Raw genomic sequence first — 115,343 nt, forward strand, 5'->3', positions numbered from 1 at the left:
GACAACTATCTGATAGAAGAGCAAAGTCAACAAGAGATCACTTATACTCACGAGGAATAGCTAAAGATCGTATCCAGAGTGCAATAGGATATGGAGAGTCACAACTTTTAAATGGTTGTAGTAATGGAGTACGTTGTTCTAAAGAAGAACATCAATTAAACAGAAGATCAGTGTTTAGAATTGTAAAAAAGTAATGGAGATAAAAAAAAATAAAAAAAAACTTTTCTAAGTGTTGCATGATTTAAAAATAGTTGTATTTTTGCATCCGCAATAAAGGAAATAATGGTCCGTTCGTCTAGGGGTTAGGACGCCAGGTTTTCATCCTGGTAACAGGGGTTCGATTCCCCTACGGACTACAAAAGATTAAGTTCATTAAAATATACGGATGTAATATCCGTAGCTCGAAAGAGCAATTGGTCCGTTCGTCTAGGGGTTAGGACGCCAGGTTTTCATCCTGGTAACAGGGGTTCGATTCCCCTACGGACTACTATAATAGTATAACAAGGCGCAGGAGAGAATTTCTACTGTTAGTAAAAATTAAGAAAAGATGGCAAATCATAAGTCTGCATTAAAAAGAATTAGAAGAAACGAATCAGTTCGTTTAAGAAATAAATATCAACATAAAACTGTACGTAACGCAATCAAAAAATTACGTAGTACAGAAGATAAGAAAGATGCAGAGACTTTATTGCCATCTGTAATTAGTATGATCGATAGATTAGCTAAGAGAAACATTATCCATGCTAATAAAGCTGGAAACTTAAAGTCAGGATTAACGAAAAGAGTTAGTGCTCTTTAATAAGTAGTTCTTAGTTATACAATATATTGACGCTCCACTATCTTGTGGAGCGTTTTTTGTTATATTTAAAACCTACATACACCTTTTTTAGAAAGATTGATTCAAATTAATATTTTTTGATTGCTCAAAGAATATTAATTTAGGGCATTTTTAAAAGAACATATAATTTCATAATAATAAAATACTACTTTAAACATTAAATACAGAGTACATATGGAAAATGGTATCTATGCGAAGTTTAATACTTCAAAAGGAGAGATCCTTGTTAAATTAACTCATGATAAAACTCCTGGAACAGTAGGTAATTTCGTTGCTTTAGCAGAAGGAAATATGGAAAATAGTGTGAAGCCTCAAGGGACGCCATATTATGATGGGATTTCTTTTCATAGAGTTATAAATGATTTTATGATTCAGGGTGGTTGTCCTTTAGGAACTGGAACTGGAGATGGAGGTTATAAATTTGATGATGAGTTTGACGCTTCTTTAAGACATAATAGACCTGGAGTCCTTTCTATGGCTAATGCTGGTCCTGGTACAAACGGAACTCAGTTTTTTATTACGCATGTAGAGACTCCTTGGCTAGACGATAAGCATACCGTATTTGGTTTTGTTGAAAACGGACAAGATGTTGTAGATGCAATTGCTCAAGGTGATAAAATTGAGAGTCTAGAAATAGTAAGAGTAGGAGAAGAGGCAGAAAATTGGAACGCTGTTGAAGCTTTTAGGACTTTTGAGGGTGCTCGTGAGAAAAGATTAGCAGAAGAGAAGGCAAATGCTGAAAAAGCTTTAGAGAAGCTTGCTGCTGGTTTTGATAAGACAGAAAGTGGTTTGCGTTATAAGCTTATCCAAAAGGGTAATGGTCCAAAAGCAGAAAAGGGTAAAACAGTTTCTGTACATTATAAAGGACAGTTAGAAAACGGACAAGTATTCGATTCATCATACCAAAGAAACCAGCCTATCGATTTTACATTAGGAGCTGGTCAAGTAATAGCTGGTTGGGATGAAGGGATTTCTTTGTTACAAGTAGGAGATAAAGCACGTTTTGTAATTCCTGCTCATTTAGGGTATGGTTCTAGAGGTGCAGGAGGAGTTATTCCACCTAACGCAACATTGATTTTTGATGTAGAATTAGTAAATATAGGATAGTATTTTCGTGTTAACTTTTTATAGAAAATTAAGGTTTTTGGCTTAAACATTAAGAATCTTTTTGAAAGAAAGAGTTAAGGTAACTTCTATCATAATAATATACTTTTTAAGATCCTGTTATACATACGTGTAACAGGATTTTTTATATTTGAACATGACAATAAAAGAACCTAAAAGCTTGCAATATCCTATAGGAGTGTATGAATCTCCGTCTATTATTGCTGAAGAAGATGTAAAGAAATGGATTAAGACGATAGAGTTCTTTCCTGAAAAATTAGAATCTTTAGTGGAAGATTTTGACGATGGCCAGTTAGATACACAATATCGTCCTGAAGGTTGGACGGTAAGACAGTTGATACATCATTTAGCCGATAGTCATATGAATAGTTATATAAGGTTTAAATGGGCTCTAACAGAAGATAAGCCAATTATTAAAGCTTATTATGAAGATCGATGGGCTGATTTAGGAGATTCTCTTGATGGAGATATAGAAATGTCATTATACTTATTGGAAGGGCTTCATAAACGTTGGGCCTACTTATTAAAGCATCTTTCTGAGGACCAATTACAGCGAAAATTGATACATCCTGAAAATAATAAAGAAACTACATTGAAAGAATTAATAGGTGTATATGCTTGGCATTGTGAGCATCATTATGCTCATATAGAAGAACTAACCATCCGTGAGGATTGGGTATAAAAAAAGAGCAGTTTTTTAACTGCTCTTTTTTATGATCAATTATATCTAATCCAAGTTAGGTTGCGGTGTTAAACGTAAATACGGTTTAACTTCTTTAAAACCTTTGGTGAATATATTTTTTGCATCTTCGTTAGAAACGGCAGGACTGATAACAACATCTTCTCCGTGTTTCCAGTTTGCTGGCGTTGCTACTTTATGATATGCTGTAAGCTGTAACGAATCTATAACTCTTAGAAGTTCTTCAAAATTCCTTCCAGTAGAAGCTGGATACGTAATCATTAACTTGATAGATTTATCTGGCGCAATTATATATACAGAACGTACGGTAAGGGTAGCATCTGCATTTGGGTGAATCATATCATATAATTCAGATATTTTACGATCTTCATCTGCTATAATAGGGAAATTTACCTTTGTATTTTGCGTCTCATTAATGTCTTCAATCCATCCTTTATGGGATGTTACTCCATCTACACTCAAGGCAATAGCCTTTGTGTTTCTTTTTGCAAATTCGTCTTTATATTTAGCTACAGTACCCAATTCTGTTGTACAAACAGGGGTGTAGTCTGCAGGATGAGAGAATAAAATTCCCCAACTATCTCCTAAATATTCATAAAAATCAATTTCTCCTTCTGAAGTTTGCGCCGTAAAATTTGGTGCTTTATCTCCTAATCGTAGTGTTGCCATTTTAATTCTGATTTAATTAATACTCTACAAATTTACTAGATTAATGATTCAATCCGATAACACGCATTATAAAATAATGTTAAAGATTAATTTGAAAACAAATCAAAGATTGTTATTAAAGATAGGCATAATTATTCTTTCCATTTGATGTTGCAGCCCATGCTTGGCTGTTGTTTTTTGTATGTTGTTTTTCCCATCGTGGCAGCATCAATGGCGCTCCTAATATCTCTTCCTGATATTGGAAGACTATTCCCGGGTCTAGAATCATCAAATTGCCCGCGGTAAACTAATTCTAAGCTAGCATCAAAAACGTAGAAATCAGGAGTGCAGGCAGCATCATATGCTTTTGCAACTTCTTGAGTCTCGTCGTATAAATAAGGAAATGTATAGCCGTTTTCTTCTGCATTAATTTTCATTTTATCAGGTCCGTCTTCAGGATATTTTTCAACATCATTACTGGATATTGCAACAAAACCTATATCACTATCGCTATAATCGTTAGCTAGTTTAGCAATTTCTTTGTTTAAATGTTGTACGTATGGGCAATGATTGCAGATAAACATCACTACGGTACCTTTATCACCATATACATCACTCAATTTTAGTTTCTTCCCCGAAACGGTGTCAAGGAGATTAAAATTAGGTGCTTTTGTTCCTAGTGGTAACATATTACTTTCTGTTCTTGCCATAATTATTTGTTTCTGTTTTTTGTAAAATACAAATAAGAAATTGGTTTAAAAAAGAGTTGAGCTACTAGTTTTAAAAAAGGTTTTCAAATCATAAATATTCTTTAATTTTTTGGTGACTTGTTTCCTTGTTTGTAACTTTTAATCAACCTAAAAATAAATAAACCAAAAATGGAAAAATCATACAAAAGTTTATCAGTAGCAATTAAAGCTTTAAATAAAGAAGGTTATACAGAAGATTTTAATTTATGTGATGCTGGAATAGAGAATAAGTCAAAAAAGGAAGTGCACGATGCAACAGCGCTCGAGGTAGTTAAATATTATCGTTTTGAAGGAGAGACAAATCCTGGAGATAGTTCTGTACTTTATGTGATAGAAACTTCTAAAGGGGATAAAGGATTGCTAGTTGATGCCTATGGAGCATATGCTGGTAATATATCCAAAGAGATGATTGAGAAACTTAAAATAGTTTAATAATAAATGTCAGAATTAAGTTGGAGTGATTTCCAAAAAGTGGAAATGCGTGTCGGAACTATTCTTGAGGTGCACGATTTTCCAGAGGCACGGATTCCTGCGTATAAATTAATAATCGATTTTGGTGCTAAAATTGGAGTTAGAAAAACGTCAGCCCAAATTACAAAAAGGTATAAAAAGCAAGACTTATTAAATAGACAAGTAATTGCAGTTGTTAATTTTCCTAAGAAACAAATAGCAAACTTTATGAGTGAATGTTTAGTTGTAGGTGCAGTAGGAGAAGAGAACGATGTAACTTTATTAAGTCCAGATTTTAAAATAGAAAATGGATTAAGGATAGGTTAGAAAGTAAAAAAGCCACTATTTTTAATAGCGGCTTTTTTAATGTTCTTTAGCTTTATATATCGTCGAAACTAATATCTGTAAACTTTTCTGTTGTTACTTCTTCACCAACTTCTACACTTTCATCTTCTCCGTACACATCTTTCTTGAAGTCTTTTTGATGACGTTCAGAAATTACTTCTTCACCTTTTTCATTGATTACAAAGTCAATCATCTCTTCTAAATTCTCTTTAAAAGCAGCAAAATCTTCTTTGTAAAGATAAATCTTGTGTTTTTTGTAGTGGTAAGACCCGTCGTCATGGGTAAATTTTTTACTCTCTGTGATTGTTAAATAATAATCGCCAGCTTTTGTCCCTCTTACATCGAAGAAATAAGTTCTTCTTCCAGCTCTCAACACTTTAGAGAATATCTCATCTTTCTCTACAAAACCTTTATCGCTCATAATTCCTCTAAATACTTTTATATTTGTTAACAAAATCAAAAATGTGAAAAAAAATGAAATGAAACAACAAATTCACTAGTTTTCTTTTTCTGATATTTGATTTTGGTATAATTCGTGGTAATATCCTTTCTCGCTTAGTAGTTGATTATGAGTTCCTTGCTCTAGTATTTCCCCGTCTTCTAGCACAATAATTTTATCTGCATTTTTAGCTGAAGATATACGGTGACTTACGATAATTGTAGTACTTTTTTCAGAAACGTTCTTTAAATTGTTTAAAATTTGCTCTTCAGTTTCCGTATCAACGGCAGATAAGCAATCGTCAAACAGATAAATTTGAGGTTTTTTGATTAAAGCTCTAGCAATAGAAACCCTCTGTTTTTGTCCTCCACTAAGTGTTAGACCTCTTTCTCCAAGAACCGTATCGTACTTTTTGGTGAACTCAATAATATTTTGATGAACAGCAGCTTGTTTTGCTGCGGTTTCTATTTCTTCTTGTGTGGCAGTTTTATGTCCAAATTTTATATTGTTTCCAATAGAATCAGAAAATAAGAATGCGTCTTGGGGTACAGCTCCAATCGTATTTCTAAGATCTGTTAGATTTAATTCTTCAATAGGAGTATCGTCAATTAATATTTTTCCTAAAGAAGTATCGTAAAGTCTCCCTATTAGATCTAATATTGTAGATTTTCCAGATCCTGTTTTTCCGATAACTGCCAATGTTTCACCTTGATTAATAGTGAATGAAATATTCTTTAAAGCTGTAATGTTGGTATCGTCATAAGTAAAAGTAACGTCTTTAAATTCGATTTTCCCTTTTATTTCTGAATGACCTTCATTTGTATTTTTAATCTCTGGTTCAAGTTCTAAAAACTCGTTTATTCTTTTCTGGGAAGCTTCTGCGCGCTGAACTATAGAGGTTACCCATCCTACTGTAGCAACTGGCCAAGTAAGCATGTTTACATATATGATGAATTTTAAAATAACTCCTGTAGTGGCAATTTCACCATTTATATATTGAATCCCACCAACATAAATAACAAAAATATTACTTATTCCAATCAGTAATAACATCAAAGGAAAAAACCATGCATTCACTTTAGCTAGTGCCATATTGGTATCCTTTCCTTCTTTTGCTAGTGCATCTACATCTGCGCCAATCCTAGGTTCTATTCCGTAGGCTTTTATAACAGATATTCCAGAAAACGATTCTTGTGTAAAAGTAGATAATTTAGAAAGGTATTGTTGTACCGCAGTACTGCGTTTATGTATAACCTTGCTAATATTGTATATAAGAACAGATAGAATAGGGAGCGGAATTAACGTGTATGCGGCTAATTTTGGTGCTGTGTAAAACATAAGTGGGATCACACATAAAAAGAGCGTTACAGTTTGGATGCTGTATAAAATAGCAGGACCTGCATACATTCTCACTTGTCCGACATCTTCACTGATACGATTCATTAAATCTCCAGTTCTATTTTTCTTGTAAAAGTTAATAGAAAGTCGTTGATATTGTTCATAAACTTCATTCTTAAGGTCAAACTCTATGTATCGAGAAATATTAACGATCGTTTGTCTCATTAAAAAAGTGAACAAAGCAGATAGTGTAGCAGAGCCAATTATGATTAAAATATAATTAAGAAGTTTAGCTTTAACTTCAGAAAGATCAGAGGCTTCATTTAATATATATTCCTCTACAACATTCACAGATTGCTCAACATATTCTGGTAAAACTAATTTAAAAACTGTAGCGAGAATCGTAATTAAAACGCCAACAATCAATTTCCACTTATATTTCTTAAAGAATTTGTTAATATATCTTAGTTCCTTCATTACTTTTCTCTAAAATCAATTTTTTTAATAAATCCTCAATTTAAGGACTTGTTTTAGCTTTTATATTGAAATATTCTTATTTTTGCTACGATAAATTAACAATATTAAAATCTAAAGCAAACAAAATAGAATAATATGGTTTCAGAAATTATAGCTCCTACAGAACTTAAAAAAGTTGATCCAGTATTTGGTCAACTTTCATTTAATGATCATGAGCAGATTGTTTTCTGTCAGGACAAAGATACAGGATTAAAAGCAATAATAGGAATACATAATACAGTTTTAGGGCCTGCGTTGGGAGGAACTAGAATGTGGAATTATGAGAACGAGTGGGAAGCTTTAAATGATGTTTTACGTCTTTCTCGTGGAATGACTTACAAGTCTGCTATTACAGGATTAAATCTTGGAGGTGGTAAAGCAGTTATTATTGGAGATGCTAAAACTCAGAAGAATCCTGCATTAATGAGACGCTTCGGAGAGTTTGTAAATTCTTTAAGCGGAAAGTATATTACTGCGGAAGATGTAGGTATGGAAACGGCAGATATGGATACTGTTCGTGAAGTTACTCCTTATGTTACTGGGATTTCAGAAGAAAAAGGAGGAGCAGGAAATCCTTCACCAATTACTGCATACGGAGTTTTTATGGGAATGAAAGCAGCTGCGCATTACCAATTTGGAGATGATAATCTAGAAGGGAAAAAAGTTTTGGTTCAAGGTATAGGTCACGTTGGAGAAACTTTGGTAGATCATTTATATAATGAGGGTGCTCAATTGTATATTTCAGATATTAATGAAGCAAGACTTTTAGAGCTATCAAAAAAATATAAAGCAACGATTATTGCTGGTAAAGATATTTTTAATCAAGAAATAGACATCTATGCTCCTTGTGCATTAGGTGCAACGATAAACGATGCTACTGTAAATGCTATAAATGCGAAGGTTATTGCTGGAGCAGCAAATAATCAGCTTGCAGATGAAAAAATACACGGAGCAATATTAAAAGAAAGAGGGATTGCTTATGCGCCAGACTTTTTAATTAATGCCGGAGGTATTATAAATGTTTATGCAGAATTAGAAGGTTATGATAAAAAGGAAATTCTAAGAAAAACTGAAAATATCTATAAGACTACATTAGATATTTTTAATCATGCAGACACAAATAATTGTACAACACATGAAGCTGCACTTAATATTGCGCAAAATAGAATTGATAACAGAAAATTAGCGCAGAAAAAATAAGAGGGTTTCTAAAATAATATTATTTTTGCAGGGCGAAAGAGTGATTCTTTCGCCCTCATAATTTAATATAGGCAAGTAAGTTCTTTAAGCATGTTAACAAGAAGACACATCAGGGTGAAGGTAATGCAATCTATTTATGCATTTGTACAATCTCAAAACACTGATTTAGTTACCGAAGAAAAGTTTTTATCAAATAGTATGGAGAATATGTACAATCTGTACTTAACACTCTTAAGTCTATTGGTAGAGACTCAAAAAATGGCTGAGCAACAGCTTACACTTTCTCAAAAAAAATACCTCGCTACAAAGGAGGAAAAAAATCCGAACAGGAAATTTATTGAAAATTCAATCTTACTAAAATTAGCGAACGATCCTGTTTTAGAAGAAAAACTAGACAATCGTCGTATAAGTTGGGATTTAGATGATGAGTATGTTAAGATTATTTATAGAGAAATTCTTAAGAGTGATATCTATAAGGAGTATATAGCAAATGATAATACCGATTTTGTAGATGACAAAAAAGTGATCTTAGAATTGTTTCAAAAGGTAATTGCTCCAAATGAAAAACTCTATGAATATATCGAAGATAAAAAACTTACTTGGATTGATGATTTGCCAATGGTAAATACTCTTTTGGTGAAAATGTTTAAGAAATTAAAACCTAATTCTCCTGAAGATTATTTCCATCCTCCATTGTTTAAAGATGCAGATGATAAACAATTTGCTAGTCTTTTATTTAAAAAGACAATTTTAAATGATGAAAAAATTGAGCAAGAAATAGAAGGGAAGACTCCAAACTGGGATACAGATAGGATAGCAGAATTAGATGCTATTTTATTAAAAATGGCTATTTGCGAATTTCTTAAATTCCCATCCATTCCAGTTAAAGTAACTATTAACGAGTATCTAGAGATAGCTAAAGAATATAGTACTCCAAAGAGTAGTATTTTTATAAACGGGATTTTAGATAATTTAGTTAAAGAATATCAAGCCAACGATTCGTTAAATAAGTCGGGGAGAGGTTTGATGTAAAAAAAATATTAGTATTTTTGAGGTTGATTTCGTGGAGTTTCATGAAATTCTCAAATTAAATAACCACTTAATAACATATTAAAATCTTTTAAAATGAAAAAAGTACTTTTAATACTTACAATTGCAGCAATCAGCTTTACATCTTGTAAAGACAATGCAGCTAATAAAGTTAATTCTGATAATGTAGCGAAAGCAGAACAACGTGACGAAGCAGCTAAGCAGTTGCCAGTAATGCAATTTGAAGAAACAGAGTTTGACTTCGGGAATATTCCTCAAGGACAAACTGTAGAGAAAGTCTTCAAATTTAAAAATACAGGAGATGCTCCTTTAGTAGTTACAGATGCTAAAAGTAGCTGTGGATGTACGATTCCTCAGAAACCAGAAGCTCCAGTTGCACCAGGAGAAACAGGTGAGATCTTAGTAAAGTATAACGGTAGTGGTAGAAATGCAGTTACAAAAACTGTAACAATTACTGCAAACACTGAGAAAGGAACAGAGCAGTTAAGAATAAAAGCATTTGTTGAGCCTAAAGACGCTCCAGCACAACCTAAAGCATAAATAAATATTTTTTAATGGAAGCAATAAATCAGTTTGCACCTTTTATTTTGATTTTCGCAGTGATGTATTTTTTTATGATACGTCCGAGTATGAAAAAGCAAAAGCAGGAAAAGAAATTCGCACAAGAGTTAAAAAAAGGTGATCGCGTAATTACCAAAAGTGGATTACACGGTAAAATTGTAGACCTTAATAACGATAATACATGTGTTATCGAAACGATGGCGGGTAAAATGAAATTTGAACGTTCTGCATTATCTTTAGAGCTTTCACAGAAATTAAATGCACCAGCTGCTCCAGTTAAGGAGAAGAAATAGGCATTTTTTACAATATAAAAAGAGCCTCGATTCTAATGAATCGAGGCTCTTTTTGTTTTATTTAATTAGTAATAAGGGGGTTGCATGTGATTTTCACTTCTTATATTAATCTAGTTAATCACTAGGGTAATAGTATTATTACTTATATATTTGCAGTATATAATCTAAAATAACTATAAATGAGAAAAATTATACTTCCTTTTATATTACTCTTTATTACTTCAGCATGGAGTCAAGAGTTAATTACAGGATTAGTTCAAGATGAGACAGGAGTCCCTTTGGCTGGTGTTTCTATTGCAGTTGAAAATTCGTCAAAAGGGACAACAACAGATTTTGATGGAATATATGAAATAGAAGTTGAGATGGGAGAGACATTAGTATTCTCTTATGTAGGTTTCGATACTATGAAACGAAAAGTTACATCTTCTGGTAAGTTGAATGTAGTATTACAATCAGGAATAGCCTTAGACGATGTGGTTGTTGTAGGAAGCAGAAACCCTGCAAGAACAACCGTTAATAGTCCTGTTCCAATTGATGTTATAGATGTACAAGAGCTTATCTCTACTGGGCCACAGGTAAATTTAAATCAAATTTTAAATTATGTAGCTCCATCATTTACGTCTAATACACAGACAATTGCTGATGGAACAGATCATGTGGATCCTGCTTCTTTAAGAGGCTTAGGTCCTGATCAGATCTTGGTTTTAATAAACGGTAAGCGTAGACATACTTCTTCTTTAATAAATATTAATGGTTCTTTTGGTAGAGGAAGTGTAGGTACAGATTTGAATGCTATTCCTTCCGCTTCAATAAAGAGAATTGAAGTTTTAAGAGACGGTGCAGCTGCGCAATATGGTTCTGATGCTATTGCAGGAGTTATTAATATTGTTTTGAATACAAGTGTAAATAAGTTGAGTATAAACGCAACTACAGGCGCTAATTTTTCTCGTCACGCTCAAGGTCAAGAAGGAGGAGTTGATGGAGAAACTACTAATATAAGTGCAAACTACGGAATCGGATTAGGAGATCGAGGTGGGTATATAAACTTTACTGGAGATTTTGACTATAGAGATTCTTATAATAGAATGAAAGAGTTTGAGGGGAGTATTTTTAATGGTTATAATGCTGTTGAACGTGTTGCTAATGCGGATGGATATGATATCTCTAATCTTTTTACTGATGTAGATGCAATTAAGCAGTATGGGGATCAAGTGTCTTATTTTTCACCTGAAATGAAGAATAATATACAAAACGCGACTACTATTGAAGATCTTCAAGGTCTTTTAGGAGATAATGTAACAGAGGATGAATTAATCGCTAGAAGTCAGAATCGTAGTGACTATAATATGAGAGTAGGTCAATCTGAATTACGAGGAGGAAGGTTTTTCGCCAATTTTTCATTGCCTGTAGATGATCAAGGAACAGAGTTGTACTCTTTTGCAGGAATCAGCTCCAGAACAGGAGGAGCAGCAGGATTCTATAGACTTCCAAATCAGAGTAGAACATACACACCAGCTTATATCAATGGTTTCCTTCCAGAGATAAACTCTAAAATAAAGGATAAATCAATTTCTGTAGGGATAAAAGGAATGGTAAATGAATGGAATGTTGATTTTAGTAATACTTGGGGGCAGAACTCTTTTTTGTATGAAATCGATAATACATCTAATACGTCTATGCTAAATGCATCTCCTAGTTTATTTGATGCTGGAGGATTTTCTTTTACTCAGAATACTACAAATTTAGATCTTAATCATTTTTATGACAATGTATTTGAAGGTCTAAATGTGGCTTTTGGAGGGGAATATCGTTTCGAAAAATATGATATTATAGCCGGAGAGGAGGCTTCTTATGTGCAGTATGATGTTAATGGTGCAGTAATTACAAATATTAATCAGCAACCACCGGTCGACTTTTTTGGGAACTCAAGACCTGGAGGTTCACAAGTGTTTCCTGGATTTAGACCAGAAAATGAAGTTTCTAGAGAGCGTAGCAGTATTGCAGGTTATGTAGATTTAGAAGCAGATATTACAGAAAAATTATTATTGACGTTCGCTACGAGATTTGAAAATTATTCAGACTTTGGTTCCACAATAAACTTTAAGCTTTCATCTCTTTATAAGTTGAATGATAATTTTAATTTAAGAGGAGCAGCAAGTACAGGTTTTAGAGCACCATCTTTACATCAATTAAATTTTAACAGTACTTCTACTATTTTTGCTGATAATGGAGACCCTGTAGAGGTAGGAACTTTTTCAAATAATAGTCGCGTAGCAGAGTTGTTAGGAATTCCAGAATTAAAAGAAGAAGAGTCTCAAAGTGTAAGTGCTGGTTTTACGGCAAAAATACCGAGTGCTAATCTTAGCTTTACTTTGGATGGTTTCTTTGTTAGGATAGAAGATAGAGTAATTTATACAGGACGTTTTGCAGGGCCTGGAACGGGATCTGAGATTGATGTTTTATTAGCGCAAGCGAATGCGGAGGAAGCTGCCTTTTTTGCGAATGCGATAGATACAGAAACCAAAGGATTTGATTTGGTAATTACTCAAAAGGCTTCGTTTAATGATAAAATTCAGCTTAAAAATGATCTTTCTGCAGCTGTATCGGTAACTAGACAGGTTGGAGATATACATGCTTCTCAGGTTTTAGAAGACGCCGGACAAGTAGATACTTATTTCTCTGAAAGTAGTAGAATCTATTTAGAGAAGGCAGTGCCAAGGGTAAAAGTGAATTTTTCTAATTTACTATCTAGCGGAAAGTATACTGTTTTCTTAAGAAATGTTTTCTTTGGTGAAGTAACAGAAGCAGCGAATAATCTTGATCAGCAGGATGATTACAGTCCAAAAATTGTTACAGACCTTTCTTTTGGATATCAACTTACAAGTTCTTTAAATATGAGTGTAGGGGCAAACAATCTTTTTGATGTGTATCCAGATAGAGCGCAAGAAGATAACCGAAGTTCTGGTCGTTTTGATTGGTCTAGATCGGCTCAACAATTTGGAATTGGAGGTCGTTTCTTATATGCTAGATTGCGTTTAGATCTTTAATATATTTTTATTTTTTTACAAGGAGTAGATAGGTTGCTATTTTTTGTATTTATCATACAATCCTTTACCTGTGAGTATAAGTGGAGTTGCCTTTTCTAGTCTACTAAGTTTAGTGGTATCTCTTTTTGCTTCTGAAATATACTCATGATATTCTTTCTGCTTACCTTTTGTGAGCGTATTAAAAGCTTCATTAAGTTTATTATCTTCCTTTAATGCTATTTCAAATACTTTTGAAACAATAGTTTTCTTCTTCGGAAGAAGAACTTCTTTACCTAGCTTTTGGTTAGTGATAGCCTCCTCTGTATATTTTTTAATTAATTTTTTGCTGTCATCAATGTCTTTTATGGAGATGAAGCGCCATTGCCTTAATGCTACAGTTTTTCCTTCTTGAGCATTTATTAAAACTCTAGCATCATCTTTTAGTAAAGCACCATTATGAAACCATAATCCAACATAAGACTTAAAAGCTGCGATGCCAACAACGTTTTTATTAGCAATAGTATAAGTAGGGACGCCCCATTTTATTGTTTCCTCCAATTCTGTCTCCAATAATATGGAACGGAGTGAAAGGAGTTCTTCTTTCCACGAGCTACTATTGTTAAAATAGGCATCAGCATTATTCGTTGTCATTGTAATGTTTTGCTGTAAGTTCTACAATCTTTACGATAACATCAACTGCTTTTTTCATACTTTCGACAGGCACATATTCATATCTTCCATGGAAATTATGTCCGCCAGCAAATATATTAGGACACGGAAGTCCCATGTAAGAAAGTTGCGATCCATCGGTACCACCTCTAATAGGTTTTATAAGAGGTTTTATCTCTAAATCTATCATGGCCTGTTCTGCAATGTCTACGATATGCATTACAGGTTCTATTTTTTCTTTCATGTTGTAATACTGATCCTTTATCTCTAAAGAAATAATATCCCCGAAGCGCTCTGATAAATCAAAAACCACACGTTCTAGAAGTTCTTTTCTGGCATCGAATTTGTCACGGTCGTGATCTCTTATAATTCCATTTATCTCAGTATACTCTACATCCCCTTTTATTTCATAGAAATGAAAAAATCCTTCTCTATGGCTTGTGTATTGAGGCATTTCTTTTTTTGGCATTAATGAAAGAAATTCATTTGCAATCATTACTGCATTAATCATTTTTCCTTTTGCATAGCCAGGGTGTACGCTTTTACCCTGAACTTTTATTTTTACTCCAGCAGCATTGAAATTCTCATATTCCAATTCTCCTATTTGAGAACCATCTAATGTATATGCCCATTGAGCGCCAAATTTCTTAACATCAAATTTGTGCGCGCCTTTACCGATTTCCTCATCTGGAGTAAAAGCAATTCTTACAGGTCCGTGGTGGATGTGAGAATTATTAATAAGGTATTCCATAGCAGTTACTATTTCTGTAATTCCTGCTTTATCATCTGCACCTAGGAGTGTGGTACCGTCTGTAGTGATTATTGTTTGTCCTTTATATTGCTTTAGGTCATCAAAATAATTAGGCGATAGGATAATATTTTGTTCTTCATTTAGAACAATATCATTACCGTCATAATTTTCTATAATCTGTGGATTTACATTAGTTCCAGAAAAATCTGGAGAAGTATCAAAATGAGATATAAAACCTATAGTAGGAACTTTACGATCAATATTAGAAGGAAGTGTAGCCATTACATAGGCGTTCTCATCTATGGTTACATCTTCCATACCGATAGCTTCTAGCTCTTCGACAAGCTTCCTAGCAAGATTCCATTGTTTTTCTGTACTAGGTGTTGTATTACTATTGGGATCAGATTGGGTATCTATTTTAACATAGCTAATAAAGCGGTCTATAATATTTTGCATCGGAATGTTTTTTATCAAAAATAATATAATAGTTGGAATGTATGTAGGCGGCGGGTTATAATCTTATTATAAATAACTAAGAAACGCAAGCGAAAGTTACTAGCCCCGATTGAGCGTACTACCCCATCTTATTACGGAAAGTAGTAAGGTGTTTAGTAGTAAACGCGGGTAACAGCAATTGCAATTATATGTTGCTTTGGGCTTCTTAAATTAAATCATAAAAAAATAGAGGTAAATTTTTAAGTTTAAGTATTTTTGCAAAAACTAGCACACCATGTATAAACTACTCATAAGACCTTTATTTTTTCTTTTCGATCCTGAAGACGTTCACCATTTTACTGTATGGGCTGTAAGATTCGTTAATAAAATTCCTGGAGTGTCTTCATTAATCCGTGCGTGTTTTGTTGTGGAAGATGAGCGTTTGGAACGCGAGGTGTTTGGATTAAAGTTTAAAAATCCAGTAGGACTTGCTGCAGGTTTCGATAAAAATGCTATGCTTTATAAGGAGTTAGCAAATTTTGGTTTTGGACATATCGAAATAGGAACATTAACTCCAAAGGCACAACCTGGAAATCCTAAAGAGCGATTATTCCGTTTGATTGATGATAAGGGAATTGTTAACCGAATGGGTTTTAATAATGGAGGTGTTGAAGAGGCTGTTGAGCGACTCAAAAAAAATAAAGGTGTTTTAATTGGAGGAAACATAGGGAAAAATAAAGTTACTCCAAATGAACAAGCTGTAGATGATTATACATATTGCTTTAAGGCTTTATATCCTTATGTAGATTACTTTGTAGTGAATGTAAGTTCTCCAAATACTCCAAATTTGCGGGCTTTGCAAGATAAGGAGCCTTTAACGGCGCTTTTAAATACATTGCAAGCATTGAATAATGAGCAAGTAAAAGCAAAACCTGTGCTTTTAAAAATAGCACCAGATTTGACAAATGAACAGTTATTGGATATTGTAGATATTGTTATTACTACAAAAATAGCAGGTGTTATTGCTACAAACACAACTATAAGTAGAGAAGGTTTAACTTCGGATAATAAAGAGGAAGTTGGAGGATTAAGTGGTGTGCCGCTTACTAAAAGGTCTACGGAGGTTATTAGATTTATAGCTAAAGAAAGTAAAGGTGCTTTTCCTATTATTGGAGTAGGGGGCATTCATTCTGAAGAGGATGCGATGGAAAAACTGGAAGCAGGAGCGTCTTTAGTACAGTTGTATACAGGATTTATTTATGAAGGTCCTTTTATAGTGAAGAGAATAAATAAAGCACTTCTTAAAAGATAGTCATTTTGAATACGGAAGTGTTAATAGCGTTTGTATTTGCTACAGCGGCATTAGCAATTGCTCCAGGACCAGACAACATATATGTACTTCTACAAAGTATGGTTCATGGAGTTAAAAGTGGATTGGTAACAGTTTGCGGATTAATATCAGGTTGCCTTGTACATACTACTTTAGTTGCTTTTGGAGTTTCTGCACTTATTAAACAAACACCTTTTTTATTTACAGTTCTTAAGATTTTTGGAGCCTGTTACCTGTTGTACTTGGCATTTAAAGTATATAAAGGGAGTTCAGAAATTGATATCTCTTCTTCCCAAATCCCCAAAAAAACATATAAAGCTCTTTTTAAGCAGGGGTTCTTTATGAATGTATTAAACCCTAAAGTGTCTATCTTCTTTTTGGCATTCTTCCCTGGGTTTCTTTTTAGCGATACTTTAAACTCCATATGGCAGTTTTATATTTTAGGAGCGATCTTTATGGTAGTTTCTTTTATAATTTTTTCTTGTATTGCTGTTCTATCTGGTAAGTTGTCTGATTATATACTGAAACATAAGAACGTTGGAGTCGTTTTAAAGTGGCTTCAAATCATTGTTTTCGTGGGAATTGCAATTTTTCTTTTCTTTTAGGAGTAAAATCACCCTTTTCTGACTGTTTTTAGATAGATTAAATTCTATTGTAGGAAGATTTTAATCTTCGTGAAAGATATGGATTACACGAAAAGTTTAATAAAATCTTCATTTCAGCAAGTAATTTTGTTATTCATCGAGATTAAAATGCAAGATGAGATTCCTGTTCATACATTTACATCGTTATTGAGAAATACTCAATAATTACTGCCCCAAAGTAGAAGAATGCTATTGTTCGTCCCCCGAACGCTCTAGATTATTAATATTTTTAACCATTTAAATATCTATCTATTATGAAAAAAGTAATTTTATGCGCTGGGGCGCTAATGTGCGGAGCTGCAATGATGGCTCAAACTCCGAGTAGTAACTATGCAATGACTACTCAAGTGGGAATTGGTAACGATCTAGGCATTGATCAAGTTGGAACAACTGCTTATGCAGGTGTTAGCCAAATGGGAAACAACAATGAAGCTACAATTGAGCAAGGAGAAAAAGATAACATGGCAGTTGTTATCCAAGCTGGAAATAGAAACTCAGCAACTTCGACTCAAGACTATTCTTATGGGGCTGAATTTGGAAATAATGTTTCATCTCAGAGACAAAATGGTATAGCTAACGTAGCTTCTGTATCTCAAGAGTCTCAGTGGGGTAATGGAACTAATAACTCTACTGTTTATCAGACTCAATCAGGAAATCGTAACGAAGCTTCTGCTGAGCAACAAGGGAATAATCATATGAATACCCAAACACAGAGTGGAATAGGAAATACTGCTGATGATCTTCAGAAAGGAGCTTCAGAAACAGCTGTAACTACTCAATCTGGTAACTATAACGAAAGTTATTTAGTTCAGAATGCATGGGGTAACTCTTCTACTGTTACTCAATCTGGTAACAGAAACTACAGTGACTTATCTCAAGATGGAGGTCAAAACATGTCTTTAATAACTCAATCTGGAGTATCTAACTCGGTTATGGCTACTCAGCATGGTGATAATAATACTATTATGAATGTGCAGTCAGGTATGCGTAATTCTGCAACTATTAATCAATAGGTCATTTATTAGAAATAAATTAAAGCGAGCATATTATTTATTATTTATGCTCGCTTTTTTCTTAAAATCTTATTTCTAATTTTAAAAAAAAAAGCAAGATGAAAATAAATAAAAACACACTATTTTTCTTAGTGAGTGGTTTAGCTGTGTCCGTAGGTGTAGCTCAAGAAAACTTGAGTGTATCAAGTCAAACTGGAGATACAAACAACGTAGTTGTAGATCAAACTGCAGGTGAACTTACTGTTTCAAAAATTACTCAAAATGGAACAAGTAATAAGTCTACAGTTACGCAAAGTGGAAAATATGCACAGTCAGATATAATTCAAACTGGAGATAATAATAAAGCTACCGTAGAGCAGAATAGTACTGCAACTATAGCTACAAGTAAAAGTTATGTTACTGTTGACCAACTAGGAGATCGTAACAAAGCTGATGTTAAGCAAGAAGGGAGAAAGAATACTGTTGATGTAGATCAGGAGGGTGCTCGTAATAAAGCTAACGTTGCCCAAGATGGTAATATATTGTTTAGTACAATAGCACAAAAAGGAAGTTTAAATAAGGCTGAAGTTACTCAAGAAGGAGAAATGCTAAAAAGTAATGTAACTCAAGAGGGTGCTCGTAATAAAGCTACAGTTTCTCAAGAAGGAAAAGGAGCTATAAGCGACGTTACGCAAAACGGTGCTCGTAATAAAGCTGATATTACTCAAGATGGGCGAGGGGCTTTAAATAGTACAGTGGTACAATCGGGAGAACGAAATAAAGCTTCTGTAGATCAAGAAAATCTTAATACTTCAAGTTTAGTGTCTCAAAATGGTAGTCGTAACAACGCTTCTGTTAAGCAAAGTGGAACGACAATGTTTTATAGCGGAAAAGGTCTTACAAGTACGGTAATCCAAAACGGTAACCGTAACAATGCAGAGGTAGACCAAGAGTATAGTAATTCTTCATTTGGAACTGTTAGTAATGATATAACTAGTGATGTAAATCAAGAAGGAAACAGAAATGATGCTTCTGTTACGCAAAAAGGGGCAAACGTTAATACTTTTCTTGGGTTTGGATCTGCTGATATTTCTAGTGATTTAGATCAAATAGGAGATGATAACAAGGCTACTGTAGCACAAACAGGAGATGAGACTGCAAGTTTCCTTTATCAAGCAGGGAATGAAAATGCTGCAACTGTAACACAAGTTGGATCTAATCAAATTGACGTTGCTGTGCAAGTAGGTGGTGAAAACACTAGTACTTCTAGTCAAACAGGAGCTAATCAAATAAACGGTATATTCCAATTAGGAGATTCAAATACTAGTGCTGTAACTCAAGATGGTGCACTACAAATAAATGCAGTAGCTCAAGTAGGTGCAGATAATGTTAGCATGGTAAGTCAGACTGGTACAGCTAATGTTAATGGAGTATTGCAAGTTGGTTCAGCAAACACAAGTGCTGTAATTCAAGGAGGAATAGGTAATGTTAGTGGCGTTGCTCAATTGGGGTCTAATAATATGAGTACAGTTTTACAAAATGGAATGGGTCAAATTAGTGGAGTATTTCAATTAGGTAGTAACAATAATGCTAATGTTGTTCAAAACAACTAATTGCTTTGTAATTATAATAACACACAATTAAATAAATAAGTAGTGAGGGAGTAATTCCCTTGCTACTTTAAAAAAAGTAAAGTAATGAATGCTACAAAGTTTATATTATTAATATTTTTTTGTGGATTTATAACCTCAATTGGTTTAGCTCAAGAGGTGACTAAAGAGGATTATAAAACCATTGTAGCCACAAATCAAGTGCAGAAAAATAATTTGCAAGCTAGCAGTAAGACTGCTTCAGAAAGTGGTATTTATATCTCACAAATAGGACAAGCAAATGCTGCCAATGTAAATGTCGTGTCAGAGGATATGAATTATTCTTTATATCAAACTGGAGTAAATAATAAAGTGAATCAATTTAAATCTGTAGATAAATTAACAGAAGTAGTCACGCAGACTGGAAATAATAATTTCTTGCAAGAAGTAGGTACAAATACGAGTAATATTTCAGAAGTGAATACAGTTCAGCAAGGAAATAATTTATTGGTAGAAAAATATGGAACTAACAGTATTGGAGATAATATGACGATTAAAATGACTGGAAGTGACCGTTCTGTAATTGTTAAGAACTATAAATAAAAATTTCTCTTGAAGAATTTTATAAAAATAATCCTATTGTTTTTTCCTTTTCTTTCTGTCTTAGCTCAAAATTTTAATAAGGAGGTAGCGGCAGAAATTATTGTTAAAGGGCCAAAGGAGGGGATTGTTTTCATAACAGCTTCAGGAAAAAATTTGACCAATACGAATTACAGTCTGACTTATGAGTTTTCTATAATAGTTAAAGATGCACAACAGCATATAGATAAAAGCACTGATGAAGGTCGCTTTACCCTCGAACCATATGAAAATAAACTGTTGGCAGAAACACAGATTCAGAAGAATGATTCTTTGGAAACTATTGTATTGCTTTTAATATATAATGAAGGAAAACCAATAAGCACAAAACGAGTAGTTCTTTCTTTTGAAGAAGAAAAACAAGAGGAGTCTTTTAATAAGAAAAATGAAGGTATCACTTTAGAAGGGATTGTTGAAGAAGATACAAAAACAAAGGCAGGTAAAGATTTTTATGGTTTTTTCTATCAGAAATATAATATGAATGATATAAAAACAAATAAAATTATAAAAATAGAAGAAGCTATAAGTTTTGGAAGATCAACAAGAATTCTGGTTATGGTTGGAGATGTAGTAATATATCAGTTTTTTGCTCAGCCTAAATTAGAATTTTTAAAAGCTCAAGCAGATCAAGCGATGATATATTTAAACGGTTATTTGCAAAAACTAGAACAAGCTAGCGTCGGACCAACACGATATTAAATAATTATAATAATGAAGTTACTAATCAACCTATTATTACTACTTGCTTTTACTGGGCTTAGTGCTCAAAGTCTTGTATATACTCCTAAAAATCCAAACTTTGGAGGAGAAACTTTTAATTACCAATGGCTGTTAAGCTCTGCTCAAGCACAAAACTCTTTTACAGATCCTAATGCTTTAGATTTTGAGCAAGGATCAAGTTTAGACTCTTTTAAAGAGAGTTTAAACTCTCAGTTATTAAGTCAGATTACAAGAAATTTATTTTCTGAACAATTCGGCGATGGTGCTTTGGAAGAAGGGAGTTATGCATTAGAAGGTTTAGCTGTAGATATCTACCCATCTGAAGACGGATTGGTGATAGATATTTTAGATACAGATACAGGAGAGCAAACCCAAGTAGTGATACCAAATCAATAATTTATTATGATTAACCGAATTTTAACTGGAATAAGCTTACTGTTTATAACCGGTTGTGGAACTTATTTTAACCAACCTGTAGATTTTACAGATGCTAGAATAGGCGAAAATACAGCAGCAACAAAACGACTTACTAATTTGCCAGAACCAGAAAGTAAAGTTGTAGTTGGGGTGTATAATTTTAGAGATTTAACAGGACAATACAAGCAGACCGAAATAGGAAGTACTTTTAGTACAGCTGTTACACAAGGGGGAACTGCAATCTTAATAAATGCATTAGAAGATTCTGGGTGGTTTACTCCTATAGAAAGAGAAAATATAGGAAATCTATTAAATGAACGTAATATTATACGTTCTACAAGGCAAGAATATCAAGGTCAGCAAGACGGGAAACCTGGAGTGCCACCATTATTGTTTGCTGGAATTCTATTAGAAGGAGGAATTGTGTCTTACGATTCTAATATTATTACTGGCGGAATGGGAGCTCGTTACTTTGGAGTTGGCGGAAGCACACAATATAGACAAGATAGGGTGACCATATACCTTAGAGCCATTTCTACTTCTAACGGAAAAATCCTTAAAAATATTTATGTTTCTAAAACAATATTATCACAAGCGCTAGATGCTAGTTTATTTAAATATGTTAAGTTTCAAAGACTTTTAGAAGCTGAGGTTGGTTTTACAAGAAATGAACCTATTCAATTAGCAGTAACAGAAGCAATAGAAAAAGCTGTAGAAGGTTTGGTTTTAGAAGGAATGGAAGCAGATTTATGGCATGCTAAAGATGGTGTAGCAGAAGAAAATGCTTTATTAACTGCATATCAAGAAGAAAAAGAAGAAGCTTCATTAACAAAACTTTATAACAGAAAATACATAGACAGACAGTATAGTCATTCTTTGGGTATAAGTTTTGGTCCTAGCCTTAATAATGGTGATTATGGAAATGCTGAAGTTCGACCGGTTTTTAGATTTGATTATAAATATCGGGCATCCCGCTATTTATCACTTAATCTAAATGCAAATACTTTTGAACTTAATAATGGAGATTTATTCAGTAGGAAATTTGCATCAGTAGATACAAATATTGGTCTTACGATTCTTCCAAACGACGATTTAACACCTTTTATATATGGAGGTCCTGGTATTCTTTTTGGTTTTGATGATGATGATACGCCAGAAAATAGCGAGAGCACATTCTTTAAAATTCAATATGGATTGGGACTAGAATATTTTATTAATCAGAAATTCTCGATAAAGTTATTTGCTGAGCAAAACATGACTTTTTCGGATAATCTAGATTATATAGAAAATGGTAATCGGGATGATTATTATTATAATTTCGGGTTTGGGGTAAATTTCACCTTAGGAGTAAAAAATAAATTTCAATCTACAAAATAACTTTACAAGATGAATGCAATAAAAAAAGTTTTAATATTATTATTTGTAGTATGTATTGCTGCTTGTAGCGAGGATACTATCGATACTTTTGGAACTGGAACTATAACAGGTAAAGTAGTTTTGAGTGGAGAGAATTCTCCAATTGAAAATGTTAAGATTTCTACCAGTCCTTCTACGTCTACAGTTTTTACTGATGAGAATGGAGAATTTGTTTTAAATGATGTTGAAGAAGGAGAATACTCTCTTCAGGCTGATAAAGATGGATATTTAACTGCTTTTGAAGGAGTAAATGTGAAGACAGGAATAGAGTCAAAAGTAATTTTTGAACTGAATATAGAGACTGCTAATAATAAACAACCTTCTGCTCCAGTTTTAATAGCGCCTGCAGATGGAGCTGTTAATCAAGAGTTGTCTGTACAGTTTGTTTGGAATGCTGAAGATGGTGAAGACGATGAATTAACTTATGAGTTGGAAATTAAAAATAGTGTAAATAATGATATTTTAAGGTTCACAGAAATAAAAGATACTACTTATACAGTTGATAATCTTAGTTATGGATTGAAATATTTCTGGCAAGTTAAAGTTTCCGATAGTATTAATGACCCTGTTTTAAGTGAAGTAAGTTCTTTTACAACTTCAAAAACACCAACTTTTGACTATCTTTTTGTAAAGGTTGTAGACGGAAATAATGTAATATTCTCTATTGATTCTGATGGAAACGAATCACAAATTACTAGCAGTTCTTATAATAGTTTCAGACCTATATTAAATTCTGATGCAAGTAAGCTTGCCTTTTATAGAACGGTAGCTGGGAAAACACAACTTTTTGTAATGAATCTAGATGGAAGTGATCTTAAGCAACTCACGAGCTCTATTTCTCCTAAAGGTATAGATAATGAGCGTTTAGGTTTTTCTTGGGCAGATAATGATGCTTCATTGATATTCCCAAGTTATGATAAAATATACAGGGTTAGTGCTAATGGCGGCAGTAGTCAACTGTTCTATACCGCTGCAAGTGGTAGGTATATTTTAGATATTGATCAGAGTGCTGATCGTTCTAAAGTAGCTATTTTAGAAACTAATATTTCTGGTTACGAAGGTGCTGTTTATGTTATCGATGCTTCAGGAGCAACAACTCATACCGTTATTAGTGGAGTAACAGGAACCGTTGGGGGTGTAGATATTTCTGTAGACGGAAGTAAAGTTCTCTATACACATGATGCTTCTGGGTATGAAAGTGAAAGCGGGAGACAATTAAATTCTAGAATTTATATACATAGATTAAGTGATGGGACTGTTGCTGATATTAGTACTGAAAAAGCAAATGGGACCAATGATACAGATGTTAGGTTTTCTTCAAACGAGGCCTTGATTTTATTTGTAAATGCAAGCAGTAGTGCTACGAGCGGTAAAGTGATGTCTGTAGATGTACGTACAGATGGCCTTCCTACCGAGAGAACTCAGATTGCTCCTAGTGGAAAAATGCCAAACCAATAATTTTTAAGAAATAAATAGAATAGTTTCTTTTATTATAAAACATACGGTTTTGGGTTTTAGAAAACACTTGTGAAACCTGTGTAGGTTGTTTACCTTTGGTTTAAAAGCAACTGATTTTGAAAAGGAACTATTTTATTTTTGATATGGATGGCGTTATCATGGATAGCGAACCTATGCATAAAGAAATATTGAGGAAAGTTTTTGGAGAACTAGGTTTAGATTTTTCTCATAGTTACCATCAAACTTTGGTGGGAATGGCTGCAGTGCCGATGTGGGAAAAAATAAGATCAGATTTCAGTTTAGAAACGAATGCTCGAGAATTGATGACTTTCCATAAGGAGATATTCTTTATTGAAGTAGCGTCTATAGATGTGCCACCTGTGGAGGGTGTAGTTGCTTTTATTAATCGTTTGAAAGAATTAGATTTTACAATCTCTTTGGCTTCCTCTTCCTCTTTAAAATTAATAAACCGGTTTGTTGATGAAATTGGAGTAGCTCCTTTTTTTGATTATATGGTGAGTGGAGAATCGATCACTCGAAGCAAACCGAACCCTGATATTTTTTTAAATGTAGCAGCTCATTTTGATGAAGACCCTTCTAAATTTATTGTTATTGAAGATAGTTATAATGGGGTAACTGCTGCTAAAGCTGCTGGGATGACTTGTATCGGGTTTAAAAATGTAAACTCTGGAAACCAAGATTTGTCTGCAGCAGATCTAATTGTAGATAGTTTTTCTGAATTAACTTCAGAAGTAATAAGAAAAATAGCTTCATAATGGAGGCTGTAAAAATAATTGAGTGTCCTAGAGACGCCATGCAAGGAATAAAAACCTTTATTCCTACTGAAAAAAAAGTTCAGTATATCCAATCTCTTTTACGTTGTGGTTTTGATACTATAGACTTTGGAAGCTTTGTGTCTCCAAAAGCCATCCCACAAATGGTAGATACAGCTCAAGTGTTGTCTCAATTAGATCTTTCTAATACTTCTAGTAAATTATTGGCCATTGTTGCAAATTTACGAGGGGCTCAAGATGTATGTACACACCCAGAGATTGATTATTTGGGGTATCCTTTTTCTATTTCTGAAAACTTCCAAATGAGAAATACGCATAAAACAATTACAGAAAGCGTTTTATTGCTTTCGCAGATTTTAGAGCATGCATATAAACACGATAAAAAGGTTGTTGCATATTTATCTATGGGATTTGGAAATCCTTACGGAGATCCGTGGAATGTTGAGATTGTAGGGGAGTGGACTGAAAAATTAGCGGCCATGGGAGTCGAAATCCTATCATTATCTGATACGGTAGGTACTTCTACAGGAGAAACAATAGATTATCTATTTTCTAATTTAATACCAAAATTTCCAAAGGTAGAATTTGGAGCACATTTGCACACTACTCCAGATAGTTGGCATGAAAAAGTAGATGCAGCATATAAAGCGGGTTGCAGAAGGTTTGATGGAGCTATTCAAGGTTTTGGTGGCTGCCCAATGGCTGCAGATGAACTTACGGGAAATATGCCTACAGAAAAATTATTCTCTTATTCCAATTCTGTGAAGGCCGATTCTAATATCAAAGCAATGAGTTTTGAAAGTGCTTATAATGAAGCTTTAGATTTATTTCAACAATATCATTAATATTTTCTATTGAAATCCTTTTTATTATAGAACAATATAATTTAAATTAAATCTAAATAAGTTTGTTAAAAGCGTTAACATAATCTATATTTGCTTCATATTTATATATATTAAGTCTAAATAAATTATGAAGTCAACATTTACAAAATCTTTATTAATAGCATCTTTAGCTATAGCATCGTGTTCAAGCGACGATGATAATATGGGAGGTGAAGAGGTTATAGAAGTCACTGCTCCTGTGAGTTACGTTTTTAATAGAGGGTCTGAAACTACAGTAAGTTTTACTGGTCAAACACAAAGAATTGCAATGGCTACTGAATTAGCATCTGCAATGATGGATTTTGATAATTCAAGTGAAGCTCTATTGTTAAATATGTATGCAAATGAAGAGAATCCTTTCTCTGATACAGCTTTAAACGAGTCAGGTAAGAGTATAAAAAGTAAAGTTGCGGCTTCTGCAGAATACTTTGCAACTAATACTGTGTTAAGTAATGAAATTAAAACAAAATTAGAAGGGTTTCTTTCTTCTCAGGTAAATGAAGTTTTTCCTAATCAAGAAGTTGTTGCTGAAAAAGGAGTAGCTGGACAGATTACTGGAGTTGGATCAACAAGAATACGTTACGTAAGTGCAAATGGTTTGGAGTATAATCAAACTTTTGCTAAATCTATTATTGGTTCGTTAATGTTAGATCAAGCAATTAATAACTATTTGAGTGATGATGTTTTAGATCAAGGAGATAACAGAAGTAATAATGATGATGATATAGTAGAAGATGGTAAAAACTACACTACTATGGAACATAAGTGGGATGAAGCTTATGGTTATTTATACGGTGCTTCTCAAGATCCTACAAACCCAAATTTGACATTAGGTGATGATCGTTTTTTAAATAGCTATTTAGGACAGGTAGATGAAGATTCTGATTTTAATGGAGTTGCTGCAAATGTTTTTGATGCTTTTAAGTTAGGAAGAGCTGCTATCGTTGCAAAAAACTACGAAGTTAGAGATGAACAAGCAGAAATTATCCAAGAAAATCTTTCAATAGTACCAGCTGTAAGAGCTGTTCACTATTTGATGGGAGGGAAAGCTTCTATTGAAGCGGAAGATTTTGGAAGTGCTTTTCATGAATTGTCAGAAGGATATGGTTTTGTTTTTAGTTTACAGTTTACTCATGATCCAGAAACTGATGCTCCTTATTTTTCAAGTTCTGAAGTAAATGGGTTTATAGATCAGATGATGCAAGGAGAATATGGTTTATGGGATGTTTCTCCTGAAGTGTTAGAGGAAATCTCTGAAGAGATAGCTGCAAAATTTGGTTTTACCGTAGCACAGGCAGTAGATTAATAAGTCTAAATTGAATTGATATACTTTCAATATATAATAATATGAAGTTAAATAAATGGATAGGGTTAATAGTAACCTTAGTTGTTCTGGGTTGTAGCTCTGATAGTAGTAATAATGATGGAGATGAAAACCCTACTGGAGGAGATAATGATTTTAACCGAAAGAGTATATTAACAAATTGGGCAGATAATTTTATCATGCCTAATTATACGGCATATGTTAGTGCAACTTCTAAACTTACAAAAGCTGCAAATGATTTTGTTGTAGAAACTAATATTCAGAGTTTAACAGATCTTAAAGTTGCATATAAAGAGGCTTATTTGTCTTGGCAGCATGTGTCAATGTTTGAGATTGGGGAAGCTGAAAGAATTCAATTAAGAAATTTCACAAATATCTATCCAACTAATAAGGCTAATATAGATGCCAAAACTGGAGGATTAGAAAGTTATAATTTAGAGTTACCTTCTTCATTTTCAGAGCAAGGATTTCCAGCTTTAGATTATTTGCTTTATGGTACAGGAGAAACCGATGAGATGGTTTTAGCGTATTTTGAAGACCAAGTAGCAGCAAAAGATTATTTGCTAGCATTAGTAAATAGATTGGATAAATTAGGTTCGCAAGTTTTAGAAAATTGGAAAACAGGATACCGTGATACATATGTTAATAATGATAGTGATGCGGTGAATGCTTCTTTTAATAAAACTGTAAATGCATATGTGTCTTATTATGAGCGTTTTCTTAGAAGTGGAAAGGTGGGAATCCCCGCAGGTGCTCTTTCAGGGCAACAATTTCCAGATCGTGTTGAGGCTTACTATGTTAATGATATGTCTAAAGAGTTGTTTTTGAAAGCACTGGACGCTTCTAAGGGTTTTTATTTAGGAACTGGAGCTACTAATATTTCTGGAGCTAGTCTTTATGATGCTCTAAAGGGGTTAGATCAAAATGAGCTTGCTGACGATATTTCAGAACAGTTTGATGTGATTAGAGAGGAGGCTTCAAAATTAAATGATAGCTTTTCTTATGAAGTTGAAAATAATAATAATGCTCTTATTGGGTTGCGAGATTTGTTGCAAGTAAACACTATTTTGTTTAAAAATGATATGGTTTCTGCTTTAAACGTGACAATTTCTTATCAAGATAACGACGGAGATTAGTATATAGTTGTGCTAATTGAATTAAGAAATGAATAACTATATAAAACATTATTTAAATACTTACACGGAGGCCGCCCCATTGGCGGTCTTTCGTATTTTTTTTGGTATAATGATGTTTTTGAGTATTGTACGTTTTGCTTTAAGAGGTTGGATAGATCAGCTTTATATAGAACCAAATTTTTTCTTTTCTTACTATGGTTTCGAGTGGGTTAAACCATTAGGAATTTATACGTATTTAATATTTATTATTTGTGCGGCTTCTGCAATCGGAATTGCTGTGGGCTATAAGTATCGTCTTTCTACAATCGTGTTTTTTATTAGCTTTACGTATATAGAGTTAATGGATAAAACTACTTATTTAAATCATTACTACTTTATATCATTACTTAGTTTTTTAATGATTTTTCTACCAGCTAATGCTTATTTTTCTGTTGATGCAAAAAACGATGGAGCTTATTATAAAATGCCGAAATGGACTATAGATAGTATAAAATTGCTCCTAGGAATAGTGTACTTTTATGCTGGTTTAGCAAAGTTAAATAGCGATTGGCTTTTTAAGGCAATGCCTTTAAAAATATGGCTTCCTACTCAATATGACTTGCCATTAATAGGAAGCTTGTTACAGCAAGAGTGGATGCATTATTTCCTTAGCTGGAGTGGAGCTGCATACGATCTCTCCATTCCTTTTTTATTGTTGAATAAAAAAACGAGGCCTTATGCATTTTTTGCAGTTGTGTTTTTTCATGTATTAACAAGGATTTTATTTCCTATTGGAATGTTTCCTTTTATTATGATAGTAAGTGCTTTAGTTTTTTTTGATGCTAGTTTTCATATAAAAATTTTAGAATTTTTAAAAAGAGTATTTCGCTTTAATACTTCAGAAAAAAGAGAGTTGTACCCTGTGTATAAGGTTAAAAAGATTTTAGTGCCTATGCTGGCTGTTTTCTTTTTTATACAATTATTAATACCATGGCGTTATTTAGCTTATCCAGGAGAGTTGTTTTGGACAGAAGAGGGATTCCGTTTTTCTTGGAGGGTAATGTTAATTGAAAAAACAGGATATGCACAATTTAAAATTGTAAATAGTAAAACAGGAAAGTGGTTTTATGTAGATAACGCCGATTTTTTAACTCCCTTTCAGGAAAAAGAAATGGCTGCACAAGCCGATTTCATACTTGAATACGCGCATTATTTAGGTTCTCATTTTGCTAAACAAGGTCACGAGAATCTAGAAATTTACGTAGATAGTTTTGTAACACTTAACGGTAGAAGAAGTACAAGGTTTGTAGATAATAAAACCAATTTATTAAAAGAAAAAGAATCATTCCAGCATAAAGACTGGATATTACCTTTCAAAGATGACATTAAAGGACTTTAAAGTAACATTATTTTTTTTATTTAGTTTAACTACGTTGTTCGCACAACATAGTGTAAGTGGAGTTGTGAAATCTTCAGAAACAAACAACCCAATAGCTGGAGTAGAAATATACGATTCTCAATCGGGGCAGTTAGTGCAAACCGATAGTGATGGTATTTATCAGTTAAATAATTTAAAAGAAGGGACTCATGTTATAACTGTTTTTTCTTATGAATTTCAAATTATTGAAGACACAGTGTTAGTAAATGGTGATCTAAGTAAAGACTATACACTACAAGCGCTTAACGAAAAACTTTCTGAGGTTGTTATAACTAGGCAAAAGGAAAAGGTGTTTGCTCTTAAAAAATTGCGTGATGTTGAAGGGACTGCTATCTATGCAGGGAAGAAAAGTGAAGTAGTGGATATGGAGCAGATTGTAGGAAATACAGCTGCGAATAATCCAAGGCAAATCTACTCTCAGGTTGTTGGTCTTAATATCTATGAAAACGGTGACGCAGGTTTACAATTGAATATTGGAGGTCGTGGTTTAGATCCTAATAGAACAGCAAACTTTAACACAAGGCAGAATGGATACGATATTAGTGCAGATGTTTTAGGGTATCCAGAAAGTTATTATACACCTCCTGCGGAAGCTTTGAGTGAAATACAAGTGGTGAGAGGAGCTGCTTCTCTACAATATGGGACTCAATTTGGAGGACTTGTGAATTTCAAAATGAAAAAACCTAATCCAAATAAAGAATTAGAGTGGGTAAGTAGACAGACACTAGGTTCTTATGATCTTTTTACTAGCTTTAATAGTTTAAGTGGTACGGTAGGGAAATTAGAATACTATACCCATTTTAATTACAAAGAAGGGGGTGGGTTTAGACCGAATTCTGAATTTAATTCTAGAAACTTTTATGTCCATTTAGGGTATAATTTCACAGATAATACAAAGCTGAGTTTAGAAACTACATTATTAAATTACTTAGCAAAGCAACCAGGTGGGCTTACAGACGCACAATTTGAAGAGGATCCTACTTATAGTAATAGATATAGAAACTGGTTTCAGGTAGATTGGCGTTTGTATTCATTGTTGTTTGAGCATCAGTTTTCTTCAAAAACCGACTTTAGTTTAAATGTATTTGGATTAGATGCTACAAGAGATGCTCTAGGTTTTAGAGAAAATAGGGTGGATCAAGTAGATGAAGGGAATACACCTAGAGATTTTATTTCTGGAGATTTTAAAAATTGGGGTGCAGAAGCTAGATTGTTACATCGTTACAAGATAGCAAAAAGGGATGCCGTTTTCCTAATAGGCTCTAAATATTACCAAGCAAATAATTCTGAAATCCAGGGGCCAGGAAGTGATGGAAGTGATGCGGATTTTAAATTTTATTCTGACGAATTTCCAAACTATCCTAGGCAGTCAGATTTTACATTTCCAAATCGTAATATTGCGGTCTTTGGAGAGAATGTATTTAATATAGTAAAGGGGTTTTCTGTAACCCCAGGGTTTCGATTCGAATATATAAAAACAGAAAGCGAAGGGACTTACAAGAATATAATTCTTGACCTAGCAGGGAATCCTATTCTTAATGAAGAATTGGAAGATAATAGGTTGTTCGATCGTTCTTTTGTGCTGTTAGGACTTGGTTTAAGTTATAAACATGACGCTTCTTTGGAGTTGTACGGTAATATATCTCAAAATTATCGTTCTGTTACCTATAATGATATTCGGGTGGTAAATCCATCATTTACTGTGGATCCTGATATAACAGATGAAGATGGTTATACAGCCGATTTAGGTGTAAGGGGGAAACTTTCAGATATTATTACTTACGATGTTAGTGCTTATTTTTTATCATACAACAACAGAATTGGAGTTATTAGCAGAAAAATAAGTGATATTGAAGAGAAAAGATTTAGAGGCAATATAGGGGATGCAGTTATTTATGGTGTAGAGACTTTTGCAGAATGGAATCTTATTTCCACTTTTTTTCAAGATTATAATAACTGGCAGTTGAGTGTGTTTGCAAATACTGCATTTACAAATTCTGAATATATAAATTCAGAAGAGGAAAATGTAAAAGATAAAGAAGTTGAGTTTGTACCTCATGTAAATTTAAAAACTGGAATTAAATTTGGTTATAAAAATTTCCAAGGGAACTTACAATACACATATTTGTCTAGTCAATACACAGATGCAACAAATGCACCTAGAGATTTTAGTAGTTCATCGGGAATAATAGGGGAGATTCCTTCGTATGATATTTTGGATCTTTCTTTAGCCTATACATTTAGAAAATGGAAAATAGAAACAGGAGTTAATAATCTTTTAGATAATAGTTATTTTACACGAAGAGCAACTGGATACCCAGGTCCAGGAATTTTACCTGCAGAACCTATTACATGGTATACAACATTACAGTTTAAATGGTAATCTTATAATAACAGATTGATTTAAATACCTCCGTTTTTAGTAGTCTTTTGACTTAAAATTTTCTATTAATTTAAAAATAGAGTTAAGATATTCATAAAATAAAAAACAGGCATATACTTCCTAAAAAAAGCAGTATATTTGCGTGCAACTAAACTATAAGTTGCAATATGGAAGCTCACAATTCAAAGTTTGTTGGTGAAGGTTTAACATACGACGATGTCCTACTCGTTCCGAATTACTCAGAGGTTTTACCGCGTGAAGTAAGCATACAAACAAAATTTACAAGAAATATTACGATTAATGTTCCTATTGTCTCTGCGGCAATGGATACTGTTACCGAAAGCAGAATGGCTATTGCTATTGCTAGAGAAGGTGGAATCGGTGTTTTGCATAAAAACATGTCTATCGAGCAGCAAGCTTTAAAAGTAAGGAAGGTAAAACGTGCCGAAAGTGGTATGATTATCGATCCTGTGACTTTGCCATTAACTGCAAATGTTGAGGATGCTAAAAATAGTATGCGTGAGCATAGTATCGGAGGGATTCCTGTGGTAGATGATAATGGATTCTTAAAGGGAATTGTAACGAATCGTGATCTACGTTTCGAAAAAGAAAGTTCTCGCCCAATTATAGAGGTGATGACAACTGGAAACTTAGTAACTGCAGCAGAAGGAACTTCTTTAGCTGATGCTGAAGAAATTTTACAAAAGCACAAAATTGAAAAACTTCCTGTAGTATCAGAAGATAATAAACTTATAGGTTTAATCACTTTTAGAGATATTACTAAGCTTACTCAAAAACCTATTGCAAATAAAGATGTTTTTGGGCGTTTGCGTGTTGCTGCAGCTATTGGTGTTACTGGAGATGCTTTGGATAGAGCAAAAGCTTTAGTTTACGCAGGAGTAGATGCAGTAGTTATAGATACTGCTCACGGTCATACAAGAGGAGTAGTTACTATTTTACAGCAAGTAAAAACTGAATTCCCAGATTTAGAGGTTGTAGTAGGGAATATTGCAACTCCTGAGGCAGCTAAATATCTTGTGGAGAATGGAGCAGATGCTGTAAAAGTGGGAATTGGTCCTGGTTCTATTTGTACAACTCGTGTTGTGGCAGGAGTAGGTTTTCCACAATTCTCTGCAGTTTTAGAAGTAGCAGCAGCTTTAAAAGGAACAGGAGTTCCTGTAATTGCTGATGGTGGAATTAGATATACAGGAGATATTCCTAAGGCTATTGCAGCTGGTGCAGACTGTGTGATGTTAGGTTCTCTTCTTGCGGGAACAAAAGAGTCTCCAGGGGAAACTATTATTTACGACGGAAGAAAATACAAATCATATAGAGGAATGGGATCTGTTGAAGCCATGCAACATGGTAGTAAAGATCGTTATTTCCAAGATGTTGAAGATGATCTTAAGAAATTAGTTCCGGAAGGAATTGTAGGACGTGTTCCGTATAAAGGAGAGTTGTATGAAAGTATGCACCAATTTATTGGAGGTCTTCGTGCGGGAATGGGATATTGTGGAGCAGGTAGCATAGAAGATTTAAAAGATAATGGACGCTTTGTTAAGATTACTTCTAGTGGGATTCATGAGAGTCACCCTCATGATGTAACAATTACAAATGAAGCTCCTAATTATAGTCGTTAGTACTTTAGTTAGTTGATATAAAAAAGAGAGGCTTTTGTTGTTAAACAAAAGCCTCTCTTTTTTATAGAATTCTTCGGAAATAAAACTTGTTATTCTTCCTCTTTATAGTAAAGTCCTCGATGCGGTTTTAAGGCGTCTCTTACGGGTTTCATATGTTCTTGGTCTACAATTATAAAGGCTATAGCGTGCTCTTCGGGTACAATAACTTCTACACCAGCTTTTAAATAAGGAATCTTATCTATTGCCATAAACTCTTTTAAATGTATTTCATAATGTTTTGCAGTATCGTGTGCTGTAGGACTTCTAAAATCCCAAATGAGTTTTAATAATTGCATGAGGAGAAATTTTTTGTAAATATATTTATTAATAACCACGATTTAGCCTTAATCTTCTTCGTTTTTAATTTTCAGAATCGATGGGTATGCATGTCGAAAAGTATTTACTCCCTTTGGGTTTATTTAAGAGGAAGAGTTATCAGTTTGATTGGCTTTATGTTTCGAGGAATTATTGTAAACTATCTTATAGTGTTGTTAAAATGCTTGATTCATATAGGCTAATTATTATTTTTGTTCGAATTAAAGACTTTGCTTTAAGAATTAAATCAAGAATGCAAAAAATATATATAAGTGTATTTACAGTAATGCTACTGGTTTCCTGTAGTTATTTTAAAACGGAGCCTGTAGAAGAAGCTGTAGCAAAAGTTGGAGATAACTATCTTTTAAAATCAGATATAAAGAAGATTTTAAATAGTAATATATCTAGAGAAGATAGTTTGATTGTCGTGAATAACTATATTCAAAGTTGGGCACAGCAACAAATACTTTTAGAGAAAGCTAAAATTAATCTTTCAGAAGATAAACAATCAGAATTTGAAGATTTAATAAAGCAATACCGAGCTGATCTTTTTATAAATGCTTATAAGGAGGGGCTTATTGCTAAATCTATGGATACTACAGTAAGTCAAGAGGAATTGCAACATTTTTATGAAGAGCATAAGATAAACTTTAAGCTTAATGAAGATTTGGTGAAATTAAGATATATAAGTTTACCAAGTGGGTATGCAGATCTTGATCATACAAAAGAGGCTTTCCAAAGGTTTGACAAGGAGGATAAAGAATACTTGAAAAATTCAGCAATAAAATTTAAGGCTTATACATTTAATGATTCTATTTGGGTAAAATCATCTTCAGTAGTACAAAAAATTCCACAAATTAATACTGATAATAAAGATTCATACTTAAAAAAAGAACATTTTTTTGAGCTTTCCGATTCTTTAGGAGTATATTTGGTCGCTGTAAATGAAGTGCTTAATCGTACTGAAATGGCTCCTTTAGAATATGTAGAGCCAACAGTAAAGAAAATTATTTTGAACAAGAGAAAGTTAGAGTTTATAAAAAATCTTGAAAAAGATCTTTTAGATGAAGCTACTCGCAAGAAAGAGTTTGAAATATTTGAAATAAAAGAGAAGACAACAGAATAAAAAATAATCACAATGAACAAAATTATTTATGTAGCAGGATTTATGTTGATGTTTGCAATTACACCTGTATTAGCGCAAGAGGTAACTGCAGATTCCCTTGCGGTTACTACAAATGCAATAATTGCTGAGAATAATGATTCTTTAGCGGGTAATGCAGACGGAAATGCTGTTGTTGATACAACTGCTGTTGATACAACACGTGAGAAAATTGATGGTGTAACTGCCGTGGTTGGAGATTATGTAATCTTAGAGTCGGATATCGATAAGAGTTTTATCGATATGGAGACACAAGGAGCATCTACTAAAGATATTACTCGTTGCCAAGTTCTTGGAAGATTAATGGAAGACAAGCTGTATGCGCATCAAGCTATTCAAGATAGTATTGTTGTTTCTGATGCTGAAGTAAACTCTACTGTAGATCGTCAGTTAGATTTCCTAGTGAATCAAGTTGGTTCTATGGAGAAACTTTTAAAATTCTATAGAAAAAAGGATGAGCAGAGTTTTAGAGAAGAGTTGTTTGAAATAGTAAAAGCACAACAATTATCTTCTAGAATGCAAGCTAAAGTAGTAGAAGAGATAGAGATTACTCCAGAGGAAGTTCGCCAATGGTATGCTAAGCTTTCTGAAGATGAATTACCAGTATTTGGTGATGAGGTAGAAATTTCTCAGATTGTAAAAGTTCCTGAGCCTTCAGAAAAAGAGGTTAAAGAAGTTGTAGATAAATTAAATGAGTATAAAAGAGATGTAGAGGAGAATGGAGCCAGTTTTGCTATAAAACAAACATTATATTCTGAAGATCCAGGAAAAAACCAAGATGGAGGAATTTATAAGATTTCCAAAAGCTCTGGATTTGTTCAAGAGTTTAAGGATGCTGCATTTAGTTTAAAGCAAGGAGAGATATCTGAGCCTTTTAAGTCTGATTTTGGATATCATATTGTTTTTGTTGAAAAAATAAGAGGACAAGAAAGAGATGTGCGTCATATATTATTGCGTCCAGAAATATCTCAGGAAGCTATTGATGATACTAAAGCAGAATTAGATAGTATAAGAACTAAGGTTATTGAAGGGAAATTTACTTTTGAAGAAGCTGCTCGTAATTTTTCAGATGAAAAAGAAACTCGTTTTGATGGTGGGGTTTTAAGAAACCCACAAACATTTGACACGAAGTTTGAGCTTACCAAAATGGATCCTACATTATACAGTCAAATTAGTCCTTTAGAGGGAGATGAGATTTCTCAGCCGTTAATGGAAGAAACAAGAACAGGAGTTCAGTTTAAATTATTAAAAGTAGCTGAAAGATATAAATCTCATAAAGCAGATTACTCTCAAGATTATGTAAAAATTAAAGAGCTTGCTTTAAAAGAAAAGCAGTTTGATGAGATTGGGAAATGGATGGACGAGAAGATAAAAGACACATACATAAGTGTATCTTCAGGAAGTAGAGACTGTGATTTTGCTAATAATTGGTTAAAGAAATAATAATCCATGTCTGACGTTGCCGCTGTAGAAAACCTAGTAAAGAAGCATAAAGCCCTAAAGCAAGAAATTGCAAAAGTGATTATTGGGCAAGAAGAAGTTGTCGATGAAATTTTATTGGCGATATATTCTGGAGGGCACGCCCTTTTGATAGGTGTTCCTGGGTTGGCAAAAACGTTAATGGTTAATACAATTGCGACTGCCTTAGGTTTAGATTTTAAGAGGATTCAATTTACTCCAGATCTTATGCCTAGTGATATTTTAGGAAGTGAAATTCTCGATACAAATAGAGAGTTTAAGTTTCTTAAAGGACCAATTTTTGCTAATATTATCTTAGCAGATGAGATTAATCGTACGCCTCCTAAAACACAAGCTGCACTTTTAGAGGCAATGCAAGAAAGATCGGTTACAGTAGCTGGGCATCAATACCAGTTAAATTTACCATACTTTGTTTTAGCAACACAAAATCCAATTGAGCAAGAAGGAACTTATCCGCTGCCAGAGGCTCAATTAGATCGTTTTATGTTTGCAATAGAACTTGGCTATCCTTCTTTTGAAGAGGAGGTCGCTGTAGTGAAAGCAACAACTATAGATGTAACAACAAAAGTGAAGCCTTTATTTTCAGCTTCAGAGATCATAGAAATACATCATTTAATTCGCCGTGTTCCTGTAGCAGATAATGTTGTGGAATACGCAGTGAGATTAGTAGGTAAAACTAGACCTAATTCAGAATTGGCTACAGATTTGGTTAATGAGTATGTAGACTGGGGAGCGGGACCTAGAGCTTCTCAGAACTTAATTCTTGCGGCAAAAACACATGCGCTAGTAAATGGTAAATTCTCTCCAGACATAGAAGATGTACAAGCTGTGGCGACTGGAATTCTAAGACATAGAATTTTGAGGAATTATAAGGCTGATGCTGAAGGATTGTCCGTTGAGAAAATCATAACTTCCTTATTTTAATCTAATCGTTTTACTTCATTTAAAAAAGCTTATTTCTTAATGATAAGCGGGGTTTTTCTATAAAATAGAATATATTTTTTTAACAAAATACTACGACTTTGGTAGTCAATCTATTTATTTACTAAGGGGTTCTAATTTTTAGAGTTCATATTTTGACTATATCATAAAAAACGATATTTTATTTTACATTAAATTTATTGAAAATTATTTTTTCATGAATTATTTCTAAAATAAGATAGACTCCTGAATGTTTTCTTAAAAACTTTAATAACTCTTTGGTTTTTCGTATTTTCGCAGGACTTTCAAATTAAATAATATACAAAATAATATGGCTTTTGATATTGATATGATTAAGAAGGTTTATGCTACTATGGCTGAACGAGTAGACAAAGCTCGTGAGCTAACAGGTAAGCCACTAACCTTATCGGAGAAAATTCTTTATTCTCACCTTTGGGAAGGGAAACCAACAGAGGCTTTTACAAGAGGTAAAGATTATGTTGATTTTGCACCAGACAGAATTGCGTGTCAAGATGCAACTGCTCAAATGGCACTTTTACAGTTTATGCAAGCTGGAAAACCAAAAGTAGCGGTTCCAACAACGGTACATTGTGATCACTTAATCCAAGCGAAACAAGGTGCTGCACCAGATTTAAAGCGTGCAAATGAAACAAGTAATGAAGTATTCGATTTTCTTGGTTCAGTATCTAATAAATATGGAATTGGTTTCTGGAAACCAGGAGCTGGAATTATTCACCAAGTAGTTTTAGAAAACTATGCATTCCCAGGTGGAATGATGATTGGTACCGATTCTCACACTGTAAATGCAGGTGGATTAGGAATGGTAGCTATTGGTGTTGGTGGAGCTGATGCTGTAGATGTTATGGCAGGAATGGCATGGGAGCTAAAATTCCCTAAGCTAATTGGAGTAAAATTAACAGGAAGTCTTAACGGATGGACTTCAGCAAAAGATGTAATTCTTAAAGTAGCTGGAATCCTTACTGTAAAAGGAGGAACTGGAGCAATTATAGAATATTTTGGAGAAGGGGCAAAAAACCTTTCTTGTACTGGTAAAGGTACTATTTGTAACATGGGAGCTGAAGTAGGAGCTACAACTTCTACATTTGGTTATGACGATTCTATGGAGCGTTATTTACGTTCTACAGATAGAGCAGATGTTGCAGATGCAGCTAATGAAGTACGTGAATACTTAACAGGAGATGATGAAGTTTATGCTAATCCTGAGCAGTATTTTGATGAGGTTATTGAAATCAATTTAGATGAATTAAGACCACATTTAAACGGACCTTTTACACCAGATTTAGCTACTCCAGTTGGACAGCTAGGTGAAAAAGCTAAAGAAAATGGTTGGCCTTTAAAAGTTGACTGGGGATTAATCGGATCTTGTACTAACTCTTCTTATGAGGATTTAACAAGAGCTGCTTCTATTGCAAAACAAGCGGTAGATAAAAAGATTAAAGCGAAGTCAGATTTTGGAATTAATCCAGGTTCGGAGCAAATACGTTTTACTGCTGACCGTGATGGAATCCTAAAAATATTTGAAGACTTAGATGCTACAATATTCACAAATGCTTGTGGACCTTGTATTGGTCAATGGGATAGAAGTGATTTAAAAGGAGAAGAGAAAAACACTATTGTGCATTCATTCAATAGAAACTTCTCGAAACGTGCGGATGGTAATCCAAATACGCACGCTTTTGTAGGGTCTCCAGAGATGGTTGCTGCAATTGCAATTTCTGGACGTTTAGACTTCAACCCGATGACAGACACACTTCTTAATGAAGATGGAGAAGAAGTAAAATTAGATGAGCCTAGAGGTATTGAGTTACCGCCAGAAGGATTTGCTGTAGAAGATGCAGGATATGTAGAACCTTTAGTTGATGGTACTGGAGTTAACGTTTCTGTAAGTCCAGATTCAGAAAGACTACAGTTATTAACACCTTTTGAGCCAATAGGAAGTGAAATTAAAGGAGCTAAATTGTTAATTAAAGCTTTTGGTAAGTGTACAACAGACCATATTTCTATGGCTGGACCTTGGTTACGTTACCGTGGGCATTTAGATAACATTTCTAATAATATGCTTATCGGAGCTGTGAATGCTTTTGGTAAGAAAACAAACTTTGTAAAAAATCAATTAACAGGTGAGTTTGGAGGAGTTCCAGATGTAGCTCGTGATTATAAAGCAAAAGGAGTTTATTCTGTAGTAGTTGGAGATCATAACTATGGAGAAGGTTCTTCTAGAGAGCACGCAGCAATGGAGCCTAGACATTTAGGTGTTGCCGCTGTAATTGTAAAATCTTTTGCTCGTATTCACGAAACAAACCTTAAGAAACAAGGGATGTTAGGATTGACTTTTGCAAATGAAAACGATTATGATCTTATTCAAGAAGATGATACTTTCAACTTTTTAGATCTTAATGAGTTTGCGCCAGACAAGCCTCTTACATTAGAGATTGTTCATGCAGATGGATCTAAAGATGTTATTAAGTTAAATCATACTTATAACGATTCTCAGATTGCATGGTATAATGAAGGATCTGCATTGAATCTTATTAAAAAAGAAAATGCTTCTTAGGTAAGTATTCAGAATATATATTGAAAGCTCTCGAGAAATCGGGAGCTTTTTTTTGTAAGTACTTGATCATTTTATCGACTTTATTACTAACCAGTAACTTAAAATCATCAAAATGGCATGTACATGGTCACTAATAGACGTAAATCTTTTTAATATTCTATGTCCGCATAAGTTTGATAATTATAAAGAGGCACATGTTTTTCAGGAATATTCTAAGGAAGATTATATATATTTTGAAAAAGATAATTCAGATAAGATCTTTCTGATAGAAAGTGGAAAAGTGAAAATTGGTTACTATACAGAAGATGGAAGAGAGATTGTAAAAAGTATTCATGGAAAAGGAGATGTTTTTGGTGAAAAAGCAATTATAGGCGAAGAAAACAGAAATGAGTTCGCAATGGCATTGTCCGACACAAGTATCTGTTGTTTGTCTTTGGATACAATTTTGGACTTAATGAGAGACAATCAACACTTCAGCTTAAAAATATATAAGTTTATAGGACTTCGTTTTAAAAAGATTGAAAGACGCTTGTCAATACTGCTATTTAAAGATGCTAAATCTAGACTTGTAGAATTTCTAAAAGAACTTTCAGAGGAATACGGATATGATTGTAAATACACAGGGAATCGTATTATAAAACATCCCTATACACAAAAAGATATGGCTAGTTTACTGGGAACTTCTAGGCCTACTCTTAATTGTTTGTTTAATGATTTAAAGGATGAAGGACTGCTAGTTTATGATAGAAAAGAGATTATTTTATCTAAAAATCGAGAAATGTTAGCTAGCTAACATTTCTTGGGTTTTACAATTCATAACTTAGACTTATAATAATTAAATCAAAATGTTATGAAAAAAATTATAAGAAATGGTTTGGCAGCATTGCTTGTGGGATCTCTTTTGTTTGTATCGTGTAGTGATGATGACGATAATAATGGTGTAGATGTAGATACACTTACATTAAATATTGATGGCCTCGAAGACCTTGGAGCTGATTATATGTATGAAGGTTGGATTATAGTTAACGGAAGTCCAGTGAGTACTGGAGTATTTTCGGTGAATGCAGACGGAGAACTCTCTCAGACAGATTTTGCTATTGAAGAGTCTATATTGGACGCTGCAACTACATTTGTTCTTTCCATAGAGCCAACAAATGATTCTGATCCTGCTCCAGCAGATACTAAAATATTAGTGGGTGATTTCTCTAATGACAGTGCCTCATTAACAACAGGAATTGTGGGAGACTTCAGTGGAGCTACAGGTAGTTTTTTCCTAAGAACTCCAACTGATGAAACTGGAACTAATAACGGGAATGATGAAAATGGAATTTGGTTCGGAATTCCTGGTGCACCTCCTGCAGCAGGACTAGATTTACCAACACTTCCAGCTGGTTGGGTTTATGAAGGATGGGTTGTAGCAGAAGAAGGCCCTTTAAGTACGGGGACGTTTACAGAATTTGATGCTGTAGATAGTGGAAACCCTTTTAGTGGTACAGAGGCAAATGCTGGCCCACCAGTGCCAGGTGAAGATTTTTTCTTAAACGCACCTGATGGTTTTACTTTTCCTTTAGATGTGAGAGGGAAGACGGTTGTTATTTCTGTTGAGCCTTCTCCAGATAACTCTCCTGCGCCATTTACTTTAAAACCTTTGGCAGGAGCTGCAGGAACAGAGACTGCACCGACTACACATGATTTAGGGTTGAATTTAGGTAGTTTACCTACAGGATCTGTAACTAGATAAATTAACGTAATATTAAATATATCATTGCTGAAAAAGTGTACTTTCATAAATTGTGAAGGTGCACTTTTTAATTTATAAGTTTTGAAGATAGATAAATCAAAGATTAGTAATTTACTTTTCCTAGTACTAATATTAGTAATTTTATTTACTCCTATTGGTACGCATGTTAAGGTTTTTGTTAATAGAATTTTTGCTTTTACACCAGGGATTGAGTCTGTTGAAAGTCGTGAAGTACTGAAGGACTATAATTGGAAGTTGCTTAATCAGAATGGAGAGCATTTTAATTTAGAAAGTGCTAAAGGGGAGATTTTATTGATTAATCTTTGGGCTACTTGGTGTCCTCCTTGCATTGCAGAAATGCCTTCTTTTCAAAAATTGTATACCGATTATGGTGATCAGGTTACTTTTTTGTTTGTAAGCAATGAGAAGCAAGAAGTAACAACAAGTTTTGTTGAAAAGCATAATTATACTTTTCCTGTTTATAGCGCTTTAGCAAATGCACCAGCACAATTATCATCAAGCTCTATTCCGGCTTCTTACCTTATAAATAAGAGCGGTGAGATTGTTATAAATGAAAAAGGAGCAGCTAATTGGAACAGTGATAGCGTGAGGGAGCTTTTAGATAATCTAATAAAAGATTAGTGCTATAATCTTTCTATCGCTTCATTTATTTTATGAAACAGCGTTACGTTATCAAATTTCTCAGAGAGCTCTAAGTTTATGATTTGATGCCCTAGAACCCAAATATCATGCTTTTTATCAGTATTGATGCAATCATTTAACTCTTCTAGATAAGTTTCTACTAGTTCTTTTGCTGGGCTGATTGTAAAATAAGAAAGGAAAATAATATTCTCATGATGATTGGCTATGTTTTGAAGCCCATGAATAGGAAGTGTTTGTCCCAGATAAATAGATTTGTATCCACGGAGCATAATTTCATAGTTCAAATAAAGAAGTCCAATTTCATGAATTTCATTATCAGGAAGAAATAAAACAAACACCTTGCTATTATTTGTTGGATTAGCTTGCTGAAGCTTTTCGGTGTTTATAATAATCTTCTGTTTGATAAGATGTGTTATAAAGTGCTCATGAGCGGGCGTTATTGTAGCCGTTTGCCATAACATTCCCAATTCTTCTAAAAAAGGAATGAATACATCAAAAAATACTTCACGAAAAGATCTCTCTGCTAAAAGGTTATTATAAACAGCATAGAAAAGTGCTTGATCAAAATTCATCATAGCCATTTTCAAATCATTTAAAATATGGCTTTCATTAGTGTTTTTAGAAGAGATTTCTCTTACCAATATTTGAATATCAGCATCAGAAATTTTAGCAATTTTAGATATTTTATATCCGTTGTTATATAATGAAGTTATGTTTAAGAGTTTTTGTAAATTTTTCAGAGAGTAAAACCTAATATTAGTTTCAGTTCTTTCAGGCTCTAATAAGTTGTAGCGTTTTTCCCATATACGTATGGTGTGAGCTTTTATACCTGAAAGATTTTCTAGGTCTTTTATACTGAAATTTTCCTTTACAATGTTCATGCTAAATAAGAAATTCTTTAAACAAAAGTAATGATTTTATAGATTCGATGACTAGCTTTGTCGTAAAAAAGTATCAGCCTACTAATTAGGCATATTTTAGGTGGATTATTTCTTTAAAAAAATGTTATTTGTAGGGATAATCTTTTAAAAATTAAAGATATTTGCGAAAATGAAAATTTAAACTTTTCAAAAGATTATTTTTTAAGAATTTTTAAATATATATATGGTCAAAATATTAATTACAGGAGCAGGAGGACAACTAGGATCTGAACTTACAGCAGCTTTAGCAGATAAGTACGGAGGGGATGCTATTATTGCTACAGATATCAACGAGGCTGCAAAAGCGAAGTTTGATTACTGTACCTTTGAAGTGTTAGATGTTTTAGATAACGATCGTTTAGAAGCTCTTGTTGAGAAATATAAAATAACTCAAGTATACCATTTGGCAGCAATTTTGTCTGCTGTAGGAGAGAAGAATCCATTGTTTACTTGGAAATTAAATATGGATAGTCTTTTAAATATACTTGAGCTTGCAAAGGCAGGGAAGATAGATAAAATATATTGGCCATCTTCGATTGCTGTTTTTGGGAAGAATACGCCTATGGATAATACACCTCAAGATTGTGTTATGGATCCAACTACAGTATATGGAATCTCAAAACTTGCTGGTGAACGTTGGTGTTCTTATTACTTCGAAAAGTATGGAGTAGATGTGCGTAGTATTAGGTATCCTGGTTTAATTGGATATAAATCTGCTGCCGGAGGTGGAACTACAGATTATGCTGTAGAGATTTTTGGAGCAGCTATAAATAATGAAGAGTTTGAATGTTTCTTGAAGGAAGATATGTATTTGCCTATGATGTATATGCCAGATGCAATTAAAGCGACATTAAATCTTATGGACGCTCCTAAAGAGGATATTAGTGTACGTTCTTCATATAATGTGTCTGCGGTTAGTTTCTGTCCAAAAGACATGTATTCTGTGTTGTTAAAATACTATCCTGATTTTAAAATTAAATATAATCCAGATTTCCGTCAAGAAATTGCAGCTTCATGGCCAGATAGTATTGACGATACGAGAGCTAGATTAGACTGGGATTGGCAACATGACTATGATCTTGAAAAAATGGCTAAAGATATTTTAAGTCATATGGTGGCTGAAAAGGCATAGTCTTTTTTAATTATCAACTATTTACATGATTTTGTTTGATTATTTCAATTTATAGCCTAACATTTTCTAGTGAATTATTTTTGCAGTGAGTTTGAAAAATAGTTCACTAGGAAATTTAATATAGGCATTGAAAAAACAAATAAAAAGAAGCGCTAGAATAACAAGGTATGTTGTTTATAAAGAGACTCTAATAGATATAAGAGAACATTTTTGGTCTTTTGTAGGAGCCTTTATAGGAATAGGTTTGATGGCTTTTTTTCATAGTGAGTCTTTAACAGACTATGAAAATTTATTTTTAATAGGATCTTTCGGAGCGTCTAGTGTACTCGTATATGGATCAATACAAAGCCCATTTGCGCAACCAAGAAACTTAATTGGAGGTCATGTTATATCTGCTTTAATAGGTGTTACAGTATTTCAAATAATGCCAGATATCATTTGGATTACCGCGCCTTTAGCGGTAGCACTTTCGATAGTATTAATGCAAATAACCAAAACATTGCATCCTCCAGGAGGTGCAACAGCTCTTATTGCTGTAATAGGGTCTGAAAAGGTTAAAAGTCTTGGGTATATGTATGTGGTTTCTCCAGTTCTTACAGGTTGTCTTATTTTGTTATTAGTAGCTTTAATATTCAATAATATAACTTCAAGCAGACAATATCCTACCGACAGACGGTATACACGTATTTTTAGGTTAAAAAAGAAGATAATAAACAAAAAAGTCCTTAAAAAAGTAGGGCTAGCTTCTTAGGTATTTAATTTTGTAGAGGAACATTTCAGCCATTTTTTCGGCACGCCATTTCGCTTCATCAGCCTTTTTTCCACTAAAGTTTTCTTCAATAGTTGCAAAAAAAAGAGATTTCCAACGATCAAAATGTTCCTTAGAGACTTGAAGTTTTGCATGTGGAGCAAATGGACTTCCGTAATAAGTATGATTATCTAATAATACAGTTTCCCAAAATGTGTACATTTTTTCTAGATGAATAGGCCATCTATCCTGAATGATATTATTAAAAATATCTTTTAGTAAATCATCTTTTCTAACTCTATCATAAACATCATTGACAAGGAGTTTTACATCTTCTATGTTACTGATATCTTTTTCCATCTTTGTTATATAAGGATGACAATTAATTGATATTAGGATTGTTTTATAAATGCACAATCTTTTAGTTAGAGTGCCATGTAATTTATATCTGCAAAAGTACGTCTTCATTATTCAAGGTAAAAGTAAAGTAGTGGTGTATTTCCATGTGATAGAAAATAAACTATATTAAAATAAATTCAACTCTCTTTTTTATTACTTAAAATGATTCTAAATATCATTATATTTCAATTAGTTAAGTTATTTTTTTTGTAATTTAACAATAGAATATGGTTTTATGCCTAGTTGAGGATATTTTTATTTTGGTATGATTAAAGTCATGTTCTAACAACTATTTCCCCCGTAATTTTATACATATACATTTAATTAATTATTAATATATGCCTATTAAAAGTTATATAGTACTTCCATATGATGGGGAAAAAGAAGCCTTAATAAAAGACTTACAATTAATTTCTGGTTGCGAAATAGCAGAAGCTTCAAATGAAGAGATTTTGCTCTTAGTAACAGATACAGAAAATGAGTCTGAAGAAGATCTACTCAAAGTCAAATTAGAATCCATCCGAAGCTTAAAATTTTTAGCAATGGTATCTGGATATAATACTCCATAAATTATATTGTTTATGAAAACAACAACAAATCGTAGAGAGTTTTTAAAGAAAATGGCGATGGTCTCCGCAATGACAACTGCGGCAACCATGTTTCCAGGAATTATTTTTGCAGAAGATCAAGTAGCAGGCTTAGAGGGAATTGGAGATGTAGAATGGAAAAAAGCGCCTTGTAGATTCTGCGGAGTGGGATGTGGTGTTCTTATTGGTACAGAAAACGGAAAAGCAGTAGCTGTAAAAGGAGACCCTGCATCTTCAGTGAATAAAGGACTTTGCTGTGTGAAAGGATATCATTCTATTATGGCACTTTATGGTAAAGACCGATTGAAAAAGCCACTCATAAATAAGAATGGCACTTTTGTAGAGGCTAGCATGGAGGAAGCGTTAGATTTAATTGCTTCTAAAATGAAATCGACTATTGAAGAATACGGAAAAGATTCTGTTTCTATATATGGGTCTGGGCAGTGGACAATCCCTGATGGATATGCCGCTTCAAAATTGTTTAAAGGCTGTATCGGAACCAATAACGTGGAGGCAAATGCAAGACTTTGTATGTCTAGTGCGGTAACTGGGTTTATGACTTCCTTTGGAATTGATGAACCGATGGGGTGTTATGATGATATAGATCATGCGAATGTTTTTTTCCTTTGGGGAAATAATATGGCAGAAATGCATCCAGTTTTGTTTTCGAGAATCTTAGATCAAAGATTAAAAAGAGGAGTTAAGATTGTAGATTTTGCAACAAGAACTACCAGAACAAGCATGGCGGCAGATAAGTCGATACTCTTTAATCCGCAGACAGATTTGGCGGTAGCAAATGCTATTTGCTATGAATTGATAAATAAAGGAAGGGTAAATCATTCTTTCGTTGACAAACATTGTGTTTTTAAGAAAGGAAAAGTTGATATGGGTTATGGGTTAGAGGATAACTATTCCTTTAAGGATGAACCAGAACTCATCGATTTAGAATCTTATAAAGAATTTCTTGAAGATTATACACCAGAGAAAGTTTCCAAATATTCTGGAGTTTCCGTAAAAGATATAAAGTATATGGCTTCTTACTATGCCGACCCAAATACAAAGGTGATGTCGCTTTGGTGTATGGGACCTAATCAGCATACAAGAGGAACCTGGATGAATAACCTTATATATAACATCCATTTACTAACGGGAAAAATATCTACTCCTGGTAACAGTCCTTTTTCACTTACAGGACAACCGAGTGCCTGTGGTACAGTAAGAGAGGTGGGAACATTAACACATAAACTTCCTCATGGAGTGGTAACGAATAAAGAACACCGTGAGTTTGCTGCTGAAATATGGGGAGTTCCTGTTGAAAATATTTCACCGAAACCAACATATCATACCGTAGAGATGTTCCGAGCTTTAGATCGTGGAGATGTGAGGTTTATGTGGATTCAAGTAACCAATCCGATGGTAACGATGCCTAAATTGAAGCGCTATCGTGATGCTACAAAAAAGGAGGGAAGATTTATTGTTGTTTCAGATGTTTATCCTACACCAACCACAGAAATAGCAGATGTTATTTTGCCTTCAGCAATGTGGATTGAGCGTGAAGGAATGTACGGAAACTCGGAAAGGCGTACCCAACATTTTGATCAAATGGTAGCTCCTCCGGGAGAGGCGATGAGTGATACATGGCAGCTTGTGGAGATAGCTCGTAGAATGGGGTTCGAAAAGCAATTTAATTATAATAAAGAAACTCATATAGAGGAGATTTATAATGAATATAGGAAGCACCATGCTGGAAAGAAACATAATATGGCTCCTTATGAAGTTTTAAGAGAAAATCCAGGAATGCAATGGCCTTATGTGGATGGAGAGTCTACAAAATGGCGATTTAATGAGAAGTATGATCCTGCTTGTAAGGAGGGTAGTGGGTTTGATTTCTACGGAAATCCAGATGGAAAAGCAATTATATGGCAGCGTCCATATGAGCCTGCTCCTGAGGTTCCAGATGAAGAATACCCATATTGGCTTTGTACAGGAAGGGTGGTAGAACATTGGCATACTGGTTCTATGACTCGAAGAATTCCTGTATTACACCAGGCAATGCCACATTCTTATGTAGAATTGAATCCAGCAGATGCGAAGCGTTTGGATATTGTAACTGGAGATTTGGTAAAGTTGACAACTAGAAGAGGGGAGATTACTATTCCTGCAGCTATTAATCTAAGAGGAGTGCCAGCTCCAATGCAGGTATTTGTGCCTTTCTTTGATGAGAATATGTTAATTAACGATCTTACATTGGATGCCTTTTGTCCAATATCAAAACAGCCAGATTATAAGAAATGTGCAGTAAAAGTTGAAAAAGCATAAATTATGAAGAGACTTGGAATCATCATATTTTTTTCACTTTTATTCATAGCATTTATAGTGATATGGAATAAGAGTTATTGGTCAGGACTCGAAGAATCGTATGTTCCTGTGGTGAATAAATCACATCATTCATATCTCCCTATAGATAGAGGTGTATTTAGTGGCTCAGAAAAAGGATTAAAGTATGCGATTATGCCTTACGATTCTGCTCATATGCGCTCTTTAGATACTTATTATGATAATAGAGCATATGATGGAGCGCCGCCTTCTATTCCTCACCCTGTTGCTGAGGAGAGAAGTGTAGGAGGAGTAACTTGTTTGCAGTGTCATAAATCTGGAGGTTTTGTAACAAAGTATGATGCATATGCGCCTATAACGCCACATCCAGAAATGGTGAACTGTAGACAGTGTCATGTTGTTAAGAATACAGAATCACTTTTTGTGGCTACCGAGTTTACAGAGAAAGAACATGCTTCCGTAGGAGATAATAATGCTCTTTTAGGAAGTCCACCAGTTATTCCGCATCATATACAAATGCGAGAAAATTGTTTAGCATGTCATGCTGGGCCTGCAGCTCCGAAAGAAATAAGGGTAACACATCCTGAGCGTGTAAATTGTATGCAATGCCACGTACTAAAATTACAAGAAGGAACGGATATGGAAATGTTTAATGCTAAAATTAATCTACCATGAGACATTTTTATAGAATAGTAGGAGTGGCGGTTTTATTACTGATGGTTTTATCTGGATGTAATAAACATAAAGAATCCGAATACCATTCCGTTATAGAAAAAATAGAGGGAGAGAGTAAGAATTATCATGGAACTACAATTTCTTCAGAGAAGTATATTGAAGAGATGGATTTGATAGAAATTACAGAGGGAGAGCATACTTTTTTAATTCCAGAACGAAAGCAGAAACTAACAATGTATGCATGTACAGAATGTCACTCTAAGCCATTAGAAGAATTAAAAAGTAAAGGGGGAGAACTGCCAAAATCACATTGGGATATAGATATTGTTCATGGGGATGCTAATACTATGAATTGCCTGACTTGCCATAATAGTAAGAATATGGATAACCTGCAGAGTCTTACAGGGCAAGATATAGACTTTAATAAAAGTTACGAGGTATGTTCACAATGCCATACCACTCAGTTTAAAGATTGGAAAGGTGGAGCGCATGGAAAAAATATCAGTGGATGGGCGCCTCCAAGAGCAATAAACAGTTGTGTTAATTGCCATAATCCACATCAGCCAAAATTTAACCAACGGTTACCTGCAATTTTTAATACAAAGAAAGAATTGCAACGTAAATAAAATATACGCATAAAACCTATAATACACCAGCAAATATGAGTACAGAAAAAAAATGGTTTTCATTAGACTTAGGAAAGAAGGAAGAAGCATCCTCCAGTTGTGGTTGTGGGAAATCTGGAGGTTGTGGGTCTCATAAGGAGGATGATACATCGAAGCCAGATGGTTTTGATCAAGTTTTTGATGTTCCTATGAGTCGACGTAGTGCTTTTAAAAAGCTTACTGCTAGTTTAATGATTGGTGCTGGAGCGGTACAAACTGCTTGTAGTGTTACCTCTGGTGATGAAGCAAAAGAGAAATCTCAGATAGAATGGGAAGAGCAGTTTAAGGGGAATTATAAATTAATGACCGAAGATGAGAAACAAGCTACCGTAAATAGGTTGGTTAGGTCTTATGAATTGAGAAAAGGCGACAAAATAAGCATGTCTTCTAAAGATGCAGAACCAGATGTATTATTTGGCTATGCGTTTAATATCTCTAAGTGTCAAGGTTATATGGACTGTGTTAGTGCTTGTGTGAAGGAAAATAACCAAGATCGAAAATCAGAAATGCAATATATCCGTATTCATGAGATGAAAGACGGTAAAGGTTTTAAGTTTGATGAGGCGGATGATAATTATTATCATGAAGTTCCAGCTGCAGGGCATTTTTACATGGGTACACAATGCTTCCATTGCGATAATCCGCCGTGTGTTGAAGTTTGCCCAGTACAGGCTACATGGCGAGAAAAAGATGGTTTAGTAGTTATTGATTACGATTGGTGTGTTGGTTGTCGCTATTGCATGGCTGCCTGCCCTTATGATGGAAGAAGGTTTAATTGGAGTACTCCAGAAGTTCCCGCTGATGAGGTGAATGAAAATCAACATTATTTGGGGAATCGCTTGCGTAAAAAAGGAGTGATGGAAAAATGTACTTTTTGTGTGCAGAGATCTCGTGCTGGGAAAAATCCAGCTTGTGTGGATGCTTGTCCAACAGGAGCTCGTGTATTTGGTAATCTATTGGATCCTAATAGTACGATCCGATGGGTTATTGAGAATAAAAAAGTATTCCGATTAAAAGAAGATTTAGGTACAGAGCCTAAGTTTTGGTATTATATGGACTAAAAATAGAAGAATTCTAATGGGAACTTTTAGAGTGTTTAAGAGCTTGGTAAAGGATAGCTTGGATGTAATAACCCAGGGGTCTTTAAAATATCATATTTGGATGGGGGTGCTAACATTTGTAATGTTAGTAGGGATGTATTGTTATTCTATTCAAATAGAAGAGGGGTTGAGTGTAACTGGTATGCATGATCGTGTAAGTTGGGGACTGTATATTTCTAATTTCACTTTTTTGGTTGGGGTTGCAGCAGCAGCTGTTATGTTGGTGATGCCAACTTATATTTTAAAAGATGTAGATTTCAAGCAAGCAGTATTAATAGGAGAGGGCTTAGCTGTTGCGGCACTTATTATGTGTTTGGCTTTTGTTGTAGCAGATATGGGAGGTCCATCGGTGCTTTGGCATATGATCCCTGGAATAGGGGTGTTTAACTTCCCTAATTCTATGCTTACTTGGGATGTTATCGTATTAAATGGATATCTTTTTATAAATATTACAGTGCCCTTTTATATTCTTTTTAGACATTATCAGGGGAAAGAAGCAAAATCTAAAGTGTATGTGCCTGGTGCTATGCTTTCTGTTTTTTGGGCAGTAGGAATTCACTTAGTGACTGCCTTTTTGTATCAAGGGTTACAGGCAAGACCTTTTTGGAATAATGCATTATTAGGGCCTCGCTTTTTAGCATCAGCATTTGCTGCGGGACCTGCACTTATCATTTTAATATTAGCAGCTATAAGATCGTCTACTGACTTTAAAATAGCAGATAAAACGATTCATAAAATTAGTGTGATTGTAGTTGTTGCTGCCCAGATAAACTTAATAATGTTAGGGTCGGAGCTTTTTAAAGAGTTTTATGCTCCTACACATCATAGTGAGAGTGCTTATTATTTGTTTTTTGGACTTCATGGTAAAAATGCTTTGGTGCCTTGGATTTGGACTTCTATTTGTTTGAATTTATTGGCAACAGCAATGCTTACTATTCATAAGTTGAGGAATAATTTTAAGGTGTTGTATTTTTCTTGTTTCATTCTTTTTATAGCTATTTGGATTGATAAAGGTTTTGGTTTAATCATTCCAGGCTTCATTCCGGGGCCTTACGGTAAAATAGCAGAATACACTCCAACAGCCATAGAAATAGGCGTTACATTAGGAATATGGTCTTTAGGAGCTTTTATATTTACTATTTTGGCTAAAACATCTATTGCTATTGAAACTGGGAGACTAAGATATAAGACTAAAGAACTTGTAAAGAAGGGGCATTATGATCAGAATTTAGTTGATGCTGATAAATAAGTAGCTGTTAGACTAAGTAAGTTTATATTTTATCTACGCAAGAAAATAAAGAGAAGTTACTGTTGAAAATCATTCATTAGGTAATGAATCTATATGAAAAAAGCTCAGAAATTAATTCTGAGCTTTTTTTGTACCGGGAATGGGAGTCGAACCCACACGCCCTAATGGACACATGGCCCTCAACCATGCCTGTCTACCAATTCCAGCATCCCGGTGTTTACTATTTAAATAAAATGAAAAAAGTTAAGCAAACTGCTTAACTTTTTCATTTAGTGACCCGACTGGGGCTCGAACCCAGGACCCCAACATTAAAAGTGTTGTGCTCTACCAACTGAGCTATCGAGTCTAAAAAAATAACAGTCAAATTTTGACTGTGCAAAAATATAAAATAAGTTAACTTTCCAAAAGGAAATTAACTTAAAAAAGTAACAGTTTGTTTTCTTTTGTAAAGATATGCATAATTTGTTACTTAGTGACCCGACTGGGGCTCGAACCCAGGACCCCAACATTAAAAGTGTTGTGCTCTACCAACTGAGCTATCGAGTCATTACGTAATGTTAAAAGTACGTTGCTAACTTTTCCTGTTAGCGGGTGCAAATATAAGATGATTTATTTATTATTCAAGCCATTTTTACTATAAATTTGTCTTTTTTTTGAGTTGAATATGTAAATCAGTGAAAATTAATAAATTGTAAAATAAATGATTCAGGTTTTAATAGGATATATGGGTAGTGGGAAATCTACAATTGGTAAAATATTAGCAAAAAAGAACGATTTAGCGTTTATAGATTTTGATGAATATATCGAAAAAAAGGAAGGTTTATCTATTCCTCAAATCTTTTCGCAGAAGGGTGAGATATATTTTAGAAAGAAAGAAACATTGTATCTATTAGAATTATTGAATGCAAAACCTGATGCTGTAGTTTCTTTGGGAGGAGGAACACCGTGTTTTGGGAACAATATGGATGTTGTCTTAAACGCTACGGAAAATGTATTTTATTTAAAGCTCTCAGTAGATGTTTTAGAAAAGCGTTTAAAACATGAAAAGGCGCAAAGACCGCTTATAAAAGATATAGCAAATGCTGAATTATCTGAGTTTATTAGAAAACATCTTTTTGAGAGGAATTTCTATTATTTAAGAGCACATCATATTATTTCCGTAAATGATGAGACTCCGGAAGAGATAGTGCATAAGATTGAAGAAAAGCTAGCCTAAATAAACGGCATCATTTCCCTTTTCGAAAACAACATCTACATGTTCTTGTAGTGAGGTGGAAAGGGAAATTCCTTTAAAATCAGCTTTTACAGGGTATCTTTTATGATTTCTATCAACAAGAACTACGGTTTTTAGTTTTTTTAATGGAACATTCAAAAAATGTTTTACCCCATAAATAAGTGTTCCACCAGAATTTAAAACATCATCCACAAGAATAACAGCTTTGTTTTGATATTCTTCTTCAGTAAGAGATGTTTTAATTGGACTAAGGAGGTTTTCTTTGTCAATGTTAACCTCGCAGAAAGTAGTTTTGATATCTGATATTTCTGTAATGGCAGTATTTATTTTTTTTGCAAACTCAAGCCCACTTGAAGCAATTCCAGCTATAATAATCTCTTCTTCATCAACATAAGTCTCATAAATTTGATAAGCTATACGCTTAATTTTATGTTCGATTTCGTTGTGGTTTAGAATCTTATTCTGTTGAGTTGTCATTACAAATATTTTTTATCAAAGATAATAAAGTTTGGTAGTAAATAAGTGATCAAAATTCAGTTTCCAATTTGTAGTGTTCAGTAAAAAAGTTATCGTTAGACCAACTCTTTAATTTTGTGTTTGTTTCACTATAAATCAACGTCAACACCTACACATAGACTCAATTTCTTTTATTCAATAGGAAAGCTAGTTTCTGCTCCATCTTCTTTGTAGTCATCTATATCTCTACGATCTTTTTTTGTAGGTCTTCCAGTTCCTTTTTTGCGATAGTAGTCCTTAGAATATTTTAAAAGGTCAGCATGTTCAAAGGCTTCTTTTGGAGTAATGTCTTTTCTATATATATCTACTATTTTGGCACCCACGCGACTATCTGGAAGGTCTAAAACTTTAATTTGATAGTTAATTTGATTTTTGCGAAGTTCTATTTTATCAGTAGGAAAAACATCACGAGATGGCTTTACTTTCTGATCATTTATTTTTACATGTCCCTTCTTACAGGCTTCGGTAGCAATACTTCTAGTTTTAAAATACCGAATACACCATAAATACTTATCAATACGCATATCACTAATTTAAAAAATTTCGTTAATGGTTGAAGCAAAAATACTAGAAAATAGTATCTTGCGCACCTGAATTTATGGAATATATTAATATACATAATAAAATCAAATTTGATGAAGATTAAAATTTTAATGCCTGTTTTGTTATTTACGTGTTTGTTTTTTGCATGTAATAATGATGACGATGATAGTGGGACAACAATAGAAGTAAGAGATGTAGCTGAGGTTGAGGCTGAAGATGATGCAGAATTACAATTGTATTTACAAACTCACTTTTATAATTACGAAGAATTTAAAAGCCCATCTGCAGATTTTGATTATAAAATAGTTTTTGATACGATTGCTGGAGATAATATTGATAAAACTCCTTTAATAGATCAAGTGGAGGAGGAGATTATAGAATTTCAAGATGTAGATCATACATTATATTATTTAATAGCTAGAGAAGGTGTTGGGGAGAGTCCTTTATTGGGGCATCAAGTAGTAACAAGATATGAGGGAAGCTTAATGACAGGAGAGGTTTTTGATGCTTCTAATGTAGAAACTGTGTTTAGTACTTTAGGGGTTATTACTGGTTTTGGAGCTGTTTATCCAAAATTAAAAACTGGAACTACATATACAGATAATCCAGATGGAACGATTGATTGGGTTCAAGACTACGGAATAGGAGCAGTATTTATGCCTTCCGGTTTGGGTTACTTTAGTACTGCTCAATCTGGAATCCCAGCATACAGTCCGTTAATTTTTAAAATGGATTTGTTGCAATTTAATGAATTAGATGAAGATGTTGTGTTAATTTCATCTACCCAGTCTAGCTCTTCTCCAGATGGAATTCCAAGTCATTTAGAAGATGTAGACGGTGATGGAGATCCTAGAAACGATGATACAGACGAAGATGGAATTGCAAATTACCAAGATGCAGATGATGATGGAGATGGAGTTTTAACTATATATGAATATGATTACGATGAAGATGGCGTTGTAGATGATTCTGATGGAGATGGAATTCCAGATTATTTAGATCCAGATCCACGTGTTGGAGGATAATAAGTTTAGAAATAATAGAGCAAAAAAAATCCAGCGATATCACTGGATTTTTTTTGTCTAAAGAGTTTATGCGAATTATAATTTCACTGATAAACTCAATATAAGTTGAGATGGTCTAGTGTCGATTCTTCCAGTGCCTTCTAAGCCAGTAAACTCAGCTTCGTTGTCACTAAAACCTCTTTCGTAGCGAAGGTCAACTCCTAGTTTTTCTCCTAGATTTACACCAACACCCATATTAAGTCCTACTGTAAAATCATTTTCTACGTCTTCTAATTCAACATCATCAAGGTCTGTATCTAATATGTATTGTAATGAAGGTCCAGCAAAAATATGAACAGGTCCAATTAGATTCCATCCAACCAATAGAGGTGCATCTAATTTACTCATATCAAATTTACCATCGTATGCATTATTTTCATACTTAGATTTTGTTTTTGTATAAACTAATTCTGGTCTAAAATATAGTGTACCAAACTCAAGCTTTCCAAATCCTCCGATATGGAAACCTACATTAGTATCCGATCCTATGTCTTGAACTCCGTAAGCATCAGAGATATCTCCGTTAGAGTTAAAGTTAAGTCCTCCTTTTAGTCCGAATCCAGATCCAGATTGTGCAAAACTTGTAAAACCTGCCAATAGACAGATAATTAAAAGTGTCTTTTTCATTTTTGTTATTTTTAAGTGGTTTCTAAGATTGTAAACTGAAATACTTTCTGTTTATTTTCTTTTTAACACTTTTGTAACAGCTTTAACAATAGCTTCACTATTTAGGCCGTACTTATCCATTAATTGAGCTGGAGTTCCACTTTCTCCAAAAGTATCTTGAGTAGCAACAAACTCCTGCGGTGTAGGGTTGTTTAACGCTAATGTTCTAGCTACACTCTCTCCAAGTCCTCCTAAGAAGTTATGCTCTTCAGCAGTAACAACACAACCAGTTTTTGCAACAGAAGCAATAATAGCCTCTTCATCTAAAGGTTTTATAGTGTGGATATCTAAGATATCAGCAGAAATTCCTTGCTTTGCAAGTTCTTCACCAGCTAAGATAGCTTCCCATACAAGATGACCTGTAGCAATAATGGTAACATCAGAACCGTCATTAATTTTTACAGCCTTTCCGATTTCAAATTTTTGATCAGCAGGAGTAAAATTTGGAACAGCAGGACGTCCAAAACGTAAATAAACAGGTCCTTCATGTTCTGCAATAGCAATTGTAGCTGCCTTTGTTTGGTTATAATCACATGGATTGATAACAGTCATTCCAGGAAGCATTTTCATTAATCCGATATCCTCTAAAATTTGATGTGTAGCTCCATCTTCACCAAGCGTTAATCCAGCGTGAGAAGCACAAATTTTTACGTTTTTATCAGAATAAGCTATAGATTGTCTTATTTGGTCGTATACCCTTCCCGTAGAAAAGTTAGCGAAAGTACCTGTAAAAGGAATTTTCCCACCAATAGTTAATCCTGCGGCAATTCCCATCATGTTTGCTTCAGCAATTCCGATTTGGAAAAATCTCTCAGGATTCTCTTTAATGAAATCTGCCATTTTTAAAGATCCCACTAAATCAGCACAAAGAGCAACTACATTAGGATTTGTACGTCCTAATTCTGTTAGTCCAGCTCCAAATCCACTTCGTGTATCTATTTTTTCTGTATATGTGTATTTTTTCATCTCTTTAATTTCTTTGTTTACAATTAGTTTTTACTGCAATGGATTAATAATCTCCTAATGTCTCAGGATTTTGAGCCAATGCTTTTTCTAATTGCTCATCGTTTGGTGCTTTACCGTGCCATGCATTAGATCCCATCATGAAATCTACTCCATTACCCATAATAGTGTGTAATAAAATACAAACAGGTTTTCCTTTTCCAGTACGAGTTTTTGCTTCCTTAAGAGCTGCAATAATTGCTTCAAGGTCATTACCTTTTTCTACAACCATTACATCCCAACCAAAAGCTTCAAATTTAGCTTTGATATCTCCCATAGGAAGTACTTCATCTGTAGAACCATCGATTTGCTCACCATTAAGGTCGATCGTAGCAATATAATTATCTACTTTTTTACCAGCAGCATACATAATTGCTTCCCAATTTTGTCCTTCTTGAAGCTCTCCATCTCCATGTAAACTATAAATTAAATGATTGTCATTATTTAATTTTTTAGATAAAGCAGCTCCAATTGCTACAGACATTCCTTGTCCTAAAGAACCAGATGCGATTCTAATTCCAGGTAATCCTTCATGTGTAGTTGGATGCCCTTGTAAGCGAGAATCTAAAAGTCTGAATGTATTTAATTCTTCCACAGGGAAGTAACCTCTTCTTGCTAATACGCTATAGAAAACTGGAGAAATATGACCATTGGATAGGAAAAATAAATCTTCTCCAACACCGTCCATTTTAAAGTCGGTGTCAATCTCCATTACTTCGTTATACAATGCTACAAGAAACTCTGTACATCCTAAAGAACCTCCAGGGTGTCCTGAGCTTACTTTATGCACCATCCTTACAATATCCCTTCTTACTTGGGTTGTTAATTCGTTTAATTTTTTTGTATCTGGCATCTGTAATTGTTAATTAATTATCATAAACAAAAATAAACCTTTAATAGACTATAGCAAAGTAATTAAGCACACATATTCTATATATTTGTTTTAAATGTAAGGTTTTAGGTGTTCTTTATGAAGAAATAGCAACTTTGTTGATTATCTTTGCAAATTCGAAATTAAGACATACGTTATAAAGATAAATGGATTACTTTAGAATTGACTTTTATAAACTCGATTCTAAATATCCAAATACCCTAAAGAATAATGGATTTTAAGATACATGGAAAAGATGCCGGAAGCAAGGCAAGAGCAGGAGTAGTAACAACTGATCATGGAGCGATAGAAACACCTATTTTCATGCCAGTGGGGACTGTTGCAACAGTAAAAGGGGTGCATCAAAGAGAGCTAAAAGAAGATATCAATCCGGATATTATTCTAGGAAATACATATCATTTATACCTACGTCCTAAAACGTCTATTATTGAAGCCGCAGGTGGCCTTCATAAATTCATGAATTGGGATCGAAATATTTTAACTGATAGTGGAGGGTATCAAGTGTATTCTTTATCAGCAAATAGAAAAATTAAAGAAGAGGGAGTGAAATTTAAGAGTCATATTGATGGTTCTTATCATTTTTTTACTCCTGAAAATGTAATGGATATTCAAAGAACCATCGGGGCAGATATTATTATGGCTTTTGATGAATGTACTCCATATCCATGTGATTATAATTACGCAAAACGTTCTATGCATATGACGCATCGTTGGTTGGATCGATGTATAAAACGTTTTAACGATACACCTGATAAATATGGATATGAGCAAACGCTTTTTCCTATTGTTCAAGGGTCTACTTATAAAGATTTAAGAAAGCAATCTGCTGAATATATTGCAAATTCTGGAGCTAAAGGAAATGCTATTGGCGGACTTTCTGTAGGTGAGCCTGCGGAAGAGATGTATGCGATGACAGAAGTTGTTTGTGATATCCTTCCTGAAGATAAACCTCGATATTTAATGGGGGTTGGAACTCCAATTAATATATTGGAAAATATAGCATTGGGAGTCGATATGTTTGATTGTGTGATGCCAACGAGAAATGCTAGAAACGGAATGTTATTTACGGCACACGGTACTATAAATATCAAGAATAAAAAATGGGAAGCAGATTTTTCTCCTATTGATGATATGGCTATTACTGATGTTGACACATATTATACAAAAGCATATTTACGACACTTATTTGCTGCTAATGAATACCTTGGTAAGCAGATTGCAACAATTCATAATTTAGGATTTTATTTATGGTTGGTTCGTGAAGCAAGAAAACATATCTTAGCGGGAGATTTTACGCAGTGGAAAGATATGATGGTTAAACAAATGGATAAAAGGTTGTAATTTTTTTACTGAATAGAAATTAGTGAGTTTTAAGTTAACTGCTGTTTTTGTATAGCGTAGTCGACATATGAAAACCTAAAACCCCGAAACAAAGAGCAAGTGAAGATTATAGATTGGTATATTCTAAAGAGGTATTTGGCTACCTTTTTTGTGATGATTATGTTGTTTGTTCCTATTGGAATCATGATCGATGTATCTGAAAAAATCGATAAGATGATAGTTAACGAAGCGCCAGCTTCTGCTATTTTGGAATATTATATTGATTTTACATTCTATTTTGCAAGCTTACTTTTTCCTATTTTCCTTTTCTTGTCTATTATATGGTTTACCTCCAAATTGGCAAATAATACAGAGGTTATAGCCATTTTAAGTTCTGGGATATCTTTTTGGCGATTTCTAAGACCTTATTTTATTGGAGCTTCTATTATAGCTGTGTTTTCATTTGTAATGGGGATGTTTATTGTGCCTAAAGCGAGTGAAGGTTATAACGATTTTAGGATAAAATACTTAAAAGGAGGTCGTGATAAAGATCGTGAAACAAATAATATATTCAATCAGATTAATGATAATGAATATATCTATGTGAGTAGTTTTTCTCCTAGCACTAAGATTGGGTATAATTTTACTTTAGAGCATTTTGAGGGCAATGAGCTTACTTATAAGATAAAAGCAAGTAACATCCGTTGGATTGAAAAAGATAGTACCTACCGTTTGGCAGGATATGTAAAGCGAAACGTAGGGGAAAATGATGATATACTGGAGAAGAAAAACCGACTCGATAGTTTATTTGAATTTGATCTAGACGATTTAACACCTGTTTCTTATGTTGCTGAAACAAAAAATTTATTTGAGTTAAATGATTTTATAGCGCAGCAACGAAAAAAAGGAGCTGCAAATATTAATACCTATTTAGTAGTAAAATATAAGCGATGGAGTTTGCCTATTTCTGCATTCATTCTTACCATTATTGCCGTTTCTGTATCTTCTATGAAGCGTAGAGGTGGAATGGGAGTTAATCTAGCCGTAGGAATTTCATTGGCTTTTATATATATATTCTTTGATAAAGTTTTTGGTACCATGGCAGAGCAATCCGATTTTAATCCGCTTCTGGCTGTTGCCATTCCTAACATTTTATTTGGTTTCCTTGCTATCTACTTATTAAATAATGCTAAACGATAAACTTAGAAATTATCTCCATTTGCACTTAATAGTGTTCATTTGGGGGTTCACAGCTGTGCTTGGTGCACTAATAACCATCGATGCAATTCCATTAGTATGGTTTAGAATGTTATTGGCAACTTTTTTTGTGTGGCTCTACATAGCTTTCAAAAAAATATCCCTTCGAGTGCCCAGAAAGGCCTTGATTACATTTGTTATTGCAGGAATTGTGATAGCATTGCATTGGATTACCTTTTTTAAAGCTATTAAGGTTTCTAATGTTTCTGTAACCTTGGCAACCATTTCTACAGGTGCTTTTTTTACTGCTATTTTAGAACCAATTATTTATAAACGAAAAATGATTTGGTATGAAATTGTTTTTGGATTAATTGTAATAGCGGGGCTTTATATTATATTTAATGTGGAGACCCAATATGTTCTCGGAATTGGGCTAGCGCTTATTTCGTCCTTGCTCTCTGCTACTTTTTCATTAATAAATGGTAAGCTGGCAAAACAGTATAAACCATCTGTAATCTCTTTTTATGAGCTAGGAAGCGGCGTTGCATTTATAACATTATATTTATTAATATCTGGGGGCTTCTCTCCAGAATTTTTTATACTTTCGACATCAGATTGGATGTATTTATTGTTATTAGGAAGTATTTGTACAGCATATGCTTTTATAGGATCTGTAAAAGTTATGAAGCTAATAAGTCCTTATACAGTAATGCTTACCATTAATTTGGAGCCTATCTACGGAATTATATTAGCCTTTATTATTTTAGGAGAATCCGAAAAAATGAGTGAAGGTTTTTATATAGGAGCATTAATTATTTTGTCTACAGTACTGGCAAACGGTATTTTAAAGAATTCGTTAAAAAGAAAAGCGCTAGTAAGGCAGGCTAAATAGTTTAAAGTTTTATATTTGTAAGCTAATAAAATTATCAAAACAGACTCATGGAGTATTTAGATTTTGAGTTACCAATTAAAGAGCTTGAAGAGCAATTAGGTAAATGTAAAGTTCTAGGATCAGAAAGCGATATCGACGTTTCTGATACCTGCAAGCAATTAGAAAAGAAATTAGAAAAAACCAAAAAGGATTTATATAAAAATCTTACTGCTTGGCAGCGAGTACAATTGTCTAGGCATCCCTCAAGACCTTACACATTAGATTATATCAAAGCAATTTGCGGAGATACATTTTTAGAACTTCACGGTGATAGAAATGTAAAAGACGATAAAGCGATGATTGGTGGTCTTGGAAAAATTGGAGACCAGACTTATATGTTTATCGGTCAGCAGAAAGGTTTTAATACTAAAACTCGCCAATACAGAAATTTCGGTATGGCAAATCCTGAAGGATATCGTAAAGCATTGCGATTAATGAAGATGGCAGAGAAATTCGGGATTCCTGTAGTTTCTTTAATCGATACTCCTGGAGCATATCCTGGAATTGAAGCTGAAGAAAGAGGTCAAGGAGAAGCTATTGCAAGAAATATATTGGAAATGACTCGTCTTAAAGTACCAATTATTGTAATGATTATTGGAGAAGGTGCTTCTGGAGGAGCTTTAGGAATAGGTGTTGGAGATAAGGTAATGATGTTAGAGAATACTTGGTATTCTGTAATCTCTCCAGAATCTTGTTCATCTATCTTATGGAGAAGCTGGGAATATAAAGAACAAGCAGCAGATGCGCTTAAATTAACGGCTACTGATATGAAGAAATTACATCTCGTAGACGATATTATTAAAGAACCTCTTGGAGGTGCGCATTCTGATAGGGAGACTACTTTTAAAACGGTTGCAAAATATATTACAACTGTTTATGAGGAGTTAGAAAAGTTATCCCCAAAAGATTTGGTTGCACAACGTATGGATAAATATGCAAATATGGGTGTCTTTAAAGGTTAGACCCTTGTATTTGTTACCTTAATGTTAAGACCGAAGTTTATGCTTCGGTTTTTTTTACCTTTATTAACAAGAAATGAAAGTTATCAACAGTTAAATTGTTTATAGTCAGTTAAAAACCTACTATGCTATTTAACCTCTTTTCAGATTACAATTATATACATTCGCATTCATGGAAAAAGTAGAGCCAAGACAAGGAGTAAGAGTTGATAAATCTAATGTGATTCAGCTGGAGAAAGGGAAAATACCTCCGCAAGCCATTGATTTAGAGGAGGCTGTGTTGGGGGCTATGATGATTGATAAAAAGGGAGTTGATGAAATTATCGATATACTTCATTCAGATGCTTTTTACAAAGAGGCTCATAAATATATTTATGAAGCTGTAGTTCAGCTCTTTGAAACTTCCGAGCCGATTGACTTATTAACAGTTTCCGCTCAATTAAAACGAAACAAAAGAATTGAAGCTGTTGGAGGGGATTTTTACCTCATTCAGCTGACAAAAAAAGTGGCTTCTTCGGCGCATATTGAGTTTCATGCGCGTATTATCTTACAGAAATACATCCAGCGTAGCCTTATAAAAATATCAAGTGAGATTATTGAAGATGCCTATGATGAAGGAACTGATGTTTTTAATCTTTTAGATAATGCAGAGGCTAAATTATACGAAGTAACACAAGGAAATATTAAGAAATCTTCTGAATCTGCACAGAGTTTAGTTATTCAGGCGAAAAAGAAAATTGAAGAGATTTCTAATAAAGAAGGGCTTAGTGGGATCCCATCAGGATTTGATAAGCTTGATAAATTAACTTCAGGTTGGCAGCCAAGTGATTTAATTATTGTGGCGGCAAGACCTGGTATGGGTAAAACAGCATTAACGCTTTCTATGGCGAGGAATATTGCTGTTAACTCAAATATTCCTGTAGCATTCTTTTCATTGGAGATGTCCTCTGTACAGTTAATTACTCGTTTAATTTCTTCTGAAACAGGATTGTCATCAGAAAAGTTAAGAACTGGTAAGTTAGAAAAGCATGAGTGGGAGCAGCTTAATGTGAAGGTTAAGTCGTTAGAATCTGCTCCGTTATTTATTGATGATACACCATCATTATCAATCTTCGATTTAAGAGCAAAAGCACGTCGTTTAGCATCTCAGCATGGAATCAAGATGATAATAATTGACTACTTGCAGTTAATGACCGCTGGAGGGAGTCAGAAAGGAGGAAATCGAGAGCAAGAGATTTCTACAATTTCTAGAAACTTAAAAGCATTGGCAAAAGAATTGAGTGTTCCTGTAATTGCATTATCTCAGTTATCGCGTGCTGTGGAGACTCGTGGAGGGAGTAAGCGACCGTTACTTTCCGATCTTCGTGAATCTGGAGCGATTGAGCAGGATGCCGATATTGTATCTTTTATCTACCGTCCTGAATATTATAAAATTGATGAGTGGGATGATGATGAAAGAAGTCCTACACAAGGGCAAGCAGAATTTATTATTGCAAAACACCGTAATGGTGGGTTAGAGAACATCCGACTTAAATTTATCGGTAATCTTGGTAAGTTTGATAATTTAGATGATTTCGATTCTCCTTTTGAATTTCAATCAAAAATGAATTCGGGAGATGAAAATCCATTTACAACAAAGGAATTGCCAAGTGCAAAAGAAGCTTTTGGAAGTGCAATGAATGATGATTTTGAAGAAGACGATATGCCGTTCTAAATGGTAATATAAAATATAGTATTATAAAAATGACTGGAGCTTTCTCTGGTCATTTTTTGTTTGTGAGCTAGTCAGTTTTTTGCATTCATTGCATAGTAGTTTATATGATGTGGTTATTTAATATTTTCTTGTTGATTATTACAGCGGAGATTTAAAATTTTAATTTGCAAACACCCAGCACCCATATATAACATAAACACTTTGTTTTATAGAAAAAAATAACTTGCTGTGCCTTCCAATTATAGTATTTTTGAGTAATGGTATAAAGACATTGATTAAATGAAGGACGATATAAGATCACTTTTAAATATTATTGTAAAGGCGTCAATTGAAGCTGGAGCTGAGATTCTTAAGATATATGACCAAGATGATTTTGGGATTCAGCAGAAAAACGATGCGTCTCCGATTACTCTAGCAGATAAAAATGCAAACGCAGTTATTAATAAATACCTTAAACCTACCGAGATTCCAATAATCAGCGAAGAGAATAATATAGCTGAATTTGAGGAAAGAAAATCATGGAGCCGTTGTTGGATTGTAGATCCTCTTGATGGAACGAAGGAATTTATTAAGAGAAATGGAGAGTTCACGGTGAATATTGCGCTAGTAGAAAATGGGGTGCCTGTCATGGGTGTTATCTATGTACCTGTTTCTGGAGATTCGTATTTTGGAATTGTTTCAGAAGGAAAAGCATATAAAATGAATACATTCAATTTTTCAGTTGATTTCCTTGATAAGGCTACTCCGATGCCAGGAAAAGAGAGGAATACTTCAGTAGTAAAAGTGATGGGCAGTAGGTCTCATTTTTCTTCAGAAACGGAAAAATATATCAACAAAATAAAAGAATCAGGCAAGGAAGTATCTTTTGTGTCTATCGGAAGTTCAATAAAATTTTGTTATTTGGCGGACGGGAAAGCGTCTATCTATCCTAGATTTTCACCAACTATGGAGTGGGATACATGTGCTGGCGATGCTATTTGTAGTGCTGTAGGACTAAAAGTAGTAGATGCTATTTCAAAAAAACGATTATTGTATAATAAAAAAGAGTTGGTAAATCCTTCTTTTATTGTAAATTAAATGCAAGATAAATCAAGAAAAAGACATATTGCTAAGGCGATAACTTGGCGTATTGTAGGAACAATAGATACGATAATATTATCGTGGATTATTTCTGGAGATCCCTTTACGGGATTGAAAATTGGATTAGCTGAGGTGGTCACAAAAATGGTGCTTTACTATTTTCATGAACGGATATGGTTTAAAGCCAATGTCCCAGATAGTAAAAGGAGGCATTTATTTAAAACTATTACTTGGCGTTTGTTGGGAACTCTAGATACAATGATATTAGCTTGGGTTATTTCTGGCGATCCTTTTACGGGATTAAAAATTGGAGGAGCCGAGGTTATAACGAAGATGATTTTATATTATTTCCATGAACGGACTTGGTATAAAATAAACTTCGGATTAAATAAAAGAAAGAATAAGATTTAATTGATGGAGCAACATATTTTTCCATATAACTTTAAGATAACTCAAGAGGATAGAAATTTATTAAATGGACATCGCTCTTTGCTTATTTGGTTTACAGGATTATCGGGTTCCGGAAAGTCTACGGTGGCAGATGCGCTTGAACAAAAATTAAATTCTGAAAAAATTAGAACTATTATTTTAGATGGGGATAATATTAGAGGTAGGCTTTGTAAAGGGTTGGACTTCAGTGCAGAAGCACGTTCTGAAAATGTGCGTAGAGTTGCGGAAACAGCTAATTTATTACTCCAATCTGGGGTTGTAGTTTTAGCAAGTTTTGTATCACCCTACAAAAAAGATAGAGAATATGTAGAAAAGACAATAAAACCTAATATATTTGTCGAAGTTTATATGAATACCAGTCTTGAAATTTGTAAAAAAAGAGACCAAAAGGGATTGTATAAAATGGCCGAAAAGGGAGAGATAAAAAATCTTACAGGGGTAAATGCTCCTTATGAAGCTCCAGAAAATGCCGATATTGAAATTACAGAAAACGACAGCGTAGAAGAAGCTGTTGCAAAGATATATTTAGAAATTAAGGATCAGTTAGAACTCAAATAAGAATGAGTAAGTATTATTTAAATTATTTAGACGAATTAGAATCGGAAGCCATTTACGTAATGCGTGAAGTTTGGGCACAGTTTGAAAACCCTGTAATATTATTTTCAGGGGGAAAAGATTCTATAGTGGTAACCCATTTAGCAAAAAAAGCATTTTATCCAGCAAAGATTCCATTTGCATTGATGCATGTAGATACGGGTCATAATTTTCCTGAAACGATTAAGTTTCGTGATGATTTGATAGCGAGTCTTGGTGTGCAATTAATTGTAGGTTCGGTTCAAGAATCTATTGATGAAGGGCGTGTTGCTGAGGAGAAAGGAAAAAGTGCTACTAGAAATGCATTGCAGATTACCACACTATTGGATGCTATAGAAGCGAATAAAGTGGATTGTGCCATTGGTGGTGGACGTAGAGATGAGGAAAAAGCGAGAGCTAAAGAACGTTTCTTTTCACATAGAGACGATTTTGGGCAATGGGATCCTAAAAATCAGCGACCAGAATTGTGGAATCTCTTTAATGGGAAGCAATTTGAAGGAGAGCATTTTCGTGCCTTTCCAATAAGTAACTGGACGGAAATGGATATTTGGAATTATATCAGTAGAGAGAATATAGAAATCCCTTCTCTTTATTTTGCTCACGAAAGAAAAGTAGTTTGGCGTAGTAATTCATGGATTCCACATTCTGAATTCTTGCAATTAGATGATAATGAAGAAGTGGTGACTAAGAAAATCCGCTTTAGAACATTAGGAGATATTACCATTACTGGAGGAATAGAAAGCGATGCTGATACAGTAGAGAAAGTAGCGCAAGAAGTTTCTGCAATGCGACAAACAGAAAGAGGAAATCGCTCTGATGATAAGCGTTCAGAATCCGCCATGGAAGACAGAAAGCGACAAGGGTATTTTTAGTTGGGTCTTAAGCTAATTTGAAGAACTGCTAAATTGCAAATGTGCAAAATTGAATTCTAATAAGCAGTTTATGCTATTATAAAGGTAGTGTCAAAATTGGGATTTATAAGTCCATTACTTGCTAAAAGAGTTAGATAGAAATAAGTATTATGTATAAATTCTATTTTGAAAAACTTGAAGTATGGCAGAATGCAAGAACGTTGGTAAAGGATGTTTATATAATTACAAATAAATTTCCAGAAGAAGAAAAGTTTGGACTAACTAGTCAAATTAGGAGGGCAGTATTGAATATAGCGGCGAATATAGCTGAAGGTTTTTCTAGAAAGACAGATAAGGATAAAGCGAGATTTATAACAATTTCATTTAGTACTTCTGTGGAAGTAATTAATTTTTTGATTCTTTCTTTTGATTTGGATTTTATTAATGAGAAAGAATATATAGAGCTAAGAGAAAAGACAGAACATATAACAAACCAATTGAATTCGTTACATAGAAAATTAGTGGCTTAATTAGCTTATCAAATTGGCGATTTTACGGTTTTACAATTTTACAAAGGAAATGCAAATAGATAACAATCAATTATTAAGATTTACAACTGCTGGAAGTGTAGATGATGGAAAGAGTACTTTGATCGGAAGATTATTATTCGATTCAAAATCTATATTCGAAGATCAGTTGGAGGCTATAGAAACCACTAGTAAGAAAAAAGGACATGCAGGGGTAGATTTAGCTTTGTTTACGGATGGCCTTCGCGATGAAAGAGAGCAAGGAATTACCATCGATGTGGCATACAGATACTTTACCACTCCAAAGCGTAAGTTTATTATTGCAGATACACCTGGGCATATTCAGTACACACGAAATATGATTACGGGAGCGTCTACAGCAAATGCAGCAATAATACTGGTAGATGCGCGTCATGGAGTTATTGAGCAAACTAAGCGTCATGCATTTATTGCGTCATTACTACAAATTCCACATCTTATAGTTTGTATCAATAAGATGGATTTGGTAGATTTTAAAGAAGATGTTTATAATGATATTATAGCGCAGTTTGAAGAATTTTCATCTAAATTGTTGGTGAAAGACGTACGTTTTATTCCTATCAGTGCTTTGTTGGGTGATAATGTTGTTAATCGTTCTAAGAATATGGACTGGTATCAAGGGTCGCCTTTACTAGATACATTAGAAACAATGCATATTAGTAGTGATATTAATAAGGTAGATGGGCGTTTTCCTGTGCAAACGGTATTGAGGCCACAGAGTGAGGAGCATCGTGATTATAGAGGTTATGCAGGGAGAATTTCTAGCGGAATCTTTAGAAAAGGAGACGAGGTTACGGTAATGCCTTCAGGATTTACATCTAAAATTAAATCTATAGATACCTTTGAAAAAGAATTAGACGAAGCATATGCACCAATGTCGGTTTCTATTACTTTAGAAGATGATATTGATATCAGTAGAGGTGATATGATTGTTCGCACCAAAAACAAACCAGAGTCTTCTCAAGATTTAGAGGTGATGTTATGTTGGTTGAATAATGAATCGGCAAAACCGAGAACAAAATATGTAGTTCGTCACACATCGAATGAGCAGATGGCAATGATTAAAGAGGTTATTTATAAAATTGACATCAATACGCTAGCTAGAAAAAATGATGATAAGGAGCTTCATATGAATGATATCAGCAAAGTAAAAATAAGAACTACAAAACCTTTAATGTACGATTCTTACCGTGAGAATAGAATGACAGGGAGCTTAATTTTAATAGATCCAGCAACCAATCAAACGGTAGCTGCAGGAATGATTGTATAGCTCTTAGAGTTTAAAATACATAAAGTAGGCAGGAAAGTGAGCGTTATGCTAGGCACTTTCCTGCCTATTTGTTTTTATAAATAATGAAAACCTTATAGTTTTTTTAACTTTATTCCTATTTCTGTTATTGAATATTATGAATAAGAAGTTCTATTTTTACGAATAATTAGAATTGATTAGAGAAATAATTTTGCGATTATTTTTATGAATTATAAGTAAAAGAGTTTCTTAAGATCAATAAACCTACAAAAATAAATAGATGAAAGATAAATATAAAATTGCAGTAATAGGCCTTGGTTATGTGGGGCTTCCTTTAGCAGTAGAATTTGCTAGAAAAGAGTTTTCAGTAATAGGTTTTGATATAAATACAAAGCGAGTATCAGGATTAAAAGAAGGAAAGGATGTCACGGATGAAGTTGCAGATGAAGATTTGCAAAGTGTCCAGGGAATAACGTATAGCTCCGATGAAAGTGATTTAGAAGATTGTAACGTATATATAGTAACAGTTCCTACGCCTGTAAACGACTTTAAACAGCCTGATTTGACACCATTAATTTCTGCAAGTACAATGGTGGGGAAATATCTTAAGAAGGGAGATATTGTAATCTATGAATCGACTACATACCCAGGATGTACAGAAGAAGACTGTGTGCCTGTTTTGGAGGCCTCAAGTGGACTAGTTTTTAATCAGGATTTTTTCTGCGGGTACTCTCCAGAGCGTATTAATCCAGGAGATAAAGAGCGTAGGCTGCCAAATATCATGAAAGTAACTTCCGGAAGTACTCCAGAGATTGCAGAGGAAGTAGATAAATTATATAACGCTATAATTACGGCAGGAACGCATAAGGCATCAAGTATTAAAGTAGCAGAAGCTTCTAAAATTATTGAGAATACACAGCGTGATATTAATATTTCATTGGTAAATGAATTAGCGCTAATTTTTGATAGAATAGGAGTTGATACTGTAGAAGTATTAGAGGCAGCAGGAACAAAATGGAACTTTTTACCTTTTCGTCCAGGATTAGTAGGGGGACATTGTATAGGAGTAGATCCGTATTACCTAACGCACAAAGCAGAACGATTAGGATATCATCCGCAGGTAATATTATCAGGACGACGCATTAATAACGATATGGGGATTTTTATAGCTAATAAAATCGTTAAATTGATGGTGAAGACTCAGCTCCCTGTAAAAAATGCAAAAGCATTGGTGTTAGGAATAACCTTTAAAGAAAACTGTCCTGATGTTCGAAACTCAAGAGTTATAGATGTTATTGAAGAATTAGAAGGTTTTGGATTGAATGTAGATACCTATGATCCTTTTGCAGACAAAGAGGAGGTGAAAAAATATTATGGAGTAGACTTAATAGATGAAATTACAGAACGTTATGAAACTATTGTTTTAGCTGTTGGTCATAATCAGTTTTTAGAATTAGATTTTGAAAAATTAAAATCTAGCCCCCGTACAGTTATTTATGATGTAAAAAGTTTTTTACCTAAAGAATTGGTAACAGAAAGATTGTAGTAGATTTGAAGTATGATAGGGAAAAGTGGTAATACAATTTTAATAACAGGTGGTGCTGGATTTATCGGTTCTCATGTAGTGCGCTTGTTTGTAAATAAATACCCCAACACACAAATTGTAAATCTTGATGCATTAACGTATGCTGGGAATTTGGAGAATCTAAAAGATTTGGAAGGTGCTTCTAATTATACTTTTGTAAAAGGAGATATTACTGAAGCTAATTTTATTAACGATTTATTTCAGCAATATAAGTTTGATGGAGTTATCCATTTAGCAGCAGAAAGCCATGTGGATAGATCAATTACAGATCCCTTAGCCTTTGTTAAAACAAATGTTATTGGGACAATGAATCTTTTAAATGCAGCAAAAGATTTATGGAGAGAAGACTATGATGGAAAGCGTTTTTATCATGTCAGTACTGATGAAGTATATGGATCTTTAGGGGAAACAGGTTTGTTTACAGAAGAAACATCCTACGATCCAAATTCACCTTACTCTGCATCTAAAGCAAGTTCAGACCATTTTGTAAGAGCTTATGGAGAAACTTATGGATTACCATATGTTATTAGTAACTGTTCAAATAATTACGGGCCAAATCATTTTCCTGAGAAATTAATTCCACTTTTTATAAACAATATTATTCAGAAACAATCATTACCAGTATATGGTGATGGAAATTACACACGTGATTGGTTGTATGTTTTAGACCATGCAATTGCTATTGATTTAGTGTTTCATAAAGGTGAAAATCACGAAACATATAATATAGGCGGTTTCAATGAGTGGAAAAATATAGACTTAGTGAAAACGCTCTGTAAATTGATGGATGACAAATTAGGAAGAGCGAAAGGGGAGTCTGAAGCATTAATAACATATGTAAAAGATCGTCCAGGTCATGATTTACGCTATGCTATCGATGCTAGTAAAATAAATAAAAAGTTAGGTTGGGAGCCATCAGTTACTTTTGAAGAAGGGTTGGCAAAAACGATCGATTGGTATTTAGGTAATGAAGAATGGCTTAGAAATGTTACTTCTGGAGAATATCAGAGGTATTATGAAAAGCAGTATGAGGTTTAGTAGTCGCCCAGAGTCTATTAAAAGATAGATGAGTGTGCTTCGACAAGCTCAGCATGACAATGATTGGGGTCTTATTTTGGGTTTACTTGAAGAAAATCGTCACACTAGTCAACCTGAGCTTGTCGAAGGTAAGCTAGAAGGTATGGTAAAGAAGTAATTCGTGCTTCAGTAAGCATAACATAACAATGATTGAGGGTGTTATTCTGGGGTTACTAGAAGAGAGTTAGTTAGGGTTTGTCAACCTGAGCTTGTCGAAGGTAAGCTCAAAGGGATGGTAAAAAAGTAATTCGTGCTTTAGTAAGCATAACATGACAATGATTGAGGGTCTTATTCTGGGCTTACTTGAAAAGAGTCAGTTAGGGTTTGTCAACCTGAGCCTGTCGAAGGTAAGCTAGAAGGGGTGGTAAAGAAGGAATTGGTGCTTCAGTAAGCATAACATGACAATGATTGAGGGTCTTATTCTGGGCGTACTTGAAGAGAGTTAGTTAGGGTTTGTCAACCTGAGCCTGTCGAAGGTAAGCTAGAAGGGATGGTAAAGAAGTAATTCGTGCTTTAGTAAGCATGATATGACAATGATTGAGGTGTTATTCTGGGGTTACTTGAAGAGAGTTAGTTCGAGTTTGTCAACCTGAGCTTGTCGAAGGTAAGGTCGAACAGCAAGTAAAGTTTTATATGTTTTAATAAGCTCACATAACATAGAAGCACAGAATGCTGCTAAATAAATAGTTTAACAGCATAACTTTGTAACAATATAACAAAAAAATGAAAGGAATTATTCTCGCTGGAGGTTCAGGAACTAGATTACACCCGCTAACATTGGCGGTAAGTAAGCAGCTTATGCCAGTTTACGATAAGCCTATGATTTATTATCCGCTGTCTACTTTAATGAGTGCGGGAATTCAGGAGATTTTGATTATTTCAACTCCAAAAGATTTGCCGTTATTTAAAGATTTGTTAGGAGATGGAAAAAAATACGGTTGTCGTTTTGAATATGAAACTCAAGAAAATCCAAATGGATTAGCAGAAGCTTTTATTATAGGAGCAGATTTTATAGGTGATGATAAAGTAGCACTCATTCTAGGAGATAATATATTTTACGGTACAGGGTTAAGTGAGTTACTTAAAGAGAATAATAATCCAAATGGAGGCATAGTTTACGCATATCATGTAAATGACCCTGAGAGATATGGAGTAGTAGAATTTGATAACGAAGGAAGAGCAATTTCTATAGAAGAGAAGCCAATAGAGCCAAAATCAAATTATGCCGTTCCTGGGATTTATTTTTATGATAATAAGGTGATAGAAATAGCGAAAAATATCAAACCAAGTAAAAGAGGTGAGTTGGAAATAACAGATGTGAATAGAGTATATCTCGAACAAGGAAAATTGAAGGTTAGTATTATGGATCGTGGTACGGCATGGTTAGATACAGGTACTTTTCAATCGCTGATGCAGGCTTCGCAGTTTGTAGAGGTATTGGAAGAGAGGCAAGGATTGAAAATAGGTTCGATAGAAGCTACCGCTTATGAAATGGGGTATATAAATAAGGAACAGTTTATAGCTTTGGCAGAGCCGTTAGTAAAGAGCGGTTACGGAAAGAAATTATTAAGTTTGCTGAAATAATAATGGAGAATGTGCTTCGACAGGCTCAGCATGACATTGATTAGGCTTTTATTCTAAATAGATTATCACCCTGAGTTTATGATGTCTTGGCAAGCAAGAGAATGTGCTTCGACAGGTTCAGTATGACAATGATTAAGCTTTTATTCTAAATTTATTTTATTGTAAATTATCACCCTAAGTTTATGAAATGTTGGTAAGCAAGAGAATGTGCTTCGACAGGTTTAGCATGACAATGATTAAGCTTTTATTCTAAATTTATTTTATTGTAAATTATCACCCTAAGTTTATGAAATGTTGATAAGCAAGATAATGTGGTTAGACAGGCTCAGCATGACAATGATTAGGCTTTTATTCTAAATTTATTTTATTGTAGATTATCACCCTGAGTTTATGAAGTGTTGGTAAGTAAGAGAATATGTTTCGGCAGGTTTAGCATGACATAGATTGAGTTGTTATTCTAAATTTATTTTATTGTGATTGTCATCTTGAGCTTGTCGAAGGCCAAATAAAGCAGTCGAATGTGTATGTCAGCCTGAGCCTGTCGAAGGCCAGGTCGAAGGACTATTAATACATCTAAATATTAAAAATATGAAAATCTATTATGTATATATTTTGGAATGCTCAGATGATTCATATTATATTGGTATGACCTCCAATCTCAATAAAAGATTATACGAGCATAATTTAGGAATATATCCTTCTGCTTATACATACAATCGAAGACCTTTAGAGATTAAATGGTTTGCTGAATTTACAAATGTTAATATAGCAATTGAAAAAGAAAAACAACTTAAGGGTTGGAGTAGAAGAAAAAAGAAAGCTTTAATAGAAGAGAATTGGGATAATTTAGTGAAGTTCTCTAAAAACTATACAGAATATGGTAAAGATGGAGATGGTGCTTCGACAAGCTCAGCATGACATAGATTGAGTTGTTATTTTTGAATCTATTTTATTGTAGATTATCACCCTGAGTTTATGAATGGTTGGTAAGCAAGAGAATGTGCTTCGGCAGGTTTAGCATCACAATGATTAGGCTTTATTCTAAATCTACTTTATTGTAGATTATCGTCCTGAGCTTATGAAAGGTTGATAAGCAAGATAATGTGCTTCGACAGGTTTAGCATGATAATGATAGGGTTTTATTCTAAATTTATTTTATTGTAGATTGTCAGCCTGAGCCTGTCGAAGGCTAGGTCGAAAAGCAAGGGCAAAAGGAGGATTTTTAAGTTTTAAACGTTAAGGTGTTAAATGAAGATTACAGAAACAAAACTAAAAGGTTGTTTTATAATAGAGCCTAAGGTCTTTAATGATGAAAGAGGTTATTTTTTTGAAAGTTTTAATAAAGATCAATTTAATAAAGCGATAGGACAAAAGGTTAATTTTGTACAGGATAACCAATCTTTTTCTAAAAAAGGAGTAGTCAGAGCATTGCATTATCAGGTAGGAAAACATGCGCAGGCGAAATTGGTAAGAGTTTTACAAGGGAAAGTACTGGATGTAGCTGTAGATTTAAGAAAAGACTCTAAAACATTTGGGCAACATATTGCAATGGAACTTTCTGCAGAAAATAAGAAACAATTATTTATTCCAAGAGGATTTGCCCATGGTTTTATTACGCTTAGTGAAACGTCAGAGTTTTTCTATAAGTGTGATAATTATTACAATAAAGAAGCGGAAGGCGGAATAATATACAATGACCCTAGAATTAATATTGATTGGGCTTTAGATGAAGCAGAATTGTTGTTATCACCTAAAGATATGGAATTACCAGAGTTAAAAAATGCACGACTATGATTAAAGTATTAGTAACAGGTGCTAATGGTCAGCTAGGTAGAACTATTCAGAAATATAAAGAAAATTATAAAGGTGTTGAATTTATTTTTTGTGATTCAAAGGAATTAGATATTACCAATAAAGATTCAATAGCGAGTGTTTTTAACAAGTATAAGTTTGATTGCTGTATAAATTGTGCCGCATATACAAATGTTGAGCAAGCAGAAGCAAAACCTGAAAAAGCTTTTTTAGTAAATGCTGAAGGAGTTAAAAATTTAGCTCAAGTTTGTAAATTACATAAAGTAACGTTGGTTCATATTTCAACAGATTATGTGTTTGATGGTAATAAATTAACACCTTATAGAATAGATGACCTTCCGAATCCTATTAATGAATATGGAAAATCTAAGCTTAAGGGGGAGCAATTTATTCAAGAGCAATTAGAAGAATATTTTATTATTCGTACTTCATGGTTGTATAGTAGAGAATTTGGAAAAAATTTTTATAGAACAATCTTAGAAAAAGCAAAAAAAGAAAAAGAACTTTTTATCACCGATGCTCAAACTGGCTGTCCAACAGATACTCAGAATCTCACGGAGTATATTTTGATGCTAATATTACGAGAGTATAGAGAAAAGTATTACGGGATTCATCATTTTTGTGATAAAGAAATTTTAACATGGTATAGTTTTGCTAAAAAAATCATAGAGGAAAACCATCTCAAAGACTTGAAAATCACTAAAGACAATAGTTATAAAACCTTAGCGATAAGACCAAAGTATAGTGTGTTAATGCAAAGCTTATAATATTGAGAAAGAAATCACTTGGTTTGCATCTTGAATATTGTATTTTTGCAAGAATTTAACAATTGACTTGAAAAGCATAAATAGATGAAAACTAAGAATCTTGTTATTTTTGGAACTAGACCTGAGGCTATAAAAATGGCACCTTTGGTTAAGGAATTTCAAAAGAACACAACTGATTTTGAAACGAAGGTTTGTATTACTGCTCAGCATCGGGAGATGCTAGATCAAGTCCTTGATTTCTTTGAAATTAAGCCAGATTTTGATTTGAATTTAATGAAGCCTAACCAAAACCTATATACCCTTACTTCAGATATTATTACTAATCTCAAACCTGTTTTAGAAGAGTTTACTCCAGATTATGTGTATGTTCATGGAGATACAACTACAACAATGGCATCGAGCATAGCTGCCTTTTATTCAGGAGCGAAAGTTTGTCATGTAGAGGCTGGGCTTAGAACTTTTGATATGCAATCTCCATTTCCAGAAGAAATGAATAGATGTGTTACAGGGGTAGTATCAAATTATCATTTTTCTCCGACTATAACCTCTAAAGAAAATTTATTAAAAGAGAATAAGAAAGAGGACTCTATTTTAATTACTGGAAACACTGTAATAGATGCTTTGTTATTTAGTGTAAATAAAATAAAATCTTCAAATTTTATAGACAAGGAGGTTTCTCAACTGCAACAATTACTGGATAATCAGAAAAAAGTAGTGCTTGTAACTGGTCATAGGAGAGAAAATCATGGACAAGGATTTTTAAATATTTGTGCTGCATTAAAGGAAGTAGCAAAAAATCATCCAGATACTCAAATTATATATCCAGTTCATCTAAATCCTAATGTACAGAAACCTGTATATGATCTTTTAGATGGGATAGGAAATATTAAACTAATAGCACCTCTTTCATATCCTGCATTTGTATGGTTAATGGAAAAATCATATTTAATAATAACAGATAGTGGGGGCGTACAAGAAGAAGCGCCAAGCTTAGGAAAGCCAGTGCTAGTTATGCGGAACACTACGGAGCGTCCAGAAGCAGTAGAGGCAGGAACTGTCTTGTTAGTAGGAACAGACTCGAAGAGAATAATAGATGAGGCAACATTATTGTTGAATAATAGTGATGCTTATAAAAAAATGAGTGCTTTACACAATCCTTACGGAGATGGGAAAGCATGTGAAAGAATAGTTGATTTTATAAAACAAATATCTAATGAATAATCCAGAAGTAGTGATGGTAGGATTGGGTTATATTGGTCTGCCTACTGCGGCTTTAATTGCTCAAAATAAAACATATGTACATGGTGTTGATATCAATCCAAGCGTAGTAGAAACCATTAATGCAGGAAAAATACATATTGTAGAACCTGAATTGGATAAGGCAGTTGCCGATGCTGTAAAGGAAGGTTACTTAAGAGCAGATGTTAAACCAGTAGAAGCAAATACTTATTTAATAGTAGTTCCAACTCCTTTTAAAGGAAAGAATGAGCCGGATATTTCATTTGTAGAAGCAGCTACTAAAGCTGTTCTTCCTTTATTAAAAGAAGGAGATTTATATATTATTGAGTCAACCTCTCCTATAGGAACTACGGAGAAAATGATGCAGTTGATTTTTTCTGAACGACCAGAATTAGAAGACAAATTATATATTGCATATTGCCCAGAGCGTGTGCTTCCCGGAAATGTAATGTACGAGTTAGTGCATAATGATAGAGTTATAGGGGGAGTAGATGAAAAATCTACCGAGAAAGCATTGGCGTTTTACCGTCAGTTTATAAAGGGAGAGTTGCATAAAACAAATGCACGTACGGCTGAGATGTGTAAATTAGTTGAAAACTCTTCGAGAGATGTCCAAATAGCATTTGCTAATGAACTTTCTTTAATCTGTGATAAAGCAGGTATTAATGTGTGGGAGTTAATAAATTTGGCTAACAAACACCCTCGAGTTAATATATTACAACCAGGTTGCGGTGTAGGAGGACACTGTATCGCTGTAGACCCTTATTTTATAGTAGCAGATTATCCAATGGAATCTCAAATTATTGGAAAAGCAAGAGAGATTAATAATTATAAATCTTTTTGGTGTGCCGAAAAAGTACAAACTACTAAGCTTGAATTTGAATTGAAAAATGGAAGAAAACCTAATATCGCTTTAATGGGATTGGCTTTTAAGCCTAATATAGATGATTTAAGAGAGTCTCCTGCAAAATATATAGCGCAAAAAGTACTACAGAATGCAAATAATGAGGAGTATTATATAGTAGAGCCAAATATATCAGAGCACAAAGTTTTTAAATTAACAGATTATAATGAAGCTGTAAAAAGAGCAGATATAATTGTTTATCTAGTGGCTCATAAAGAATTTAAAGAATTAGATTTACCTAAAGAGAAAGTTGTAATAGATTTTTGTGGAATAAAATAGAATTAAATTAATGAAGATAAATTATATTTTTTTGATATTCCTAACAAGTGTTGTAGTTTTATCTAGCTGTAAAAATAAAAAATCATTTGAGGGAAGTCAGTTTAAAAAAAAAGAAAATATAACGAGTAGAAGTAAGGATGGATACTTAAACCTTTTAGATTATCAAATTAAAGCAAAATCCAGTGATAATAAAATTATTAATCCTAGTTTAGAATTTATAAAATTAAAATTGATATCAGATAATAGATATAAAATAAATATTGGATTCAGAGATGATTTTGTAGATAGTGAAAATTATTATATAGTGATTAATGTTTATCCTCAAGATGAGGATTTAGGTTTATTAGGTAAAGATCGAAGGAAATATGGATTTGAATCTTTTACTTCAAAAGTTTTTAAAAAGGATGGGTTTGTTTTAGCTTCAAGAGAGATCAGGACTGGAATAATTTATCCAAGAGCTATGACAATTTCATTAACATCATATAGTGATAAAAAAATTATCAAAGAGGTGGTATTGCAAAATGTAGATTTTTTAAAATAATTATAAATAATAATGGAGTCATTTTTAAATAACAAATCAATCCTAATTACGGGTGGTACAGGGTCTTTAGGTAAGGCTTTAACTAAATATATACTTGAAAAGCACCCAGGTGTTAGAAGGTTAATAATATTTTCAAGAGATGAGCAGAAGCAATTTCAAATGGCTCAAGAGTTTTCTGAAGGTGATTATCCACAAATAAGATTTTTTATTGGAGATGTTAGAGATAAAGAACGCTTAATAAGAGCTTTTAAAGGTGTTGATTATGTTATCCATGCAGCAGCAATGAAGCACGTTCACATAGCGGAATACAATCCAGAAGAATGTATCAAGACAAATGTTGGTGGAGCTCAGAATGTTGTAGATGCTTGTTTTGAGACAGAAGTTGGTAGAGTAGTAGCATTATCTACTGATAAAGCTTGTGCTCCTATAAACTTATATGGGGCTACAAAACTAACTTCTGATAAATTATTTATTGCAGCGAATAATATAAAAGGGGATAATCCAATAAGATTTTCTGTAGTGAGATATGGAAATGTTATGGGATCTAATGGTTCAGTAATTCCTTTTTTTATTAAAAAGAAAGAAAGTGGAAAATTGCCTATAACAGATGTTAATATGACACGGTTTAATATTTCTTTACAGGGAGGAGTTGATATGGTAATGCATGCTTTGAAATATGCATGGGGAGGAGAATTATTTGTTCCGAAGATTCCGTCATATAGAATTATGGATGTTGCCGAAGCAATTGGACCCAATTGTGAAAAAACAATTATAGGAATTAGACCTGGAGAGAAAGTGCATGAAGAAATGATTACTCCTTCTGATTCTTTTTATACATATGATTTAGGTAAATACTATACAATATTACCAGCTACGCATAAATGGGATTTAAAAGAGTTTGTAGAAGAGTTTAATGCTAAAAAAGTTTCTTTAGGGTTTAGTTATAATTCTGGACAGAATGAAGATTGGGAGACTGTAGAAAGTTTAAGGAAATTAATAAAAGAACATGTAGATTTAAACTTTAAAGCTTAGTATATTTATGAATAATATACCATATGGAAGGCAAAGGATAACTGATGAAGACATTCATGCAGTTGTAGAAACTTTAAGAGGGGATTTTTTAACTCAAGGCCCAAAGGTTAAGGAATTTGAGGAGGTGTTTGCAGAATATGTAGGTTCTAAATATGCTGTAGCTGTTAATAATGCTACATCAGGTTTACATTTAGCAGTACTTTCTTTGGGGGTAAAAAAAGGAGATCGTGTAATCACAACACCTATAACCTTTGCAGCATCAGCTAACTGTGTTAGGTATATTGATGGTGAAGTTTGGTTTGCGGACATTGATCCGGACACTTACTTATTATCCTTAAAAAGTGTGAAAAAGTTAATTGAAAGTAAACCTGTAGGTTTTTTTAAAGGTATTATTCCAGTAGACTTCGCAGGATTGCCAATTAACTTAGAAGAGTTCAGAAGTTTAGCAAAAGAACATGATTTGTGGATTATTGAAGATGCATGTCATGCTCCTGGGGGTTATTTTATTGATTCTAAAGGAGTTAGGCAAAACTGTGGGAATGGAAATTATGCGGACTTAGGAATATTTTCTTTTCATCCTGTAAAGCATATAGCATGTGGGGAAGGAGGAATGGTTACTACAAATTCTAAAGAGCTCTATGATAAAGTTTCTCTTTTAAGAACTCATGGAATTTCTAAGGATAATATGCGCGAAAATCATGGAGGTTGGTATTATGAGATGCAAGATTTAGGGTTTAACTATAGGTTAACAGATATTCAGTCAGCGTTAGGGATTACACAATTGAGAAAGAATGATGAAGGTGTAGTGAGGAGGAATGTTATTGCTAAAGTTTATAAAAAAGCTTTTGATCAAAGGATAAAGTACCAATATTTACCAGATAACTCATATAATGCACATCATTTGTTTGTGATTGAAGTCGATAATAGAGAAGGTTTATATGAGTATTTGAAAAAATATAATATTTTCACACAAGTACATTATATTCCAGTGCATAAATTACCTTATTATAAGTCTATAGGCTATAAAGGTTCGGATTTAAAGCATGCTGAGAATTATTATTCAAAATGTTTAAGTTTACCTATGTATCCTACTTTATTAGATGAGGAACAAGATTTTGTAATTGAGAAAGTGTTTTCGTTCTATGGAATTAAATCATAAAATAGGAATAGGTACCGCCCAATTTGGGATGAAGTATGGAATCTCAAATATGAAAGGTAAAACACCTATAAGTCAAGTGACTAACATACTTTCTTTGGCGAAGAGAAGAGGAGTGATATATATAGATACAGCATCGGCTTATGGTAATGCAGAAAAAGTTCTAGGCTTATGTAATCTGGATGGCTTTAGGATAGTCTCTAAATTCATGCCTCCAGTCGACTTATCAATAACTGATCAGTTAAATAAAACCCTACAAGATTTAAATGTTCCAATGTTATATGGTTATATGGCTCATAGACCTTCAGTTTTGAATGATGATACTTATTGGGTAGAATTACTTCATTTAAAGAATCTAGGTAAGATGAGTAAAATAGGTTATTCTGCTAATAGTATAGATGAAGTTAATTTTCTTTTAGATGAAAAAAAAATACCTGATATTATTCAATTGCCATTTAATTATTTTGATAATCGTTTTGAAGATATAATTACAAAGTTAAAATCAAGAGGTACTGAAATTCACATTAGATCAGTTTTTTTACAAGGTCTTTTCTTTGCGGACATTAAATTATTATCAGATTTTTTTAATCCAGTAAAAAAAACATTACAAGAACTTCAGGATAATTACAAAGAGCGTTTGCCTTCCATTTTATTAAAATATGCTTTGTCTATGAAGTTTATTGATGTTGTTATAATGGGAGTCGAAGATGAATTTCAATTAAAAAATAATTTGGAAAATATAGGATTAGTTGAGTTGATTAATAATTATAAAGAGTGTCAATCTGAGTTAATCCTTAATCCATCAAATTGGCCAAAAAAATAAAATATATGGTTTATTCTTTTGATTTGAATAGTAAAATAATTTTGATATCTGGAGGATATGGATACCTTGGGACAGCAATTGTTGAAAGTTTATTATTCCATAATGCTATAGTGTATATATTGGGAAGGAGTGAAAGTAAATTTGAAGCTTTACTTTCTTCAGTAGGATGTGATAATAAAGAAAAATTATTTTTTGAAGAATGTGATATTTCGAGTACCGATTCTATAAAAAAAGCTTACGATAGAATATTTTATAGAGAGGGGAAAATAGATGTTTTAATAAATAATGCATTTTATTCTATGGGACAGTCTCCAGAGCAGATGACAGATGAAGAGTGGAAGGTAGGTATTGATGGGACTTTAAGCAGTGTTTTTCGATGCATAAGAGAAATAACTCCATATTTTAAAGAGAAGAAAAATGGAAAGATAATTAATGTTTCATCAATGTATGGAATGGTGTCACCAGATTTCGATGTATATATAGAGTTTCCTGAGTTTTTAAACCCACCGCACTATGGAGCTGCAAAAGCTGGAGTTATTCAGCTGTCTAAGTATTATGCTAGTTATTTAGGTGAATATGGGGTAAATGTTAATAGTGTTACTCCAGGTCCTTTTCCTTCAAGAAACGTACAAAAAAATACAAAGTTTATAGATTCTTTAAAAAGGAAGACTTTACTTAATAAAATTGGTAAACCTGAAGATTTGGCTGGAATATTCGTTTTCTTGGCATCAGATACTTCTAATTATGTTACTGGACAAAATATGATTATTGATGGAGGTTGGACGACAAAATAGAAAAGTAGGTTTTATTATACAAGCGCGGATGAAATCGAATCGTCTTCCTGGTAAGGTTTTAATGGATATGCCAACAACTTCTTTAGGAAAGCCATTATTAGAATGGATTATAAATGAATTACGTTTGTCAAGTTATAATAATAAAATTATTATAGCTACGTCGACTAATAATGAAAATGATGTTTTAGAATCTTTTTGTAAAGAGAAAGGTGTGGAATGTTACAGAGGTGATGAAGATAATGTGTTAAGTAGATTTATTGAAATTGTTGATGATTCAAATTTTGATTGTATTGTTCGCCTAACTGCTGATAATCCTATTTTGGATATATCTTTATTAGATAAAATAATTGAATATCATATTTTAAATGAGAATGATTATACCAAAACTTCATCACTACCCCTTGGGATGAATTTTGAAGTAGTAAACTCTAAATCTATGATTGAATTAAAATATGAAAACCTAACAAGTGCAGAGAATGAACATGTAACATTGTTTATTAGAAATAATAAAAAGTATAAAAAGGGGACGTATGATTCTGAAATCAGATTGAATTTTAAGGTAGAACTTGTACGATTAACTGTAGATTATCCATCAGATTTTTTGTTAGTTTCTTGGGTGTTGCAAATGGGGGTCGAATTAGATATGAAAGGAATTAAATTGATAGAAAGATTAATTACGTTATATCCATTTATGTTTAAGGTCAATCTAGGAAATTTTCAAAAGAAGCAATTTAATAGTCAGCTTAGCGAGATTGAATATGCGACTTCTTTTTTAAAAGAAATGGAGTTGTTTACTGCCTTTAACATACTTGATAAATATAAAAAAGATGAGTATAGTATTTAGAGCAGATGGCGATGCAAGTACAGGTTTAGGTCATTTATACCGAATCTTTGCTTTAATAGAAATGTTGAAGGTAGATTTTGAATACTGTTTGTTTGTTAGAGATTCATCTACAATATCTGTAATTCCAGAGGGATACAATTTGGAATTGATATCCGCAGATGTATGTATAAATGATGAAGCTAAATTGATAGCCAATAAATATAGTGCAGAAAGTACTATTTTAATAGTTGATGGCTATCAATTTAATTCTGCTTATCAAAAAAGAGTAAAAGAAGAAGGCTTTAAGTTATTTTATATTGATGACTTGACTACAGAGTATATGTACGCAGATGTTGTAATTAACCATTCTCCGCATGTGAAAGAATCGGATTACAATTCGGAACCATATACTCGTTTTGCTCTTGGAACAGATTATGCAATACTGAGACCTCTTTTTTTAGAGGCAGCAAAGCGTAATAGGCAAATAGATAAGATTGAAACTGCTTTCGTTTGTTTTGGAGGTTCTGACTATAATGGTCTAACTTTTACTGCTGTTAAGGGCTTGCTTCATTTAGAATGTATTTCCAAAATTTATGTAGTTTTAGGTGCAGCATTTTCAGATGATAGAGTTTTAAATCTAATTAATAAAAATAAATCAAAGATAGATCTTAAGCAGAATTTATCTGAAAAACAAATGGTGGATGTTATTAGTAAATGTCAGTTAGCTATAGTTCCAACGAGTTCTATATGTTATGAAGTGAGTTCAGTAAAAGCATTTATTTTTGCAGGATATTATGTAGATAATCAAAAAGAAATATATGAAGCTTTATTTTACGATGAAGTAATTGTTGGTGGTGGAGATTTAAATTTATTAACAGCTGATGACTATAAAGAACTAATACAAATGAACATTATTAATTCGTTAAGTATTAATCAAAAATATTTACGTCATCAAAAAAATGCTTTTGATGGATTGTCAAGTAATCGAATTCTTTCATTAATAAATAATTTGATATGATTTTGAGATTAGCAAAAAAGTCAGATGTTGATTTTTATTATAAATTAGTAAATAATAGTTCTGTTAGATTAAATTCGATTAATAAAGATAAGATTCAATTTTCTGAACACAAGAAGTGGTTTTATTCGAAAGTTAAAAGTGAAGATTCTTTATTGTTTGTACTTAAAAATGAGAATGAATTAGTTGGTCAAATAAGGTTTGATAAAGTTTATAATTCTTGGGAGATTGATTATTCTATTTCTGATCTATATAGAGGTGAAGGCTATGGTTATCAAATTTTATTGAAAGGAATTTTTGAAGTTTATTATAGGGTTAATTCGAAAGTAAATTTTACAGGAAAGGTTTTAGAGGCTAATAAGATATCAGCTAAAATATTTCAACGAATCGGGTTTGAACTATCTAAATTTGAAATAATTAACAATGATAAACTATTAATTTATTCCCTAGAGCATAAGCCTATTACTAACATATTACTATCTAGTAGAAATTGGAATTATTCAATTTTAAAAAGAATAAAATCAAAATTGAAGGGTAGTAATTGGTTGTATTGTAATAATAAAACTGAGTTTAGTAAGATATACTTGGATGTAGTGAAACCATCGAAAGTTTTTATTCCGCATTGGTCATATATAATCCCAGAAAATATATATATGAATTTTCAGTGCATTGTTTTTCATATGACAGACCTCCCTTTTGGAAGAGGAGGAAGTCCACTCCAAAATTTAATTGAGCGAGGGTATAAAGAAACAAAAATATCGGCATTAAGAGTTTCAAGAGGTATAGATACAGGGCCAATATATTTTAAGAAAAACCTAAGCTTGCATGGTACAGCCCAAGAAATATATTTGAGAGCATCTCAAGTTGTTAAAGATATGATTATTTATATAGAAGAAAATGAAATACAACCTATTGAACAAGAAGGTTTGTCTGTTGATTTTTCCAGACGTACTCCAGAAATGAGTTCTTTAGAAGGAGTTGATGACTTTGAAAAACTATATGATTATATTAGAATGTTAGATGCAGATGGTTATCCTAAGGCATATATAGAAAATGAAAATTTTAGATTTGAATTTACAAGGGCAACAATTAAGACAGATAAAAGTATAATAGCTGATGTTAGAATCATTAAGAAATAAGAGAATTTTAGTAGTTGTAGCACATCCTGATGATGAGTTGCTAGGCCTTGGAGCGACCATGAATAAATTGATAACAGAGTATGGTGTCAAAACTCATGTCATTATTTTGGGAGAAGGGATAACTAGTAGATCAGATAAACATAATATAAAGGAATGGAAAACTGAATTAGCCATTCATAAAAGAAACATATTAGAGGCTCAAAAATCAGTAGGTTATCACGGGGTGAGTATTTATGATTTTCCAGATAATCGTTTTGACTCGGTATCATTATTGGATATTGTTAAAATTGTAGAGGATGAAAAAAGGAATTTTGCCCCAGATATAATTTTCACCCATCATGGAGGTGATGTCAATATAGATCATCAAAGAACATTTGAAGCAGTAATTACGGCTTGTAGGCCTATGAGTCATGAGAATGTAAATACAATAATAACTTTTGAAACTCCTTCTGGAACAGAATGGAGAGCATCTTCTGATCCTAAACATTTCATCCCAAATCTTTTTATAGAAGTCAGCGAAATTAATCTTAACGCTAAAATAAAGGGTATGGAGAGTTATGAGTTTGAAAAAAGGAGTTATCCACATCCAAGATCTCCAAAAGCATTGAAGATACAAAGTCAAAGGTGGGGGGTTTCAGTGGGTAAAGAATTTGTAGAAGCATTTCAAATAATCAGATCAATAAATTAATTTTTTATGAAAATAGGAAATCATATAATTAATAAAACTTCTAAAGTTTTTATAATTGCTGAACTTTCAGCTAACCATAATGGTAGTATAGAAACAGCAATAGAAACAATTAGAGCAGCCAAAAGAGCAGGAGCCGATTGTATCAAGCTACAAACATATACTGCGGATACAATGACAATTAATTCTAAAAAAGATGATTTTGTAATTAAAGGAACTGTATGGAATGGGAGTAATTTATATGAATTATACCAAAAAGCTTATACACCATGGGAGTGGCATACTGAATTATTTAGAATAGCCAAACAAGAAGGGTTAGAGTGCTTTTCTTCACCATTTGATAAATCGGCTGTAGACTTCTTAGAAGGTCTTAATATACCAGCGTATAAGATAGCTTCTTTTGAAATAACTGATATTCCTCTAATAGAATATACAGCCTCAAAAGGTAAGCCTATAATAATATCAACAGGAATAGCGACAGAGGAGGATATTAACTTGGCAGTTAATGCTTGTTTAAAAGTTGGGAATAAGGACATAGCGCTTTTAAAGTGTACTTCAAGTTACCCTGCACCTATAGATGAAGCAAATATGTGCATGATTAGAGATTTAGCAAGAAAGTTCAATGTAATATCTGGATTATCTGATCATACAATGGGAGCAACTGTGCCAATTGTAGCGACTAGTTTAGGTGCTAAAATTATTGAAAAACATTTTATTTTAGATAGATCAATAGGAGGGCCAGATGCTTCTTTTTCCATGAATGAAGATGAATTTGCAGATATGGTGAAGATGGTAAGGGATGCTGAAAGTGCAATAGGTGTTGTAGATTATTCGTTAACAGAGAAACAAAGGGCAGGTAAAGTATTTTCAAGATCTTTATATGTAGTTAAAGATGTAAAAGCAGGAGAACCTGTCACAGAAGTAAATGTCAGATCTATTCGTCCTGGTTATGGAATGCACCCCAAACATTTTAATAAAATATTAGGTAAAACTTTTAACAAAGATTTAGATAAAGGTACGCCAATTTCTAATAATATGATAAATTGATTTATACTAAAAAAATATCATATAATTATCTTGCCCGTCTCTCACATTATTTGATAATATTGATTGCTGGATTAAGTACGATATTAAGACCATCAATAGAAAGTAAGGTTACATTATTTAGAATAATTTTACCTTTTTTGTTCATTTGGATGTTGATATATAGTACAAAGAGTACTGTTAAGTTTGTATTATTAAGTGCGTTTTTTTTGGCTTATTCCGTTGTTGTTTCGTATTTATCAAGGTTTCACTCGTTCAGTGTGATTTTTAATTTATATTATTTAATTGTTTTTTTCTTTTTCTTTTACTATAGAGAGGTATACAGAATATGTTCAACTTATAGACTTTATGAATTTTTATCTCTTCTATATAAGGTACTAATTATACTTGGATTAATCCAATATTTTTTTGGAGGTATTTACTTTAATACTCAGGATAGGGCACCTGCTATCAATATTATGTTTTGGAATGAGAATGAATTTTCATCAATTTTAGCTATTTTCACACCACTTTTTTTTTTAAAAGAGAATAATTACTATAAATTTTTATGGCTTTTTTGTGGTTTCTATTTAATGATTTACAATGATGCTAAATTAGCAGTGTTATCAATGATTATTTTTTTTGGGGGGTGGTTAATATTGAAATTCAATATATTTAGAATTAAAATTATTGGTTTTGTTATTATTACTTTATTTGTTATTATTACTTTGTTTTATTTGAGAGGTTATCACATTCAAGGAGATGTTACTATTGATAGTTTTGTTTCTAATTTATTAATGCATACTTATAACCTTGAACCTTTAGAGCATATTGGGACGTTTAATGCTAGATCAAATGCTATTATTTTAGGTGTTAAAGAATTGATTCATTCGTTTTTTTTAGGTATAGGCCCTGGCAATTCGATGATAATGATGCAGGAAATAGTAATTCCAGGTACTGAAGCCTATACGGCTCTAAGTATGCACAATTTTATTTTTCAAATAATAACTGAAGTTGGTGTTTTTGGTATACTTTTAATAATTTACGTTTATAAAAAAGTTGTAAAAGCTGCTAATAAAAGTATTTATCCTACTAATTTAGTTTATGTTTTTTACGTTAGTTGTTTAGTATCTATAACTTTATTATCTGGAGCTTGGTCAAATTACTTTTATCTGTTTGTACTTTTTTATTCGATAGATTTTTTTAAAGATTGTGTAAGTGATAAAACTATTGTATGAGAATAAATGCAAATAAGCTCCAGAATAGTATATTAATATTATTATTTTTTTTTATAACAATATGGCCGCAAGTAACAACACTATTGATTATCTTGTTAACCATAGTAAGGATTCCAAGATTAAACAAGGAGTATTTTATCAGTCTTTTATCAAGAAAAAGTATTCTATTATTTATTTTAATTTATTTTTTATTAGTAGTAGGTGTTTTTTATACCATTGACTTAAAGTCTGGATTTTCTAAACTGCAGACACAATTTAGTTTTTTTATAATACCTTTTATTCTTGGGGGATTATCAATTCAAAAAAAAGATCGAATTAAATATCTTAATTTTTTTGTTTTTGGTTTAATTATTACCATTTTCACATGTTTATTTCATGCTTTATACCTCTTTTTGAAGAATGATAGTATATATGTTTTAGACAAGTTTTCAAGGAAGGAAAATATATTTTTTTATAATACCTTTTCAGGCTTTATGGATTTACATCCAACATATTTAGCGATGTACATAGGTCTATCAATAATGTATATTATCATTTGTTTTAGAGATATAAGCATTCTTAATAGTAGTAGCAAAGTTTTATTAATAATTTTTTTGTCTATAACGATGTTGTTAACATCAAGCAAAGGAGCCATATTAGCTTTGATCGTTATATTGTTATCGTGGTTATCTTTTAATTTGTTTAAAAAAAAGATGAGAATTAAAAAAGTCTTACTTGTAGTAGTTTCCATTTTTATTTTTATTGCGTTATTTTATAATACTAAATTATACCAAAGATATATTACTTCTTTTCAAAGTATTAATTCATTACTTGTAGATAATCAGAATATAAATGAATCCACTAGTATTAGGTTTAATTTATGGAAATTATCTTATAATGTTTTCTTAAATTCACCTAGTATAGGTTATGGTACAGGAAGTGTTAAGAAAGTACTTAATGATAATTGTTTAACTTATTTTGATTTTTCTACATGTGAGTTTTTAAGAAATATGAATAGTCATAATGAGTACATTAACTCCCTTGTTTCAAATGGTATTATATTTTTGATAGTTTTTTTAGTAGTGTTATCTTTTAATATTGTAAAATCATATAAAAATTCGGATATTTTGTATTTATCATTTATGGTATTTATGGTAATAAACTTTTTATTTGAAAGTATTCTACAGCGTGAGAGAGGTATCGTATTTTTTATGCTTATGCTAGTTTTGTTTTCAATTTCTAATTATGATCGTAAAGAATTATTATGAGTAGTAATCTGTTAAAAAAAATTGAAAGGGAATACCCTGTAGAGAGTATAACTTATAAAGGGGAAAAGATATGGTCATTGTTCAGGTTACAGGTGAATGAATCATTGAGAAATAAAGAAGGAGTCACATTAAGAACGTTTAGGTTCAGTTGGAGACTTTTCTTTAAGTCATTAAATTCTTTATTCTATGGTTTAAATCATTTATTTCTATTATCAAATTATAAGGTTTGGGCATTTTCATCTTCGGATAGAAGGAAAATAATGAATTCAAAATATGTAGATAGAGTATTAGGAGGAATAGTTGATCAATATTCTGACACTTTAATATTTGAAAATCCATACCCTCTAAATAGACATTTCAGTAAAAAGGAAACAGATTCAAAAAAAATAATTAGTCAGGCTATTTTATGGGGGGCAACTAAGTTTTTATCACTATTCTTAAATAATAAATTAAAAATAGAAAATGAAGATCTATTAATAGCAATATTGAAGAAGTACCAGGTTCAAATTGATTACAAAAAAATATTAATAAATTATATTGCACAGTATAAATTATTTTCAGTTATTTTAGGCATAACTCAACCGAAAGTTGTTTTTTTTGTTTATTCTGCTTCCTCGATGGGCTATATAAAAGCACTTAAAAGAAAAAAAATACCAGTTGTAGAACTTCAACATGGTGTCATAAATAAAGCTCATTATGCTTATAATGTACACAAGGATTTAGGAAAAGAATTGTTTCCTGATTATTTATTTTGTTATGGTGATTATGAATTAGAAGTTTTTGGCTCACATAACTTTTTTATAAGTAGAGATATGGTATTTCCTATAGGTTATTATTATCTAGATGAGGTGTCTAAAACGTCCAATTATGAGAGTTATAGGGGTTTGTTGAGAAAAACTTATACCACGATAGTAACATATAGTTTTCAGGAGCCTTTTGAAAGTTATATTTTTGATTTTTTGATTCAGGTAGCTAAATTAAATCCTTTAGTTTGTTATTTATTAGTTCCAAGAGATACTCATAGGAATTATTCAAGTTATAATATTCCAGATAACATTATTGTTCAGAAAAAAATGAATATATATGAGTGTATCATTATTAGTGATTTTCATTCAACAATTAATTCAACCTGTGCTATAGAGTCTTTGTGCCTGGGCGTGCCAAATATTCTATTTAACTATAGAGATTGGGCTATAACTTATTATAAGGATATGTTACAAGAAGATAATAGTAAATTTGTTAAGACACCTCAAGGTTTTATTGATGTAATAAATAATAATGATTTTCCATCAAAAAGAGAAATAATTAATAATTCTAAGAAATATATATATGGTGATTATAAAAACCGATTGAAGTTAGTCATGGATAATAATGTATTTAAAAATAATTAATGAATAACAAAAGCTTAATAAGGGGTATATCATTTTTCACATTTTTTAATGTTATTAACTCTTCGTTACCATTTTTATTACTACCAATTTTAACTTCATACCTTAGTCCAGAGGATTATGGTGTGGTTGATATATTTTATAATACATCATTAATAATTACACCTATAATCGGTTTAAGCATAGTTCAATCTATCGGGAGGTATTATTTTGAAAAAATAGATTTACCGAAGTTTATAACAACAATTTTTTTTATATTAATAGTTACGGGATTATTAATATCAATAATATCATTATTTTTCAACTTTTTATTTAATGCTTATTTGTTAAAGCATGATATACCACCTTATTTAATATTCCTAGCATTTATTTATACTTTATTTACACAAATAGGTGAGATTCTATTAGTTCTATGGAGGGTTTCATATAAAACAATGAATTATGGATTATTCAGATTGAGTAAGACTGCTTTAGATTTGGGAATATCTATTCTCTTAATAGTGCAAATTAATATGGGATGGGAAGGTCGAATTTTTTCTCAATTGTTTGTAGCAGTATTATTTGCGATAATAGCTATTGTGTTATTATATAAAAAGAAGTATTTAATTGGTTTTATTATTGATGAAGAATATAGAAATGAAGCTCTTTCTTTTAGTATTCCGTTGGTGTTTCATTCACTGGGAGGTTATATTATTAGTTTTTCTGATCGTTTTTTTATTTTACTTATGTTAGGAATTAGTGATGTTGGAATATATTCTGTGGCATACCAAATAGGAATGATAATATCATTAATTCAGAATTCTTTCAATCAAGCATGGGTACCATTCTTTTTTAAAAAACTAAAGGATGGTAATTCAAAAGATAAGTATCAGATTGTTAAAATCACTTATTTTTATTGTGTTATTCTTATTTTAATTTCTATTATAATTTATTTCATTGTTCCTGTTATTTACAAGTATTTTATAGGGGAAGCTTATACATCAGGGAGTGCCATTGTAACTTGGGTCTTATTGGGATATTTGTTTAATGGGATGTATAAAATGATGGGTAATTATTTATTTTTTTTAAAGAAAACTAGAGTGATTGCAACTATTACTCTAGTTGCTGGTATCATAAATATGTGTTTGAATTATTACTTAATATCTCTGTATGGTATTGTTGGGGCTGCACAGGCTACTGCAATAACTTTTTTATTTCACTTTATATTTATTACATATTATTCTGTTAAAAAATACGAAATGCCTTGGAATTTAAAATAATCATGAATTTTAAGATTAAATTATTTATATAAGCAAAATTTCGAATATCTATGAAAATATTATTTCTTACTGATAATTTTATACCAGAAACTAATGCTCCTGCAACTAGAACTTACGAACATTGTAAAGAGTGGGTGCAAAAAGGTGTAGAGGTAACTGTAATAACTTGTGCTCCTAATTTTCCAAAGGGAAAAGTGTTTAAGGGATATAAAAATAAACTATATCAAAAGGAAAGAATAGATGGAATCGTTGTAATAAGAGTTTGGTCATATATTTCAGCAAATGAAGGCACCATTAAGAGAATTTTAGATTACGTAAGCTTTATGTTAAGTTCTTTTATTGCTGGATTGTTTATTAAAACAGATATAGTAGTAGCAACTTCTCCACAATTTTTTACAGCTATTTCGGGTAGATGGTTGGCTTTTTGGAAGAGAACAAAATGGATAATGGAAGTAAGAGATATATGGCCTGAATCTATTAAAGCAGTAGGAGCCATGGAGGATAGTGTTGCTATTCGTTTTTTTGAATTTTTGGAGAGGAGAATGTACAATTCCGCCTCAAAGATTGTTGTAGTTACAGATTCTTTTAAAGAGTATTTAGTTAATAATCATAGAGTTGATCAGACTAAAATTAGAGTTATTAAAAATGGAATAATTAAATCACAATTTTCAGTAGTTGATAAGAATAAAATTTTATTAAAAAAACTGAGTTTAGAAGGAAAATATATAATTGGATATATAGGAACTCATGGAATGGCTCATGCTTTAGATTTTATTTTGAAATCTGTTTCAAGAATAAAAAATGATAGATTTCATTTTTTATTTGTTGGAGATGGTGCTCAGAAAAAAGAATTATTAGTATTAAAGAATCAATTGGGTATAAAAAACATAACAATGATAAATAATGTAAGTAAGCATGAAGTGATTCAATATTTATCAATTTTGGATGTTGGATTGGTGAACTTAAAGAAGTCAGATACGTTTAAATCTGTAATACCTTCCAAAATATTTGAGTTATGTGCTATGCATAAACCAATTTTAATAGGAGTAGAAGGAGAGGCAAAGAAAATTATCGAAGATTATAAAGTAGGAATGAGTTTTATTCCTGAAAACTTTGATAGTTTTCAAAATGCTTTAAATGAAATATATTCAAGAGATTGTATATATAATTTTGACAAAATATTATATGATTTTGATAGAGAAAAATTAGCAAATAATATGCTAGATTTTATAATAAATTAATAAGATATGTATTTTCTAGAAACAGCTATATTATTATTTGTAGGATCCTTTCTACTCACTTATTTTACAATACCTAAAATAATTGGAGTAGTAGAACATAAAAAATTGATGGATAACCCTAATGAGAGAAGTTCTCATAAAAAAGTAACACCAACTTTGGGAGGAGTGGCATTTTTTTATTGTTTAATTTTTGCTATTTTCTTTCTAAAAGATAGAGATCTTCATAACGAAGCTATTTATTTAATCCCAGGATTAACGATACTATTTATTGTAGGTCTTAAAGATGACTTGGTGGTGTTGTCTCCTTTAACAAAGCTTGCAGCACAAGTTATGGCTGTTTCATTTGTTTTAGCAAGTGATAGTTTTGTAATTACATCATTGCATGGATTCCTAAATATTAATGAAATCCCTTATTTTCTATATTTGCTTATTGGTGGATTTCTAATGATTACAATTATTAACGCCTACAATCTTATTGACGGAATAGATGGCTTAGCTGCCATGGTAGGAATCGTAATTTTAATTTTATATACAACTATCTTTTATATGTCTAACGAGTATTTCTATGCTTTACTTTGTATAGCACTAAATGCTTGTTTAATTGCTTTTTTAGGTTATAATTTGTCATCAACTCGAAAAATATTTATGGGAGACACGGGATCTCTAATCGTTGGTTTTATGATAGCAATGTTTACTTTAAAGTTTTTAGCCTTAAAGCCGACTTCATATAAACAATTACCTTTTTTATTAGAGAATGCACCATTAGTAGCAATTGGCATTTTAATTGTTCCTTTATTTGATACTGCTCGTGTTTTCACATTAAGAGTTGTAAGTCGTAGAGGTCCATTTTCACCAGATAGAAACCATACACATCATATCTTAGTAGACTATTTGAATTTATCTCATCAACAGGCTAGTTTTATTATAGCTAGTTTTAATTTTATTTTTGTTGTGCTCTTGATAGTCTTGGGAAGTACTTCTAATAATTTATGGATGATTATAGCTCTTGTTGTTACAGTAGTATTATTAGCTTATCTTTTTTATAGGTTAGATTATAGTTTTGCTAACCTCAAAAGAAAGTTATTTCTTAAGAAGAAGGTTGAAGGATTTAGAGGTAAGCTTAAAAAGAAAGATGAGTAGAGGAGAATTTTTCAAAAAGATGACAAGGCATATTAATTCGAAATATTGACTAGCACAATAAAAAAAATAAAAGCTTTATTTTATCAAGATGAGGGGAGTAATCTCTTACAGCTTATATTTTGGAATAGTTTATATATTGCTTTCTTCTTTTTACCAATAGATATTAATATTCCAACCCCTTTTTTTATAGTAGCTATCATTTCTGGATGCATTAATATTTTTAAGGGAACAAAAAAGTATGAGAGTAAGAATAAAGTCCTTTTGCTATTTCCTATATACTTTTTGGTCTTAGCGATAAGTCTTTTTTATACTCAAAATCAGTCAGATGGATGGCACCTTATTGAGCGTTCGTTAACCCTTTTTTTATTTCCTATTATATTCCTTTTTTTAAAAGAAGATGCGCTTTCTGTACGAAAGCTCTTTGATTTTTTATTATTTGGGCTAGTCGTTTCTTTTTTTATCAATCTAGGTTTTATCGTATATGATAGTTTTTTAATTATTGATCAGTTACCATCTGAAGTGTCGTTTTGGAAGCGATTTTCCATAATGTGGAAATTATGTATGCATGTTCAGTTTTCGAGCTTAATAAACCCTGGGTATGTATCATTATATATATTATTGGTGCTAAGTAATTACCTAAAGAATGAACTTAATAGTATCTCTCGTTTATTAACTGTAATCATATTATTTACTTATCTCTTTCTACTTGCTTCTAAGGCTGCTTATATTACTTTGTTTTTAATGTCTATTTTATTAATTATTAAAGTAAAAGATGCTAAGAAAAAGAATTTATTGATCATAATTTTAACATTGGCGACTATCGTTTTTGTCGGTAATCCCAGAATAATTAAAGTTGATAATAATAGCTATTCAAAAGAGGTTTTAAATGTCAATCCAATGATTTCTTGGGAGTCTAGATTGTTATCATGGAAAGCTGCTGTTAATGCTATTGAGGAAGCTCCATTTTTTGGATATGGAATAGGGGATGCTCATGATGCATTAATTGCTAAATACAGAGATTTGGGTTATTTTGAAAATTATGAAAATAGATATAATGCCCATAATCAATTTTTAGAAACTTGGTTGCAAACAGGTGTTTTAGGAGTTTTCATTTTAATGGCAATATTTACATATTTAGCGCTATATACGCGAAGAAGCTTTAATGATTTTTCAGTGTTTATAGCGTTGTTCCTAGCACTGTTATTCGAATCAATGTTAGTGCGTTTTAATGGAATAGTTTTCTTTTCTATAGTTGTCCCTCTCCTTTTAAAAGAGCGAAGTATTTTAAGTAGTCGAGTGATTAGAAATTGAATTATTTTTTTAAAATTGCAAAGCTGTTAATTTGTAAAACCGCTGATTTGCTTTTACTCATTTCTCAGTATTTATCTTTGTAACATTCATTATTTAAAATATTTCTAACAGTATCTTCTATCAAAAACCAAAAACCCATTACCTTTTTCTTTGGGAATTTGCATAAAAGGGGAAGAGGTTTTATGAGATAGCAAAATTGCAAATTTGTAAAACTGCTAATTTGCCTTTATTTGTTTCGCTGTATTTATCTTTGTAACATTCATTATTTAAAATATTTCTAACAGTATTTTCTATCAAAAACCAAAAACCCATTACCTTTTTCTTTGGGAATTTGCATAAAAGGGGAAGAGGTTTTATGAGATAGCAAAATTGTTAATTAGTAAAACCGCTAATTTGCTTTTATTTGGTTCGCGGTATTTATCCTTGTATCATCCCATTTAAATATTTCTACCAATATCTTTTGTTAAAAGCTAAAACTTAAAACCCATTACCTTTTTCCTTGACCTAATAGCAGTATTCGATCAAAATTTATTTAAAAAACCTATAATTAGTAGTACGTTTCTTATCTCATAAAGTTGTATCTTACAGTGTATTAACAAAAAACATGCACATTATGAAAAGAATAATTTTACTAGCGATGGCTGTTGGGGCAGCTACGATTACGAGTTGTGATGCTGCCAAATCGGCTTCAGACTCGGCTTCAAGTATGTCTACTGAGGCCTCTAATCAAATGGATTCCGCATCTATGAGTACTGATGAGATGAAGTCTTATCTTATGAATAATGAAGAGGCACAAGAGAAACTAAAAACAGAATTGGTAAACAATAAATCTGGCTTACAGAAAAAGGCTATTGATTATGTAAAAACTAATCCTGAAGCGAAAACTAAAGTGGCAGATTTCTTAAAAACAAATCCAGATGCAAAAGGAAAGCTATTAGAATACGTTTTTAGCAATCCTGAACTCACAAATAAATTAATGAGCTATATTGGAAGTAATCCGGCTCTTCTTAAGCAAGCAATGAGTCTTATTGGGATGTAATTGATTAAAAAATTGCTCTCTTATTGTACTTTAAGTAGTTCAATAAGGGAGTTTGTTTTTTTAAAATTGCAAAACTGTTAATTTGTAAAACCGCTAATTTGCTTTTATTTGGTTCACGGTTTTTATCTTTGTAACATTCATTATTCAAAATATATCCACTAATATTTTTTACCAAACACCTTAGAACCAGAAAGTAAAATCCAAAACCTTCTTCTTTGGAAATTTGCATAAAAGGGGAAGAGATTTTTTAAAATGGCAAAACTGCTAATTTGCTTTTATTTGGTTAACGGTATTTATTTTTGTAAGATTCATTACTCAAAATATTTCTAACAACATTTTAAACCAAAAACCCAAAACCTATTTTTTCGGAAGTTTAAAAAAGAAACTGGTTCCGATATTAACCTTCGATTCAATCCACATAGTACCTTTATTTTTCTTTATCATTTCTTTACAAAGATTAAGGCCTAATCCCGTTCCTTTTTCGTTTTCTGTCCCGTAAGTAGTGCCGAATTGTGTTTTCTTAGATAGGATAACATCTATAATTTCTTGGGAAATTCCAACGCCATTATCTCTAATTTCCACCTCCCAGAATCCACTATTTTCCTTAGCGAAAATCATGATCTTTCCGTCTTGAGGTGTAAACTTTATGGCGTTACTAATTAGATTTCTAAAAACTAAGTTTATTTGGTCTTCATCAATAAAAGCCTTAGCGCTATAAGGGATATTATTAGTAATAACTATATTTTTCTTGTTAGCAAGTTCCTTTAATAGCAAGATGCTATTATTTGCAATTAATTGTAAATTAATCAGCGAAGGCCTCGAAACCGTTCCCTTCATTTGCGCTTGTCCCCAAACTAATAAGTTATTTAAAGTAAAAGAGATGCTTTTAACTTGCTCACTAAGTTTAGGAGCGAATTGCATAAAATCTTTTGGGCTTATTTGATTGTCTTTTAATAAGTCGATTAAAGAGTTTAGGGAGCCTATTGGAGCTCTTAAATCGTGTGCTATGATAGAGAAAAACTTATTCTTAGTTTCATTGAGTTCCTGTAGCTCTAACTCCCTTTTTTTGAGATCGTGATTCTTATTTGCTAATAGCCCATTAAGTTTACGTTCTACTTTTCTGCTTCGCTGTGTGAAAAATAAAACAGTCAGTAATATAAGAACTCCGCCTGTAGATAAATACATGAACAGACGTTGCTTATTGTGCTGCTTTTGGTTTTCTAGTCCCAATTTATTCTCCATAGAGATAAAAGACATTTGCGCCTCGTGTGCAGCTACACTTTTTGTGTTTTTATGATTAAAAATGCTATCGTTATAATTTTTAAACTGCTCATGATATTCCAACGCAGTTTTATAATCGAGCATTTTTTTATGAACTAGAGAGAGTGTTTGGGAGCACTCTTTTATATCTTCAAAAGAATTCAGCTCTTTTGCAGAGACTAATCCTTCTTCAGCATACATTTTTGCAAGATCATATTCTTGCATTTCACAGTAGGTATTGGCAATACTATTTAATAGCGAAATCTTCTCTCTTTTATCTTCTACTGTTTCATATAAAGACAGCGACTCCATGAAGATATCTAGAGCCTCTTCGTATTTGTTTACCTGAACAAATAATTGTCCTTTTACCTTCAAGGCATAAGCTAACCAGTCTTTATAATCTAATTCTATAAAAGTAGGGATAGATTTATCGATATTTTCTATTCCCTTTTCAAATTCATCAGTTAATAATTGAAAGCTAGCAATATTACTTAGTGTTTGTGCTTGAGATAACTTGCTGTCTACTTTTATATTTATTTCTTGCGCCTTATGAAGAAATTCTAGAGCCTTTATATATTCTCGTTGTAATCCATAGGTAAGACCTATATTTTCATATAATAAACTTAAATATAGAAGCTCATCATTTGTTTTTTTAGTCTTTATTTCAGCAATACTAATCCCTTTTAAGCTCGATTCAACAGAGTTTTTTATGTCTCCAGCATATTCATAAAAAGTAGCAAGATTACTATAGCAAATCAAGATTATTTTAAGATCGTTGAATACTAATGCTTTTTCTAATCCCTTTTGAGCATATTCAATCCCTTTCTTATAATTCCCAATTTCACTTTCATAAAACCCAAGGTTGATAAGAGATTCTATTTCTCCATATTCATATTTTATAGATTGCGAAAGTTTTAAACTTATATCCGCATAATGTTTTATAGTATCATTATTTACATAATAGTTACTAAGAACATACCTATTTAGCAGGTTTATATAAGAAGTGTCTTTTTTCTTTTGGGGAGGTAATTCATTAAGAACCGCTATTTTATCACGTAAGCTATCCATCTTTCGCTCTTGGCAAAAGCTATGTGTGCTTATAAATAAACAAAGTGATATAAGTAGTGGTGTATACTTCATTCAGGGGCTTGTTACAGCTTCAAATTTAACATAAAAAATAATTACTTTCATTATCTAGCGGTTAAATGAACCTTGAAAATGTAACAAGCCACACCAAATATTTTACAATCAGTTGTAAATTCTAATTGCCAAGCTTAAGTATTGTAAAAACTGAGATAACAAAAACTTAGTTTAGCTTTTATTACTGATTGATGTTTTTTATTTTTTTGAGCTTAGCTTTCCATAGTTCAAGATCTTCATGGTGCTTATCGATGTTTTTCATCACCTCTTTTACAATCGGATTACTTTCATCAGCATTTATAAACTGTAAGTTGTTTTCTAATTGTCGAATCTCAGCTTTTTCCTCATCGATTTTTCTACGGATAAATATACGCTCATTATTAATCAATGAATCGTTATCTGCATTGGCTAATTGATCTAACTTATTACCATATTTTATAAGCTCAGCTTTCTTCTTATCAAGATCCAATTTCTTAAATAGTGCATCTAAGATTTTATTGAATTTAACCTCAATACTCTTTTTGCTATGTGGAATACGACCAATAGCTTTCCAATCTGCGATATATACTTTTATCTGTTCTAGGTCTTTTTCTTTATCACCAGATAACTGATATTCTTTTAAGTCATCCAAAAATACTTTCTTCTTCTCAAAGGCCTCAAGTTCTTCTTTAAAATGCTCATTTTTCTTAGCGTGAAGCTTATCGAAGTAGTGATTACAAGCTGCTTTAAACTCATTCCAAATCTTATCAGAATATTTTCTTGGAACATGACCAATATTCTTCCAATCGCTTTGAATCTTTTTCATGATAGGAGTAGTTTTATCCCAATCATCATTATCTTTTAAAGACTCCGCCAATTTAACAAGTGCCATCTTTTTATCAAGATTTTCTTGCTGATCCTTTTTTAGATTTTTATAATATGAATTCTTATTTCGATTGAATTTCCTAACAGTTTCTTTAAAATCAGCCCAAGTCTGCTCGTTAACTTTATAGGGAACTCTCCCCGCATTAAAGAAGTCTTCACGTAGTTTTTCTACTTCTTTAATAAGTTTTTGCCAACCACTATGGCTATTTGCAGGTTGCTTGGTAATAGCATCGATTTTTTTAATAATATCTTGCTTTACCAATAAGTTGGCTTCGTGAATGCTATCTTGATTTTTAAAGTATTCTTGTCTCTTTTGGTGAATCACTTTTGTGGCAGCGCTAAAACGATTCCAAATATCATCACGGTGCTCTCTATCAACAGGCCCTAAATCTTCCTTCCAGATTTTATGTAGCAGCTGTAATTCTCTAAACGCCTTATTTACATCGCCCATTTCGGATAGCGATTCCGCTTGCGCAATAATTTTTTCTTTCTCCTCTAAATTATGTTTAAAATCAAGGTCTCGAAGGTCTCTGTTTAGGTCTAAGAAATCATAAAATATCTCAACATGATGATGATAAGTACGCCAAACATCATTGTAACTCACACGAGGAATCGGCCCAGCATTTCTCCATCTTTCTTGTAATTCCTTGAAATGTTTATAGGTGTCGTTTATATTTTCCTCAACATTAATAAGGCCTTTCAGTTCCTCTATAATTTCTTGTCGGTTTTCTAAATTAGATTGTAAGCGGTGTTCTAGATTCTTATAATATTGATTTTTCTTCTCTTTATATTCACCATAGAGGTCATTAAAAGCCTTTTTAGTAGTAGAAGTATAGTTAAAATCTATTTCGTTGCCACCTTCTTGTAAGAAATCTTCCTTTTTTTGCTCTAAAAGCTCTTGGAATTTTAAATCGAATTCCGATTTTATATTGTCTACATGGCTTTTTATAGCCTGTACTTTTTCTTTGTTTACTAACTTTTCAAGTTCCACCACCAAAGCATCCATACTCATGGCATGGTAGTCTAGCATTGGTATTTCATGACGATCTTTATGTCCTTCATCTTCAGCATCTTCAGCATTCGATTCGTCTATTTCATTCTGTGGATCATCTTCATTCTTCGCCTCGGAAGTCGAAATTATCTCCTTTTCTTCCGTAGTCTCGTCATGGTTTTCAACTTTTGGAGTCTCATTATTCTTTTCACTTCCGTCTGCATCGGGCTGCAGGTTATCATTTTTTTCTTCTAACATTTTGTAAATGTATAAGGTTCGTTAATACTTTCGAACTGAAAGATACTAACAAGTAACAAATTAGCCAAGTGTTTTTCTTTGGAACTCTTAAATAATTAGATTTTTAATGCCTTGAATATGTAGTATTTGGGCATTACCGTTTATTTTTTCAAAATATACGGTCGGGCTTTCACTACTCGCTTTACGACAGAAAAGTTGTAAGAGCTCAAACAAAAGCTCAATCCCTTATGCATAATTAGTTTGTAAGATTAATAGCGTTTAGTAGATAGTTTTTAGTGTCCAGTTCCAATATTTGTATTTTACCTAAAGCCTAAAGCCTAAAGCCTAAAGCCTAAAGCCTAAAGCCTAAAGCCTAAAGCCTAAAGCCTAGCATTATAATTTCTCTCGCCATATCTCCCAAGCTTTTTCAGCTTGAAGCTCGAGCATTTTACTTCCATTTACAGCTTTGGCACCATTTGCTTCTGCATGTTTCATAAAAGCAGTTTTTGGAGGATTATAAATGAGATCGAAAACCAAATGGTTTTCTGTTAGAAATTCATAGGGAATAGCTGGCTTCTGATCTACATTAGGAAATGTGCCTACGGGAGAGCAGTTTACAATTACATGATATTCTTCCATGACTTCTTTGGTGAGCATCTCATAACTAAACTTATCTTCAGATGCAGAACGAGAAACATATTTGTATTCTAGCCCTAAATCTATTAAAGCATGTTTCACAGCTTTAGATGCGCCACCTGTTCCTAAAATAAGTGCTTTCTTATGCGTAGGTTTAATGTGTGGTTCTATAGATTTTTGGAAACCATAAATATCCGTATTATAGCCTTTAAGACCATTTTCTGTTACTTTTACAGTATTTACAGCGCCGATTTCTTCAGCTTTTGGATCTATTTCAGTTAAAAAAGGAATAATAGCTTCTTTATAAGGAATGGTAATATTAAAGCCAACAATCTCTTTATCATTACTTAAAACATCTTTTATCTCTTCTACATTTTGAAGATCGAAATTAACGTAGGAGTGATTAGTGAGACCTAGTTTTTCAAATTTTTTGGTGAAATATCCACTAGAAAAAGAATAAGAGATGTCCTTCCCTAATAGTCCGAAGTGCTTGTTCATTTTTTTAGACTTTTTTGCCCATACCAGTCCAATCCTAAGACAATTAAAACGCCTAAAATAATAAATCCGAATGCATATATTGTTTCGGGGTCTTTAAGGTTTGGTATAAAGCGTTGGTAGTTAACAATAATTTTTTCTCCAGCAGAATCTTTCATGACCTCTCCGAATTCGTCTAGCCTATAGATAGTTTCTTTCCATGGCCATACAACTCCTAAAGAACCAGTTATAAAACCAAGAATAATAGCGGTAGCAATATTTTTGTAGCGTTTTAAAATAAAACTTAGAAGGTGGGAGAGTGTGACCAATCCTGTTACAGATCCAAGAGTAAAAACGGCTAATATTTTAAGCATTTCGATGCGCTGAGGATTATCCATAAAGCTAAAATCACCTCCAAATATTTCAGCAAAAGTATCATAAAGAGCATTTACGGAATCTACTAACAGAAGTACATAATTACCGAGTAATATTAAAATAAACGACCCTGATAATCCTGGTAAAGTCATTCCGGAAACGCTAATAATTCCGCAGAAAAAAACAAAAAATAGATTCTCATTTTGTTTAGCAGGATTAAGGAAACTAATAGAAACACCAATGGCTATCCCGATGATGCATCCTATAATTGTTTTACGGTTCCAATGATGAAAATCTTTGGCTATATAGTGTATCGATCCTAAGATCATCCCAAAAAAAGCAGACCATACATAGAGTTCTTCTTTGGCAATAAAATAATCTAAAATTTTAGAAATACTAAAGTAACTAACGAGCATTCCTAAAAGCAGAAGGCTCAAAAACCGACCGTTAATATATGTGTAGAAGCTTTTAAACCTTCCGTTAAGGAGTAATTTTAAAGCTTTTAAATTCACCTTTTGAAGGGAGTAAATAAACTCTTCATAAAAGCCAGCAACAAAAGCGACAACACCACCAGAAACACCAGGAACCTTATTGGCGGCACCCATTGCTAATCCTTTGATAAAAAGGAAAAACTTATCGAGAAGTGTACGTGTTGGCTGTTGCATTCTTATTTTTTTACAGTAGCAATCTTTTCTAGAAGGAAGATGGTTAAAAATCCGATGATTCCCAAAATTATAGCCCATAATAATTGTGGGTCACCATCATAATTAAACGGACTCGTACTTTTGGTTATCGTTACAACTTTATCACCAAATTTCTGTATTTCAGTAACTTCTTTCCATGGCCATATTTTATTTAAAGATCCTAAAATAAAACCAGTAAGGATAGCTAAAGTAACATTTTTATAGTTTGTAAAAAGGTATTTAAGAAGTTTGGAGAAACTTAGTAATCCAAAAATAGCTCCCAGACCAACAATTGCTATTGTTTTAAAGTCTAAAGTGTCTACAGCTTCTAAAATTCTTCCATATGCGCCTAGTAGAACTAATATAAAGGCTCCCGAAATTCCTGGTAAAATCATTGCACATATCGCAAGTGCACCAGAGAAAAATAAATATAAAGCGCCTCCATTTTCATGCATAGGAGGGAGGGTTGTAATGTAATAAGCAACTCCAGCTCCGATGATAAAAGAGATAATAGCTTGAGGATTCCATTTTGTGATCTGTTTACCAACAAAAAAGATGCTGGCAACTACCAATCCAAAGAAAAATGACCATAATAGAATAGGGTGGAACTCTAAAAGCCATTTTATTAATTTAGCAAGCGATAATACACTGATGGCAATACCTGCGAAGAGAGCAATTAAAAAATTTCCATTTATATGATCCCATGCTTTTTTAAAGCCTTTCTTTTTAAGGATTTTAAGTGTTTCGAGACTTATATTATTTATGGAAGTTATTAATTCTTCATAGATTCCAGAAATAAAAGCAATAGTACCTCCAGAAACACCAGGCACAACATCTGCTGCTCCCATGGCGATTCCTTTAAGTGTAATAATAAAATAATCTAAAATTGATCTTTGCATATTTTGTCCTTATTCGAACAAAAATAGCAATTTTATAGCGATGCGTTTTTAAAACTGTGGATTATATTTTTCACAGTTTTTCGGTTGTAAACGGCAGGGAATAATATCTCCATAGTATCATGCTCTTCAAAGTTATGTTTTAAAGCATTTTTTAAATGAAAAGTTCCTTTTAAAGCATCAGATGAGAGGTAATACATTCCTGCTAAACGATACTCTAAATCTGCATGTTCTGGATAAAATTCTAGTGCTTGTAATAAAGTTCGGATGGCACTGTCGTATTCTCCAAGTTTATGTAAAATATCTGACCATGAAATCCATGTTTGTAGTTCATAGTTACCTAATTCTACTGTTTTCTTGTAGGCAAGATCTGCTTCTTCATAAAAATGAAGCAACTCATTGATTTTAGCATTTCGCTTCCAATACATTACATTTTCGCTATCAATATTAATGGCTTTATTGATGTAATAAAGAGCTTTTTGATAGTTTCCTTGTTTGTAATAGAAATCGGTTATTGCGATCCAGCCTTTATCTAAAAGAGGATCTTCATGAACGGTTCTATAAAAGAATTTTTTTGCCAAATCGAAATTACCAAGTTTATCATGGCATTTTCCAATTCTCAAATATGCATATGAGGTAGGGTCATCTAGCCCCAATGTGATTTCATAATTTTCAATAGCCTCGTTGTAGCGTCTTAGGCGCTCTAAAACACGCCCTTTCTCAAGGTAAGCTCCAATAAAAGTATCATCAGAATAAATAGCAAAATCAAAACTTGAGAGTGCTTCTTTATACATTTTCTTACTTACAAATTGTTTTCCTAATTGGTGCCATGCTACTTCGCAATATGGATTCTGATCTAAATATGAATTTAGAAAAGTAATCGCCCCATCGAAATCTTCTAAGAAATCGAAACAATAAATTACATTGTATAGCGCAGCATAATCCTCATAATCTTCATTTAAACAATTTATAAAAGCATCTTTTGCAGACTCATAATCGTCTAGAAATAAATATTCCATTCCTAGTAGCGAATATATATCGGCATTATCTTCAGTCATTGACAAAGCTTCATGGAGAAGCTCAATTGCCTTTTGATGATTATCTTGTTTAGAATATATGTTAGCTTTTTGAATAAAGATCTCTTCATTTGAAGACTCTATAGCTTCAATTTCATTTAAAATAATCTCTGCGGCATCAAAACGATCTTCAAATACAAGAATCTCTACATAAAGTAGTTTTAATTCTGTAGATGTAGGATGTTGTTGTAAGCCTATTTGAATGGCTTTTTTAGCCAATGCAACTTTTCCAGAGTCTAAATAATGATGAGTTATCTCTTGGAAGTCTTCAGAATCAAAGAAATAAACATCATTTGTTTTTAACATTGATTCAAACTTTGCTAACGGTGGGTCTTGATCTTCGTGAGCACTAAATGGCATAAGCGATGCGTTTTTAGATTTCTACATTAATAAAATTAGGGTTTGAAGCGTTATGTTCGAATCAAAAACCTTATTGTTATTAACAAATTAGTTAACATTTTGGCTATTCCACTCATTTAGAAGTCCTAAAATGGTGGTGCAACCTTCTTCAATTTCTTCATTTGAAATGGTTAGTGGTGGTGTAATCCGTATAGCTTTCGACTCGAATAATAACCAAAAAAGGATAAGTCCTCTTTTCATTCCTTCAAGTACTAGGAAGTTTGTTAATTCTTCATTTTCTACGATTACAGCAAGCATTAAGCCTTTTCCTCTAATCTCTTTAATCAAAGGATGTACCAAAAGTGTTCGGAAGAGTTTTTCTTTTTCAAGGGTTTGAGGGATTAAGGTTGAATTTGTTAATTCTTTCAATGTAGCAAGTGCAGCAGCAGCAATTACAGGATGACCACCAAATGTAGTAATATGTCCCATTTTAGGAGCATCCTTTAATAATGCCATCATGTCATACGACGCAGTAAATGCTCCGATAGGCATTCCTCCAGCCATTCCTTTTCCCATAACGAGAATATCAGGAATTATACCGTAGTTCATAAAACCAAAGAGCTTTCCTGTGCGTCCAAAACCAGGCTGTATTTCATCAAGAATAAGTAAAGCACCAACATCTTCACAACGTTGTTTTACCTTCTTTAAATAATCATTTTTAGGTTCTATAAAACCAGCGCCTCCTTGGATGGTTTCTAATAATACGGCAGCTGTTTTATGTGTTATTTTTTGAAGATCTGCTTCGCTATTAAATGTTATAAATTTAATGCCAGGGAGTAATGGTCTGTAGGCTTGTTTTCGTTCTTCAAAACCCATTAAGCTCATAGAACCTTGGGTGTTTCCGTGGTATGCGTGTTTTGCACCAATTATTTCTCCTCTTCCTGTTGCTCTTTTGGCGAGTTTCATGGCGCCTTCAATCGCTTCGGTTCCTGAGTTTACAAGATATGTAGTGCTTAAAGAATCTGGTAATTGTTCAGCTAATAGTTTTGAAACATCTACAGCTGGTTTTTGTACATATTCCCCATATACCATTACGTGCATGTAGGAAGCAGCTTGTTCTTGAACTGCTTTTACAATCGTTGGATTGCTATGCCCTAAAGTGTTTGCAGAGACTCCAGCAACAAAATCTAAATAGGTGTTTCCTTTGGTATCGTATATGTATGATCCATTGGCATGAGAAACTTCAACACTTAATGGTGTTGGTCCAGTTTGTGCTTGATATTTTAAGAAATCTTCTGTCATTTAGAACTTTCTTCTGCCTTTTCTTTAGAAGGTGATTTTTTAGGGAGTGTTGCCTTTTTATTCGACTTAGTCGGAGTTGGAGCTTTAGTGGGCTGATCGTCTCCTTCTTTTTCTTCAATTTTATTTTCGGCTTCTCCTGTGATCTCTTCTGGCGCTAGGTTTGGATTGTCGATATCGATAGGATTGTTAACTCCATTTATAACAGGAAGTACGATATTATTATCTTCTTCACTGAATAAATCATCAGGAGTATGCATAATCTCATCGCCACGCCAATAGAATCCCCTAAATTTACGTCCATTTACTGGTAATTCACTATCAGGAAAGATATCACCTTCAACATTAATAAACGATGTGGTGTTATCAACTTCATTATTTAACATGACCATTTGTATAAGTCCGCAAACTCGTTTATCGATTCCCACAAATTCATCATCATCATCCCATAAATAATATATGAGCTCTGCATTTTTTACAATGTCAACAATTTTTAATTCATTCTCTTCAAATAAACCGTAGAGATATTTTCCTTTTATCTGATTATATCCTTGCTTAAGAGAATCCTTAAATTTTATTCCGCTGAGAGAATCTTTTTGGATTATAAAAGCATTGTCCCAAACTTTAAGGGAATCTAATTTTTCAGTTTTTACATTGGAAATAATATTAATAGTATCCCCAGTCATTTGTGTCTCTCCATTCCATAAAACTGGTCGGAAAGCAGAATATTTATTTTCAGGAGTTCCGAGTGGAATTTTAGAAATTAGCTGTGTAATTCCCGTTTTTTCATCGGTGTGGATGGAATCACATTTTCCGCTTAAATCAGTTTTAAAGAATCTAGCGTCTTTAAATCCTCTTACAACACGTTCGTCTTCTTTCCCAGTAACCATCAATGTATCCGCATGGATGTACATAGAGTCTTTCTCGAATAAGCTTATTGCTAATGCTTTTTTAGTTACGAGAACAGAATCTTTGGCTTTGTATATTTCAGCATAATGGCCACGTAAAACGCCGTCATTTACAGTGTCTATAACTTTTATGTTATTAGTTGCAGAAGCGAATTCTGTAGCTTTGTTAAAAAACAGGCTGTCACCATAAATAATACGATCACTGTAATCTATACGTGTGTTTTTAACGCCATATCCATTTTCTTCAACAGTATTATAATATCCACGCTCGCAGTACATTTTATAATCCTCACCAATTACAGTAGAAGGCCCATACATATAGGCGTGCTTTGTATTGGTGTAATAATCCATACGTGCCGAATTAATTATGTAATCTGGATTGGTTATTTTGACGTCGTTTTTAAACTCATATTTGTCAATCTCCATATAATAACGTCCCTTGATACTTGTTAGGACATTCGCGCTGTCTTTTACAGTTCCAAAATTCTCATAAAAAGCCTCTTGTGTATTTCTGTCAAACTCTAATTCTTCCGTGTTGAGGGTCATTGTGTTATTACGGAGGACTACATTTTCTTTAGCAATCGCTATTTTTGTAGTTCCATCGTAATCAACATATTCACTATTCATTTTAATGGAATCTCCCTGCTGAAAGAAAACATTTCCGTAGGCCTTAATTTTATTATCTTTCTTGTAGTAAATAGCTAAATCACACCAAAGATCAATCCCTTGATGTTCAAATTGTACTTGTTCTGAGTCCTTGCTAAAAATAGAAGCCCCAGGATATTTTTCTTCGTCTTTATTGAAGTCCCCACCATGAACAATGGTTATTTCCTTTTTTTCTTGTGCAGAAAGTACTGCCGAAAAGCAGCAAAGGAGTATGCATATGTATGTTTGTATTCGAGTCAACCGCTTATAATTTTGCTTCAAAAATAAAGTTTTTTCAGTTAGATAGCGGATAGTTATGAAGAATTTATAAAACATAAACGGAGATAGTGTTTATGTTCTATATTATAAAACCAAATGAACTTGTTAAAGCTGCATTATATAGCGTATAACTACATACATCCTTAACAAGTTCATTTGAATTTTATTGATCTATCTGTTGATAGTTTGAGTTCTATCTGGTCCCACAGAAACTACAGTAATTGGTACATTAAGTTCTTTCTCCAAGAAATCTATGTATCCATTTAAAGCAGCAGGGAAATCATCTTTACTACTAATTTTGGTAAGATCTTTATCCCAACCATCTATTTCTGTATATATAGGAGTCACATTTTCAGCCTCTATATTGTATGGTAGGTGTTTAATAGTTTCCCCTCTATAGTTGTAAGCAGTACAGATTTTAAGTTTTTTAAATCCACTTAAAACATCTGCTTTCATCATAATAAGTTGTGTAACACCACTTACTTGAACTGCATAACGTAAGGCTACTAAATCTAACCAACCACAACGTCTTTTTCTACCTGTAGTAGCTCCAAATTCATTTCCAACACGCCCCATAGTTTCTCCATCTTCATCAAAAAGTTCTGTTGGGAATGGACCGCTACCAACACGAGTTGTATACGCTTTAAAAATTCCGTAAACATCACCAATTTTATTTGGAGCAACTCCTAATCCAGTACAAGCACCTGCTGCAGTAGTATTAGAAGAAGTTACAAATGGGTATGTCCCGAAGTCAATATCTAATAATGATCCTTGAGCACCTTCTGCCAGAATAGTTTTCTTGTTTTCTTGTGCTTGGTGGATGTATTCTTCACTATCTATAAAAGTCAGAGATTTTAAAACCTTCACTGCAGCAAAGAATTCAGCTTCTAATTCTGCAAGGTTATATTGAATACTTACATCATGGAAATTAATCATGGCCTCATGTTTATCAGCCAAAGTTCTATATTTATCTTTCCAATCTTCAAGTTCTAAATCTCCAACGCGAATACCGTTTCTACCAGTTTTGTCCATGTAAGTAGGACCAATTCCTTTTAAAGTAGAACCGATTTTAGCTTTTCCTTTTGAAGCTTCTGATGCTGCATCCAACAATCTGTGCGTTGGAAGGATAAGATGTGCTTTTCTAGAAATTAAAAGTTTAGATTTAATATCAAGATTAAATTTCTCTAAATTTTCTAGTTCTTTCTGAAATATTACTGGGTCTATAACAACTCCATTTCCTACAACATTTACAGCATTGTCATGAAAAATTCCAGAAGGAATAGTATGCAATACGTGTTTTATGCCATCAAATTCTAAGGTGTGACCTGCATTAGGCCCCCCTTGAAAACGTGCAATAATATCATAATCTTTGGTGAGTACATCAACGATTTTACCTTTTCCCTCGTCTCCCCATTGTAATCCTAGTAGTAAGTCTACTGCCATTTTTTGTAAATAAAGTTATTAGCTTTTGTCATTTTTAGTACCATAAAAGTACAGCGAATGATTCTGAATTTTTATATCGAAAACCTCTTCGATTGTTTTCTTAATGTTTTGAATGCGTGGATCGCAAAACTCCATAACCTCTCCAGTATCTGTTAAGATTACATGGTCGTGTTGCTTATCAAAATACGACTTCTCATAATGAGCTTGGTTTTGCCCAAACTGATGTTTTCTAACCAAACCAGAGTCTAGCAGAAGTTCTATCGTATTATATAATGTTGCCCGACTTACACGATAGTTCTTATTTTTCATTTTGATATAAAGAGATTCTATATCGAAATGTTCAGTACTATCATAAATTTCTTGGAGTATAGCATATCGTTCAGGAGTTTTCCTGTGTTTGTGTTCTTCCAAAAATTTGGTAAACACATTTTTAACGATTTCTTGATTTTTTTCGTTCGCCATAATCAAATCTACGAATTAGGATACAAATGTAATGTTTAAACACGAATTATGCATTAGAAAATCCATTCTCTATTAAAACTAGTTTAAAAAAGCTGGTTTCTATAATGAGGTATAACGACCCTTTTCTAAAGGAAATTATAGGCGTTTTACTTTATCTATACCGTGAATTTTCTTTAAGTTTTCTAACAATTTTTTTAGAATGGTTTTATTTTTAACTTCAACAGTAATTTTTCCTGAAAAAACACCGCCTTCTGTCTCGAAGTTGATATTCTTCATGTTTACATGCATATTGTTAGATATAACCTTTGTTACATTACTCACCAATCCTAGATTATCAATTCCATCTAATTTTATGGTAGCTGTAAATTCCTGTTGCGTAGAATCTATCCATTTTGCTGATATAATACGATACGCATAATTTGATTGTAGCGTAATTGCATTAGGGCAATTCTTTTTATGCACTTTAATTCCTTCATTTACAGTTATAAATCCAAAAACGTCATCTCCAGGAATCGGATTGCAGCAAGCTGAAAATTTATAATCTAATTTCTCTTCTTCTTTTCCAAAAACGAGCTGATCATAATTGGTCGTTATCTCCTCTTTATTGATTTCTTCTGAAGAAGTGTTTTTACGCATCTTATTTTTGAAGAAATTGATAAACGTATTGCTACGAGAAGAAACAAAGTCTTTTAGCATTTGGTTATCAATGGTGCTAATCCCGACGCGATAAAATAAATCTAAGCTTGTTTTAAGTTTAAAGTAAACAACAAGTTCATTTATAATATTCTCATTTAAGGTAATCTTAAGATGCTTTAACTTACGGCGTAAGATTTCTTTACCTTCTTCTGCAATTTGTTTTTTCTCATCTTTTAGAGAAGACTTTATTTTCGCTCTTGCTCTTGCAGTAGTAGCATAATCTAACCAGTTGGCATTTGGTTTAGAGCTTTCAGAAGTAATAATCTCTACCTGATCTCCACTTTTTATTGTTCTACTTAACGGAACCAACTTACCGTTAATTTTAGCACCTCTTGTTTTTAAGCCAACTTCTGTATGGATGCTAAAAGCAAAATCTAGGGGAGTAGATCCCTTAGGAAGCGATTTTAATTCTCCTTTTGGTGTGAATACAAAAATCTCTCTCGAATAGAGGTTCAACTTAAACTCTTCTACAAAATCTACGGCATTTCCATCAGCATTTTCTAGGGCTTCTTGGAGTTTATTTAACCATATTTCTATTCCTTGCTCTTTTTGGTTTCCGTGTTTATATTTAAAGTGAGCAGCATACCCTTTTTCTGCAATTTCATGCATTCGCTCACTTCGTATTTGAACTTCTACCCAACGTCCTTTTGGTCCAATTACAGTAATATGTAAGGCCTCGTAACCTGTAGTTTTAGGAGAGGAAATCCAATCTCGTAAACGTGTTGGGTTCGGTCTAAAGTGATCTGTAACGATAGAATAAATTTTCCAAGCTAAGAATTTTTCATTTTCACGATCACTTTTATAGATAATTCTAATAGCAAATTTATCGTAGACTTCATCAAAACTCACATTCTGAGCTTTCATCTTTCTTCGAATGGAAAAAATAGATTTCGGTCTTCCTTTAATAGAATAATTAAGACCTTCTACATCTAAACTTTCCTTTATAACATTGCTAAAAGACTCAATATACTCTTCCTGATCTTCTTTTGATTCTTCCATTTTCCCCAAAATATCATTGTAGACATTTGGTTCGGTATATTTAAGACCAAGATCTTCAAGTTCCGTTTTAATATTATAGAGTCCAATTCTATGTGCCAGCGGAGCATAAATATAAAGCGTTTCCGAAGCGATTTTCACCTGCTTATGTGCTGCCATAGAATCCATGGTTTGCATATTGTGCAAACGATCGGCTATTTTTATAAGGATTACTCGGACATCATCATTTAAGGTAAGGAGCATTTTTCTAAAATTCTCCGCTTGGAGCGAAATATCCTGTTCAGAAGTCATTTGGGATATTTTTGTAAGCCCATCTACAATTCGGGCTACAGTTTCACCAAACAAACGTTCCATATCCTCTAATGTATACGAGGTATCTTCTACAACATCATGCAATAAAGCTGCAGCAATGGCAGTAGCATCCAGTCCAATTTGCTGCGCTACAATTTTAGCAACTGCAATGGGATGAAAAATATAAGCTTCTCCGCTTTTTCTACGCTGATCTTTATGGGCATCTACAGCCGTATCAAAAGCTAAACGGATGAGTTTCTTATCTTCATCTGTAAGCGTTTGATAACTTATACGAAGCAATTCTTTGTATTGCCTTGCAATTTGCTTGTTCTCCTTTTCTACTTCAAGTACCGTCATAGATTAAAAATAACATAAACTTTATTATTTAACAACAATATTTGTGCCTTTACAGGTAGAAAAATCAATAATATTTTAATTTTTTTTACTGAAGCAGTTTTTTGCTAATAAAAGTATAGATAGGAAATAATCTATTTTCTTAAATTTTTTAGTCTTTGGAGTAACGTTGGGTGTGAATAATGCACGTAAACATAGGCTGGGTGTGGGGTAAGGTTGCTCAAGCTGTTTTTAGAAAGCTTCTTTAAAGAGGTTACTAGTGGTTCTCCTGCATACGTTTCTTTAGCAAAATCGTCGGCTTGATATTCGAATTTCCTTGAAAACAGATTCATAAAAAGTCCTGTTACTTCTGAAATAGGACTGTAAAGAATACCGAAAGCGATGAGTCCAGCATGAAAACTTGGCTGATTTACCCCGATAGCAAGCGATAATTCTGGAATGTTTATGAATAACGAAAGTATGAATAGCGTAATTCCTGTAAGCACTATAGAAGCTATGATATTAAATATAATGTGCTTTTTCTTATAATGGCCAACTTCATGAGCTAGTACAGCCACAATTTCCTCTTCTTCTAAATCGTTAACCAATGTGTCAAAAAGGGTGATTCTTTTTTGTTTTCCGAAGCCAGAAAAATAAGCATTTGCTTTTGTAGAACGCTTAGAACCGTCGATTACAAAAATGTTATCCAATTGAAAGCCGACTTTAGCAGCGTAGTTTTCAATTTTTGTTTTAAGGCTTCCGTCTTCTAAAGGAGTTTGCTTGTTAAAAAGCGGAACGATTATTTTACTGTAAAACATATTTATAAAAACGGTAAATACTGCAACCATAATCCATGCATAGATCCAGAAATTAGCACCCGAGATTTGGTAAAACCAAATGATAAGTGATAAAATACCGCCTCCTAAAACAATGATCATCAACCAGCCTTTTATTTTGTCTAGGAAAAAAGTTTTCTTTGAAGTTTTATTAAAACCAAACTTTTCTTCAATGATAAAAGTGTGGTAATATGAAAATGGAGTGGTAATAATATCACTTGCAAAAGTTATTATTCCGAAGAAAACTAAAGCAATTATAATTTCATTACTACTGATGCTTCTCGCAATATTATCAACATATTCAAATCCGTCAAAAAAGAAAAATCCAAGCGTTAAGCACAATGAAAACAATCCGCTTATATTCGAGAATTTATGATTTGTTTTTTTATAAGCCTGTGACTTTTTGTATTCTTCTTTGTCGTATACATCTGTTAATTCTTCTGGAATCGGATTGTCAAAATTTTTGGCATTTAATGTATCCAATATAGAATCGACAATAAAATCAATAATTAGAATAGCAATAATGATGTAAAAGATAGCCTGTGGACTCATAAATTTTTTTGTGCAAGAT

107 protein-coding genes and 5 tRNA genes are annotated in these 115,343 nt (G+C 32.9%); 83 read left to right on the forward strand and 29 right to left on the reverse strand.

All coding sequences use genetic code 11. From position 1 onward, the window contains the following. The 6 genes from ACN0TY_RS08770 to ACN0TY_RS08795 all read left to right on the forward strand — a co-directional run. Nucleotides 1-194 (forward strand): OmpA family protein (locus ACN0TY_RS08770; protein ID WP_417444193.1); only part of this gene is annotated, 194 nt, incomplete at its 5' end. Nucleotides 195-284: 90 nt separating this feature from the next. Continuing rightward, nucleotides 285-356, forward strand: a tRNA-Glu gene (locus tag ACN0TY_RS08775). 59 nt (nt 357-415) lie between these two features. After that, a tRNA-Glu gene (locus ACN0TY_RS08780) sits at nt 416-487 on the forward strand. A 60-nt stretch (nt 488-547) separates the two neighbouring features. Next, nucleotides 548-799: a 30S ribosomal protein S20 gene (gene rpsT / locus ACN0TY_RS08785; RefSeq protein ID WP_417444194.1), complete on the forward strand. Its 252-nt coding sequence runs from the start codon at nt 548-550 to the stop codon at nt 797-799. 213 nt (nt 800-1,012) lie between these two features. Beyond that, nucleotides 1,013-1,945 (forward strand): peptidylprolyl isomerase, encoded by a 933-nt coding sequence (locus tag ACN0TY_RS08790; protein WP_417444195.1) that lies wholly within the window; start codon nt 1,013-1,015, stop codon nt 1,943-1,945. A gap of 154 nt (nt 1,946-2,099) precedes the next feature. Beyond that, nucleotides 2,100-2,645, forward strand: coding sequence for a YfiT family bacillithiol transferase (locus ACN0TY_RS08795; RefSeq protein WP_417444196.1), 546 nt, complete (start codon nt 2,100-2,102; stop codon nt 2,643-2,645). A 45-nt stretch (nt 2,646-2,690) separates the two neighbouring features. Here ACN0TY_RS08795 and ACN0TY_RS08800 read toward each other — a convergent pair whose 3' ends face one another. Together ACN0TY_RS08800 and ACN0TY_RS08805 are read right to left on the reverse strand one after the other, a co-directional pair. Beyond that, on the reverse strand, nt 2,691-3,332 hold the full coding sequence (locus tag ACN0TY_RS08800; RefSeq protein ID WP_417444197.1) for a peroxiredoxin: 642 nt from the start codon (nt 3,330-3,332) through the stop codon (nt 2,691-2,693). Nucleotides 3,333-3,463: 131 nt separating this feature from the next. After that, nucleotides 3,464-4,021, reverse strand: coding sequence for a thioredoxin family protein (locus tag ACN0TY_RS08805; protein WP_236958936.1), 558 nt, complete (start codon nt 4,019-4,021; stop codon nt 3,464-3,466). Nucleotides 4,022-4,189: 168 nt separating this feature from the next. Between ACN0TY_RS08805 and ACN0TY_RS08810 the strand changes: the two genes are divergently transcribed. Together ACN0TY_RS08810 and ACN0TY_RS08815 are read left to right on the forward strand one after the other, a co-directional pair. After that, complete coding sequence (locus ACN0TY_RS08810; RefSeq protein WP_417444198.1) at nt 4,190-4,492, forward strand: phosphoribosylpyrophosphate synthetase; 303 nt, start codon at nt 4,190-4,192, stop codon at nt 4,490-4,492. A gap of 6 nt (nt 4,493-4,498) precedes the next feature. After that, nucleotides 4,499-4,837, forward strand: coding sequence for a tRNA-binding protein (locus tag ACN0TY_RS08815; protein ID WP_417444199.1), 339 nt, complete (start codon nt 4,499-4,501; stop codon nt 4,835-4,837). Nucleotides 4,838-4,889: 52 nt separating this feature from the next. On the opposite strand, the gene ACN0TY_RS08820 is transcribed toward ACN0TY_RS08815, so the two are convergent. Both ACN0TY_RS08820 and ACN0TY_RS08825 read right to left on the reverse strand, forming a co-directional pair. After that, entirely contained in the window at nt 4,890-5,276 is a 387-nt protein-coding gene (locus tag ACN0TY_RS08820; protein ID WP_236958933.1) for a PUR family DNA/RNA-binding protein, read from the reverse strand. Between the two features lie 75 nt (nt 5,277-5,351). Next, nucleotides 5,352-7,109 carry an ABC transporter ATP-binding protein gene (locus ACN0TY_RS08825; protein WP_417444200.1) on the reverse strand — a complete coding sequence of 586 codons (1,758 nt, stop codon included), beginning with the start codon at nt 7,107-7,109 and terminating at the stop codon, nt 5,352-5,354. 135 nt (nt 7,110-7,244) lie between these two features. On the opposite strand from ACN0TY_RS08825, the gene ACN0TY_RS08830 reads away from it, so the two are divergent. The 5 genes from ACN0TY_RS08830 to ACN0TY_RS08850 all read left to right on the forward strand — a co-directional run bounded on the left by ACN0TY_RS08830 (nt 7,245) and on the right by ACN0TY_RS08850 (nt 13,299). Continuing rightward, nucleotides 7,245-8,348, forward strand: coding sequence for a Glu/Leu/Phe/Val family dehydrogenase (locus ACN0TY_RS08830; RefSeq protein ID WP_417444201.1), 1,104 nt, complete (start codon nt 7,245-7,247; stop codon nt 8,346-8,348). A 90-nt stretch (nt 8,349-8,438) separates the two neighbouring features. After that, entirely contained in the window at nt 8,439-9,380 is a 942-nt protein-coding gene (gene nusB / locus ACN0TY_RS08835) for a transcription antitermination factor NusB (RefSeq protein WP_417444202.1), read from the forward strand. A gap of 93 nt (nt 9,381-9,473) precedes the next feature. Then, a complete protein-coding gene (locus ACN0TY_RS08840) occupies nt 9,474-9,938 on the forward strand; it encodes a DUF1573 domain-containing protein (RefSeq protein ID WP_417444203.1) in 465 nt (154 codons plus the stop codon). A 14-nt stretch (nt 9,939-9,952) separates the two neighbouring features. Next, nucleotides 9,953-10,252, forward strand: coding sequence for a preprotein translocase subunit YajC (gene yajC, locus ACN0TY_RS08845; RefSeq protein ID WP_236958928.1), 300 nt, complete (start codon nt 9,953-9,955; stop codon nt 10,250-10,252). A gap of 179 nt (nt 10,253-10,431) precedes the next feature. Beyond that, the gene (locus ACN0TY_RS08850) at nt 10,432-13,299 is read left to right on the forward strand and encodes a TonB-dependent receptor (protein WP_417444204.1); all 2,868 of its coding nucleotides are present in this window, start codon (nt 10,432-10,434) and stop codon (nt 13,297-13,299) included. A gap of 36 nt (nt 13,300-13,335) precedes the next feature. Here ACN0TY_RS08850 and ACN0TY_RS08855 read toward each other — a convergent pair whose 3' ends face one another. Both ACN0TY_RS08855 and pepT read right to left on the reverse strand, forming a co-directional pair. Beyond that, nucleotides 13,336-13,929, reverse strand: a complete 594-nt coding sequence (locus ACN0TY_RS08855) for a YdeI/OmpD-associated family protein (protein ID WP_417444205.1) — start codon at nt 13,927-13,929, stop codon at nt 13,336-13,338. After that, nucleotides 13,916-15,154: a peptidase T gene (gene pepT, locus ACN0TY_RS08860; protein WP_236958925.1), complete on the reverse strand. Its 1,239-nt coding sequence runs from the start codon at nt 15,152-15,154 to the stop codon at nt 13,916-13,918. Before pepT ends, ACN0TY_RS08855 begins: the two co-directional genes overlap by 14 nt. A gap of 274 nt (nt 15,155-15,428) precedes the next feature. On the opposite strand from pepT, the gene ACN0TY_RS08865 reads away from it, so the two are divergent. From ACN0TY_RS08865 to guaB, 16 genes are all read left to right on the forward strand, one after another. After that, a complete protein-coding gene (locus tag ACN0TY_RS08865) occupies nt 15,429-16,445 on the forward strand; it encodes a quinone-dependent dihydroorotate dehydrogenase (RefSeq protein ID WP_417444206.1) in 1,017 nt (338 codons plus the stop codon). A gap of 5 nt (nt 16,446-16,450) precedes the next feature. Further along, a complete protein-coding gene (locus ACN0TY_RS08870; protein WP_417444207.1) occupies nt 16,451-17,068 on the forward strand; it encodes a LysE family translocator in 618 nt (205 codons plus the stop codon). 293 nt (nt 17,069-17,361) lie between these two features. Next, a complete protein-coding gene (locus ACN0TY_RS08875) occupies nt 17,362-18,120 on the forward strand; it encodes a hypothetical protein (protein ID WP_417444208.1) in 759 nt (252 codons plus the stop codon). Between the two features lie 98 nt (nt 18,121-18,218). Then, the gene (locus tag ACN0TY_RS08880; RefSeq protein WP_417444209.1) at nt 18,219-19,712 is read left to right on the forward strand and encodes a hypothetical protein; all 1,494 of its coding nucleotides are present in this window, start codon (nt 18,219-18,221) and stop codon (nt 19,710-19,712) included. 84 nt (nt 19,713-19,796) lie between these two features. Then, nucleotides 19,797-20,291, forward strand: coding sequence for a hypothetical protein (locus ACN0TY_RS08885; RefSeq protein WP_417444210.1), 495 nt, complete (start codon nt 19,797-19,799; stop codon nt 20,289-20,291). 9 nt (nt 20,292-20,300) lie between these two features. Next, nucleotides 20,301-21,026, forward strand: a complete 726-nt coding sequence (locus ACN0TY_RS08890) for a CsgE family curli-type amyloid fiber assembly protein (protein ID WP_417444211.1) — start codon at nt 20,301-20,303, stop codon at nt 21,024-21,026. Between the two features lie 12 nt (nt 21,027-21,038). After that, nucleotides 21,039-21,443, forward strand: coding sequence for a curli production assembly/transport component CsgF (locus tag ACN0TY_RS08895; protein WP_417444212.1), 405 nt, complete (start codon nt 21,039-21,041; stop codon nt 21,441-21,443). Between the two features lie 6 nt (nt 21,444-21,449). Then, the gene (locus ACN0TY_RS08900; protein WP_417444213.1) at nt 21,450-22,841 is read left to right on the forward strand and encodes a CsgG/HfaB family protein; all 1,392 of its coding nucleotides are present in this window, start codon (nt 21,450-21,452) and stop codon (nt 22,839-22,841) included. 9 nt (nt 22,842-22,850) lie between these two features. Continuing rightward, complete coding sequence (locus ACN0TY_RS08905; RefSeq protein ID WP_417444214.1) at nt 22,851-24,338, forward strand: carboxypeptidase regulatory-like domain-containing protein; 1,488 nt, start codon at nt 22,851-22,853, stop codon at nt 24,336-24,338. A 116-nt stretch (nt 24,339-24,454) separates the two neighbouring features. Next, a complete protein-coding gene (locus ACN0TY_RS08910; protein ID WP_417444215.1) occupies nt 24,455-25,114 on the forward strand; it encodes an HAD family hydrolase in 660 nt (219 codons plus the stop codon). Then, complete coding sequence (locus ACN0TY_RS08915; RefSeq protein WP_417444216.1) at nt 25,114-25,977, forward strand: hydroxymethylglutaryl-CoA lyase; 864 nt, start codon at nt 25,114-25,116, stop codon at nt 25,975-25,977. The genes ACN0TY_RS08910 and ACN0TY_RS08915 overlap by 1 nt, the downstream gene beginning before the upstream one ends. Nucleotides 25,978-26,104: 127 nt before the next feature. Next, a complete protein-coding gene (locus ACN0TY_RS08920; protein ID WP_417444217.1) occupies nt 26,105-27,322 on the forward strand; it encodes a DUF4856 domain-containing protein in 1,218 nt (405 codons plus the stop codon). Between the two features lie 41 nt (nt 27,323-27,363). Further along, nucleotides 27,364-28,476: an imelysin family protein gene (locus tag ACN0TY_RS08925; protein WP_417444218.1), complete on the forward strand. Its 1,113-nt coding sequence runs from the start codon at nt 27,364-27,366 to the stop codon at nt 28,474-28,476. A 28-nt stretch (nt 28,477-28,504) separates the two neighbouring features. Further along, nucleotides 28,505-29,854, forward strand: a complete 1,350-nt coding sequence (locus tag ACN0TY_RS08930; protein WP_417444219.1) for an HTTM domain-containing protein — start codon at nt 28,505-28,507, stop codon at nt 29,852-29,854. Beyond that, complete coding sequence (locus ACN0TY_RS08935) at nt 29,835-32,276, forward strand: TonB-dependent receptor domain-containing protein (RefSeq protein ID WP_417444220.1); 2,442 nt, start codon at nt 29,835-29,837, stop codon at nt 32,274-32,276. Before ACN0TY_RS08930 ends, ACN0TY_RS08935 begins: the two co-directional genes overlap by 20 nt. 167 nt (nt 32,277-32,443) lie before the next feature. Beyond that, on the forward strand, nt 32,444-33,916 hold the full coding sequence (gene guaB / locus ACN0TY_RS08940; RefSeq protein ID WP_417444221.1) for an IMP dehydrogenase: 1,473 nt from the start codon (nt 32,444-32,446) through the stop codon (nt 33,914-33,916). Nucleotides 33,917-34,005: 89 nt separating this feature from the next. Here the strand turns inward: guaB and ACN0TY_RS08945 are convergent, their stop codons facing one another. Then, the gene (locus tag ACN0TY_RS08945; RefSeq protein WP_236958908.1) at nt 34,006-34,251 is read right to left on the reverse strand and encodes a hypothetical protein; all 246 of its coding nucleotides are present in this window, start codon (nt 34,249-34,251) and stop codon (nt 34,006-34,008) included. Nucleotides 34,252-34,523: 272 nt separating this feature from the next. Here ACN0TY_RS08945 and ACN0TY_RS08950 point away from each other — a divergent pair, with 272 nt between their 5' ends. The 7 genes from ACN0TY_RS08950 (at nt 34,524) to ACN0TY_RS08980 (ending at nt 42,811) form a co-directional block, all read left to right on the forward strand. Next, nucleotides 34,524-35,396, forward strand: coding sequence for a peptidyl-prolyl cis-trans isomerase (locus tag ACN0TY_RS08950; RefSeq protein ID WP_417444222.1), 873 nt, complete (start codon nt 34,524-34,526; stop codon nt 35,394-35,396). 12 nt (nt 35,397-35,408) lie between these two features. Beyond that, nucleotides 35,409-36,875, forward strand: a complete 1,467-nt coding sequence (locus ACN0TY_RS08955; protein WP_236958906.1) for a peptidylprolyl isomerase — start codon at nt 35,409-35,411, stop codon at nt 36,873-36,875. A gap of 6 nt (nt 36,876-36,881) precedes the next feature. Continuing rightward, nucleotides 36,882-37,835 carry an AAA family ATPase gene (locus ACN0TY_RS08960; RefSeq protein WP_236958905.1) on the forward strand — a complete coding sequence of 318 codons (954 nt, stop codon included), beginning with the start codon at nt 36,882-36,884 and terminating at the stop codon, nt 37,833-37,835. 328 nt (nt 37,836-38,163) lie between these two features. Beyond that, a complete protein-coding gene (locus ACN0TY_RS08965) occupies nt 38,164-40,428 on the forward strand; it encodes an aconitate hydratase (protein ID WP_417444223.1) in 2,265 nt (754 codons plus the stop codon). 112 nt (nt 40,429-40,540) lie between these two features. Further along, entirely contained in the window at nt 40,541-41,221 is a 681-nt protein-coding gene (locus tag ACN0TY_RS08970) for a Crp/Fnr family transcriptional regulator (RefSeq protein WP_236958903.1), read from the forward strand. A gap of 57 nt (nt 41,222-41,278) precedes the next feature. Next, complete coding sequence (locus ACN0TY_RS08975) at nt 41,279-42,169, forward strand: anti-sigma factor (RefSeq protein ID WP_236958902.1); 891 nt, start codon at nt 41,279-41,281, stop codon at nt 42,167-42,169. Nucleotides 42,170-42,250: 81 nt separating this feature from the next. Further along, nucleotides 42,251-42,811 carry a TlpA family protein disulfide reductase gene (locus tag ACN0TY_RS08980; RefSeq protein WP_236958901.1) on the forward strand — a complete coding sequence of 187 codons (561 nt, stop codon included), beginning with the start codon at nt 42,251-42,253 and terminating at the stop codon, nt 42,809-42,811. Between the two features lie 2 nt (nt 42,812-42,813). Here the strand turns inward: ACN0TY_RS08980 and ACN0TY_RS08985 are convergent, their stop codons facing one another. Beyond that, nucleotides 42,814-43,713, reverse strand: a complete 900-nt coding sequence (locus ACN0TY_RS08985) for a MerR family transcriptional regulator (protein ID WP_236958900.1) — start codon at nt 43,711-43,713, stop codon at nt 42,814-42,816. Nucleotides 43,714-43,936: 223 nt separating this feature from the next. Here ACN0TY_RS08985 and ACN0TY_RS08990 point away from each other — a divergent pair, with 223 nt between their 5' ends. Both ACN0TY_RS08990 and ACN0TY_RS08995 read left to right on the forward strand, forming a co-directional pair. Next, nucleotides 43,937-44,884, forward strand: coding sequence for an NAD-dependent epimerase/dehydratase family protein (locus tag ACN0TY_RS08990; protein ID WP_417444224.1), 948 nt, complete (start codon nt 43,937-43,939; stop codon nt 44,882-44,884). A gap of 127 nt (nt 44,885-45,011) precedes the next feature. Then, nucleotides 45,012-45,635, forward strand: a complete 624-nt coding sequence (locus ACN0TY_RS08995; protein ID WP_417444225.1) for an HPP family protein — start codon at nt 45,012-45,014, stop codon at nt 45,633-45,635. Here ACN0TY_RS08995 and ACN0TY_RS09000 read toward each other — a convergent pair. Next, complete coding sequence (locus ACN0TY_RS09000; protein WP_417444226.1) at nt 45,624-45,992, reverse strand: group III truncated hemoglobin; 369 nt, start codon at nt 45,990-45,992, stop codon at nt 45,624-45,626. The genes ACN0TY_RS08995 and ACN0TY_RS09000 overlap by 12 nt on opposite strands. Nucleotides 45,993-46,369: 377 nt before the next feature. Between ACN0TY_RS09000 and ACN0TY_RS09005 the strand changes: the two genes are divergently transcribed. Genes ACN0TY_RS09005 through dsrP form a run of 6 tightly spaced genes read left to right on the forward strand, consistent with a single transcriptional unit; the run spans nt 46,370 to nt 52,644 of the window. Next, nucleotides 46,370-46,600 carry a hypothetical protein gene (locus ACN0TY_RS09005; protein WP_236958896.1) on the forward strand — a complete coding sequence of 77 codons (231 nt, stop codon included), beginning with the start codon at nt 46,370-46,372 and terminating at the stop codon, nt 46,598-46,600. A 12-nt stretch (nt 46,601-46,612) separates the two neighbouring features. Continuing rightward, a complete protein-coding gene (locus ACN0TY_RS09010; protein ID WP_417444227.1) occupies nt 46,613-48,937 on the forward strand; it encodes a molybdopterin-dependent oxidoreductase in 2,325 nt (774 codons plus the stop codon). Between the two features lie 3 nt (nt 48,938-48,940). Continuing rightward, on the forward strand, nt 48,941-49,630 hold the full coding sequence (locus ACN0TY_RS09015) for a cytochrome C (protein ID WP_417444228.1): 690 nt from the start codon (nt 48,941-48,943) through the stop codon (nt 49,628-49,630). Continuing rightward, nucleotides 49,627-50,256, forward strand: coding sequence for a cytochrome c3 family protein (locus tag ACN0TY_RS09020; protein WP_417444229.1), 630 nt, complete (start codon nt 49,627-49,629; stop codon nt 50,254-50,256). Before ACN0TY_RS09015 ends, ACN0TY_RS09020 begins: the two co-directional genes overlap by 4 nt. A gap of 35 nt (nt 50,257-50,291) precedes the next feature. Continuing rightward, nucleotides 50,292-51,356, forward strand: coding sequence for a 4Fe-4S dicluster domain-containing protein (locus ACN0TY_RS09025; RefSeq protein ID WP_417444230.1), 1,065 nt, complete (start codon nt 50,292-50,294; stop codon nt 51,354-51,356). 16 nt (nt 51,357-51,372) lie between these two features. After that, nucleotides 51,373-52,644 carry a sulfate reduction electron transfer complex DsrMKJOP subunit DsrP gene (gene dsrP, locus ACN0TY_RS09030; protein WP_236958891.1) on the forward strand — a complete coding sequence of 424 codons (1,272 nt, stop codon included), beginning with the start codon at nt 51,373-51,375 and terminating at the stop codon, nt 52,642-52,644. Nucleotides 52,645-52,775: 131 nt separating this feature from the next. Here the strand turns inward: dsrP and ACN0TY_RS09035 are convergent. The 3 genes from ACN0TY_RS09035 to ACN0TY_RS09045 form a co-directional block, all read right to left on the reverse strand. Then, a tRNA-Leu gene (locus ACN0TY_RS09035) sits at nt 52,776-52,859 on the reverse strand. Between the two features lie 58 nt (nt 52,860-52,917). Continuing rightward, nucleotides 52,918-52,990: transfer RNA gene (locus ACN0TY_RS09040), tRNA-Lys, on the reverse strand. Nucleotides 52,991-53,117: 127 nt separating this feature from the next. Next, a tRNA-Lys gene (locus ACN0TY_RS09045) sits at nt 53,118-53,190 on the reverse strand. Between the two features lie 154 nt (nt 53,191-53,344). On the opposite strand from ACN0TY_RS09045, the gene ACN0TY_RS09050 reads away from it, so the two are divergent. Further along, nucleotides 53,345-53,860 carry a shikimate kinase gene (locus ACN0TY_RS09050; RefSeq protein ID WP_417444231.1) on the forward strand — a complete coding sequence of 172 codons (516 nt, stop codon included), beginning with the start codon at nt 53,345-53,347 and terminating at the stop codon, nt 53,858-53,860. Here ACN0TY_RS09050 and ACN0TY_RS09055 read toward each other — a convergent pair. Continuing rightward, the gene (locus tag ACN0TY_RS09055) at nt 53,852-54,355 is read right to left on the reverse strand and encodes a phosphoribosyltransferase domain-containing protein (protein WP_236958889.1); all 504 of its coding nucleotides are present in this window, start codon (nt 54,353-54,355) and stop codon (nt 53,852-53,854) included. The genes ACN0TY_RS09050 and ACN0TY_RS09055 overlap by 9 nt on opposite strands. 170 nt (nt 54,356-54,525) lie before the next feature. After that, a complete protein-coding gene (locus ACN0TY_RS09060; RefSeq protein WP_236958888.1) occupies nt 54,526-54,918 on the reverse strand; it encodes an RNA-binding S4 domain-containing protein in 393 nt (130 codons plus the stop codon). 111 nt (nt 54,919-55,029) lie between these two features. Between ACN0TY_RS09060 and ACN0TY_RS09065 the strand changes: the two genes are divergently transcribed. Beyond that, entirely contained in the window at nt 55,030-55,962 is a 933-nt protein-coding gene (locus ACN0TY_RS09065; RefSeq protein ID WP_417444232.1) for an FKBP-type peptidyl-prolyl cis-trans isomerase, read from the forward strand. A gap of 75 nt (nt 55,963-56,037) precedes the next feature. Here the strand turns inward: ACN0TY_RS09065 and ACN0TY_RS09070 are convergent, their stop codons facing one another. The 3 genes from ACN0TY_RS09070 to ACN0TY_RS09080 are packed head-to-tail and all read right to left on the reverse strand — an operon-like array spanning nt 56,038 to nt 58,522. Further along, nucleotides 56,038-56,628 (reverse strand): porin family protein, encoded by a 591-nt coding sequence (locus ACN0TY_RS09070; protein WP_236958886.1) that lies wholly within the window; start codon nt 56,626-56,628, stop codon nt 56,038-56,040. Between the two features lie 51 nt (nt 56,629-56,679). After that, complete coding sequence (locus tag ACN0TY_RS09075; protein WP_417444233.1) at nt 56,680-57,633, reverse strand: transketolase family protein; 954 nt, start codon at nt 57,631-57,633, stop codon at nt 56,680-56,682. Between the two features lie 43 nt (nt 57,634-57,676). Further along, complete coding sequence (locus tag ACN0TY_RS09080; RefSeq protein ID WP_417444234.1) at nt 57,677-58,522, reverse strand: transketolase; 846 nt, start codon at nt 58,520-58,522, stop codon at nt 57,677-57,679. A gap of 249 nt (nt 58,523-58,771) precedes the next feature. Between ACN0TY_RS09080 and tgt the strand changes: the two genes are divergently transcribed. The 37 genes from tgt (at nt 58,772) to ACN0TY_RS09265 (ending at nt 97,613) form a co-directional block, all read left to right on the forward strand. Further along, a complete protein-coding gene (gene tgt / locus ACN0TY_RS09085) occupies nt 58,772-59,902 on the forward strand; it encodes a tRNA guanosine(34) transglycosylase Tgt (RefSeq protein WP_236958883.1) in 1,131 nt (376 codons plus the stop codon). Nucleotides 59,903-60,001: 99 nt separating this feature from the next. After that, nucleotides 60,002-61,081 (forward strand): LptF/LptG family permease, encoded by a 1,080-nt coding sequence (locus ACN0TY_RS09090; RefSeq protein ID WP_417444235.1) that lies wholly within the window; start codon nt 60,002-60,004, stop codon nt 61,079-61,081. After that, a complete protein-coding gene (locus tag ACN0TY_RS09095) occupies nt 61,068-61,970 on the forward strand; it encodes a DMT family transporter (protein WP_417444236.1) in 903 nt (300 codons plus the stop codon). The genes ACN0TY_RS09090 and ACN0TY_RS09095 overlap by 14 nt, the downstream gene beginning before the upstream one ends. A gap of 47 nt (nt 61,971-62,017) precedes the next feature. Then, entirely contained in the window at nt 62,018-62,971 is a 954-nt protein-coding gene (locus ACN0TY_RS09100; protein ID WP_236958880.1) for an acetyl-CoA carboxylase carboxyltransferase subunit alpha, read from the forward strand. Between the two features lie 169 nt (nt 62,972-63,140). Next, nucleotides 63,141-64,682 (forward strand): replicative DNA helicase, encoded by a 1,542-nt coding sequence (gene dnaB, locus ACN0TY_RS09105; RefSeq protein ID WP_417444237.1) that lies wholly within the window; start codon nt 63,141-63,143, stop codon nt 64,680-64,682. Nucleotides 64,683-64,961: 279 nt separating this feature from the next. Beyond that, nucleotides 64,962-65,759 carry a 3'(2'),5'-bisphosphate nucleotidase CysQ gene (gene cysQ / locus ACN0TY_RS09110; RefSeq protein ID WP_417444238.1) on the forward strand — a complete coding sequence of 266 codons (798 nt, stop codon included), beginning with the start codon at nt 64,962-64,964 and terminating at the stop codon, nt 65,757-65,759. After that, nucleotides 65,760-66,173: a DUF2061 domain-containing protein gene (locus ACN0TY_RS09115; RefSeq protein ID WP_236958877.1), complete on the forward strand. Its 414-nt coding sequence runs from the start codon at nt 65,760-65,762 to the stop codon at nt 66,171-66,173. A 3-nt stretch (nt 66,174-66,176) separates the two neighbouring features. Next, nucleotides 66,177-66,770: an adenylyl-sulfate kinase gene (cysC, locus tag ACN0TY_RS09120; RefSeq protein ID WP_417444239.1), complete on the forward strand. Its 594-nt coding sequence runs from the start codon at nt 66,177-66,179 to the stop codon at nt 66,768-66,770. Nucleotides 66,771-66,772: 2 nt separating this feature from the next. After that, nucleotides 66,773-67,678: a sulfate adenylyltransferase subunit CysD gene (gene cysD, locus ACN0TY_RS09125; RefSeq protein ID WP_236958875.1), complete on the forward strand. Its 906-nt coding sequence runs from the start codon at nt 66,773-66,775 to the stop codon at nt 67,676-67,678. Nucleotides 67,679-67,827: 149 nt separating this feature from the next. Further along, nucleotides 67,828-68,187: a four helix bundle protein gene (locus tag ACN0TY_RS09130; RefSeq protein ID WP_417444240.1), complete on the forward strand. Its 360-nt coding sequence runs from the start codon at nt 67,828-67,830 to the stop codon at nt 68,185-68,187. A 49-nt stretch (nt 68,188-68,236) separates the two neighbouring features. Further along, nucleotides 68,237-69,493, forward strand: a complete 1,257-nt coding sequence (gene cysN, locus ACN0TY_RS09135) for a sulfate adenylyltransferase subunit CysN (protein WP_417444241.1) — start codon at nt 68,237-68,239, stop codon at nt 69,491-69,493. 259 nt (nt 69,494-69,752) lie between these two features. Then, complete coding sequence (locus ACN0TY_RS09140; RefSeq protein ID WP_236958872.1) at nt 69,753-71,018, forward strand: nucleotide sugar dehydrogenase; 1,266 nt, start codon at nt 69,753-69,755, stop codon at nt 71,016-71,018. Between the two features lie 12 nt (nt 71,019-71,030). Continuing rightward, nucleotides 71,031-72,095: a dTDP-glucose 4,6-dehydratase gene (rfbB, locus tag ACN0TY_RS09145; RefSeq protein WP_417444242.1), complete on the forward strand. Its 1,065-nt coding sequence runs from the start codon at nt 71,031-71,033 to the stop codon at nt 72,093-72,095. 762 nt (nt 72,096-72,857) lie between these two features. Beyond that, entirely contained in the window at nt 72,858-73,718 is an 861-nt protein-coding gene (gene rfbA / locus ACN0TY_RS09150; protein ID WP_417444243.1) for a glucose-1-phosphate thymidylyltransferase RfbA, read from the forward strand. Between the two features lie 588 nt (nt 73,719-74,306). Beyond that, nucleotides 74,307-74,636, forward strand: coding sequence for a GIY-YIG nuclease family protein (locus ACN0TY_RS09155; protein ID WP_417444244.1), 330 nt, complete (start codon nt 74,307-74,309; stop codon nt 74,634-74,636). Between the two features lie 330 nt (nt 74,637-74,966). Further along, nucleotides 74,967-75,512: a dTDP-4-dehydrorhamnose 3,5-epimerase gene (gene rfbC, locus ACN0TY_RS09160; RefSeq protein WP_417444245.1), complete on the forward strand. Its 546-nt coding sequence runs from the start codon at nt 74,967-74,969 to the stop codon at nt 75,510-75,512. Further along, nucleotides 75,509-76,297: a dTDP-4-dehydrorhamnose reductase gene (gene rfbD / locus ACN0TY_RS09165; RefSeq protein WP_417444246.1), complete on the forward strand. Its 789-nt coding sequence runs from the start codon at nt 75,509-75,511 to the stop codon at nt 76,295-76,297. Before rfbC ends, rfbD begins: the two co-directional genes overlap by 4 nt. Nucleotides 76,298-76,381: 84 nt before the next feature. Further along, nucleotides 76,382-77,518: a non-hydrolyzing UDP-N-acetylglucosamine 2-epimerase gene (wecB, locus tag ACN0TY_RS09170; protein ID WP_417444247.1), complete on the forward strand. Its 1,137-nt coding sequence runs from the start codon at nt 76,382-76,384 to the stop codon at nt 77,516-77,518. Then, on the forward strand, nt 77,511-78,719 hold the full coding sequence (gene wecC / locus ACN0TY_RS09175) for a UDP-N-acetyl-D-mannosamine dehydrogenase (RefSeq protein WP_417444248.1): 1,209 nt from the start codon (nt 77,511-77,513) through the stop codon (nt 78,717-78,719). The genes wecB and wecC overlap by 8 nt, the downstream gene beginning before the upstream one ends. A 10-nt stretch (nt 78,720-78,729) precedes the next feature. Further along, on the forward strand, nt 78,730-79,260 hold the full coding sequence (locus ACN0TY_RS09180; RefSeq protein WP_417444249.1) for a hypothetical protein: 531 nt from the start codon (nt 78,730-78,732) through the stop codon (nt 79,258-79,260). 12 nt (nt 79,261-79,272) lie between these two features. Beyond that, complete coding sequence (gene pseB, locus ACN0TY_RS09185; protein WP_417444250.1) at nt 79,273-80,292, forward strand: UDP-N-acetylglucosamine 4,6-dehydratase (inverting); 1,020 nt, start codon at nt 79,273-79,275, stop codon at nt 80,290-80,292. 7 nt (nt 80,293-80,299) lie between these two features. After that, a complete protein-coding gene (pseC, locus tag ACN0TY_RS09190) occupies nt 80,300-81,451 on the forward strand; it encodes a UDP-4-amino-4,6-dideoxy-N-acetyl-beta-L-altrosamine transaminase (RefSeq protein WP_417444251.1) in 1,152 nt (383 codons plus the stop codon). Then, nucleotides 81,435-82,271: an aldo/keto reductase gene (locus ACN0TY_RS09195; RefSeq protein WP_417444252.1), complete on the forward strand. Its 837-nt coding sequence runs from the start codon at nt 81,435-81,437 to the stop codon at nt 82,269-82,271. Before pseC ends, ACN0TY_RS09195 begins: the two co-directional genes overlap by 17 nt. A 5-nt stretch (nt 82,272-82,276) precedes the next feature. Next, nucleotides 82,277-83,065 carry an SDR family oxidoreductase gene (locus tag ACN0TY_RS09200; RefSeq protein ID WP_417444253.1) on the forward strand — a complete coding sequence of 263 codons (789 nt, stop codon included), beginning with the start codon at nt 82,277-82,279 and terminating at the stop codon, nt 83,063-83,065. Continuing rightward, complete coding sequence (locus ACN0TY_RS09205; protein WP_417444254.1) at nt 83,043-83,909, forward strand: cytidylyltransferase domain-containing protein; 867 nt, start codon at nt 83,043-83,045, stop codon at nt 83,907-83,909. Before ACN0TY_RS09200 ends, ACN0TY_RS09205 begins: the two co-directional genes overlap by 23 nt. Further along, nucleotides 83,893-84,906, forward strand: coding sequence for a UDP-2,4-diacetamido-2,4,6-trideoxy-beta-L-altropyranose hydrolase (pseG, locus tag ACN0TY_RS09210; protein WP_417444255.1), 1,014 nt, complete (start codon nt 83,893-83,895; stop codon nt 84,904-84,906). Before ACN0TY_RS09205 ends, pseG begins: the two co-directional genes overlap by 17 nt. Next, nucleotides 84,903-86,042: a GNAT family N-acetyltransferase gene (locus tag ACN0TY_RS09215; protein ID WP_417444256.1), complete on the forward strand. Its 1,140-nt coding sequence runs from the start codon at nt 84,903-84,905 to the stop codon at nt 86,040-86,042. Before pseG ends, ACN0TY_RS09215 begins: the two co-directional genes overlap by 4 nt. Beyond that, nucleotides 86,020-86,730, forward strand: a complete 711-nt coding sequence (locus ACN0TY_RS09220; protein WP_417444257.1) for a PIG-L deacetylase family protein — start codon at nt 86,020-86,022, stop codon at nt 86,728-86,730. Before ACN0TY_RS09215 ends, ACN0TY_RS09220 begins: the two co-directional genes overlap by 23 nt. 6 nt (nt 86,731-86,736) lie before the next feature. After that, nucleotides 86,737-87,774 (forward strand): pseudaminic acid synthase, encoded by a 1,038-nt coding sequence (gene pseI / locus ACN0TY_RS09225; RefSeq protein WP_417444258.1) that lies wholly within the window; start codon nt 86,737-86,739, stop codon nt 87,772-87,774. A 455-nt stretch (nt 87,775-88,229) separates the two neighbouring features. After that, nucleotides 88,230-88,988: an O-antigen ligase family protein gene (locus ACN0TY_RS09230; RefSeq protein ID WP_417444259.1), complete on the forward strand. Its 759-nt coding sequence runs from the start codon at nt 88,230-88,232 to the stop codon at nt 88,986-88,988. Further along, nucleotides 88,985-90,235, forward strand: a complete 1,251-nt coding sequence (locus ACN0TY_RS09235) for an O-antigen ligase family protein (protein ID WP_417444260.1) — start codon at nt 88,985-88,987, stop codon at nt 90,233-90,235. Before ACN0TY_RS09230 ends, ACN0TY_RS09235 begins: the two co-directional genes overlap by 4 nt. Continuing rightward, entirely contained in the window at nt 90,232-91,626 is a 1,395-nt protein-coding gene (locus tag ACN0TY_RS09240; protein ID WP_417444261.1) for a hypothetical protein, read from the forward strand. Before ACN0TY_RS09235 ends, ACN0TY_RS09240 begins: the two co-directional genes overlap by 4 nt. After that, complete coding sequence (locus ACN0TY_RS09245) at nt 91,626-92,882, forward strand: lipopolysaccharide biosynthesis protein (RefSeq protein WP_417444262.1); 1,257 nt, start codon at nt 91,626-91,628, stop codon at nt 92,880-92,882. Before ACN0TY_RS09240 ends, ACN0TY_RS09245 begins: the two co-directional genes overlap by 1 nt. A gap of 50 nt (nt 92,883-92,932) precedes the next feature. Then, nucleotides 92,933-94,123 carry a glycosyltransferase family 4 protein gene (locus tag ACN0TY_RS09250; protein WP_417444263.1) on the forward strand — a complete coding sequence of 397 codons (1,191 nt, stop codon included), beginning with the start codon at nt 92,933-92,935 and terminating at the stop codon, nt 94,121-94,123. Nucleotides 94,124-94,129: 6 nt separating this feature from the next. Then, nucleotides 94,130-95,263 carry a glycosyltransferase family 4 protein gene (locus ACN0TY_RS09255; RefSeq protein WP_417444264.1) on the forward strand — a complete coding sequence of 378 codons (1,134 nt, stop codon included), beginning with the start codon at nt 94,130-94,132 and terminating at the stop codon, nt 95,261-95,263. Between the two features lie 45 nt (nt 95,264-95,308). Then, nucleotides 95,309-96,574, forward strand: a complete 1,266-nt coding sequence (locus ACN0TY_RS09260) for an O-antigen ligase family protein (RefSeq protein WP_417444265.1) — start codon at nt 95,309-95,311, stop codon at nt 96,572-96,574. 613 nt (nt 96,575-97,187) lie between these two features. Then, on the forward strand, nt 97,188-97,613 hold the full coding sequence (locus ACN0TY_RS09265; protein ID WP_417444266.1) for a hypothetical protein: 426 nt from the start codon (nt 97,188-97,190) through the stop codon (nt 97,611-97,613). A gap of 357 nt (nt 97,614-97,970) precedes the next feature. Here ACN0TY_RS09265 and ACN0TY_RS09270 read toward each other — a convergent pair whose 3' ends face one another. The 12 genes from ACN0TY_RS09270 to ACN0TY_RS09325 form a co-directional block, all read right to left on the reverse strand. Continuing rightward, nucleotides 97,971-100,013 carry an ATP-binding protein gene (locus ACN0TY_RS09270; RefSeq protein WP_417444267.1) on the reverse strand — a complete coding sequence of 681 codons (2,043 nt, stop codon included), beginning with the start codon at nt 100,011-100,013 and terminating at the stop codon, nt 97,971-97,973. Between the two features lie 181 nt (nt 100,014-100,194). Beyond that, nucleotides 100,195-102,126, reverse strand: coding sequence for a DUF349 domain-containing protein (locus ACN0TY_RS09275; RefSeq protein ID WP_417444268.1), 1,932 nt, complete (start codon nt 102,124-102,126; stop codon nt 100,195-100,197). A gap of 372 nt (nt 102,127-102,498) precedes the next feature. Beyond that, complete coding sequence (locus ACN0TY_RS09280; RefSeq protein ID WP_417444269.1) at nt 102,499-103,239, reverse strand: shikimate dehydrogenase family protein; 741 nt, start codon at nt 103,237-103,239, stop codon at nt 102,499-102,501. After that, nucleotides 103,236-104,255: a DUF368 domain-containing protein gene (locus ACN0TY_RS09285; protein ID WP_417444270.1), complete on the reverse strand. Its 1,020-nt coding sequence runs from the start codon at nt 104,253-104,255 to the stop codon at nt 103,236-103,238. Before ACN0TY_RS09285 ends, ACN0TY_RS09280 begins: the two co-directional genes overlap by 4 nt. A 2-nt stretch (nt 104,256-104,257) precedes the next feature. Next, entirely contained in the window at nt 104,258-105,172 is a 915-nt protein-coding gene (locus ACN0TY_RS09290) for a DUF368 domain-containing protein (RefSeq protein ID WP_417444271.1), read from the reverse strand. 32 nt (nt 105,173-105,204) lie between these two features. After that, a complete protein-coding gene (locus ACN0TY_RS09295) occupies nt 105,205-106,605 on the reverse strand; it encodes a tetratricopeptide repeat protein (RefSeq protein WP_236958842.1) in 1,401 nt (466 codons plus the stop codon). An 87-nt stretch (nt 106,606-106,692) separates the two neighbouring features. Beyond that, nucleotides 106,693-107,886, reverse strand: coding sequence for an aspartate aminotransferase family protein (locus ACN0TY_RS09300; protein ID WP_417444272.1), 1,194 nt, complete (start codon nt 107,884-107,886; stop codon nt 106,693-106,695). Then, a complete protein-coding gene (locus tag ACN0TY_RS09305) occupies nt 107,883-109,697 on the reverse strand; it encodes an OstA-like protein (RefSeq protein ID WP_417444273.1) in 1,815 nt (604 codons plus the stop codon). The genes ACN0TY_RS09300 and ACN0TY_RS09305 overlap by 4 nt, the downstream gene beginning before the upstream one ends. A 189-nt stretch (nt 109,698-109,886) precedes the next feature. Next, the gene (locus ACN0TY_RS09310; RefSeq protein ID WP_417444274.1) at nt 109,887-111,158 is read right to left on the reverse strand and encodes an adenylosuccinate synthase; all 1,272 of its coding nucleotides are present in this window, start codon (nt 111,156-111,158) and stop codon (nt 109,887-109,889) included. A gap of 18 nt (nt 111,159-111,176) precedes the next feature. After that, complete coding sequence (locus ACN0TY_RS09315; RefSeq protein ID WP_236958838.1) at nt 111,177-111,620, reverse strand: Fur family transcriptional regulator; 444 nt, start codon at nt 111,618-111,620, stop codon at nt 111,177-111,179. A gap of 135 nt (nt 111,621-111,755) precedes the next feature. Next, nucleotides 111,756-113,960 (reverse strand): RelA/SpoT family protein, encoded by a 2,205-nt coding sequence (locus ACN0TY_RS09320; RefSeq protein WP_236958837.1) that lies wholly within the window; start codon nt 113,958-113,960, stop codon nt 111,756-111,758. Between the two features lie 131 nt (nt 113,961-114,091). Further along, entirely contained in the window at nt 114,092-115,324 is a 1,233-nt protein-coding gene (locus ACN0TY_RS09325; protein WP_417444275.1) for a M48 family metallopeptidase, read from the reverse strand. Nucleotides 115,325-115,343: the final 19 nt, after the last annotated feature.

The organism is Joostella sp., assembly GCF_048266025.1.
In the GTDB taxonomy this organism is placed as follows: domain Bacteria; phylum Bacteroidota; class Bacteroidia; order Flavobacteriales; family Flavobacteriaceae; genus Galbibacter; species Galbibacter atrarenae.

What these genes read in the sequence shown, in the direction of transcription:
- rpsT (WP_417444194.1), top strand. Translation starts at nt 548, where the DNA reads ATGGCAAATCATAAGTCTGCATTAAAAAGAATTAGAAGAAACGAATCA.
- ACN0TY_RS08790 (WP_417444195.1), top strand. Translation starts at nt 1,013, where the DNA reads ATGGAAAATGGTATCTATGCGAAGTTTAATACTTCAAAAGGAGAGATC.
- ACN0TY_RS08795 (WP_417444196.1), top strand. Translation starts at nt 2,100, where the DNA reads ATGACAATAAAAGAACCTAAAAGCTTGCAATATCCTATAGGAGTGTAT.
- ACN0TY_RS08800 (WP_417444197.1), bottom strand. Translation starts at nt 3,332, where the DNA reads ATGGCAACACTACGATTAGGAGATAAAGCACCAAATTTTACGGCGCAA.
- ACN0TY_RS08805 (WP_236958936.1), bottom strand. Translation starts at nt 4,021, where the DNA reads ATGGCAAGAACAGAAAGTAATATGTTACCACTAGGAACAAAAGCACCT.
- ACN0TY_RS08810 (WP_417444198.1), top strand. Translation starts at nt 4,190, where the DNA reads ATGGAAAAATCATACAAAAGTTTATCAGTAGCAATTAAAGCTTTAAAT.
- ACN0TY_RS08815 (WP_417444199.1), top strand. Translation starts at nt 4,499, where the DNA reads ATGTCAGAATTAAGTTGGAGTGATTTCCAAAAAGTGGAAATGCGTGTC.
- ACN0TY_RS08820 (WP_236958933.1), bottom strand. Translation starts at nt 5,276, where the DNA reads ATGAGCGATAAAGGTTTTGTAGAGAAAGATGAGATATTCTCTAAAGTG.
- ACN0TY_RS08825 (WP_417444200.1), bottom strand. Translation starts at nt 7,109, where the DNA reads ATGAAGGAACTAAGATATATTAACAAATTCTTTAAGAAATATAAGTGG.
- ACN0TY_RS08830 (WP_417444201.1), top strand. Translation starts at nt 7,245, where the DNA reads ATGGTTTCAGAAATTATAGCTCCTACAGAACTTAAAAAAGTTGATCCA.
- nusB (WP_417444202.1), top strand. Translation starts at nt 8,439, where the DNA reads ATGTTAACAAGAAGACACATCAGGGTGAAGGTAATGCAATCTATTTAT.
- ACN0TY_RS08840 (WP_417444203.1), top strand. Translation starts at nt 9,474, where the DNA reads ATGAAAAAAGTACTTTTAATACTTACAATTGCAGCAATCAGCTTTACA.
- yajC (WP_236958928.1), top strand. Translation starts at nt 9,953, where the DNA reads ATGGAAGCAATAAATCAGTTTGCACCTTTTATTTTGATTTTCGCAGTG.
- ACN0TY_RS08850 (WP_417444204.1), top strand. Translation starts at nt 10,432, where the DNA reads ATGAGAAAAATTATACTTCCTTTTATATTACTCTTTATTACTTCAGCA.
- ACN0TY_RS08855 (WP_417444205.1), bottom strand. Translation starts at nt 13,929, where the DNA reads ATGACAACGAATAATGCTGATGCCTATTTTAACAATAGTAGCTCGTGG.
- pepT (WP_236958925.1), bottom strand. Translation starts at nt 15,154, where the DNA reads ATGCAAAATATTATAGACCGCTTTATTAGCTATGTTAAAATAGATACC.
- ACN0TY_RS08865 (WP_417444206.1), top strand. Translation starts at nt 15,429, where the DNA reads ATGTATAAACTACTCATAAGACCTTTATTTTTTCTTTTCGATCCTGAA.
- ACN0TY_RS08875 (WP_417444208.1), top strand. Translation starts at nt 17,362, where the DNA reads ATGAAAAAAGTAATTTTATGCGCTGGGGCGCTAATGTGCGGAGCTGCA.
- ACN0TY_RS08880 (WP_417444209.1), top strand. Translation starts at nt 18,219, where the DNA reads ATGAAAATAAATAAAAACACACTATTTTTCTTAGTGAGTGGTTTAGCT.
- ACN0TY_RS08885 (WP_417444210.1), top strand. Translation starts at nt 19,797, where the DNA reads ATGAATGCTACAAAGTTTATATTATTAATATTTTTTTGTGGATTTATA.
- ACN0TY_RS08895 (WP_417444212.1), top strand. Translation starts at nt 21,039, where the DNA reads ATGAAGTTACTAATCAACCTATTATTACTACTTGCTTTTACTGGGCTT.
- ACN0TY_RS08900 (WP_417444213.1), top strand. Translation starts at nt 21,450, where the DNA reads ATGATTAACCGAATTTTAACTGGAATAAGCTTACTGTTTATAACCGGT.
- ACN0TY_RS08905 (WP_417444214.1), top strand. Translation starts at nt 22,851, where the DNA reads ATGAATGCAATAAAAAAAGTTTTAATATTATTATTTGTAGTATGTATT.
- ACN0TY_RS08915 (WP_417444216.1), top strand. Translation starts at nt 25,114, where the DNA reads ATGGAGGCTGTAAAAATAATTGAGTGTCCTAGAGACGCCATGCAAGGA.
- ACN0TY_RS08920 (WP_417444217.1), top strand. Translation starts at nt 26,105, where the DNA reads ATGAAGTCAACATTTACAAAATCTTTATTAATAGCATCTTTAGCTATA.
- ACN0TY_RS08925 (WP_417444218.1), top strand. Translation starts at nt 27,364, where the DNA reads ATGAAGTTAAATAAATGGATAGGGTTAATAGTAACCTTAGTTGTTCTG.
- ACN0TY_RS08930 (WP_417444219.1), top strand. Translation starts at nt 28,505, where the DNA reads ATGAATAACTATATAAAACATTATTTAAATACTTACACGGAGGCCGCC.
- ACN0TY_RS08935 (WP_417444220.1), top strand. Translation starts at nt 29,835, where the DNA reads ATGACATTAAAGGACTTTAAAGTAACATTATTTTTTTTATTTAGTTTA.
- guaB (WP_417444221.1), top strand. Translation starts at nt 32,444, where the DNA reads ATGGAAGCTCACAATTCAAAGTTTGTTGGTGAAGGTTTAACATACGAC.
- ACN0TY_RS08945 (WP_236958908.1), bottom strand. Translation starts at nt 34,251, where the DNA reads ATGCAATTATTAAAACTCATTTGGGATTTTAGAAGTCCTACAGCACAC.
- ACN0TY_RS08950 (WP_417444222.1), top strand. Translation starts at nt 34,524, where the DNA reads ATGCAAAAAATATATATAAGTGTATTTACAGTAATGCTACTGGTTTCC.
- ACN0TY_RS08955 (WP_236958906.1), top strand. Translation starts at nt 35,409, where the DNA reads ATGAACAAAATTATTTATGTAGCAGGATTTATGTTGATGTTTGCAATT.
- ACN0TY_RS08960 (WP_236958905.1), top strand. Translation starts at nt 36,882, where the DNA reads ATGTCTGACGTTGCCGCTGTAGAAAACCTAGTAAAGAAGCATAAAGCC.
- ACN0TY_RS08965 (WP_417444223.1), top strand. Translation starts at nt 38,164, where the DNA reads ATGGCTTTTGATATTGATATGATTAAGAAGGTTTATGCTACTATGGCT.
- ACN0TY_RS08970 (WP_236958903.1), top strand. Translation starts at nt 40,541, where the DNA reads ATGGCATGTACATGGTCACTAATAGACGTAAATCTTTTTAATATTCTA.
- ACN0TY_RS08975 (WP_236958902.1), top strand. Translation starts at nt 41,279, where the DNA reads ATGAAAAAAATTATAAGAAATGGTTTGGCAGCATTGCTTGTGGGATCT.
- ACN0TY_RS08985 (WP_236958900.1), bottom strand. Translation starts at nt 43,713, where the DNA reads ATGAACATTGTAAAGGAAAATTTCAGTATAAAAGACCTAGAAAATCTT.
- ACN0TY_RS08990 (WP_417444224.1), top strand. Translation starts at nt 43,937, where the DNA reads ATGGTCAAAATATTAATTACAGGAGCAGGAGGACAACTAGGATCTGAA.
- ACN0TY_RS09000 (WP_417444226.1), bottom strand. Translation starts at nt 45,992, where the DNA reads ATGGAAAAAGATATCAGTAACATAGAAGATGTAAAACTCCTTGTCAAT.
- ACN0TY_RS09005 (WP_236958896.1), top strand. Translation starts at nt 46,370, where the DNA reads ATGCCTATTAAAAGTTATATAGTACTTCCATATGATGGGGAAAAAGAA.
- ACN0TY_RS09010 (WP_417444227.1), top strand. Translation starts at nt 46,613, where the DNA reads ATGAAAACAACAACAAATCGTAGAGAGTTTTTAAAGAAAATGGCGATG.
- ACN0TY_RS09015 (WP_417444228.1), top strand. Translation starts at nt 48,941, where the DNA reads ATGAAGAGACTTGGAATCATCATATTTTTTTCACTTTTATTCATAGCA.
- ACN0TY_RS09020 (WP_417444229.1), top strand. Translation starts at nt 49,627, where the DNA reads ATGAGACATTTTTATAGAATAGTAGGAGTGGCGGTTTTATTACTGATG.
- ACN0TY_RS09025 (WP_417444230.1), top strand. Translation starts at nt 50,292, where the DNA reads ATGAGTACAGAAAAAAAATGGTTTTCATTAGACTTAGGAAAGAAGGAA.
- dsrP (WP_236958891.1), top strand. Translation starts at nt 51,373, where the DNA reads ATGGGAACTTTTAGAGTGTTTAAGAGCTTGGTAAAGGATAGCTTGGAT.
- ACN0TY_RS09050 (WP_417444231.1), top strand. Translation starts at nt 53,345, where the DNA reads ATGATTCAGGTTTTAATAGGATATATGGGTAGTGGGAAATCTACAATT.
- ACN0TY_RS09055 (WP_236958889.1), bottom strand. Translation starts at nt 54,355, where the DNA reads ATGACAACTCAACAGAATAAGATTCTAAACCACAACGAAATCGAACAT.
- ACN0TY_RS09060 (WP_236958888.1), bottom strand. Translation starts at nt 54,918, where the DNA reads ATGCGTATTGATAAGTATTTATGGTGTATTCGGTATTTTAAAACTAGA.
- ACN0TY_RS09065 (WP_417444232.1), top strand. Translation starts at nt 55,030, where the DNA reads ATGAAGATTAAAATTTTAATGCCTGTTTTGTTATTTACGTGTTTGTTT.
- ACN0TY_RS09070 (WP_236958886.1), bottom strand. Translation starts at nt 56,628, where the DNA reads ATGAAAAAGACACTTTTAATTATCTGTCTATTGGCAGGTTTTACAAGT.
- ACN0TY_RS09075 (WP_417444233.1), bottom strand. Translation starts at nt 57,633, where the DNA reads ATGAAAAAATACACATATACAGAAAAAATAGATACACGAAGTGGATTT.
- ACN0TY_RS09080 (WP_417444234.1), bottom strand. Translation starts at nt 58,522, where the DNA reads ATGCCAGATACAAAAAAATTAAACGAATTAACAACCCAAGTAAGAAGG.
- tgt (WP_236958883.1), top strand. Translation starts at nt 58,772, where the DNA reads ATGGATTTTAAGATACATGGAAAAGATGCCGGAAGCAAGGCAAGAGCA.
- ACN0TY_RS09095 (WP_417444236.1), top strand. Translation starts at nt 61,068, where the DNA reads ATGCTAAACGATAAACTTAGAAATTATCTCCATTTGCACTTAATAGTG.
- ACN0TY_RS09100 (WP_236958880.1), top strand. Translation starts at nt 62,018, where the DNA reads ATGGAGTATTTAGATTTTGAGTTACCAATTAAAGAGCTTGAAGAGCAA.
- dnaB (WP_417444237.1), top strand. Translation starts at nt 63,141, where the DNA reads ATGGAAAAAGTAGAGCCAAGACAAGGAGTAAGAGTTGATAAATCTAAT.
- cysQ (WP_417444238.1), top strand. Translation starts at nt 64,962, where the DNA reads ATGAAGGACGATATAAGATCACTTTTAAATATTATTGTAAAGGCGTCA.
- ACN0TY_RS09115 (WP_236958877.1), top strand. Translation starts at nt 65,760, where the DNA reads ATGCAAGATAAATCAAGAAAAAGACATATTGCTAAGGCGATAACTTGG.
- cysC (WP_417444239.1), top strand. Translation starts at nt 66,177, where the DNA reads ATGGAGCAACATATTTTTCCATATAACTTTAAGATAACTCAAGAGGAT.
- cysD (WP_236958875.1), top strand. Translation starts at nt 66,773, where the DNA reads ATGAGTAAGTATTATTTAAATTATTTAGACGAATTAGAATCGGAAGCC.
- ACN0TY_RS09130 (WP_417444240.1), top strand. Translation starts at nt 67,828, where the DNA reads ATGTATAAATTCTATTTTGAAAAACTTGAAGTATGGCAGAATGCAAGA.
- cysN (WP_417444241.1), top strand. Translation starts at nt 68,237, where the DNA reads ATGCAAATAGATAACAATCAATTATTAAGATTTACAACTGCTGGAAGT.
- ACN0TY_RS09140 (WP_236958872.1), top strand. Translation starts at nt 69,753, where the DNA reads ATGAAAGATAAATATAAAATTGCAGTAATAGGCCTTGGTTATGTGGGG.
- rfbB (WP_417444242.1), top strand. Translation starts at nt 71,031, where the DNA reads ATGATAGGGAAAAGTGGTAATACAATTTTAATAACAGGTGGTGCTGGA.
- rfbA (WP_417444243.1), top strand. Translation starts at nt 72,858, where the DNA reads ATGAAAGGAATTATTCTCGCTGGAGGTTCAGGAACTAGATTACACCCG.
- ACN0TY_RS09155 (WP_417444244.1), top strand. Translation starts at nt 74,307, where the DNA reads ATGAAAATCTATTATGTATATATTTTGGAATGCTCAGATGATTCATAT.
- rfbC (WP_417444245.1), top strand. Translation starts at nt 74,967, where the DNA reads ATGAAGATTACAGAAACAAAACTAAAAGGTTGTTTTATAATAGAGCCT.
- rfbD (WP_417444246.1), top strand. Translation starts at nt 75,509, where the DNA reads ATGATTAAAGTATTAGTAACAGGTGCTAATGGTCAGCTAGGTAGAACT.
- wecB (WP_417444247.1), top strand. Translation starts at nt 76,382, where the DNA reads ATGAAAACTAAGAATCTTGTTATTTTTGGAACTAGACCTGAGGCTATA.
- wecC (WP_417444248.1), top strand. Translation starts at nt 77,511, where the DNA reads ATGAATAATCCAGAAGTAGTGATGGTAGGATTGGGTTATATTGGTCTG.
- ACN0TY_RS09180 (WP_417444249.1), top strand. Translation starts at nt 78,730, where the DNA reads ATGAAGATAAATTATATTTTTTTGATATTCCTAACAAGTGTTGTAGTT.
- pseB (WP_417444250.1), top strand. Translation starts at nt 79,273, where the DNA reads ATGGAGTCATTTTTAAATAACAAATCAATCCTAATTACGGGTGGTACA.
- pseC (WP_417444251.1), top strand. Translation starts at nt 80,300, where the DNA reads ATGAATAATATACCATATGGAAGGCAAAGGATAACTGATGAAGACATT.
- ACN0TY_RS09195 (WP_417444252.1), top strand. Translation starts at nt 81,435, where the DNA reads ATGGAATTAAATCATAAAATAGGAATAGGTACCGCCCAATTTGGGATG.
- ACN0TY_RS09200 (WP_417444253.1), top strand. Translation starts at nt 82,277, where the DNA reads ATGGTTTATTCTTTTGATTTGAATAGTAAAATAATTTTGATATCTGGA.
- ACN0TY_RS09205 (WP_417444254.1), top strand. Translation starts at nt 83,043, where the DNA reads ATGGAGGTTGGACGACAAAATAGAAAAGTAGGTTTTATTATACAAGCG.
- pseG (WP_417444255.1), top strand. Translation starts at nt 83,893, where the DNA reads ATGAGTATAGTATTTAGAGCAGATGGCGATGCAAGTACAGGTTTAGGT.
- ACN0TY_RS09215 (WP_417444256.1), top strand. Translation starts at nt 84,903, where the DNA reads ATGATTTTGAGATTAGCAAAAAAGTCAGATGTTGATTTTTATTATAAA.
- ACN0TY_RS09220 (WP_417444257.1), top strand. Translation starts at nt 86,020, where the DNA reads ATGTTAGAATCATTAAGAAATAAGAGAATTTTAGTAGTTGTAGCACAT.
- pseI (WP_417444258.1), top strand. Translation starts at nt 86,737, where the DNA reads ATGAAAATAGGAAATCATATAATTAATAAAACTTCTAAAGTTTTTATA.
- ACN0TY_RS09230 (WP_417444259.1), top strand. Translation starts at nt 88,230, where the DNA reads ATGTTTTGGAATGAGAATGAATTTTCATCAATTTTAGCTATTTTCACA.
- ACN0TY_RS09235 (WP_417444260.1), top strand. Translation starts at nt 88,985, where the DNA reads ATGAGAATAAATGCAAATAAGCTCCAGAATAGTATATTAATATTATTA.
- ACN0TY_RS09240 (WP_417444261.1), top strand. Translation starts at nt 90,232, where the DNA reads ATGAGTAGTAATCTGTTAAAAAAAATTGAAAGGGAATACCCTGTAGAG.
- ACN0TY_RS09245 (WP_417444262.1), top strand. Translation starts at nt 91,626, where the DNA reads ATGAATAACAAAAGCTTAATAAGGGGTATATCATTTTTCACATTTTTT.
- ACN0TY_RS09250 (WP_417444263.1), top strand. Translation starts at nt 92,933, where the DNA reads ATGAAAATATTATTTCTTACTGATAATTTTATACCAGAAACTAATGCT.
- ACN0TY_RS09255 (WP_417444264.1), top strand. Translation starts at nt 94,130, where the DNA reads ATGTATTTTCTAGAAACAGCTATATTATTATTTGTAGGATCCTTTCTA.
- ACN0TY_RS09265 (WP_417444266.1), top strand. Translation starts at nt 97,188, where the DNA reads ATGAAAAGAATAATTTTACTAGCGATGGCTGTTGGGGCAGCTACGATT.
- ACN0TY_RS09270 (WP_417444267.1), bottom strand. Translation starts at nt 100,013, where the DNA reads ATGAAGTATACACCACTACTTATATCACTTTGTTTATTTATAAGCACA.
- ACN0TY_RS09275 (WP_417444268.1), bottom strand. Translation starts at nt 102,126, where the DNA reads ATGTTAGAAGAAAAAAATGATAACCTGCAGCCCGATGCAGACGGAAGT.
- ACN0TY_RS09280 (WP_417444269.1), bottom strand. Translation starts at nt 103,239, where the DNA reads ATGAACAAGCACTTCGGACTATTAGGGAAGGACATCTCTTATTCTTTT.
- ACN0TY_RS09285 (WP_417444270.1), bottom strand. Translation starts at nt 104,255, where the DNA reads ATGCAACAGCCAACACGTACACTTCTCGATAAGTTTTTCCTTTTTATC.
- ACN0TY_RS09290 (WP_417444271.1), bottom strand. Translation starts at nt 105,172, where the DNA reads ATGCAAAGATCAATTTTAGATTATTTTATTATTACACTTAAAGGAATC.
- ACN0TY_RS09295 (WP_236958842.1), bottom strand. Translation starts at nt 106,605, where the DNA reads ATGCCATTTAGTGCTCACGAAGATCAAGACCCACCGTTAGCAAAGTTT.
- ACN0TY_RS09300 (WP_417444272.1), bottom strand. Translation starts at nt 107,886, where the DNA reads ATGACAGAAGATTTCTTAAAATATCAAGCACAAACTGGACCAACACCA.
- ACN0TY_RS09310 (WP_417444274.1), bottom strand. Translation starts at nt 111,158, where the DNA reads ATGGCAGTAGACTTACTACTAGGATTACAATGGGGAGACGAGGGAAAA.
- ACN0TY_RS09315 (WP_236958838.1), bottom strand. Translation starts at nt 111,620, where the DNA reads ATGGCGAACGAAAAAAATCAAGAAATCGTTAAAAATGTGTTTACCAAA.
- ACN0TY_RS09320 (WP_236958837.1), bottom strand. Translation starts at nt 113,960, where the DNA reads ATGACGGTACTTGAAGTAGAAAAGGAGAACAAGCAAATTGCAAGGCAA.
- ACN0TY_RS09325 (WP_417444275.1), bottom strand. Translation starts at nt 115,324, where the DNA reads ATGAGTCCACAGGCTATCTTTTACATCATTATTGCTATTCTAATTATT.